This window comes from Aromatoleum toluclasticum ATCC 700605, assembly GCF_000378245.1.
In the GTDB taxonomy this organism is placed as follows: domain Bacteria; phylum Pseudomonadota; class Gammaproteobacteria; order Burkholderiales; family Rhodocyclaceae; genus Aromatoleum; species Aromatoleum toluclasticum.
Genome location: NZ_KB899498.1, coordinates 1 through 115,343 on the forward strand (window position 1 = coordinate 1; position 115,343 = coordinate 115,343).

Consider the following 115,343-nt stretch of genomic DNA (forward strand, 5'->3'; position numbering starts at 1 on the left):
GACGCTGCAGGGCATGGCGGGGGTGGCGGGTCGGATTGCGGCGGGCGATCTGAGCATCAACGTCGAGCCGCGCTCGCGCGGCGACGTGCTGGGGGTGGCCTTTGCCGAGATGGTGAAGAATCTGCGCGGGCTGACCACGGAACTGGGCGAAGGGATCGGCGTGCTGGGTACGTCGGCGAGCGAGATCTCGGCCTCGACGGCGCAGTTTGCTGCGAGCGCCTCGCAGACGGCCGCTGCGGTGGGCGAGACCACCACCACGGTCGAGGAATTGCGCCAGACCGCCGAGCTGTCAAGCCAGAAGGCGCGGGCGGTGTCGGAAACGGCCCAGAAGGTCGCGCAGGTGGCGCAAAACGGGCGCCAGGCGACCGAGCAGACGATCGAGGGGATGGGGCGCATCCGCGAGCAGATGGCGGCGATCACCGACAGCATGCTGCGTCTGAGCGAGCTCAACCAGACGGTGGGCCAGATCGTGGCCACGGTCGAGGATCTGGCGGCGCAGTCGAACCTGCTGGCGGTCAATGCCTCGATCGAGGCGGCCAAGGCGGGCGAGTCAGGCAAGGGCTTCGCGGTCGTCGCGCAGGAGGTCAGGAGTCTGGCCGAGCAGTCGAAGCAGGCGACCGCCCAGGTGCGCACGATCCTCAATGACATCCAGAAGGCGACCAGCGCGGCGGTACTGGTGACCGAGCAGGGCAGCAAGGCGGTCGAGGCGGGGGTTGCCCAATCGGCGCAGGCGGGGCAGTCGATTCAATCGCTGGCCGCCGGCATGGGCGAATCGGCGCAGGCGGCGGCGCAGATTTCGGTCTCCAGCCAGCAGCAGCTGGTGGGCGTGGATCAGGTGGCGGCGGCGATGGAGGGGATCCGCCAGGCGAGCGCGCAGAACGCCGATGGCGCGCGCCAGTTGGAGGGCGCGGCCCACGAGCTGAAGCTGCTGGGCGAGCGGCTCACGCAGATGGTGGCGCGCTACCGGGTGCACGAGGCGCAGGCGGAGGTCCGGTGAGTATGGACGAGCAGGCGTTTCTCGCCAGACTGCGCGCGACCTTCCACGCCGAAGCGGACGAGCACGTGCGGGCGATCTCGGGCGGGCTGCTGGCGCTCGAGCGCGAGGCCGATCCGCAGGCGCGCGCCCGTGAGCTTGAGACCGTCTTCCGGCACGCGCACAGCCTCAAAGGCGCCGCCCGCGCGGTCAACCTCGCACCGATCGAGCGAATCTGCCAAGCGCTGGAACATGTGCTCGCGGAATGGAAACGCGGCACGGCCGGGTTCGGGGCCGAAGGCTTTGATACGCTGCACGCGGCGATCGATCTGATCGGCTCGCTCGCCGCCGCGACCGAGGACGAACCCTCCGCGGCGCAGGGGGCGGCGATATCGGCGCTGGTCAGGCAGCTCGGTGCGCTGAGTTCCGGCTCCGTTATCGAACAGAGCGCCCCAGATCCGGCCGCGCCGATACAGCAGGTCGAAGCGGCGCCCCTGCCGGGGGCCGCAGCGCCGGAGCCGCTCTACGCAATCGATGCCGAGAGTCGCCCGGAACAGGCGCACGCACTTCCGCCGCCCATGTTCGTGCGCGCACCGCCTGCCGAGACCGTGCGCATCGCGACCGCCAAGCTGGATCTCCTGCTTCTCGAAGCGGAGGAGATGCTCACTGCCAAGCAGATGGCGGCGCAACGTGTCGCCGACCTGCGTCAATTCGAGGGGCTGTTCGACGACTGGAATGCACGGTGGGAACGGATCCAACCACAGGTCCGCGCGTTGCGCAGGGCCGCAGTCTCTGCGGGCGCTGGCGCAGCGGACGGGGCTCCAATTGGGGCAACCCAGCCGCGATTCACGATGCTGCTCGAGTTTCTGGATTCGAATTGCGACTTCATCCGTTCGCTCGAACGCCAGTTGCGCGTACTGAGCAAGTCGGTGGCGCGCGATCAGCGCACGATCACCAAAGGCGTCGACGACCTGCTGAGTGATTCGAAGAAGCTGCTGATGCTGCCGTTTTCCACCTTGTCGGACCTGTTCGGAAAAATGGTTCGCGAACTAAGCCGCGACCAGGGCAAGGAGGTGGATCTGGTCGTGCGCGGCGGCGAAGTGGAGATCGACAAACGCATCCTCGATCACATGAAGGACGTGTTGATCCACTTGGTGCGCAACAGCATCGATCACGGGATCGAAAAGCCCGAACAGCGACTGTCGCAAGGCAAGTCATCGCGAGCGACGCTGACGATTGCCGCAGTTCCGGTCAATGGCAACAAGATCGAGATCCTTGTCGCCGACGACGGAAGCGGCATCGACCGCGCGCGGGTCACGGAAGCGGCAATCAGGCGTGGAGCCCTTTCCACCGAGGCGGCGCAACAGCTCGACGAGCGCAGCGCGCTCGAACTCATTTTCCACTCGGGCGTGTCCACCAGTCCCATCGTGACCGAGATATCCGGCCGCGGTCTTGGGTTGGCGATCGTGCGCGAACAAACGGAAAGTCTCGGCGGGCGTGTCGTTATCGACAGTCGGCGTGGCGCCGGGACGAGCTTTCGCATCGTTCTCCCGCTGACCCTCGCCACCTTTCGCGGCGTGGTGGTGCGGGTCGCCGATCGGCCCTTCGTCATTCCCACGGTCCAGGTCGAGCGCGTCGCGCGAATTCCCGGGGTGGAGGTAAAGACCGTCGAAAACCGTGAGACGGTCGCGCTCGATGGCCGCGCGGTCGCGCTTGTCCGGTTGGAACAGGCGCTTGAACTGGGTAGCGAAAACGCTATTGGCATGGAGTCCGCTTTCGTCCCGGTGGTCGTGCTCGGTTCGGGCGAGGAACGGATCGCCTTTGCAGTCGACGAGGTGCTCAACGACGAGGAAGTGCTGGTCAAGACGCTCGCCCGGCCGCTGGTGCGAGTGCGCAACATCGCCGGTGCCACCGTGCTGGCGTCGGGCAAGGTGGCTCCGATCCTCAATGTCGCCGACCTGGTCAAGTCGGCGCGCAAGCTCGGTGGCCGGACGGGGATGCCGCACCGCGCCGATGCGTCTGCCCACAAGGGGATGCGTCACCCGGTGAAGGTCCTTCTCGCGGAAGATTCCATCACTTCCCGCATGCTGCTCAAAGGCATCCTCGAATCGGCCGGTTATCGCGTTAGCACCGCGGTCGACGGGGTAGAGGCCTTCACGACGCTGCGCAGCGAGGTCTTCGACCTGGTTGTCTCGGACGTCGAAATGCCGCGCATGAACGGTTTTGATCTGACCGCGCGGATCCGCGCCGATCCGAAGCTTGCAGCCAAGCCCGTCGTGCTCGTGACCGCATTGTCGTCGGCGGCCGACCGCGAGCGCGGCATCGATGTCGGGGCGAACGCCTATATCGTCAAGAGTGGCTTCGACCAGAGCAATTTGCTGGACGTGATCCGGAGGCTGGTGTGAGGACGATCGACGGGAAAATTGCGGTGCTCGTGGTCGAGGATTCGCCCGCGGCACGACTGCTGCTGATCCACCTCCTCACCTCGGATCCACGCTTCGGGGTCGTCGATGCGGTGGATAACGGCGCGGAAGCGCTGCGCTTTCTCGAAGGCGGCAGGCCCGACGTGATCCTGATGGACATTCACATGTCCGGCATGGACGGTTACGAGGTGACGCGCAGGATCATGGAGACCCGGCCGGTCCCGGTGGTGATATGCAGCGCAACCGTCGACCCCGCCGAAGTCGCCTCGACTTTCAGGGCGCTGGAGGCGGGTGCGGTGGCGGTGGTGGCCAAGCCGGCCGGGCCGGGGCACCCGGACCATGAGGCGTCGGCGGCCAAACTCCTGGAGATCGTCGCGCTGATGTCCGAGGTGAGGGTGATCAAGCGCTGGCCGCGGCTGCGGCGCTCCACTGGGACGACCTCGGCGATCGTGCCGGCCAACGGGCGTTCGCAAGAAGGACCGATCCAAGTGGTTGCGATCGGCGCGTCGACGGGCGGCCCGCCGGTGCTGCAAACGATTCTAGCCAGCCTGCCGGCAAGCTTCCCCGTGCCGGTACTGATCGTGCAGCACATCGCTGCCGGCTTCCTTCCGGGATTTGCCGAATGGCTGAGCCACGGTACCGGTTTCCCGGTCCGTATCGCCGCGCACGGCGAAGTACTCCTGCCGGGGCATGCGTATCTTGCGCCGGACGGCTGTCACATGGGCCTCGCGCCCCATGGCCGCATCGCGCTGAGTCGTCAATCGCCGGAAAATGGTGTGCGTCCGGCCGTTTCCTTCCTGTTCCGTTCGGTCGCCGCGGAGTGTGGTTCGCGCGCGGTGGCGATACTGCTGACCGGAATGGGCAGGGACGGCGTGACGGAACTCAAACTGCTGCGAGACGCCGGTGCGGTCACGGTGGCACAGGATGCGGAAAGCTCCGTGGTCCACGGCATGCCGGGCGAGGCGATCCGATGCGGTGGCGCGAGCCATGTTCTGGGCCCCGATAAGATTGCAGCCCTGCTGACCGGGCTGCTCGCAGCCCCATCGAGGCCGGCTTTGGTGCCAACGACCAAAAGGTAATTGAAGAAGAGAGGTTTATCCGAATGCAAGATCCAGATGCCAACAGCGACGCACACATCCTCGTCGTCGAGGACAGCCCGACGCAGGCCGAGCGACTCGCCTTCTTCCTCGAACGGCATGGCCACAGCTACGCGGTCGCACGCAACGGCAGGGAGGCCCTCGAGCTCATCGCCGAGCGTCCGCCCGCGCTGGTGATCAGCGATGTGGTGATGCCGGAAATGGACGGATATGAGTTGTGCCGACACCTCAAGACAGATAGCGCCTGTAAGCAGATCCCCGTGATCCTGCTCACCACGCTCAGTGACCCGGTGGACGTCATCAAGGGGCTGGAGTGCGGCGCGGACAACTTCATTTTCAAGCCCTTCGAGGAGCGCTACCTCTTGTCGCGGGTGGCCTTGGTGCTGGCCAACCGCTCGCTGCGCGAGAGCGGAACCTGGGTCGGGAGCGAGAATGCCCAAATGGGGGTGGAAGTGTTCTTTTCCGGACGGCGATTCTTCATCACTTCTGATCGCCTGCAGATTCTCAACCTGCTGCTGTCAACCTACGAGACGGCGGTCAACAACAATCGGGAACTTGCCACGGCGCGGGACGAATTGCGCCGCCTGAACGAGGATCTGGAAGCCCAAGTACAAGCGCGGACCGCAGCGCTGGAGGTGGCCAATCGAGCGCTCGAATCGGAACGCGCGCTGCTTGCCCAGCGCGTGGCCGAGCGCACCGCGGAACTGGAGCGCGCGCGGGCCGACGCCGAGCAGGCGAGCCGTACGAAGTCGGCCTTCCTGGCGACCATGAGCCACGAGATCCGCACGCCGATGAACGGAGTGCTCGGCATGGTGGATGTCCTGGCACATGGCCGCCTCTCCGAGCACCAAGCCGATCTGGTGCGGACGATACGCGAGTCCGCCTCCACGCTGCTCGGCATCATCGACGACATTCTCGATTTCTCAAAGATCGAGGCCGAGCGGCTCGAGATCGAGAGGGCACCGGTTTCGGTTGCCGACCTGGTCGAGGGGCTGGGTAATTCGCTGGTGCCGGTCGCCTCGCGTCGAGGCGTCGATCTGGTCCTGTTTGTGTCGCCCTCCGTTCCGGAACGCGTGCTCTCCGACGAAGTGCGGTTGCGACAGGTGCTCTACAACCTGGTCGGCAACGCCATCAAGTTCTCGTCCGGTCGCCCCGAGAAGCGCGGGCGGGTGTCGATTCGCGTGGAGGTCGCGGAGGAGGCACCGCTGCGGATTTCGTTCCGGGTCACGGACAACGGCATCGGAATCGCACCCGAGGTGCTGAGCGGATTGTTCACCCCGTTCACGCAGGGCGAGCTCTCGACGACGCGACGTTTCGGGGGCACAGGCCTAGGTCTGGCGATCTGCAAGCGGCTGGTGGATCTGATGCGGGGCGAGATCGTTGTCGAAAGCGCGCCCGGTGTCGGCTCGACCTTCACCGTGACAATGCCGCTCGAACCCGCTGCCGAACAGCCCGTGCGTGCGCTACCCGATCTTCGCGGGATCGAATGCGTGATCATTGCGGGCTCCGAGCTCGAGATCGAAGACTTGCGCGTCTATCTCGAAAATGCCGGCGCGCGCGTGACGACCGCAAACGACGAGCGCGCCGCGGAGGCCGCAGCCGCTGCATTGGGGGGAGGTCCGGTCGTGATGATCCAGTCCGGCGAAGATGCGCAGTCGTCGACGCGGGGCGAGCCCGCCAGCGTGCCGCATTGCCACCGCCTGCTGATCACGCGAGGGCGGCGTCGACGGCCCCGCGTGACGGACAAGGCCATCGTGACGCTGGATGGCGACGCATTGCGTCGCGCTGCGTTGCTGCGTGCCGTGGCGGTGGCCGCGGGGCGCGCATCGCCCGATGCGTTCCAGCACAGTGATAGCCAAGATCTGTCGCGCGACGCGGGCGCGCCACAGACCATTGCCGAGGCGCGCGCGCAGGACCGCCTGATCCTCGTGGCCGAGGACGATGAGATCAACCAGAAAGTCATCCTGCAGCAGCTTGCGCTGCTCGGCTACGCGGCCGAGATCGCCGGTAACGGCGTTGAGGCCTTGCGGTTGTGGCGCGCGGAACGCTATGCGCTGCTGCTCACCGACATCCACATGCCCGAGCTGGACGGCTATATGCTGGCCCAGGCGATCCGGCAGGAGGAAGCGCCGGGTCGGTCGCGTATGCCGATCTTGGCACTGACCGCCAATGCGCTGCGCGGCGAAGCGAGTCGCGCGCTTGCCGCGGGCATGGATGAATATCTTGTCAAGCCGGTGCAACTCGCCGTGCTGCGAGCCGCGCTCGAAAAATGGCTACCAGTGCAAGATGCACCGCGATTGCCTCCGGCCGAGGTGCGCGACGGGCAGACCGTTCCCGCTGTGGATGTGGCGGTGTTGAATGCGTTGATAGGCGACGATGCCGGCACCGTCCGCGAATTTCTCACGGACTACCTGGCTTCGGCAATTCGCTTGGCCCAGCAGTTGCGTACCACGGCCGCCGAGGGTGATCCGCACGAGGTGGCCGCGATCGCACACAAGCTGAAGTCTTCGTCGCGTGCAGTCGGTGCAGTAGTGCTCGGCGATCTTTGTGCCGAACTCGAGAATGCTGGAAGGTCAGGCAACCGGTCGGCAATTGGCGAGCACATGGAAGCCTTCGCGCCGGCGCTTGTCGAGGTCGAAGCTTGCATCCGCGCGATGCTCGTGATGAACCCTTGAGGCACGACGCTGCGCTCTCGATCCTGTATTTACGTCGAGCAGAAGGAACTTTGGAGGGATCTCGTGCGCGCTACAAGACCTCGTTGTGGCAGTCCCAAGTGAAAGTGCCGTTGGTCATCTGGCGAGTAGGGCGGTTATGAATATGGATCGGGAGCAAATCGGTCGTGCGTCGGGCACGCGGCGCAACAACGTGTTGCTGAAAATCGTGCTCGTCGCGACGCTGTATGTCCTGGGAGGACTGGCCGGCAGGCTGCTGGCACTGCCGCCCGGTTATGCCTCGCTGGTGTGGCCCGCCGCCGGGCTCGCGGTTGCCGCCCTTCTGATTGGTGGCGTGCGTTGCTGGCCAGGCGTATGGCTTGGCGCATTCATGCTCAACATATGGCTGGATCTGTCGGCGACGGGCGCATTCGTGGCCGCGCTCAATGCTTCCGCGGCAACGATGCAGGCGCTTTTCGGTTTCTGGTTTGCGCGACGCTTTCTCGACGGGGCCAGCCCGCTCGCGCGCAATGCGGACCTATGGCGTTTCCTCTTCCGGGCCGGACCGTTCGCGTGCCTGGTGTCGGCGACGATCGGCGTCGCCACGCTGAACGGCTTTGGACGCCTGGCGGACGCGGGGGCACTCAACCAATGGTTGATCTGGTGGGCAGGCGACGTTGTCGGCGTTTTGCTGTTCATGCCGATGGCCCTCGTTGCCTGGCCGGGCGGGCCTCCTACCTGGGCGCGGAACCGGATTTCGATCGTGTTACCGCTGCTCACGACCGCAGCGCTGGTCGCGGCGGGCGGCTTCGGGCTCACCCGCTTGGAGCAGGCACGAGCGCAACGGGCAGCCGAGCACCTGCAGGATCAGGCCTATGAACTCGGTTTTCTGGCGCTCCCCTCTGCCATCGATTCCCTGCTCAGTGTGGAGCGCTTTTTCGCCGCCAACGAGGCGGTGACGCAACGGCAGTTCTCGCTGTTCACGTCGTACCTGCTGGAGCGGCCCGGCCTGCAGGCTATTGCATGGCTGCCGCGTATCGAGGCGGCCGACCGCGCTGTTTTCGAGGCCACGCTGCGGGACGATTTCGAGAACGCGAGCGGCATTACCGAGCGCGCGCCAGATGGACGTCTGATCGGTGCCGATACGCGCAGTGCCTATTTTCCGGGGCGGTTCGTCGAACCGCTGGCACACAGCCGGACCTTGGTCGGATACGATTTCGCCGCGCATCCCGCGCGGCTTGCAGCCATGGATCGGGCCCGCGACACGGGTCAGGCTGTTGCCACCGCACCGCTGCCGCTGGTACAGAACGGGCAGATCGGCGTGCCCGTTTTCGTTCCCGTCTATCAGCTGACCCCTGACGACGGCGCCAAGTCCGTCGAGCAGCGGCGCGCTGCCCTGAAGGGCGTGTTAATGGGGTCGTTCGACCTCGAACAGCTGTTCGCGCCCCTCGCGAACGTGGCGCGAGCAAGGGAGCTCGCATTTCGCGTATCCGACATCACCCCCGGTGCACTGGCGAGCGTCCTGGTCACCACGCTGCCGGCCGGTGCAGCACCGCAGTGGCACCGCGACGTGCAGTTTGCCGGCCGCGTCTGGCGCCTCGAAATGCAGCATGCCAGCGGCCTCTGGTTGCCGGGAGAGAGCGTTGAAGCGCGCGCCTACCTCGCCTTCTCGGTGTTGGCGGCATTCCTGATCACCTTGGTGACGCTGGGCATGGTCGGCCGCAACGCAGCCGTCGAGGCACAAGTGGCCCAACGCACGGCCGCACTTGAGGAGGAGTTGCGTGGGCGACGGAGCGCGGAAGCGGCGCTTCAGCAGAGCGAGAAGGATCTCGACATCACCCTGCATTCGATCGGTGATGCGGTACTGGCCACAGACGCCGACGGACGCGTCACGCGCTTGAATCCGATTGCCGAACAACTCACCGGGTGGTCGCTGTCCGCGGCAAGAGGGCGCTCAGTTCAAGAGGTGTTTCGCATCATCAATGAGCAGACGCGCCTTCCCGCCAGGATTCCGGTGGACGACGTGCTGCGCACGGGCGCAATCCAAGGCCTCGCCAACCATACCGTGCTCATCTCCCGCGACGGGCGCGAGTGTGCCGTTGAGGACAGTGCCGCCCCCATCGTCGATGCCGACGGAATTGTGCGTGGTGTCGTGCTGGTGTTTCGCGACGTGACGGAGGCGCGCCGGGCCGAACTGGCCTTGGCCGCGAGCGAAGCGCGCTACCGGCAGTTCATCGAACTGTCGCCGTTCGGCGTATTCGTGCAGAGCGAAGGATGTTTCCAGTTCCTCAACCCTAAAGCTATCGCACTGTTTGGCGCCGAATCGGCGGATCAACTGATCGGGCGGCGGGTGCTCGATTTTGTCCATCCCGACAGTCGGGTGATCGCAGGCGAGCGTATTGGTCGTCTCAACAACGAACGGGCGGTCGCCACCGCGTTGGAGGAAAAACTGCTTCGGACCGACGGCTCCGCCTTTCTCGGCGAGGTCACGGCCGTGCCTTACGACCATGACGGGCGTACCGGTGGACTCGTCCTCTTCCAGGACGTCACGGCACGGCGCGAGGCCACGGAGCAGCTCGATCGCATCTTCAACCTTTCGCTCGATCTGATGTGCATCATCGACATGGAAGGCTATTTCCAGCGCATAAACCCAGCCGCCAGCCAGTTGCTGGGTTGGAGCGAGGCGGAAATTCTGGCGCGGCCGTTCATGGACCTTTTGCATCCCGACGACCTCCCCGCAACGATGGCTCAAATGGAGCGCATCGCCGCCAACGAGCCGGTGCTCAACTTCGAGAACCGTTACCGCTGCAAGAACGGTTCGTGGTGCTGGCTTGCGTGGAAAGCCCTGCCTCAGCCCGGCGGCTTGATCTTCGCCACCGCGCGCGACGCGACCGAGCAACATGAAGCGGCACAGCGCTTGTCGCAATTGAATCGGGAGCTCGAGCGTCGCGTCGACGAACGCACCGTTGCGCTGGAGGCGCTGAATGCGAAGAAGGAGGAGATCCGCGCGGTGGTCGACAATCTCCTCGAATGTGTCATCAGGATTGACAATCGGGGGATCGTGCGCAGTGCGAATCCGGCAGTGGAAAGGATTCTCGGTTACCGGTCCGAGGAAGTCATCGGGCAAAACGTGTCAACCCTGATGCCAGAACCGCATCGCAGCCGGCATGACGAATACCTCGATCGCTATCGTCGCACCGGCGAGGCCCACATCATCGGTATCGGTCGCGAAGTGGAAGGCCGGCACAAGGACGGTCATCTCATTCCCCTCTCGTTGTCAGTCGTTGAATACGCAATGCGTGGCGAGCGTTTTTTCATCGGTACGCTACGCGATATCGGCGAAAACAAGCGACTGATCGCCGAACTGACTACCGCTCGGGCCGATGCCGAACAGGCAAGTCGTGCCAAATCGGCATTCCTTGCCACGATTAGCCACGAAATCCGTACACCGATGAATGGGGTGGTCGGCATGGTGGACGTGCTGGCCAACGGTCGGCTGTCCGAGCATCAGATGGATCTGATCAGAACCATACGCGAGTCGGCCACGACCCTGCTCGGCCTCATCGATGACATCCTGGATTTTTCCAAGATCGAGGCCGGCAAGCTGGAAATCGAACGAGCACCGCTGTCAATTTCGGATCTCGTCGAAGGACTGTGCAATTCGCTTGTTCCGGTGGCCGCCCGGCGGGGGGTGGATGTCTCGCTGTTCATCTCGCCGGACATCCCGGAGCGAGTGCTCGCGGACGACGTGCGGCTGCGTCAGGTGCTCTACAACCTGGTTGGCAACGCGATCAAGTTCTCGGCTGGCCGGCCCGATCAACATGGCCGTGTTTCGGTTCGCGTGGAGATTGTAGAGGAGGCACCGCTGCGGCTCGCCATCCGCATCGCCGACAACGGCATCGGCATGGCTCCGGACACGCTCGGCAGCCTGTTTACCCCGTTCAGTCAGGCTGAAGTCTCGACCACCCGCCGTTTCGGGGGCACAGGTCTCGGGCTCGCGATCTGCAAGCGGCTGGTGGACCTGATGAACGGAGAAATCCTCGTGGAGAGTGTGCCCGGCGAGGGCGCGATCTTTACAGTCACCCTTCCGTTCGAAATCGCCAGCGAACAGCCGGTGCGTGTGCTGCCGGATCTCAGGGATGTCAACTGTATTCTTATTCAAAGTGCAGACCTTAACATCAGCGATTTATCCACATACCTCGAACACGCTGGTGCCCGCACGCGCGTGGCGGTCGATGAGGGCGGCGCGGCGGCGGAGGCCGCAACCCTGGCGGCGCCGGTGGTTGTGATTTCGTATTCAGACCACAGATGTTCCCAGACGTGCAATCTCGCCGCTGCCATACCGAAGGTGCATTGCCTGCAAATTACGCGGGGGCGGCGGCGGCGTGCTCGGGCGGTAGCGCCCGACATGGTCACGCTGGACGGTGACGCGCTGAGGCGCCAGGCTCTGTTGCACGCAGTGGCGGTGGCTGCAGGCCGGGCGTCACCCGAGATCGTTCACCATAACGGCAATGGACCGTTTGACGACGAAGAGGTGCCGCCTCCGTCCGTAGCGGAAGCTCGTGCGCTAGGTCGTCTGGTTCTGGTCGCAGAGGATGACGACATCAACCAGAAGGTCATCCTGCAGCAGCTTGCGCTGCTCGGCTACGCAGCCGAAGTGGCCTCTACCGGTGCGGAAGCCCTGCAGATGTGGCGCATCGGGCACTATGCGCTGCTACTCACCGACCTTCATATGCCGGAATTGGATGGCTATGAATTGGCGGAAACGATTCGTCGGGAAGAGGCGGGGCGGCGACGCATCCCCATTCTCGCGCTCACCGCGAACGCCCTGCGAGGAGAGGCGAGTCGGGCGCGCGCCTTGGGTATGGACGAATATCTGACCAAGCCGATTCAACTCCATGTGCTCCGCGCTGCACTGGAGAAATGGCTGCCGACGACAAAGGCCTCGCCGCCGCCGGCGGCACCCCATCCAGCAGAGCAGCTCACCCCCCTTGTGAATGTAGCCGTCCTGAAGGAGTTGGTCGGCGACGATCCCGAGACCGTCGATGCAATACTTGGAGACTACCTGGTCTCCGCCAAGCAACACGCAAGCGACCTGCATGCCGCCATCACTGACGGGGATATGCGAACCGTCGGCGCGATTGCCCACAAACTCAAGTCGTCATCGCGTGCGGTGGGAGCCGCGGGGCTGGGCGACCTCTGCGCGGAACTCGAGAATGCCGTGCGGTCCGAAGATCGGACCGCGATCGCGCAGCGGATAGCGCAGTTCGACGATCTCGTGGGTGCGGTGCTGGTTGCAGTACTTATCGAAAAAAATAGATCATAGAAAAAACAGGAAACGATCATGAACATACTACTGATCGACGATGACCCCCTCATGCTCAAACTTCTGGCGCGCCAGTTGGCCAAATTCGGCCTTGGCGACGTGACCGCGTGCGAGCGTGCCCATGATGCGCTGGTTGTGGTGGAGGCCCGCCGCGGCGCCGCCGAGCTGATCTTTTGCGATCTGCAAATGCCGGAAATGGACGGGGTGGAGTTCGTCCGGCAACTGGCGCACATCGGGTTCAAGGGGGGACTGGTGCTGGTCAGCGGCGAGGATGAGCGGATCCTGCAGGCCGCGGAAAAACTTGCCAGGGCCCACAAGCTCGACGTCCTCGGCAGTTTGCACAAACCCGTTTCCCCTGCCCAGTTGCAGGAGATTCTTGGACTGTTTTCCAATAGGCCCGCCCTCGTGCCTCGCGCTTTCCGCAAGGGCTACGGCCCTGACGAATTGCAGCGCGGCATTGTCGGCGGGCAGATGGTCAACCATTACCAACCGAAGGTGGCATTCGCTTCGGGTACCGTGATGGGCGTTGAGACGCTGGTGCGTTGGCGCCACCCCGAAGACGGTCTCGTGTTTCCCGACCAGTTCATCGACGTGGCTGAGGAATACGGCCTCATCGATCATCTGACGCATGCGGTGTTGACCGGCGCGCTGGAGGCGGACCGCCGCTGGAAGGCGGAAGGCCTGTCGCTCGGGCTGGCGGTCAATGTCTCGATGGAGAACCTCACGAATCTCGAATTTCCCGAGCGGGTCGAGCGCGCGGTGGCCCAGGCGGGACTTCCGGTGAGTAGTCTCATGTTGGAGGTGACGGAAAGCCGACTCATGAAGAATCGGCTGGAGTCGCTGGACATCCTGACCCGCCTGCGTCTCAAACGGATCGGTCTGTCGATCGACGACTTCGGCACCGGCCATTCCTCGCTCGTGCAGTTGCGTGACATTCCGTTCTCCGAGCTGAAAATCGACCGTGGCTTCGTGCATGGGGCCCACCGCGATGCGTCGGCGCGAGCGATCGTCGAGGCAAGCTTGAGTATGGCGCGACACCTCGGCATGACGACAGTGGCCGAAGGGGTGGAGGACCGCGATGACTGGGACTTCCTGCGTGCGAGCGGGTGCGATCTCGCGCAGGGCTGGTTCGTCGCCAAGCCCATGCCGGCGGCCGAATTGCCCGACTGGATTGCCGAGTGGGACTTGCGGCGTCCCTCCTTGGTGGGGGAACAATCATGAACCACGACGCCCGGATCCTGGTCGCGAGCGATATCATTGCGGACGCCGGATTGGTGCGAAAACTCTTGAGCGAGGAGTTCGAGAACGTCGCGGTCTCAACGGAGCCGGACCGGAGCGTTCAGGATTTCGAGCGCTGCAAACCTCAGGTGCTGATCCTCGCCTTCGATACCCTCGAGAAGGCCGAGCGCTACTATCTCGGACTTTATCGGCTGAGCACGCTGATCCATGCGCTGCCACACCGGACCCTGATCCTGTGCAACAAAGATGACGTGCGCCGGGTTTATGCGTTGTGCAAGAAAGAGCACTTCGATGACTACATCCTGTTTTGGCCGATGACCCACGACACGCCGCGCCTGCCGATGGCGGTGATCCACGCGCTGCGTCAGATGACGGACGCCGGAGCGGATGGGCCTACTGTCCGGGAACTTGCGGTGCAGGCGCGGCGCATTGCGGAGCTCGAATCGCAGCTGGCCCGATATGCGACGACGGGTGGCCTACACGTGGAGCTCGCGAACCGGTCGTTACAGCAGGCCGGACAGGAAATCGGGGCGGCGCTGGAAGGCTTTTCCCGCAAGCTGTCGGGCGGCGAACTGCGCGATGTTGTCGAGATCAAGGACCATAGCGGCTTCCAGCGCGAGATCGAGCGTCTGAAAATGGACGAGATCGGCAAGCGGTTCGAGGCGGCCGCCGAAGCAGTCGAACCACTGACCCTGTGGATCGACTCCATCGAGGAGGAATTCGCACCGCAGGTCGCAGCGGTGCGCGAACTCCAGACGCTTGCAGCGCAGGTCCGACCGGTCGTTCTGGTGGTCGATGACGACGAATTTCAGCACAAGCTGCTCGGGCGCATACTTGCAGAACTCGAGCTGGAGCTGATCATTGCGACGTCGGGCACCGAAGCTCTCGGGGCGCTGCGCCGGCGTCGACCCGATCTCGTCCTGATGGACGTCAATCTGCCTGATATCGACGGTATCGAAACTACCCGTCGCCTGAAGTCCGTCGGGCAACTCGCCGCTGTTCCCGTCATCATGATTACCGGCCGCAGTGAAAAGAACGTGGTGGTCGAAAGCCTGAAAGCGGGCGCCGCCGATTTTGTGGTCAAACCCGTTGACAGGGATGTACTGCTGTCGAAGGTCCGCAGCTTCCTCGGCATTGCTTAGCTGGCCTCGGGCTCGCCCGGGGTTTGATCGTTAGTGACCGGGCTCCGCCCAGGGCTACTGGTCCCCGAGCTCGGTGAGAACGAACAGGCGCGCAGGAGCGGCACTCGATTTGATTTCCAGCTTGCGAAACAGATTCGTTCGGTGGGCGTCGAGGTCCGAAGACTAATCCCTAATTCGGCTGCCAATTCGGGGTATGAAATCCCTTTGGCAAGATGCCGCGCCACTTGCAGCTCGCGCTCGGTGAGCAGTCCGTGCTTTGCCCGCGCCAGACCGATCTGCACGCGGCGAGTGCGGCGGGTTCGCGCCCCAGCTATTGCCGTTCACACGTACGCATTGAGCAAATCACTGCTCAACGGTTTTTCGATGACGGCGAAGGTGCGAGCCTGCACCGCGTGAACGGTGGCGGGAATGTTCGCGTTGCGGGTGTAGATATTGACAGGCAGGTGGGATCCTCGCTGTTTGAGCCAGTCTTGCATTTCGCGCCCACCGACTGCAGCTTTCGCGGGCGGGGATCGCAGGGATCTGTTATGAGTGCGGGAGGGGCAGTCGAGACCGGCTCCCCCGTCCGCCATCCGGCAGAAGACGGGGCTGAGCAACGCGCTCGAGTGTTGCTACGCATTGAAAATGGCTATGTCACCGGTAAGTGTTGAACTGCCGGCGCCGAGAGCTATATTTTTATATAGTTATTAGGCGCGGAGAGGCAGCGATGAGAACGGTAGAGTTCGAACGCGTGTTGAAGCTGTTGGGGCAGTTGTCACCCCGTCAGCGGAGCAGGGTCGTTGAAGTCCTGAGGCGACCGCATGATGGCGACCAAGCGGCAGCGCACCTTCAAGCGTGCTTTGAATCGAGCCCGAAATGCCCGCACTGCGGGCATTCGCGGCTGCATCGACATGGCCAGGCACACGGTCTTCAGCGTTATCGCTGCCAGAGCTGTGGCAAGACCTTCAATGCTTTGACTGGCACCCCATTGGCGCGGTTACGACACAAATCGAAGTGGCTGACCTATCTGCAAGCGATGCTGACTTCGCAGACGGTACGCCAGGCAGCCAAGAATACCGCGGTACACCGCAACACAAGTTTCCGTTGGCGTCACCGCTTCCTGGCCTGGATTAAGAACGACCGCCCCTCACATTTGCATGGCATCACCGAAGCGGACGAGACTTACTTTCTCGAGTCACAGAAAGGGGCCCGGAAACTGCCTCGACCGCCCCGCAAGCGCGGCGGAGCCGCAACCAAACGAGGGCTATCGAACGAACAGGTGTGCGTGCTCGTCGCGCGAGACCGAACCGGACAAACGCTGGACTTCGTGACAGGAAGAGGGCCCGTCAGCAAAGCCCAACTGCGCCAATGCCTGCCGCCGGTCCTCGATGCAGACGTATTGCTGGTCAGCGATGCCAATGCAAGCTACCGGTACTTCGCCAAAGACGTCGGCATCAGCCATGAGTCCGTCAATTTGTCAGCCAGCATGCGCGTCAAAGGCGCGTTCCACGTGCAGAACGTCAACGCCTACCACAGCCGACTACGGCAATGGATTGAGCGCTTCCACGGCGTCGCTACCCATTACTTGCCGAACTATCTCGGATGGCGGCACGCCCTCGACGCTCACCGCCTTCCTACGTCCGAAGCAATGCTGCTTGCCGCCATCGGGAGATTTCCACATTTAGCGGTGACATAGCCTTGAAAATTGACCCTCCGGGGGGTCAAAATTCAATGCGCGCGGACAGTTCAACACGTCAGAGGTTTCGCTGGCGCCCCGTGAGGCGTGGAGTCGCAGATGACACAGAGATCGCCGCGAATCCTGGACGAAAAACGGTGAAATGATCAGCGCTCGTTGAATTTCATTGCTCACACGGACGGATGTGGCGCAAAATTCAACGATCGTTTATTTTCCGGAGGGGCGATGCGACCCCGAGACGTTAGTATCTGCTCGGTCGCCGATCTGGGGAAGATCGTTCGGGCCGTTCGCAAGGAGTCGGGGTTGACTCAGCGCGATGCCGCAGCGCTGTGCAATGTCAGTCTGCCCTTTCTAAACGGCCTGGAGCAAGGAAAACCTACGGTCCAGATCGGAAAAGTGTTGGTCGTCTGTAGTCGCTTCGGCATCGAGTTCAGGCTGCGGCTGCCGGGTGAAACAGAATGAGCGCGTTGGTCGTTCTAGCCAACGGCGCTCGGGTCGGAACCCTCGAGATCGAGGGCGGGCGGTGGACGTTTCGCTACGCGAGCGAGTGGGCGGCCTTCGCGCTGTCGCCGAATTTCCCGATCGCCACCCGGGAATTCAAGGATTCGGCGCCTGCCAAGTCAGTCGAATGGTTCTTCGAGAACCTCCTGCCCGAAGGCCGTTTGCGAGAGTTGATTGCCGTCCGGGATCGGATTGATCCGCGGGATACGTGGGCACTCCTGTTGCGGCATGGACAGGACACCGCGGGGGCGCTTTCACTGATGCCAGAAGGCGTCGGGGAGCCGGGCGAGGAAATCCTGCTGCCCCTGTCGCCGGAAGCGCTGCAGGAAAAGATCCTCGCCTCCCGGGCGCGCAATCTGCCGCTGATGGCTTCCTGGGACGAAATCCGGATGTCCCTGGCCGGTGCCCAGGAAAAACTGGGGCTACGCATCGACGCGAACGGCGCGATGTTCCTGCCCGAAGGTTCGGCACCCTCGACCCACATCGTCAAACCCGAGAACGCCAGCGCGGACTTTCCCTTTTGTCCCGCCAACGAATTCTTCTGCATGCGCCTCGCCCGGGCATTGCAGGTTCCGGTACCGCCGGTCGGCTTGCTGCACCTTCCCGAGCCGCTCTATGTCATCGAGCGCTTCGACCGGGAACTACAGGCAGGGCAAGGGGCGAAGGAAGCCAGCCAGGCCGTCCGGCGGGCTCATCAGATCGACCTGTGCCAGGCCTTGGGGGTGGCGCCGTCGAAAAAGTACGAGAGCGAGGGGGGACTGGGGCTGCAGCAGTTGTTCGGCGTATTCCGGGGCGCCTTCATCGAACGTCCGATCGTGGCGGTCAACGCCGTGATCCAATGGGTTGTTTTCAACTACCTGATCGGCAATCTGGACGCCCACGCCAAGAACATCGCCTTTCTGATGCGCGGGCACAAGGCGGCGGTCGCGCCGTTTTACGACATGCTGTGCGTGGAGGCGTATCTGCCGCGGCAGACCATGGCCATGGCGATTGCCGGTGAGAACAAGCCGGGTTGGGTGGAGGGGGCACACTGGGATGCGATGGCCTACGAGGCCGACGTTGCGCCGAGACTAGTCCGCGGCGTCCTGTCGCGTATCAGCACCGGCTTGCCGGAGGCCATCGCCAACGTGATCGGCGACGAACGGATATTGCCGGTCGAACGGGAGTTCCTGAGAGAGAAAGTGCTGCCCGTCATCGAGGAACGAAGAGGTTTCGTTGCCGAGGTGCTCAAGTCTCGACCGACGACACTCAGCGAACTGCTGACTCGGCGGGAGGTCGATCCGGCTGTGCGGGAGCGTCTGGCCGCGCGTCCATAATCGTTCTTGAAGGGTGGCCACGTCGAGGCCCCGCGCTCCGTCGTTCTGCCAGACACCACCCCAACTCCGCGTGAGCCCTCAGGCGGCGAACCGGACTGCGACGAGTTCATCGTCGCGAGGGCCGAGCGGAACATCCCGACCATTACGAAGCCGTTGAAGGGGGGCGCTGATTGGGAATGCTGCCTTCCATGGTGGCTCAGATGAATTCCTCGATCGCACGCAAAGAACTCCGCGTCGCACGCCTTCGTGCGGTCGCCGTGCCCGTGCCGGCTGCCTCCGACGACCGATTGCCCGGGGCAACGGCAAGTTTGAGCTTGTGACTGGGGTGAAACACCACCACGCGGCGCGCGCTGATGAGCGCGGTTTCGCCCGTTTTCGGATTTCGTCCGGGACGGGCGCGCTTTTCACGCAGTTGAAAGCTGCCAAAGCCCGACAACTTCACCTCCTGCCCGCTGACAAGTGCGCCGGCAATCTCCTCGAAGAACGCTTCGACCATTTCGGCGGCTTCTCGCTTGTTGAGACCGATGGCGGCGGCGATGTCTTGGATGAGGTCAGCTTTGGTGAGGGTCATGGGGGGCGACTTGCGCGACATGGAGGGATGTTGCTGAGAGCATAGTAATGGATGCATTCGGCAGCTGCAGCAAGCACCGCCTCGCCGACGGCGAGAAGGTTTGAGCGACGGGAGACGGCGCAGCGAACCCGGACGTGCCGCCTCTCGGGTAGCCGATGATTACAGGCGACGTATAGCCGTTCAAGACGCCTTCGACGCGTTTGCGGCGCAACGGGTGAGTAAGGCGAGTCAGACGGTAATTGTGCCCGGTGCCGGCCGATTGGCTGGTGGCTTTGCCGCGGAAGGGAGGGCAGGGGAGCAAGGTGCGCCCGAATGAACCGTTTAATGTCAAAGTTCCTCGGAGGATATTGCGGTGGAATCTTGAAGGCCCGCATTCGGCCGAGGCTATGACCGCGAGCATGACGAGTACGTCTGCCCGGCGGGCGAGGGCCTGATCTGGCGTTATACGAGCGTTGAGACCGGACTGACGATGCACCGTTACTGGAGCTCACACTGTCCGCGTTGCCCCATAAAAGCCAAATGCACGCCTGGTGATTATCGACGCGTCAGCCGCCGGGCGCATGAGGAAGAGCTCGAGGTCATGCTGGCCCGTCTAGACGAGGCGCCCGACAGCATGCGTATTCGGCGCCGGACGGTTGAGCATCCCTTCGGTACTCTGAAGACATGGATGGGCGAGACGCATTTCCTGACCAAGGGCCTCGAACGCGTCAGAACCGAGATGAGCCTGCACGTGCTCGCGTACAACCTGAAGCGGGTGATGAATCTGATGGGAAACGAGGCACTGATGGCGGCGATGAAGGCCTGAGCGGGTCTTCTTGCCGCCGATCAGCGCTGACTTACTGCGTTCAAGTCAATGACTGCCGCGGCCGCGCGTCGGAGCGACTGATTCTCGTTGCATCGGCAACCGTTTTTACACGACCTCGGCCTAAATCGGCCAGTCATTCACGCTCCGCAGCTGACATTCGAGTGACTGCTTCAGTTGGCAAGCAGGCTGACAAACGACCGAGAACCTTGGACTGCGGACATAGACGTCAGCGAAATTCCCCGGTATTGCCCCCGACATCGACGCGGTGGGCATTGATTCCCATTGCTGACACGGCAGGAACATTCAGCCCGCATTCAGTTCGCTCCGTTCAGGATTGCGCCACGGTCACCAGAAAGAGGCCGCAACCCCAAGGAACAGGAGAAACCACCATGCGCACGAACACACTCATCGTCACCTTCACCCTCGGCGCCGGTCTGCTGGCGGGCGGAATCATCGTGCCGGCGCTCGCTGCAAGCAATGCGACCGGTACCGGCTCGGCCCAATGGCTGACACCGCACGAAGTCCAGCTCAAGGTTGAAGCCTTGGGCTACCGCGACCTCACGAAACTTGAACGCGAGAAGGACAAGTACGAGATCAAGGCCACCAACGCGGACGGCCGCTTGGTGGCGATCGATGTCGATCCCGTCACGGGGGTCGTCCTCAAGACCGAAGCGAAGCGTGACAAGGACACCAGCGCCAAGCCCACCACGGGATTAACGCTGCACCAGGCGCAGGTCAAGGTCGAAGCGATGGGATATCGAGACCTCAAGGAGATCGAGCGCGATGGTGACAAGTTCGAGGTTACGGCCACCGATAGGGAGGGACGTTTGGTGGAACTCGACGTCGCCCCCGTCACCGGTGAGGTCATCAAAACCGAGGTCAAGCGCAACAACTGAGCCTCTACCCGAGGGGAGCGCCGCCCACGCCGGCGCTCCTGCCGTTATCCCGCCTAAAGAGGGTATCCGATGGTCTTCATCCTCTCCTCGTTCATTGCCCTTCTCACCCTCGCCTGGGGGCTCGCCGCGAGTGTCGACGGCGACGGCAGCGCGTCGCTACCATGGCTGATCCGCGACCAGGCGCTCTATCTCAGCGGAGTGCTGGGCATAGGCCTAATGTCGCTGGCAATGGCACTGGCCACCCGGCCGGCGGTACTCGAACGCCCGCTAGGCGGGATGGACCGCATCTTTCGCCTGCACAAGTGGGCCGGCATTCTCGCCGCAGTCTTCGCGGCGCTGCACTGGCTCATCGAGATGTCCGACGACGTGCTCGAATCCGTCTTTAGCGAGGCCGGCCAGGTCCCCGAGGCGCACTTTGGCGCGTTACTGGAAAGCCTGCGCGATGCCGGCGACGAATTGGGCGAATTCGCGATCTACTTCGTACTGGGAATGATCGTCCTGAGCCTTTGGAAGCGCTTCCCGTACAAATTCTGGCGCCATCTCCATCGCGCAATGCCGGTGCTGTACCTGATGCTCGCGTTCCACGCCGCGGTGCTCGCGCCGCCGGAATACTGGAGCAATGCGGTCGGATGGTTGATGGCGGCCCTGATCGCGGCCGGCTCCGCGGCATCGATCCTGGCGCTGACCGGACGTATCGGCCGGGATCGGCGCGCAATGGGCGTGGTTGCGTCCGTCTCGTCCCCGGCCCCCGACATCACCGAGGTGACCTGTCGTCTCGACGCCGGATGGAACGGTCACCGTGCGGGCCAGTTCGCCTTCGTCGGTTTCGACCGCATCGAAGGAGCGCATCCCTTCACCATTGCCAGCGCCGACCGCGGCGACCAGACGGTGACTTTCCAGATCAAGGCGCTGGGCGACTACACGCGTCGCTTGGCGACACGTATTGCGGTCGGGCAGCCTGTCACCGTCGAAGGGCCATACGGACGTTTCCTGCTCGAGCGCCATGATCGGAACGCGCGCCAAATCTGGATCGCCGGCGGGATCGGCATCACGCCTTTCCTGTCATGGCTGGATGCCCTACGCGCCGCCCCCGACTCGGCACCGCAAGTGGAGCTTCACTACAGCACGCGCAACGCCTCGCGCGACCCCTTCGTGGAACGGCTGCAGCGGCTTTGCGCGAGACTTCCCATGGTTCAGCTTCATATTCACGATACCTCGGTCGGCGCGACCCTGACATCGGAGGAGTTGGCCGCGTCACAGCCGAAAGCGGGACGCACCGAAGTGTGGTTCTGCGGGCCGAGGCTATTTGGCGATCAGCTGGAGGCCGGGCTGGCTGCAATCTGGGGCAGGCGCCTGAGATTTCGTCGGGAGGCCTTCGAGATGCGATGAAAACGGCTAGGGATGGGCAGTCCGGCCTTCTGATTGATGATCGTCTTCTTAGTGTTCAAGGGAGCAATATGAGCAGCGAAAAATCGGGGACTGAAGTGCAAAAGCTCAAGACCCTGCTTCAATATCAGGACAAAGCAGTCGTGAGCCGAATGCTGGTCAAGAATTCTGCAGGCAATGTCACCTTGTTTGCCTTCGACGGCAATGAGGGCCTAAGCGAACATACGGCGCCGTTCGATGCCTTGGTCATTGGCATCGAGGGTAGCGCCGAAATTCCGATCGCAGGTGTCGTCCATACGGTGGGCGAAGGCGATGCGCTACTCATGCCGGCCGGCGTGCCTCACGCAGTGCATCCCGTCGACGGGTTCAAGATGCTGTTGATAATGATCCGGGGCGAATAGAAACATGTCCTCGCCTTCAATTACGGGAGGACATCACTCAGTTCGTCTTCATCGTCCTCTTGCTTTCGCAATTGTTTCCGTGGGGGATACAAGATTGTGAGCCATGCACGGCTTATCGACGCTCGTCAGCGCTCCTATCATGGAGGCATCCGCTGCTAGTCAGATGCGTCAGCATGTCCGCAAGAAATGAGGAAAATATGCCAGAATCAAATATCGTCCTAAGTGAAATCGACTTCGTACGCCTGATGGCGATGCAACCGCCCCCCACCCTGCGCGCTGAACTGGAGCGCGCAATTGTCATCCCTACGGAATCGGTGCAAACGGACGTCGTCACGATGAACGCCCGGGTTCATTACCGCGACGAGAAAGCAGGGCTCGACCGTGAGGTGCGGATTGTGTTCCCCGACGAGGCAGACATTGCCCAAGGGAAGGTTTCCGTCCTGGCGCCGGTCGGCGCGGCACTCATCGGCCTCAGCGTGGGTCAGGCTATTGACTGGGACTTTCCCGATGGCACTGAGCGCCGCCTGACCGTCATCGCGGTCGATCAGGCCGCGACCACGAGCGAGGCGACATCAACCCGTCAGCACTGAACGGGGCGGTGTGCCGGGCGAGGCATTGAGCTTGCTCGAATAGGGACGGCGAGTTTTTGGAACGTCTGCGATCGACATGCTTTGCGCCGAGGTTCTCCTGGCGTCACGGTGCAAAAGGGAGCTTCGCCGCGAGTCGTCCGGGTCAGGGGCTGCTGATCCGCAGGGGGGACGCAGGCAATCCGGGGTGATCGCCTGCCCTGAAATACCTTCTGACCCCCTGCGCTCGTCAAACGGAGACGAGCACATCGCATTGCGATTCGGCCAGGACATGCTTGGTGACGCTGCCGAGGAAAAACTCGTCGAGCATGCTTTGGCCGTGTTTGCCCATCACGATCAGATCGCAGTCGGCTTCCTGCTCCTGTTCGATGATGTGTGTCGAGGGGGAGCCTTGCTGCACGACGATGTGTGCCTCGTATGGCGGCAGTCCGGCCTGCTCGCTCAATGCCTTCAGATTCTGAATCGCTTCCTGCCTGGCTTGCCTGCGATAGCCACTGATGACTTCGTCCTCTACACCGGCATACCGTAGATGGCCTTCGAACGGCAAGTCGAAAGCATGGAGCAGGACGAGCCGCGCCTGTGGCGCAACGAGCCGGGCATTGGCGATCGCTTGCACGGACGAGGGGGAGAAATCGACCGGCACGAGCACCGTCCGATAGGGTTCATGCGCAGCCTGCTTCACCACCAGCATCGGACATTTCGCGCGGCTAAGCATCCGCTCGGCCGTCGAGCCCAAAAGGATATGCCGCACGAAACTCTCGCCACGCGCGCCGCAAACGATAAGTTCCGCTTTGGATGCTTCGACCGCCCGCGCCAATTCTGCAAGCAGGGAGCCGAACGCGACATGTGCAGCCGCCGAGAGGCCATAGTGATTTTGCAGGCTGCCGACAAGGTCATGCAGCCGTGCCTCCGCAGTCTCGAGCACCCGTTGTTTCAACTCGTCCGCCGAATTGCCCATGAGGTGGCGGAGCCGGTCCAGCGGGGCGAGATCGGCCACATGCAGCACGTCCAGCGCTGCTCCCGTTTCCCTGCTCACCAGTGCTGCCCGCTCGACAGCGTGGCGAGCCGGCGCGGAAAGATCGGTCGCAGCAAGCAGGCGTTTCAGTTTCAACATGGTCGTCGTCCTCTCCATTCATATGCTGTGCGCGTCTCGACGCTTGCGCCGCCCGGTGCGAAATGCATATTCCGCGGGCCTGGGAGGTCTATGCATGCATCAGTATAGTATTGCTACAAATATTCTTCGCTTTCGCGTCTGTCCAGGCCGTGCGAGGAAATACCTGGAGACTGCGCATTGATGAGCGACCGTCACGTGGATCATACCCGGCCTCCAGATTGGCATGCACTCACGCGGGGCGAGGTCGAACAGGCCCTGCAAACCGGGCCGGATGGCCTGCTGCCAGATGAAGTGCAGCGTCGGCTCGCGCACTACGGCCCGAATCGGCTCGCCCCGCCGGCCCGACGCGGCCCGCTCCTGCGCCTGGCTATGCAGTTTCACAATATTCTGCTGTATGTAATGCTCGGCGCGGCCGTCATCACGGCGGCGCTTGGGCATTGGGTCGATACCGGGGTGTTGCTCGGCGCGGTGGTGATCAACGTGATCATCGGCTTCATCCAGGAAGGCAAGGCCGAAGCGGCACTCGACGCAATCCGCGCGATGCTGTCCGCGCATGCAGTGGTGATCCGCGGCGGCAATCGTCAGGAGATCGACGCGGCCGATCTCGTCCCCGGCGACTGGGTGGCCTTGACCTCCGGTGACCGCATTCCAGCGGACGTACGCCTCGTGTCGGTCAGGGAACTGCGAATCGAGGAAGCCGCGCTGACGGGCGAATCCCTGCCGATCGACAAGGGGGCGGAAGCCGTCGCCGCAGACGCTCCACTCGGTGATCGCTACGACATGGCCTACTCGGGAACCTTCGTCGTCTACGGCCAGGCGACCGGGATCGTGGTGGCGACCGGGGGCGCGACCGAACTGGGACGGATCAATCAGATGCTGGCGGGCATCGAGCAAATGTCGACGCCTCTGTTGCGCCAGATCGAACGCTTCGGCCGCATGCTGGCACTCGTCATCCTCGGCCTGTCTGCGGCAACCTTCGTGCTCGGCACGCTGTGGCGTGACCATGCCCCGGCCGAGATGTTCATGATGGTCGTCGCGCTCGCCGCCTCGGCCATTCCGGAGGGTTTGCCGGCGATCATGACCGTGACTCTCGCGCTCGGTGTGCAGCGCATGGCCCGGCACAAGGCCATCGTGCGCCGGCTTCCAGCCGTGGAGACGCTGGGTTCGGTGACGGTGATCTGCTCGGACAAGACCGGGACGCTGACGCGCAACGAAATGACGGTGCAGCGCTTCGTCTGCGGCGGTCACGTGTTCGACGTCGGCGGGGTCGGTTACGCACCAGTCGGAGACTTCAGCGTCGACGGCCGGATCATCGATATCGCCCACTACCCCGCGCTGCAAATGGCGATGCGAGCAGGCGTGCTGTGCAACGACGCGCGTCTGCGCGAGCAGGACGATCTTTGGTCGATCGAAGGCGACCCGACCGAAGGCGCCTTGCTCGTTGCGGGACACAAGGGGGGCTTTACCCAGCACGCCGGGGATACGGCGTGGCCGCGGGTCGATTCGATTCCGTTCGAGTCGCAACATCGCTTCATGGCGACCTGGCACTGCGATCCGGACGGCGACTCGTGGATCTTCGTCAAGGGAGCCCCCGAACGGATTCTCGACATGTGCGAATCCCAGTTGGACCACGATGGCCTGCGGTCGCTGGATGTCGATTACTGGCGAAGGATGGCGACCGACACGGCGGCACAGGGTTTGCGGCTTCTCGCCCTGGCGTGCAAGCGCGCTGCGCCGGCCGGCGACAGTCTGGAATTTGCCGACGTCGAGGACGGCTACGTGCTGGTCGCGCTGGCAGGCATCATCGATCCCCCGCGCGAGGAAGCGATCGCGGCGGTGAGCGAATGCCACCGTGCCGGCATCCGTGTGAAGATGATTACCGGCGACCACGGTGAGACGGCGCGCGCCATCGGTGCCCAACTGGGCATTGGCGTCGGAAAGCCGTTCATCACCGGAGCGGAAATTGCCATCATGGATGACGCCGCATTGCGGCGGGTGGCGATGGAAGTCGATGTGTTCGCACGGGCCAGCCCCGAGCACAAGCTGCGCCTCGTGCAGGCCCTGCAGGACGACGGACAGGTGGTCTCGATGACCGGGGACGGCGTGAACGATGCCCCCGCGCTCAAACGCGCCGACGTCGGCGTGGCGATGGGCCTCAAGGGTACCGAAGCGGCCAAGGAAGCGTCCGACATGGTGCTCGCCGACGACAATTTCGCCACCATCGCGCGAGCGGTCCGCGAGGGCCGCGCCGTCTATGACAACCTGAAAAAATTCATCCTGTTCATGCTGCCCACCAACGGCGGTGAGGCCCTCGTGGTGATTGCCGCCATCCTGTTCGAGCTGGCATTGCCGCTGACGCCGGCACAGGTGCTGTGGATCAACATGGTCACTTCCTCGACGCTCGGGCTGGCGCTGGCATTCGAGCCGGCCGAGGGCGACGTCATGAAGCGCCATCCGCGACCACCGAGCCAGGCCCTGCTGTCGGGCTTCTTCGTCTGGCGGGTGCTGATGGTTTCGGTGCTGATGATGGCCGGTGCGCTGGGACTCTTCCTGTGGGAACTGGCGGATGGCACGAGTCTGGAAACGGCGCGCACGATGGCCGTCAATGCGGTGGTCGCGGCCGAGATGTTCTACCTGATCAACAGTCGCCATATCCTCGCGCCGGTCACGAATCGGGAGGGGCTGACCGGAAATGCTTATGTGCTGCTAGCGATCGCCGCCTGCATTCCCTTGCAGATCGCCTACACCCATGCTCCTTTCATGCATGGCATCTTCGACTCGACAGATCTCACGCCGCAGGAGTGGTCCAAGGTGGTTGCGGCCGGTCTGCTGGTTTTTGCCGTGGCGGAGCTGGAGAAGCTCGTCATCCGCAGTACCGGCCTCGCGACACGCCTTGTGCGCGCGTGACCGGACATCCTCTAGGGAGAGACGACCGTGACGCATGAGACCGCGATTCACCCCCCCGACCGACCGCCCGCTCGTCTTCTCCTGGCGACCGACCTCGGCGCGCGCTGTGACCGGGCGCTCGACCGGAGCGCCCAGCTCGCCCGTGAGTGGCAGGCGGAGCTCATTGCCTTGAATGTCCTCGATCCATCGGTGTGTGCGGATCAGACGCATGCATGGATCAGCGGCGCAACCGACGATCAACTGATGAGTGTCGCCGAGCGGCAACTCAGCCGCGACCTGTCCGGGATGAAGATGCCGGTGAAGATCCGGATCGTGCAGGGACGGGAGCCCGACACCGCGATCCGAGAAACAGCCACCGCAGTCGGTGCCGACCTCGTCGTGACCGCGGTCGCTCGTCAGGAAACATTCGGGCGCGTGCTGCTCGGGACCACCAACGAGCGCCTCGCCCGCTCCCTGAAGCCTGCCCTGCTGGTCGTTCGCGGCCGTGCGCAGGGTCCCTACCAACGCATCCTCGTGGCAACCGACTTTTCCGAAATGTCGCGGCACGCCTTGCTCACTGCGGCGGCGTTCTTTCCCGGTCGCGACCTGACGCTTTACCACGCTTACACACCGCCGATGTCCGGTCCGGGCACGACTGCGTCGATCGGCGTAACTTCCCGGCAGATCGCGCTCGCGGAGTGCGGGGAGTTCGTTCAGGAAACGCGGCTTTCCGAGGGTACGCTTATGCATCCGGTAGTCGAATGCGGCAGGATCCCGATCAAGCTCGCGCGTTACGTACGCGACAATGACATTGATCTCGTCGTGATAGGCGGTCATTCCCACGGGGGCATCATGAGCATGCTGTTGGGCAGTACCGCTGCGAAGTTGCTCGAATTCCTGCCCTGCGACACGCTGTTGGTGCAATCGCGCCATGTCGCAGTGTAGATTGAACCGGCGCCGCACCCCGTGGAGGCGGCGGCCCTGTATTGCCGGCCGGTCAGCCCGCACTGACTGGCCGGCCCCACACCCTGGTCATGACGGATGTTGCTTGCTTCACTGATTCTCGTTCCATTTGCCGGCAGTGTGCTGGCGGCACTGATGCCGGAAAATGCCCGTAACCGCGAGGCATGGCTGGCGTTCGCCGTCGCGGCCGGCGGGCTGCTCGTCACCGGTCTGCTGTACCCCGCCGTTGCTGCCGGAACGGTGCTGCGCGAAGAGCTCGCCTGGCTGCCGTCGCACGGACTCAATCTCGTGCTGCGCGTGGATGGGCTGGCCTGGGTATTCACTCTGCTGATTCTCCTCATCGGCCTGCTGGTGGTGCTGTACGCGCGCTACTACATGTCGCCGAAGGACCCGGTGCCGCGCTTCTTCTCCTTTCTGCTGGCCTTCATGGGCTCGATGCTGGGCGTGGTGCTGTCCGGCAACCTGGTGCAGCTGGTGGTGTTCTGGGAACTCACCAGCCTGACCTCGTTCCTGCTGATCGGGTACTGGCATCACCGCTCGGATGCCCGGCGGGGGGCACGCATGGCGTTCACCGTGACCGCCACCGGCGGATTGTGCCTGCTGGCCGGCGTGCTCGTGCTCGGCCACATCGTCGGCAGCTACGATCTGGACACCGCACTGGCGGCCGGGCCGCTCATCCGTTCGCACGAGTTGTACCGCGTCGCACTGGTGCTCGTCGCCTTGGGCGCGCTGACCAAGAGCGCGCAGTTCCCCTTCCATTTCTGGCTGCCGCACGCGATGGCCGCGCCGACGCCCGTATCCTCGTATCTGCATTCGGCCACGATGGTGAAGGCCGGCGTGTTCCTGCTCGTGCGGCTGTGGCCCGCGCTCGCGGGCACGGCGGAGTGGAACTGGATCATCGGCGGTGCAGGCGTGTGCACGCTGCTGATCGGTGCCTTCATCGCGATCTTCCAGCACGACCTGAAGGGCCTGCTCGCCTATTCGACGATCAGCCACCTCGGCCTCATCACGGTGCTGATCGGCATCGGCACGCCGCTGGCGATCGTCGCGGCCATCTTCCACATCCTCAATCACGCGACCTTCAAGGCTTCGCTGTTCATGACCGCCGGCATCATCGACCATGAAACCGGGACCCGCGACCTGCGCGTCCTGCGCGGACTGCGACGCCAGTTGCCGGTCACTGCGGCGCTGGCGATCGTATCCAGCGCGGCCATGGCCGGCGTGCCCCTGCTGAACGGCTTCCTGTCCAAGGAGATGTTCTTCGCGGAAACGGCGCTGGTGGGCGGCGACGAGAACTGGTGGATGTCTGTTGCAGCCGTGGCGATGGGCATGTTCAGCGTGGCGTATTCGCTGCGCTTCATCTCGATTTTCTTCGGCACGCCCACGAGCGATTTCCCGCGCGACCCCCATGAGCCGCCGCGCTGGATGCGCTTTCCCGTGGAGTTGCTGGTAGTCCTGTGCCTGATCGTCGGCATCGTGCCGGGCGTGAGCATCGGGCCCTTCCTGCAACTGGCGGTCACCGCAACACTCGGGCCGAACACGCCGGCATACGACCTCACGCCCTGGCACGGCGTGAACCTGCCCCTGCTGCTGAGTACGATCGCCTTCAGCGGTGGCGTCATGCTGTACGTCGTGCTGCGCCGCTACTTCAATCTGCGACAGCGTGAACAGGTTCCGGTGATCCACCGTTTCAGCGGCGCACAGGCCTACGAAACCTCGATGATGGTCCTGACCCGCTCGGCCCAATGGCTGTTGCAACGCATCGGCACCACGCGCCTGCAGCCACAGCTGCTGATGATGATGCTCGCGATGCTGATCGTTCCCCCCTTGCTCGTCGGCATGCCCGTCGCCTGGACGGAAATCCCGCTGCACGAACCCGACCCGCTGTTCGCGGCCCTCTGGGCCATCGGCTGCGCGTGCGCAGTCGCCGGGGCGTGGATGGCGAAGTATCACCGGCTCGCGGCCCTCATCCTCATCGGTGGCACGGGCATCGTGACGGCGGCCACCTTCCTGTGGCTTTCTGCGCCCGACCTGGCGCTGACGCAGCTGATGGTCGAAACGGTCACCACCGTGCTGATCCTGCTCGGCCTGCGCTGGTTGCCGCCGCGCATCGAACCCAAGATACTCCAGCTCACGATTCCGCGCCGCGTATGGATGCGCCGTTCGCGTGACATGCTGATCGCAGTCGCCGGCGGCCTGGGGATGGCACTGCTGACCTATGCGGTGCTCGTGCACCCGCCCCCCGAAACGATAGCGGACTTCTTCCTGCTGCGCGCATTGAGCGAAGGCGGCGGAAGCAACGTCGTCAACGTGCTGCTGGTCGATTTCCGCAGCTTCGACACGCTGGGCGAAGTGACGGTGCTCTCGATCGTCGCCCTCACGGTCTATGCCTTGCTGCGACGCTTCCGCCCCGCCGCGGACAGCGCCGAGATCCCCGCGCAGCAGAAGAACGCGGCCGACCCCGCGAGCAGGCAGACCACGGCCGAACAGGCCGACAGCGGTTATCTTCAGGTACCCGGAATCTATCTGCGCATGCTGCTGCCCTTCATCGGCGTGATCGCGGTCTACTTCTTCATGCGCGGGCACAATCTCCCGGGTGGAGGCTTCGTGGCGGGCCTGATCTTCGCGGTGGCGATCCTGGTGCAATACATGCTGGCGGGCACCGTGTGGGTGGAGAGCCACCTGCAACTGCGCCCGCACCGCTGGCTGGGCGCCGGGTTGCTGATCGCCCTGGCGACGGGCCTCGGCGCATGGGCCTTCGGCCACCCCTTCCTGACGACGCATACGGCGCATGTCGATTGGCCGCTGCTGGGCGAACTGCACCTGCCCAGCGCCTTCGTATTCGACCTGGGCGTGTTCGCGGTCGTCGTGGGCACGACGATGCTGATGCTGGTGGCGCTGGCGCACCAATCCTTGCGCGCGCGCCGCTTGCCGGGTGATGGCGGGCCGGACGACGCGGGAGTCGGGCAGGGGAGGGAGGTCTGATGGAGATCGTGTTCGCCATCGCCGTCGGCGTCACCTTCGGGTCCGGCATCTGGCTGATCCTGCGTCCGCGCACCTTCCAGCTCATCACCGGCCTGCTGCTGATGTCCTACGCCGTCAACCTGTTCATTTTCGGCATGGGGCGCTTGTGGGTGGATCGGCCGCCGATCACACCTCACGCGGCGGTCGATCCGGCGCAGTTTGCCGACCCGCTGCCGCAAGGCCTGGTGCTGACGGCGATCGTGATTGGCTTTGCGACCACTGCGCTGTATCTGGTGATGATGATCGGCGCCCGCGGGCTGACCGGAAGCGACCACGTGGATGGCGAGGAGCCACGCGAATGAGCGCTCTTCCGTGGCTGGATCATCTGATCGTGCTCCCGATCCTCCTGCCGCTCCTCGCAGGGGCGTTGCTGATCCCGGTCAACCACAAGCATCACCGCATCAAGTTCGGCTGCGCCGCGGTGGTCAGCGTGCTGCTATGGCTGGTCGCGGTGGCCCTGCTGCTTCTTGTGGATGCCGAGCACTGGCCGAAGGGAATTGGCGTGTATTTCGCCGCCAATTGGGCCGCGCCCTTCGGCATCGCGCTGATGGTCGACCGCCTGGCCGCGCTGATGCTGGTGCTGACGGCGACCATCGCCCTGGCGGTGCTGGTTTTTTCCGCGCAGCGCTGGAGCCGGGTCGGCGTGCATTTCCATTCCCTGTTCCTCTTCCTGCTGATGGGGCTCAACGGCGCCTTCCTGACCAACGACCTGTTCAACCTGTTCGTGTTCTTCGAGGTGATGCTGGCCGCGTCCTACGGCCTGTTGCTGCATGGCTACAACCTGAACCGCATTCGGGCCGGCATGCAGTACATCGCCGTCAACCTGGTCGCCTCCTTGATGTTCCTGATCGGCGTGGCGCTGATCTACGCCGCGTCGGGCACGCTCAATATCCCCGACCTGGCCGCGCGGGTGCCCGCGCTGAGGCCGGAGGACGCCTACCTGCTGGGCGTCGGGGCGAGCGTGCTCGCGCTGGCCTTCCTGACCAAGGGCGCGATGTGGCCGCTCGGATTCTGGTTGCCCGGCGCCTACTCCTCGGCATGCCCGCCCGTGGCGGCGATGCTGGTCGTGATGACCAAGGTCGGCGTGTATGCGGTGCTGCGCGTATGGATGGCCGTGTTCGGCGATTCGGCCGGAGCCCTCGCCGGTTTCGGCTTCCAGGCGCTGATCATCGGCGGCATGGCCACGCTCGTGTTCGGCACCTGTGGCATGCTCGCCAGCCAGGGCGGGGCGCGCATGGCCGGCTACGGCGCGATCGTCTCCTCGGGCACGCTGCTGGCCGTGATCGGGCAGTCCGGCGGCGCAGTACTCGCGGCAGGGCTGTATTACCTGGTGGGTGCGACGCTGGCGATGTCGGCCTTCATGCTCCTGCTCGAACTCACCGAACGCATACGTCCGCCGGGCGCATCCCTGCTGGCCGTGACGATGGAGGCGTTTGCGATCAACGACAAGCCGGAGGATCCGGTGGGCGTCGTGATCCCCGGCACCCTTGCCTTCCTCGGGCTGGGCTTCGTCGCGTGTGCGCTGGTCATCAGCGGGATGCCGCCGCTGTCGGGCTTCGTCGCCAAGTTCAGCCTGTTCCATGCCTTGCTCGATGCCTCACCGCCCGGACAAGGCGGCGTGACGGCGACGACATGGCTGCTGATCGCGCTGGTCGTGGTCGCAGGCCTGGCGGCGATCATCGCGCTGATGCGGCTGGGTGTGCGGACGTTCTGGGCCTCGGGAGCCGTGACCCCGCCCAGCTTGCTCGCCTCGGAGGCCGCGCCGGTCACCGCCCTGATCGTGCTGTGCGTGCTCCTCACGACCCATGCCGGCCCGACCTTCGACTACCTGAACCGGACGGTGGCCGGCCTGACGCGGGTTGCCGATTACAACGAACGCGTGCTCGGCCAATCGCCCGTGATTCGACCGCTGCCGGTGGAGACGACGCGATGAGCCGCTGGTTCCCCTCGCCGATGTTGTCGATCGGCCTGCTGCTGACGTGGCTGACGCTGGTCCAGAGCCTCGAACCGGCGCACTGGCTGCTGGGCAGCGTGCTGGCCATCCTCGCGCCGATCCTCGCGCGCCCCCTGCAACCGCACAGCTACGCGCGCATCGCCAGGCTGCCTGCATTGTTCCGACTGCTCGGAATGTCGGCCGTCGAGATCGTGCGCTCGAGCTTCAACGTCGCGCAGATCATCCTTTTCCGCCGCTCCGAGGGCGTGAATTCGCAGTTCATCCGGATACCGCTCGACCTGCGCAGCCCGCACGGCCTGGCGCTGCTGTCCTGCCTCATCAACATGACGCCGGGCACCGTATGGGTCGATCTGCTGCCCGAGCGTCACGAACTGCTGTTGCACGTGTTCGACCTGCACGACGAGCGCTGGTGGGTCGAAACGATCAAGGCAAGTTACGAGCGGCCCATCATCGAGCTGTTCGAAGCGCCGCCGAGCTCCGGACAAGGAGGAAAGGCATGACCGTCGGCACCCTGCTGTCCCTGGCGATCGGCTTCGCACTCACCTGCGTCGTGCTGGCGATGCTGCTGTGTGCCGTGCGTCTGCTCATCGGCCCGTCGGCACACGATCGCGTGCTTGCACTCGACACCCTGTGGATGTGCACCATATTGCTGGCGGTGATGCTCGGCATCCGCTACGGCAGCCAGATCTATTTCGATGCGGCCCTGATCATCGCCCTGCTCGGCTTCGTGTCGACGATCGCGCTGGCGAAGTTCCTGATGCGCGGCGAGGTGATCGAATGACTGAACTCGATGCGATGCCCTGGTGGGCAGCGGTGACGGTTTCTTTCCTGCTGGTGCTCGGCGGGCTGATCGCGCTCATCGGAACCCTCGGCCTGCTGCGCCTCAAGTCCTTCTATCAGCGCATCCATGGGCCCGCGATCACGATCACGCTGGGCACCGGCTGCATCCTGATCGCATCGATGGTGTATTTCACCGTGGCGCAGTCGCGACTGGTGATCCACGAGATCCTGATCGCCGTATTCGTGCTGATGACCGCGCCTGTGGTCACGATGCTCATCATGCGTGCCGCGGTGTATCGGACCCCGCGAACCGGCACGGAGTTCGCGGCGCAAGATGACGCCCCGAAGCAAGACCCCAAGCAAGACGAGGATGCCCGACCAACGTAGATCGCCCGTGAGCGAGCGCGCGATCGCCGGGCACTGTCCTGCTCACCTACCCCGCAAACCTCGACTTGAATGTCATGCAGCGGGTTCGGCGGCAGTGCGTTCGGCGTCCCAGTACGGCTCGGCGCCAAAACGCTCGAGCAGGAAATCTATGAAGGCGCGGACTTTGACGGGCAAGTGTCTGGTCGGCAAGTAAAGGGCGTAGACGTGGCGTTCGACGGGGATGTATTCGGATAGCGCTGCGCATAACCGGCCGGCCTGCAAGTCCCTGCCGATGATGAATGTCGGAAGCAATGCAAGTCCGAGCCCGCCGAGTACCGCTTGCGACAGGGCTTCATCGTCGTTGATGCGCAAGCGACCGGCAACGGGCACGGCGATTTCACCTCCAGGTCCAGTGAAGCGCCACAGACCCTGCTCACCGGAGTGGGTGTAGTCGAGACAGTTGTGGCTGGACAAATCCTGCGGAATTTGTGGCAGTCCGTGGCGCGCGAAATACTCGGGCGTTGCGCATAACTTGCGCCGCACTGGAGCGAGTTGACGCGCGACGAGAGTCGGGGGCAACTCGTTCGCCACGCGCACCACAACGTCGTAACCCTCTTCCGCGAGATCGATGCCACGGTCGGAGATGGTCATGTCGACATCCAGGTCCGGGTAACGGCCAAGGAAGTCGGCAAGGGCGGGCGCAACGTGCAGCGTCCCGAAGGCTACCGATGCCGCAACTCGCAGAGTGCCGCGTGGCTCCGCGTGCAAACTGTCCGCAAGTTGCTCGGCCTGGACGATCTCGTCGATGATGCGGTTGCAGTGCTCGGCGAAAGCAGCTCCGACCTCGGTGACGCTCAAATGTCGGGTGCTACGCTGGAGCAAACGCACGCCGAGCGAGTGTTCCAGCTTTGCCACTGCCTTGCTCACCGCCGAACGTGACGTACCGAGGCGGCGGGCAGCTCCTGAGAAGCTGCCGCTATCGACCACATGTGCGTATGTCACCATCAGATTCAGATCTTGCATTCCTCCCATTGTAGCCTCCGGAGAACTAGACGGGTCTCCGAGAGGACGTTTAGGGCGTGGCAGTAGAACCCCCATGTTTATGCGGGCCGAAAACTCCGGACCGACGCTTCGCGCTACGACAAAGTGAGGGGCAACTCCAGCCCTTCCCACCAGCCGCTCATCAGTCGTGGAGGCAGCTTTCTCGCCTTCACCTTGGCGCAGCTTTCCCAGGAGTCGACCGGAACGCTAAGACCAGCGAAGATTCCATGCCCCTTGCCCGCGCGGATTTCCTCGCCGGCAAGGATGCTTTCTCCTGCCCGAATCGAGCCGTCAGCGACAATTGCCTCGCCCGCACGGATTCCCCAGCCGGCTTCGAGATGTCGCCCGCATTGAATGGCGCCGCCTGCTTCGATGCCCTGCGTTGCTCGAATGTCTTCATCGCCGCAAATGTCGAATCCTGCGCGAAGCGTCTTCATGCACGAGATCGAGCGGTGAACGACAAGGCTTCCGCCGGCGAAGGCATTGCCGGCGCAATCGACCACGTCGGCACAACAGATATCGCGCCCCGCATGCAGATTCCCGCCGCATGCCACGCTTCCGTTCGCGTCCACACCCCAGCCAACGCGCAGGTCGCCTGCGACGCTCACACGCCCCGCTGCATTAAGATGTCCCGCGAGGCGAACGTCGCCTCCGACATCCATTGCACGCCCAACGCGAATGCCCCCTCCAGCCCGGATCGAGCCGCCAACGCGCACGACGTCACCGACCTCGATATTGCCGCGCACCTCGACCGAGCCGGCATAGACAAAGGCTTCGGCATCGATGCTATCGACAACAAGGACCTTGTTTGTCGGGCCGAACTGGTCCATCAGCCAGCAAGCATCGTCAACACGGCCATCGGCGACAAGTTCATCGAGCAGTTCCTGATAGTTTCCGCCTTCTCCGAAATGTCGAAGAAACCAGCGAAAACCGTCGGCACAGGGGCTTTTTGCGCGAAGGAAATCTCGGCTAAGGTTCATCTTTAGATCCAAACGAATTCAGGTGTGCGGGCTGACCATTCCGGCTGTAGTGAAAGCGCGAAGGTCGTACGACGCACGTCATGGAGTACTGATCTATCCATCACTACTTGACCAGGGTGATCGGGATAGACGTGCGATACAGCACGGCCCATGAAATCGAGCGAGCCATGAGGGCTGCAAACCAGCCAAGGCCACGCGAGGACATGACTATGCGACAGCAATCGACGCTTGCCGCAAGCTGCAGTATTTTCTCGACGGGATCCCCATGTGCGACATGGAATTCGAAGTCAGCTCGTACCGTCTCAAGTGCGCGCAATGCTGCATCACAAGCCTCGAGGGCCGTTGTTCGCTGGCTGAGACGGGTCCCCGAATTTTTTCCAGCAGACAATCCATCATTGGCCGCTTGAAGGTTGAGCAAATGGATTCGCGGGGCATTATTAAGCCCATTTGCATATCGAAGTCCGTAATGCAGCGCCCTCAAGGATCCTGCCGAACCATCATATGCAATCAATAGGTCGCCGGTCCCCTGAGCGAATCGAGGTGAATGGATTCTCGATTTGACCAACGTTACCGGTATCTCCACTTGACCCAGCACATCCAGGGCGACGGAGCCGAGCAGCGCGCACCCCACGCTGCCGGTCCCGTCGGCGCCCATGACGACTTCCGCGATTTTCTGCTCACGTATATAGGTAAGGATTACCTCGTCAGGATTGCCCGCTGCGAGTCTCAAGCGATACGAGGCATCTGCACCTGCGAGAAACTGGCGTGCGATTTCAGTGTCGGCAAGTCCCGCATTCAATAAATCATCGTCGTCGCCTGTACAACCAAGGATGGTCTGCACGTTAAGAACGTCGAGACTTGATTCCGCCAAGCGGCCGGCAATGTCAGCTGCAACCCGCAAAGCCGCAAGGGAGGCGCGTGAGCCGTCTACCGGTGCAAGGACCGTATAGGCAGGAACGGAGTGGGTTTCCTGCCGTCGAATCCGTGTCGTCAGACCAACTATGCGCCCGAACGGATCGCGTTCGACGCATTCCCAGCCCCTTTGATCGGCTATTACGTCCATATCGATGCATTTCCACCAAAACCTGAAACGGGTTCGTTTGGTGGTGCGTCGTCCCTCGATCAATGCCTGCGATTCGATGATCTTGTCGCAGGCGCTCGATCCGACGAAGAAGAAGGCACCAAAACCGACGTAATCGTAGGCTACGGACCCTCGAGTGATAAGCTCTCAACGAAGAATCATGTTGTTGCCTCTAGGGAGACAATATCGGGACGTGTAGTCGATTGAATGCAGTTCATCAAGACGAATTCGAGGGACACGGTTTTGGGGTGAAGGGGAAGAGCCCATGGTCCGCGGCCGGAATTTCCACGAACTCTGCGTTCATGTCGCGCTCGCTCGTCGTGAGGAGATGCCGGAAATGCATGACCGAAATTCGCGGCCGCAACGATCAGTTAATTGTAGAATTTCAGGAAACAGAAACGGGCAAAAGCGCCTACTTATCAAACTAATTCAGTTTGCTTAACATATGCGTGAAGGGTTGGGGTGAGGGCGTAGGAGGGGCGAATGTCAGGCAAGCGGTTTTGTCTCGCAGATAAGGGTCTTGGCGGGGTGATATCTCCTGTCGCGTCGAGCGAGGTTGAAGAGAGGGAGAAAAGAATATTGTTCGGGGAGCACGAATTCGTGACGTCGAACAACACACTTTTTGACGCGCACCCGGCGCCAGATTCTGACAAGAGTGACACCCGCGACGTCGTTTCTCAGCGCACTGCATTCCTCGACCGCCGCACCGACGTATGGGTGAAGCGCCCGGCACAGGTCTGATTTGATGAATCGCTGCGAAGTGAAGGAGACAGGGATGAGACAGGTAGATGCAGATTCTGTAACCCACGACAGCTCTCGCCTAATTCTGATGGCCGTGAGACCCAGCGCGCGATTTCATCGGCTCGGAGGCATCGACAGCCTGCTATTGCTGTATCCAGCGCGGGATCCACTTGCGCATCAATCCCGCTTTGATAGGTTTGGTAATTGTCGGACTGAGGGCGGAAGTCCTGGTGAAGCTGCTTGACGCCGAAGGCTAATTGGAAAATAAAGCGGAGGCCACTGACCGAATATGCCGTTTTTTGCGGCGATTTCACTTTGGCGACGGGGAAAAAGTTCGATAGGATGTATCCGGAAATCGCCGTCGACTCCGCTCCGTAAGCAGTCACCGCGTCGCAAATCGCATGAATCGCACCGGGTTTCGCGGAGGCTCCAACTCTTGAGAAGATGGAGCCATGAAGAAGACAACGAAGTTCTCCCCCGAAGTGCGCGAGCGCGCCGTGCGCATGGTGTTCGAGCAGCGCGGCGAGCACGGATCACAGTGGGCGGCGATCGAGTCGATCGCCGGCAAGATCGGCTGCAGCGCGCAGACGCTGTCGAACTGGGTTCGGCGGTACGAGCGCGACACTGGGCAGCGTGACGGGGTCATCACCGCGGAGGCGGCCCGCGTCAAGGAACTCGAGCGCGAGGTGCGTGAGCTGAAGAAGGCCAACGAGATCCTGCGCCTGGCCAGCGCGTATTTCGCGCAGGCGGAGCTCGACCGCCGCAACAAGTGATGAACGGTTTCATCGACACGCACCGCGAGCGCTTCGGGGTCGAGCCGATCTGCAGAGTTCTGCAAGTCGCCCCGTCCGGTTATCGACGCGCCGTGGCTCGCCGCCGCGATCCGGCCTTGCGCTGTGAGCGGGCTCGTCGCGACGAGGTGCTGGCTACCCACGTTGAGGGGATCTGGCAGGCGAATTTGCAGGTGTATGGAGCGCGCAAGGTGTGGCGACAGTTGCAGCGCGAGGGCATCGAGGTCGCCCGCTGTACCGTCGAGCGGCTGATGCGGGCCCAAGGGCTGCGTGGTGCGATGCGAGGCAAGGCGGTACGGACTACTCGGCCCGATCGAGCAGCCCCCTGTCCGCTCGATCGCGTCAATCGACAGTTCGCCGCGCAGCGCCCGAACCAGCTTTGGGTCTCCGACTTCACGGATGTCTCGACCTGGCAAGGTTTCGTGTACGTCGCCTTCGTTATCGACGTCTTCGCCCGCTACATCGTGGGCTGGCGCGTCAGCCGATCCATGAACACCGAATTCGTCCTCGACGCCCTGGAGCAGGCCCTGTGGGCGCGCCAACCCGAACGCAACGCCTTGATCCACCACAGCGACAGTAAGAATATAAGGGCCAGTTGTTCCTGGTGGTCTGACCCTCACAGCGATCGACCAATAGGGCTGACCGGTGCTGCAGGTGTTCCAGGTAGCCTGACTCACACTCAGATCGACCTTGTGTCTTTCCCCGGACCTGTCGGCCGCCTGGGAACATCATGCAGCGAGGCTGCGCCTCGCCGATGCGTGTGACCCGAGAAGGGCCTGACATCCTGTCACGTTACTGTCCTGTCCAGGTGTTCGGTCGTGGCCAAGCCGTGCTCATGCCAATCAAGCTTGGAGACCGATCATGCAGGATGGTCAGCAAGACGGCGCACGCGTGGTGGGTGGCGTCGATACACACAAGGATCTTCATGTTGCTTCGGTGGTCGATGAGCATGATCGCGTTCTCGGAAACCAGTGTTTTGCAACGACGCGTCAAGGCTACCGACAGATGCTGCAATGGATGCGATCCTTCGGCACACTCGAGCGGGTCGAAGTTGAGTCGACAGGCACCTATGGTGCTGGCCTGCTGCGCCACCTGCAAGCTGCGGGGGTGAAGGTGCTCGAAGTCACCGCACCCGATAAGCAAGATCGCCGTCGTCGTGGCAAAGACGATGATATCGATGCCCAGAATGCGGCTCACGCGGCGTTCGCCGGCAGGCGGACGGTCGCGCCAAAGACCCGCGACGGAATGATCGAATCGTTGCGCGTATTGAAAGCCTGTCGCAAGACCGCGGTGGCCGCACGCCGAGTGGCCTTGCAGCTGATTCACAATACCATCGTCTGCGCCCCCGATGAGTTGCGTGACGTATTACGCAAGCTGACTCGCATGCAGCTTATCCGCACACTTGCGGGCTGGAGGCCTGACCTGTCCGATTATCGCAATGTGTCGTCTGCATACCGCATTGCATTGAAGTCTCTTGCGCGCCGCTACCTTGAACTGCACGACGAAATTGCCGACCTGGATTCCATGATCGGCGCCATCGTTGAAGAACTCGCACCAGAGCTCGTAGCTCGAAATTCGATCGGTCACGAGTCCGCCGCGCAGCTTCTGCTGACAGCCGGAGACAATGTCGATCGTATTGGCTCGGAGGCAAGCTTCGCCGCGTTATGCGGTGTGAGCCCCGTCCCCGCGTCATCTGGACAGGTCACTCGCCACCGATTAAATCGAGGCGGCGATCGCGCTGCCAACAGCGCACTGCACATCATCGCTATCGGCCGGCTTCGAACTGATCCTCGCACCAAGGACTATGTTGCCCGCCGCATTGCCGAGGGCCATTCAAAGCTTGAAGCCATCAGATGCCTGAAGCGGTACATCGCCCGGGAAGTCTATACACTCCTTCAACGACGGAACCTTGAGATCAACCGAACCCGGATTTCGGCTTGACAAACAGAAGGGCGTCCGGGGAAGCCAGTATGCCAGCCACGCTTATCAGGCCCACCTGGCCGCATACGGCATGAGGGGATCGATGTCGCGCAAGGGTAACTGCTGGGACAACGCCCCGACCGAGAGCTTCTTCAACAGCCTGAAGAACGAGCGCGTTCATGGCGCAGCCTACGCGAATCGCAGTGAGGCCACGAGCGATCTATTCCAGTACATCGCCGTATTTTACAACCGGAGCCGCCTCCACTCCACCTTGGGATATCTGTCGCCGACCATGTTCCTGCAGAACTGGATCGAACGACAGGATCAGCAAGAAATGGCAGCATGAGGACGGCGGCTTGGAAGGCGGAAAACGTAGGGCACCTCAAGCTTGGGTATCCATGATCAGGACTCCAAAACGGACGCCTGATTACAGCTTAGCCTTCAACACGTAATTGGGACATAGCCATTGCAAAATGGGTGAGGGCGCACTTCCGGTGCCGGAAAAAACAAGCGGAAGGGTAAATTCCGGAAGGAATCACGAGTTTCTCACCGTCCTGCTAGGGATGGTACGGCATTCACCACGCACTGACTACAGTGAACCCGGTATGCGGAAAGTCATACACGCACACGACCGTGCTACTTGAAGTCCATCGTCGAGGGCGTGGAGGACCGGGACGCCGGGACCACCTTCGTACGTGTCGATCGGGCGAGGGGCATGCCCTGATTGGTGATGGTCGGCTCGGACGTTATTGCGCCAGATCGGCCGCAGTTCACCCATCTGGGCGTCTCTTTCGCGCTCATCGACCGTTACCTCGGAACCCGTCGAGGGCTCAGGTTACTTTTGCCGGGCGCAAGACTTCCGGTCGGCGCCTGACCTTGTCGAACAATGAGCAAGACATGTCCTTCATGTCATAATTGAGTATTATGAGTCGCCGAGTTCGGCGAGAACGAAGAGACGCGTCAGCGCTGCGATGGATTTGATTTCCAGCTTGCGCAACAAGTTGACCCGGTGCGCATCGACCGTCCGTGAACTGATCCCGAGGATGGCGGCCATTTCCGGAGATGACCGGCCTTCGGTCAGATGTCGTGCCACCTCGACCTCCCGTTCGGTCAATAATCCAAGTTTGGCACGCGCCGCCGCGACCTGAATCCGCCGAGTCCGCCCGGCTCGGGTTTCGGCAATCGCCGCTCGTACGCGTGCGATCAACAGCTCGCTGCTGAGCGGTTTCTCGACGACGGCGAAGGCCCCCGCCTGCATCGCCTGGACGGTGACCGGAACGTCCGCATTGCCGGTGTAGATGATGACCGGAACGTCAATGCCGCGCTCCTTTAGGCGATCGAGGAGTTCGAGTCCCCCAATTCTCGGCATCCGCAGATCAAGGATGATGCAAGCCTCTTCCTTTGGGATGTAGCCGGTGAGAAACGCGTCCGCGCTGGCGAAGCTCTCGACGCGAAAGCCGGCGGAGTGGAAGACGCGTTCGAGTGCCTTCCGAAAAAAATCGTCGTCATCAACGATCACTACCGATTGGTCGCCACTCATCAATACCCCCTGTTTTCGTCGCCTGCGCACCTGCCGGCGAAATGGCGCCTCGATCTGGCAAGTGAAGACAAAAGGATCGTTACTTTACCGTCTCTGGTGTGCGCTTTCTAGGTAGATCTGCGTAGACGCTCACGCGTCCCTGCGAATTTTCCCGCGTTCCTCTCTCTTTTATTCTGGTCCCAGCGCACATACCTGCGGCGTCATGACAGCGCAGGCCAGTCGATACCGATCCGATCTGATAACCGAATTCGGCGTGTTCAATATGCAGTTGGATTGACCCGGCGACGGCTGTTGTCGCGTGCCTCGGAAGGAGGCCAGGATTGCGGCAGCGGGCAGGGGGGAATAATGTTAGGGAGACTTTCGGCGACGAGCGCGATCAGCATCGCTATGTTGGACGGTGTATCCAATCGGCGCAGGGCATCTTCGGATCCCCTTGGTGGCGGACTGGACGATGCAACGACGCATCGGAAGACAGCCAACGCAACGCGAGCGCAACGCGATCGTTCCCTCGCGGTCCCGGGCTTAACGCTCGAGCCTGGCTTGCATGAGCGCGTTAACGTCATGAATGAACTGTTGCAGGCCCGCGCCAAGGCACTGGAGTTCGTCGTTTCGGTGGAGTCCCGGAAGATCTTCGTACGGCTTGTCGATCTCGAGCGGGGCGAAATCATCAGGGAGTATATGGTCGGAAGCGCACCCCGCGCTGCGGCCTCGGTGAATGGGTACGTTCCCGGGCTGCTACTGTCGGCCACTGCGTGATGTGAGTTGCGAGACAGGGGCATGCGTCGGACGGTCGGCTTCAAGGTACAGGGAGCCGATCTGCTCGACCGGACTGCGTCGCCCTAGACTGAAAATCCCCGAGAGAGACCCTCGGAACCCGTATTGGATTAATGGTGGATGGAAACGGGTGAAAGGCGCCGCACGGTCGGGGTGACTGGGCGGATCGTGTGGACGCGCCCCGCTACAGGGAGCCGGTAGTGGCCTTGCGGCGGGGGCTCACGTACCCAGGAGGAGAGCTTGCGCGACTTCATCGATTTGATGCTCGACACGATCTTCCTCGTCGACCCACGCGGGCGCATCGCGTATGTGAATGCCGCGTGTCAGCGCATGTTCGGGTACGCGCCGGAGGAACTCATCGGGCAAATGTTGTTCGACTTCCTTGCCCCGGAGGGCCGGGCTAGGACCGAGGAGGAAGCCCAGCATGTGATGGCTGGGTGCCCTCGAGTCGGCTTCGAGAACCGCTACATCCGTAAAAACGGACGCCAGGTGCACGTCATGTGGTCCGCCTGTTGGTCTGCAGAGGACCAGTTGCGGATCGGCGTTGCACGCGATGTCACCCACCTGAAGCGTGCAGAGGCTGTTCAGCATGCGCTTTACGCGATTTCCGAAGCGGCGCACAACGCCGCCGACCTCGATGTCCTGCTGCGCGAATTCACCACATCGTCGCGACGCTCGTGCCGGTGGCGGGCCTAGCCATTGCCACCTGCGACCGGTACACAAAGGAGCTGAGTTTTTCCTACCAGATGGATCGGGATGGGAACCTGCCGGTGCTCGACGAGCCGTTGGCATGCCAGTTTTGTGCTCAAGTGATATGTGGCGGTCGTCCGATGCGACTGCCGGATACGATGCTGGGCGCGCTAAGCGGTGACACCGTCTCTCGTCATGACCGCGCCGGCTGGCTTGCGATTCCGCTCATCACGCAGCACGAAACGATTGGGGTCCTGGTGCTGAAAAGCGATCCGGAAACCCGTTACTTGGACGAGGACCGGGACCTCCTTCAATTCGTCTCGGAGCAGGTTGCGATCGCGATCGACCGCGCGCAGATGAAAGTCGAACTGCTGCGCGCTGCCCGATACGACGAACTCACCGGCTTGCCCAACCGGCGCCTGTTCAAAGACCGTGTCAACTCCGCCGTCGCCAGATGTGTCCGGAACCGACGCTCGATGTCGGTTCTGTACATCGACGTCGATGACTTCAAGCAGGTCAATGACGCCTTCGGGCACGCGACGGGAGACCAGTTGCTAAAGGAGGTCGCACGACGACTACAACTTTGCGTACGTGGGGCGGATACCGTTGCAAGATTTGGAGGAGACGAATTCGTAGTACTGCTCGAAGGCGTCGAGACGCAGGGTGACGCTCAGCTTGTCGCAGTCAAGATTCGTGACGCGATGTCGCCTCCGCTCGATATCGACGGTCATTCGCTGCGGATACCGCTGAGTATTGGATTGGCGCTGTATCCCGAGCACGGCCAGGAACTTGAACAACTTCTGAAGCACGCCGATGAGGCCATGTACGCGGATAAATGCAGCCGGGACGTAGCGCCGACGTAGCGGACGCCGCCCAATCCCATCGCGGTTCCCCCCCGATTCGGCCGAACGGTGAGGGCGCCGCAGACTCTTTTGCACTCGCCCGGCTATCGGCACCGCCGCCTGTTTCGGTTCCGGAAGCGTCGGACCGACAATCGCCAAGCGTCCTAAATACCTAAAAAAGTTAAGGACATTCGTGTATGCGTTCGTGCAATACTGTTCGAGAGTAGTATGGGACGGTGGCGCAGAGCATTGTTGCATGACGAGGGCGGCGCACGAGAATGTGAGGTGGTCTCGGGGGACCTCGATCCCCCGTGCGACGGGCGTTACCAAGAGCGGCGTTCCCGCGCACCCTCCGGCGCGGAATTTGTCACGCGAATCTCTTTACTGCGGTCCGTCGCAGCCCAAAATGGGCATAACATGAAAATAAAAACGCTAATTGAAAGCAATAAGCCTCGGGATTTTCATGATACCGGGACAGGTGGCGCGTATCGCTTGGCCCATTTTTTTCCTCGGTGCCCAACAATGCTGGACTTTCAGCCGGAGGGAAATTAGTCCGTGACTGCTCGTCTGCCCATCGGTCTGGCCAACCGCCTGCAGGTGGTGGTTGCGCTCACGCTATCGCCGCTACTGCTGCTGCTCGCCTACTGGAGCTGGAACGACTTTCGTGAGGCCGAGGCGCGCGCGCGTATTACCGCCCAACGTATTGCGTCCAATACGGCGCTGCGCATTGAGGAGCATCTGGGTGGGTTGCGCCAGGCCCTTCTCGCTCTGGGCCAGGCAGGTGAGCTCGGCAACTTGCCTCCCGAGCAGTGCGCCGCGTTGCTTGCGCGGGCCCACTCGGTGCTGCCGGAGTTTCTCGCGCTCAGCGTCGCGGCACCCGAGGGACCGGTACGGTGCAGGTCGCGGCCCGTCGGTAGCGCGATTACCGCCGCCGGCCGCCCCTATTTCCAGCGCGCCCTCGAGACGCGCGAGTTTGCCGTCGGCGACTTCCAGATCGGACGCGCGACCGGGCGCCCGTCGATCAATCTCGCTTATCCGCTGACGGGCGATGGCGTCGCCGTCGCTGCGGTGCTCATCGCGCCGATGAGCACCGCAGCCTTTGCCGAGTTTGTTACCGACACCCGTCTGCCGGCTAATGCGCGCCTGACGCTGATTGATCGCACGGGCACGGTGGTGTCCCGCAGCGGCGAAGATGGCGAGCGCTGGGTAGGCCGCCAACTTCCCGAGGCGCCGCTGATCCGCGAGGTGCTTGCGCGCGGCGAGGGTCTCGCCGACCTTAAGGGCCTCGACGGCAATTTCCGGCTACATGCCTTCGCGCCGGTGCGGTCACGGCAGGAGCCGGTTTTCTACGCCATTGTCGGCATCGACCGGGAGGATCTGGTGGCGGATGCTTGGGTGCGGCTCGCCCAGCGGATGGGGTGGCTTGCGCTGATTGTTGTCCTCGCCCTCGCTGCGGCGGCGGCGAGCAGCCGGCGTATGATCGTGCACCCGGTGCAGAGCCTCACCGCCATGGCCGGCCGGCTGCGTACCGGCGACCTTGCGGCACGCAGTGGCTTGGCGCATTCGCCCGACGAGCTCGGACAGCTCGCTCACGCCTTCGATGATTCGACCGCAGCGCTGCAGGACGCGCTTGCGGCAACCCGGCGCGGCCAGGAAGAGCTCGCCGCGCTCAACCGCGATCTCGAACGCCGCGTCACCGAGCGCACTGCCGCGCTGGAGGAGGCCAACCGGGAACTCGTGCAGGGGGCGAACTACGACATCGGGCACGGCGAGGCCTTGCGCCTGATGAACACGCTGCATGACCGTCCAGCGTTGCTCGCAGCGGTGCTGGCGCTGCTCGCCGAGCGTTTTGCCTACCCCGCCGGTGCCGTGTACGCGTTTGACGAATGGCACGGCGACTACGCCTTCGAGGCGGGGTATGGCGTTTCCGCCCGGCTCGCCCGCCGCTTTACCGCCGGAGAGGGCCTGCTCGGCGAGGCGGCGCGGCGCGGAGAGGTGGTCGTCGTCGAGTCCCCTGCCACGACGGAAGGGTTCGCACTTGAGGCGGGGATTGTCGACCTCGTGCCGGCGGCCGTCGTGATCGCTCCAGTGGTCTATCAGGAAAGCCGCCTGGGCCTCATGGTTCTGCTCGCGTCGCGCGTGCCGAACGATCGGGACCGGACTTTCATCGGGCGCCTCTGCGCCCAGCTCGCCGTCGCGCTGCACAACCTGCGCCAGTACGAAGACGTGCGACTGCTGGCGACCCAGTTGCGCGCGCGGGGTGAGGAGATCGGCGCAAAAAACGCCCAGCTTGAGGAGGCTAATCGCCTGAAGTCCGAATTTCTTGCCACGATGTCGCATGAACTCCGCACGCCACTCAATGCGATCATCGGCTTCTCGGAAATTCTCAAGGACGGTATGGCCGGCGAGCTCGCGCCGCGGCAACTCGAGTTTTGCGAGGAGATCTTCGGCAGCGGGCGGCACTTGCTGGCGCTCATCAACGACGTCCTGGATCTATCCAAAATCGAGGCGGGGCGGATGGATCTCGAGCTCGAAACGGTGCTCTTGGGCGAAGTGCTGCGCAACAGCCTCTCCGTGGTCAAGGAACAGGCCAACGCGCATCGGCAGGCCCTCGAGCTGGAGTTGGGTGATAGTCCCACCGAGTTGGTCGCCGATCCACGCAAGCTCAAACAGATTCTCTACAACCTGCTCTCCAACGCCGTGAAATTCACGCCCGACGGCGGTCGAGTCTGCGTTAGCGCCCGACTATGCGGAACCGCAGACGTACAGGCCGCCCTCGCGGACCGGCCGGGGCGTGCGCGCGGGGTCGCGGAAGGCGCCTTCAGCCGCTTCGTCGAGATCGCCGTGCGCGACACGGGCATCGGCATTGCCGGCACCGACCTCGGCAAGCTCTTCCAGCCCTTCACCCAGGTCGACAGCGACTTGTCGCGGCGCTACGCCGGCACCGGCCTCGGATTGGCGATGGTGGCCAAGCTGATCGAGTTGCACGGCGGCGCCGTGGCGGTCGATAGCGTCCCCGGCGAGGGCAGCACTTTCTTCGTCTGGCTACCGGTGCGCGAGACCGCTCTGCCTTTGGAAACGAAGGCCATGGAGCGGGTGGTGGCCGTGCCGCCGTCGGGTTCGCGCGTGCTGGTGGTCGAGGACGATCCTGCGGCCTTCGGGCTGATCCGCAGTCAACTCGAGGACGAAGGTCTCGAGGCCGTGCAGGCCGAGACGGGCGAGATCGCCGAGAAGCTGCTTGCCCAGACGAAGTTTGATCTGATCATCCTCGATATCCTTCTGCCCGGCGTTGATGGGTGGGAACTGCTCGCACGCCTTAAGGGTAATCCTGCGCGCGCCGCCACGCCGGTCGTGATCATCTCGGTGGTCGCCGACACGCGGCGCGGCCTGTCGCTGGGCGCCGCCGACGTGCTGCAGAAGCCAGTCGGTCGTGAAGAACTGCTCGACGCACTGGGACGACTGGGCTTCGTCGAAGATGGGGGGCGGCCGCGGCGGGTGTTAGTGGTGGACGACGATCCGCATGCGGTCGAAATCGTCGCGAGCCACCTTGAACAGGCGCGATTTGCGGTGAGCCGCGCCTACAGCGGCGCTGAAGCGGTCGAGGGGGCGCAGCGCGAGCATCCCGCGCTGATCATTCTCGACTTGCTGATGCCGGAGATGAGTGGTTTTGAGGTGGTCGAAAGCCTGAAGTCGCACTCCGCTACCGCGACGATCCCGATCATGGTATTGACCGCCAAGGAATTGACGGCGGAAGATCGCGCAGCGCTCAACGGCCATGTTGAGAGGATCGTGGGCAAGGCCCATTTCAACCACGGACGCTTCGTCGGGGAGGTCCGGCGCGCGCTGCAGCGGCATCCGGAGATCTAGATGGCAACCATCCTGCTCGTCGAAGACAACCCGGCAAACATGAAGCTCGCTGCCTTCGTGCTGGGGCAGGGCGGGCATGACGTATTGTGCGCGACGAGCGCCGACGAGGCGCTGGTGCTGGTGCAAGAGCGCCAGCCGGCGCTCGTGCTGATGGACGTACAGCTGCCCGGGATGGATGGTCTCACCGCCACACGCCGGCTCAAAGACGACCCGTCGACGCGCGCCATTCCAGTTATCGCGCTCACCGCCTTCGCGATGCGGGGCGATGCCGAGCGTATCCGCGAGGCCGGTTGCGACGGTTATATCGCCAAGCCCATCCGTTATCAGCAGTTGCTGGGCGAAGTCGCGCGCGCGCTGGAGAACAACAATGAGAACAACCCCGGGGGCAGATCATGAACACACCCAACACCCCGTATCTGCTGATCGTCGATGACGATCCGCGCAACCGGCGCGTGCTCGAAGCCATGCTGGCCGGCGAGGGCTACCGGGTCGTCAGCGTGGGCTCGGGGCGCGAGTCGCTGGCAGCGGTCGGCGCCGAACCGCCCGCGGTCATCCTGCTTGACCTGATGATGCCGGAAATGGACGGTTTCGAAGTGGTGCGCCGACTGCGCGCCGATGCGGCGACACAGACCATCCCGATCGTCGCCGTGACGGCGATCGACGATGCGGGCTCGCGCGCGCGCCTGGCCGCCGCCGGCGTGGTCGACGTGCTTGGGAAACCGGTCGAACGCTGGACTCTGCGTACCTGCCTCGGGCGCCTGCTGGAGAAACGATGATGTCCGACGATTCGTCTGCGCTGCGGGAGCTTGAGCATCTCAACCGCTTGTATGCGATGCTTAGTGCGGTGAACCGGGCGATCGTGCGCAGCGACGACGTCCAGTCGCTGTTCGCGGAGGCATGCCGCATTTCGGTCGAGAAAGGGGGATTCGCTGCTGCCTGGATCGGGCTGTTTGAGCCGGGCGAAAACCGGCCACGCATCAATGCACGCGCCGGCGTTAGCGTGCCTTCGCCGCAGTGCGCGGCTTGCGGCGATGAATGTCCGCTGCGTGCGGGACAGCCCTGCCGCCTCGACGATCTTGGGGCCAACGCATCCGCGGCGGGCTGGCGTGCATTGGCCCGCGACGCCGGCCTGCGCGCAAGCATAGCGCTGCCCCTGCACAACGGAACGGAACTGGTCGGAGCGTTTGGCATCGCCACGCAGCAGCCGCAGGGGTTCACCGAGGCTGACCGTCGCCTGCTCGACGAAGTCGCGGCGGATGTGTCTTACGCGCTCGCCGCACTGCATCGCGAGCAGGCGCGCGTCGCCGATCAGTCACGCATCGAGTTCCTCGCCTATTACGATGCCCATACCGGCCTTCCCAATCGTGCTTTGTGCGAGCGGCGGCTGTGCGAGGCGACGACGCGTGGCGAGCGCCTCGCCATCCTCGTCGTCGAGTTGGGCGTGTTCCACGATGCTGCGCGCCTCTTCGGTCCCGGCGGAGCCGTTCTCATCGCGCGGGAGGCGGCGCGTCGGCTCGAGGCGGGCCTTCAGCAGGCCGGCGTCGCACGCATTGCCGAGAACGCATTCGCGCTATGGGTTCCGGGGCTACCCGCAGACGAGGAGACCCGTGCCATGGCCGCGACGGTTGCGCTGCGGATCGGCGAACTGCTCGCACCGGCCCTGCGCATCGAGGGGCAGGATCTGTATGCCGCCCCTTTTGTCGGCATCGCGCTCCATGCGGGTGACGGGGCGACCGAGGAGACGCTGCGCCAGGCCGTGGTGGCGGCGGGGCGTCGGCGCGGTACGGCCGATGCCAGCTACTGTTTCTATGCCGGTGAAATGGCGAACAGCTCGCTGCGGCGATTCGATCTCGATGCAGCCCTGCGCCGGGCGCTCGACCGCGGCGAGTTCCTGCTGCACTACCAGCCGCAGGTGGACCTCGCTACCGGTGAGGTCATCGGCGCCGAGGCCCTGCTGCGTTGGAATCGGCCCGGCGTCGGACTGGTGTCGCCGCTGGAGTTCATCCCGGTGCTGGAGAGCAATGGGCTCATCGGCGCAGTCGGCGAATGGGTGCTCGACGAGGCCTGCCGCAGCTGCCGCGACTGGCAGGAGTCCGGCGGTGCGCCTTTGCGGGTCGGCGTGAACCTCTCCGCGCGCCAATTCCGCGACGGCGACGTCGGTGCCGTGGCGCGCCACGCGATCGACCGCAGCGGCCTCGATCCGCGGCTGCTCGAGCTTGAACTGACCGAAAGCATTGTCCTGCAGGATGCCGACAGCGTGATTCGCTGCCTGCGTGAGTTACGCAGTGACGGCATCGGTACTGCGCTCGATGATTTCGGCACCGGCTACTCGTCATTGAGTTATCTGCAGCGGCTGCCCGTGGATCGCATCAAGATCGACCGCTCCTTCGTCACCGATCTGACAAGTAATCCCAACAGCAGCGCGATCGCCCGCGCGGTCGTCGGTATGACGCATAGCCTCGGCATGACGGCGATCGCTGAAGGAGTCGAGACGGAGGGGCAACTCGGGTACCTGCGCGGCCTCGGTTGCGAAGCCATGCAGGGCTACCTGTTCAGTCCGCCGCTTCCCGGCGACGCTTTCGTCAATTTGTTGCGCGACGGGCGCCGCATGGCGTCGGGCGACGCCGCGACGGAAGGCAAGCGCATCCTGCTGGTGGTCGACGACGAGCCCAACGTACTAAACGCGCTGCGCCGAGTGTTCCACCGCAAGCGTGTGCAGGTGTTCACCGCTACCAGCCCGCACGAAGCCTTCGAGTTGCTCGCCCGGCACCCTGTCGGCGTGGTGGTGTCCGACCAGCGCATGCCCAGCATGTCGGGCACCGAATTTCTGCGCCGCGTGAAGGCCCTGCATCCGGACACCGTGCGCATCGTGCTGTCAGGCTATACGGAACTCGGCGCGGTGATCGAAGCGGTGAACCACGGGGCAATCTACAAGTTTCTGACCAAGCCTTGGGAGGACGAGGGAATACGCTCAATCATCGACGAGGCTTTCGGGATATTCGAGCTGGCGCAGCAGAATCGTGTGCTGACGGAGAGACTGGCGACCGTGCTCGCCGCCTCGATTCCGTCGCCGGCGCGATCGGCCACCGCACACGGTCGCCACTAAAGACGCGAAAGGGGCGTGTGTCGGGCGCCCTTGCCTGTCAAGTGTCGCCGGATTTGCGCTCCGCACGTGACATGGGACTCCGCTTTGCGCCCTCTACCACGACGAATGTAGATTTCATTGCGCGCACGAAGCCGACAACACCCTTGTTGTCGGCTGTGCTATTTAGGCGATGGACGTACGTATAGGGCAGTGCGTACTCGCTGGCGACGTAATCAAGGATGTACCAGACAGGGTGAATCGGGGCCTTGCCCGGCCAAGGCGGGCTGGTCGGCTCGAAGTCAGGCAAATTCGTCGGCTTCGCGCTCGACGGCGTCCAACATGCCGACAGGGCGGGGAAGGCCGCGCGATGATTTGTCAGACGCGGGCATCCGTGCCTCAATGTTCTTCTTGAACGTGTTGCTGGCGTGAAACACCACAACGCGGCGTGCGGTGATCACGGCCGTTTCGCCGGTCTTGGGATTGCGCCCCGGGCGCGAGGACTTGTCACGTAACTGGAAACCGCCGAAGCCGGACAGTTTGACGTCCTCGCCCTTTTCAAGCGCCGCGCTGATCTCCTCGAAAAAAGCATCGGTCAGTTCGCTCGCCTCGCGTTTGTTGAGGCCGATGGTGTCGATGATGCGTTGTATCAGGTCGACCCTGGTCAAGGTCATGGCGGTTCTGCCCTTGTACGCGTGTTGTGAGTGGGATGCCCGAATTCTGCCATAGGCGCACGACCGGGAACCTACCTGCGCCATCGGGTAGGTCGGACGGCGCTCGGACTGAACCGGCCGGCGGGAGCAGGCCAGCCGCGAGCGATCGCGCGATCCGACCGGCTCCGGATCATCGACGTCGCCCACTATGACTTTCGGAAAGCGGGTCCATCAGCACAACGCTTAAGACAAGGAACGGCGTTGATGTGAGCAGTGCCGTCCGATAGATACAACGGCCTAGAAATTCCCATCGATGCACCGTACGCGAATCGCGCTCACGAACTTGTGCATTTGGCCTTCGCCACCCAAAAACGTCGCTTGCTGTCCTGCAATCCGGTGCTATACCGACACAAAGCTAGAAGACATTGCCGCCCATCTCGCATAGTCAAATCGGGCGGGCAGGGGCGTAAGCCGTGCGAGAGGAAAGGGCGTTTCAGCCTTCGCGCAGTAATGTCCAGAGCACACATGCGCCCCGATCAAGCTTCCGGCCAAGGGAACAGATGGCCGAGCCGCTCCGCCTTCGTGCGCAGGTAGCCGGCGTTGTGGGGGTTCGGCTCGATGATGTGGGGGACGCGCTCGGCGACCGCAATGTCGTAGCGCTCCAGCGCGTGCACCTTCCGGGGATTGTTCGTCATCAGCTTCAGCGTCGCGATGCCGAGGCTGCGCAGCATCGCCGCCGCGACCGAGTAGTCGCGCCTATCCGCGGGAAAGCCGAGACGTTCGTTGGCCTCGACGGTGTCGGCGCCTTGGTCCTGCAGCGCGTACGCGCGGATCTTGTTCAGCAGCCCGATCCCGCGGCCTTCCTGGCGCAGGTACAGCAGCACGCCGCGGCCTTCGGTGGCGATTGCGGCGAGCGCCGCTTCGAGCTGCGGGCCGCAGTCGCAGCGCTGGCTGAACAACGCGTCGCCGGTCAGGCATTCGGAATGGACGCGGGTGAGCACCGGCGCCCCGTCGGTCACCGCGCCGAGCGTCAGGGCGACGTGCTCGCGTCCGCTGGCGACTTCTTCAAAACCGTGGAGTTCGAATGTCGCCCACGGTGTCGGCAAGTGACACGCGGCGACGTGGAGGATCTCGCTACCGGACGTTTTGTCCGTTTCGTTGAACTTGTTCTGCATGCTAATTCCCTGTTGGCTCCGCGCTGCCCGGCCGGACGTCGCGCTACCGCCGGACGTGCGACGGTATCGGGAAAAGCAGCCAGGATCGGCGATTGACGGTCGGTGCAACCGAGGTGGTTGAGATCTATGTGAGTCTTTGCCGGGCATCGCGCAATGGGTGAAAACGCCCCGCGCGGGCTCAGTGCGCGAGTGAAGCCGGGCTCGACCAGGGCGAAGCGGCCCGCCACGCCCCGAACTGGTCGGCCGCCATCGGATGGCTCACAAAATGGCCCTGCGCGATATCACATCCCAGTTCCGTCACGCGCCGCAACGCATCCTGGCTTTCCACGCCCTCTGCCACAACTTCGAAGCCCAGCTTGTGCGCCATCTGTGCGGCCGAGCTGACGATGGTCGCGCAATCCTCGCTCTGTACCAGCGGGATGACAAACGACTGGTCAATCTTGATGGCATCGACGGGCAGGCGATGCAGATAACCCAGGCTCGAATAGCCGGCACCGAAGTCGTCGATGGCAAGTTGAAAACCCAGCCACTTCAGGGAGTGAAGGATCTCGACCGCGGCCGAGGCGTCCACCATCAGCGCGCTCTCCGTCAGCTCCAGCTGAATCCAGCCTGGCTGGGCTCCCCAGGTCTCGACCAGGCCCTTGAGCTTGTCGAGCAGCGTCGGGTCGCGCAGATCGTGCGCCGAGAGATTCACCGACAGCGGCAGTTCGATTCCTGCCATGTGCCACGCGTAGCGCTGGCGGAACGTCGCTTCGAGGACCCAGTGAGTGACGGGGGTGATCATTCCCGCCTGTTCCGCGAGCGTGATGAACTCGAACGTCGGGACCTGGCCGAGCAGTGGATGCTTCCACCGAACCAGTGCCTCGGCGCCACAGATCGCTGCCGAAGCCAGGTGCAGCTTGGGCTGAAGCTGGAGCGCGAGTTGGTGCCTCTCGATCGCGTGGCGCAGCTCCCCCATCAACGCCAGCCTGCGCGAGGCTTCCTGATCGAGCGCCGGTGCAAAGACCGCGTAGTCCCGACCGGCCTGCATCGCATCGCGCATCGCCACGCGAGCGCGTCGTAGTAACACCTCCGCGTCCGCCCCATGGCCGGGAAACAGGGCCAGACCGGTGTGAGTGTGTACATCGAACGCCAACCCCTCGACGTCGATCGAGGTGTGCAACAACTTCGAAAGCTGCTGTGCCGTCGCGGAGGAGCGAGCCGAATCGGCATTCGGCAACAGCAGCGCGAATTCGCCTTCGCCCACCCGGGCGACTGTTTCAGCAAGCTTGGCCTCGATCAGTCGGCGCGCGAATGTCTGGATGAGCCGATCGCCTTGAGCGTAGCCCAGGGTGTCATTGACTTCCTGTAGATGGTCGAGGCTCACGATCATGAGCGCGAGCGGCTGGTTCTGCGCAACCGCGGTAGCAAGAACGGACTCGAACCGCTCGCATAAGCTCGCCCGATTGGGTAGACCGGTCAGCGCATCGCAGTAGGCCATGCGGTGAATGGTGGCTTCAGCCTCCTGGCGGCGAAGCCGCGAGCGAAGGTTGCTGATGCCGTAAGCGAGATCGTCGGCCAACTCCGCGAGCAGTTTCACCTCCGCCTCATCGAAGGCGTCCGGCTCCGAGGCCGCAATCCCCAGGGTGCCGATCACCTCGCCGTCGACGTGCAGCGGAAAGGCGCTGGCGGATGCGTAGCGAAAGCGAAGCGCCTCCGCGTGCCACGGAGCGTGATCGGGGTCGGTCAGCAGGTGGCGCACGATACACGGTTTGCCCGTGCGGATTGAAGTACCGGTCACGCTGTGACCGAACTCGTTGTCGGCCCAGCTCGCATACAGGTTTCGAAGCGTCTCCTCCTCCTGCTCATAGTGGTCGTCGAAACCGAACGCCGCCAGGGAGACGGATTTTCGCTCATCGTGCTGGACGTAGCCGACGTAGCTCATGCGGTAGCCGCCTTGCTCGACGATGACGCGGCACATCGCATTCACCAGTTCGGCCTCATCGCTGGCCCGCAACAGCGTCCTGTTGCCTGCGCTGAGCGTCTTCAGGGCGCGGTTGACGCGAAGCAGTTCCTTCTCGTTGTCGGCTATCGTCGCCGAAGCGTTGGGTCGTGTGATTTGAGCATTGGCTGGCGTACTCATCATTCAGTATAGACAGCCTATCCCTCTTCTTCAGATTTGCGGCAGGAGGCCACGAGCTTGTTTCCGTCGAGGTCGCGTATGTATGCGGCGTAGGCATGCGGCGCGAAAGGTCGGGGGCCAGGGGCGCCTTCGCAGGTACCCCCGAGTTCAAGCGCGCGTCGATGGAACTCGCGCACGGCAGCGCGGTTCGGGGCTGCGAGGCCGATGGTCATGCCGTTACCCGTAGTGGCAGGCTCCCCGTTACGGGGGTAGAGGATCATGAACTGCGGTGCCTCGATACCCCAGCCGCAGGCCTTGCCTTCGAGCTCAAGCAGGCACTTGAACTGCAGCGGTTCGAGAACCTGGTCGTAGAAGGTCTTCGCGCGCGGGATGTCGCGCGTCCCGAGCGTGACGTGGGTAAAGATGCTCACGGTGTCTTCCTCTCCGTTTTTCTGCCTTATGGGGATCAGCGTTTGCTGACCTTGATGTCGGTCTCTTCCAGATCCCAGGTCGTTGGCGTCTTGCCCTCTTCACGCAGCTGGTACTTCAGCACCCGGCCCTGCGGGTTCTTCGGCATCGAGCTGCGGAATTCGATATAGCGGGGGAGGGCGTAATAGGGAACGGAGTCGATTGCCCACTTGAACAATTCTTCGGGCATGAGGGCGCTGCCGGGCTTGAGAATCGCGGTGACCTTGACGTCATCCTCGCCCTTGTCGGAAGGCACGGCGTGGACCGCAACTTCTTCGATGGCCGGATGCGCTGCGAAGGCGGCTTCCATCTCGAAGCTAGAGATGTTTTCGCCGCGCCGGCGCAGGTAGTCCTTCTTGCGGTCCACGAAATAGAAGAAACCTTCTTCGTCGAATTTTCCGATATCGCCGGTGTGGAACCACATGTTGCGCAGCAGCTTCATGGTGTCGGCGGGGCGTCCCCAGTAGCCCATGAACATGATGTCGGGGCGCAGGGGGCGAACGACGATCTCGCCTGGCGTGTTGGCCGGAAGCTCGCGATCGAGGTCGTCGACGATGCGCACGTCGAAATCGGGGATGCGCTTCCCGGAGGAGCCGGGCGCTGCGTACTCGCCGCCGGGTAGCGAGGTAATGACGCTCGCTTCGGTGAGGCCGTAGCCATTGCCGCCCACCTGCTTGGCGCCGAAGCGTTCGCGCCAGATCCTCTTCGATTCCTCGGTGAAGGGATTGCCGCGCACGGTGTGGATCTGTCCGATGCAACGTTTCATCGACTCGTTGTCCGGCGCCTGGGCGAGCAGTCCGCCCATGCTGCCGAGGATCGACGCGATGGTGGCGCCGCTGCGCTCGACTTCGGGCCAGAAATTGGATACCGAGAAGCGCTGCACGATCGCGACCCGGGCGCCGACCATGATGTTCGAGAGGATGCCGACACACAGCGCGTTCATGTGGAAAAGCGGCAGCGGGGTGATGGTGACGTCATTCTCGGTTGCCGGTCCCGCGCGCAGCTGGAGGCGGGCGAGATTGCACATGTAGTTGTAGCTCAGCATGCAGCCCTTGGACGGCCCGGTGGTGCCCGACGTATAGACGATGCAGGCGAGGTCCCAGGGATTCGGCTTCGTCTCGATCGCGTCGTCGCGCCGGCCGCGGTGCTCGTCCAGCGGCGCGATGCGGGCGCGGCACTCCGGGATCTTGGTGAGGTGGGCGCGGTGAAGGATCAGCTGCATTTCCGGCAATCCGTCCGCCACCTGCGCGATGCGTTCGACGTAATCCGCCTCGCAGATCACGATTGCAGCCTGCGAGTCCGCGATCTGATGGCGGAGGAACTCGCCCCGCAGCGCAGTGTTGACGGGAACACTCACGGCACACAGTTTGTTGATGGCGAGCCAGGCCACGACTGCATCGATGTTGTTGTCGAGCATGCTCAGGACGGTCTGCCCGGCCTGGACGCCCAATGCTGCGAGCGAGTGGGCGAGGCGCGTCGAAAGCTGGTCGACCTGGCCGTAAGTGTAAAGCTCGCCGCCGAAGTCGAGCAGCACCCGCTCGGGGTGCTTTGCAACTGCACGGTCGAGTGCCGCGATGACCGTATCCTGTGGGCCGACCGACCAGGTTTCCTGATTGCCCATGCCTGCCATGTGATGTCTCCTGTCCCGATTCGCCGTGTTGGGGTGATGTGCAGCTTTCGTTGTGATGGCAAAACATAAACACAAATTGAAAAACTGTCAAATATAAGGAAGCGTAATGATCATTTTGATGGGGGGGCGGATGTTCGTGCGGTTGGGGCACGCTACAATCACCGATCGGTGAATTCTCGGGGAGCGGAGATGGCGGAAGCAGTCGAGGCGGCAAAGGCAAAGGTGAAGAAGCCTCGCGCGACCGCCCCTGCGAAGGAGGGCGCGGAGCCGGCGCCGGTCAAGGCCGTGAAGGCGGTTCGCCGGAACAGGCGGTCCGAAAGCACGATCCTGGGCATTTTCGACGCTACCGAAGCGGTGGTTCTCGAGTCCGGAGCAGACCGGGTAAACATCCTCGACGTTTGTCAGACCGCAGGCATCTCGCGTGGGACGTTCTACCGGTATTTTTCGTCGCAGGACGATCTCTTGGACGCGTTTTCACGTCACCGGCGCGATCGTTTCCATGCTGCCCTGATCGAGGCGACTGCCCCGTATGCCGATCCGGACGAGCGTTTCGACGCCGTATTGCGATTCGTCGATGATTACCTTGAGCGCGGCAATGCACGACGGCTGCTCGTCGTTGCTCCGGAGTACGCGATGCGCTGGCTGCAGCGCATCTTCCCCGACTCGGTGATCCGGTTCCAGGACGTGCTTGGGCCGGTCTTCGATGCGTGGGAGTCGCGTGCGGGAATCAAGATCGACCGCGAGCTCACCTGCGAGCTGCTGGTCCGATACATCCTCAGCGAGATTCTCGTCCCCGCCGGCCCTGAGCGCCGAAGCCTGCCGCGCCGCCTCGAGCGGATGTTCGCCATGCTGATGCAGGGCCGCGTTTCCCGCCGCTGAGCACGCCGCGTCCGCTCGCCGCTGCGGGCGAGCGGGCGAGCGGGTGTGCGGCATCCGTCCGTCTTCCACTGCGCTTTGACTCCGCGTCAAACCGCCCCGCCGTGTCCGGCCGGGGCGCTGTGCTTCAATCGGTTGGTTCGTCGAATCGGACGCATTTCACCAACAAGCGCATCCGGCACACCCCGGAGGGAGACAGAATGAGTGGCGCAAACAGTTATGACGTGGCGATCGTCGGTGGCGGGCACAATGGCTTGGCAGCCGCCTGTTATCTGGCCGAGGCAGGTAAACGTGTCATCGTCATCGAGGCCCGCGAGAAGATCGGCGGCATGGCCTCCAGCGGTTACCTGATACCGGAGGCGCCCCGGCATCTGATCAACCCCTGCGCGCTTGATCTCATGTCGCTCAGGGTTCATCCCATGATGCCGCAGGAGCTGCAACTCGAGCGCCATGGGTTTCGTCAGGTCGAAATGTCCCCGGGATACGTGTACGTCCATCCGGATGGCAATTCGCTGGTGTTCTGGCGCGAGCCGGAAAAGACTGCGGCGGAGATCCGGCGCTTCTCGTCCCGAGACGCGGAGGAGTTCCTGGCGCTGATGAAGCTCGTGGATGCCTTCATCGACATGGCCATCCCGATGATGCGTGTCGACCCCGCGCAGCGCAACCTGGGCGCGAAATGGCAGGCCCTGAAGGCGGTCTTCAGGAACCGCCATCTGAAACCGGAAATTATGGCCCTCATCGGCAGTCCGGCGTACACGTCGATCATGGAGCGCTTCGAGCATCCGGTCGTACAGTCGGCGCTGTCCTGCCTGCTTGGCGCGGCCGGACCCATCGCGAACGACGCGACGGGGATCTACTTCGCGCTGTTGGGCTTCATCCATCGCTTCGGGCTGGGTCGCGCCGTGGGCGGGACTCAGGCTTTGTCGGATGCACTGGCAGCCCGGTTGCGCGAGCTGGGTGGGGAGATTCTGGTGTCTGCGCCGGTGGCGGAGATCATTGCCGGCGATGGTCGGGCGAAGGGGGTGCGGCTCAAGGACGGACGTGTGCTGTCGGCGAAAGCCGTGGTGGCGTCGATCCACCCGAAGATGGCGCTGGAAATGGTTACGCCCGGGGCGCTCGATCGGCGCACGCTTACTCGCGTAGCGCTTGCGCCGGCCAACGGCCACGGGGCTTCGCCACTGAAGGTCGATGTCGCGCTCAGTGGCCAGGTGAACTACCGCCGCGTCGAAGCCCTGCGGGCCGACGGGCTGAGTCTGCGCAAGAGCGTGCTCCTGATCGGCACCTCCGACGCCGTGCTCGACAACTTCCGCTGCGCCGCGCGCGGCGAGGTGTCGAAGCTGCCCTACATGTGGATCACGGTGCCGACTGCTGTCGACCCTGGGCAGGCGCCCGAGGGGCAGGACGTGGCTTACCTCTATCCCGTCGCGACGCCGGTCGAGCCGCGCGAAGGATGGGATGCCATCAGGGACCGGGTAGGGCAGACGGTCATCGACCAGGCCGCCGAATACATGCAGGGTCTCAAGGAATTCGAGATCGGTCGTCGGGTCGAGGCCGCGCCGGACCTGGAGAAACGGCTTAATGTGCATCGCGGCTGCGTGGTGCATGTGGATACGAGCACCACGCGTTCCGCGATGATGAGGCCGGCGGCGGGATTGGGTGGGGACAGTCTGCCGGTTGCAGGACTCTTCCTCGGAGGCGCGGGCATCCACCCGGGTGGTGGGGTCAACGGCTTGCCGGGACGCATCGCCGCCTGTCGGGTGAACCGTTTCCTCGCACGCTGAGGTGGCGCGCGTCGCGCAAGGGGGCCGGCTCTCTCAGGCCGCGTCGGGCGGTGTCTTCGCCGGGGCGTCCGGCCGCGTGAGCGGATGCTGGGCGCTGCGCTCGCGCTCCACGGCAGCCAGCACGAAGTCGACCGCGAAGCGTCGCCATGTGTCCGCGTCGTCGGCGTTCGCCACGTCCAGGCCGCACAGGGTGACGACGGTGTAGCGGCTGACGAAGGCGCTGGTGGTCACCTGCGCGGCTGCGGCGAGGAACAGGTCCGGGTCGACGTTCGCACGAAAATCGCCACTTTCGGCCCCGCGCGCGAGGACGCTGCGCATCTTGCGCTTGAGCTCGGGAGCGAGGTCGACAAAGCTGTTGCGCGGCGTGGCGTGGCTCTCGTGGTAGCGGATCCCTTCCTGTGCGAGCGCGCTCAGCATGGGGTCGCAATAGGGCCGGATCATGTGGTTGAGGAGTGCCCGCAGCGCGTCACGCGGCGCCAGGTGATCCAGTTCTACCGCGACGAGTTCGCCCATGGTCGTCGCGGACGAGTCTTCCAGCACGCAGGCGAAGAGTTCCTCCTTGCTTCGGAAGTAGTGATAAACGAGCTGTTTTGTGACGCCGGCGGCCTGGGCGATATCGTCGATGCGGGCGTCCGCCAGTCCCTTGGCGGCGAATTCTCGTCGCGCCGCAGCGCTGATGCGGCGCAAGGTCTCCCTCTTATCGGGTGCTGCGCGTTCGGTCGACTTGCTCGGGTTTCGGGAAGAGCTGGGCATGTTGGGAGATTTCGTTTCCGCTCGTTGTCCGCGAAGCTTAGCGCAGTTGACTCGAGGTCAAACGACAGTCGCTGTCGAATCGGCCACTGCTTCGATTTGATGGTTAGGATGTGGACACTTTTGCAAAAAATGCGCATGTGTCTGGCGGTTGTTTCTCGATAACCGCAGCAACGGGCGCCACACAGGAGACAACCGTGAGCACCGATATCCTCAACCTCGACCTCGAAACCGCATACACGGCCGTATCGGAAACCTACAAGGGCAAAGGCGACATTCACGCCGCGTGCCGGGAGATGCGCGGCAAGTCCCCGATCTACGTCGGGGACTTCATCAAGCAGTTCGGCGTGCCGACGAACGCCGGCCTCAAGCAGGGCACTCGGCCCACGTTCGCTCTGTTCGGCTACAAGGACGTGATGAACGTGCTGCGTGATGCCGACACCTACACCAACGGATTCATTGCCGAGGGACTGGGGGCATTCTTCGATGGCCTGATCATTCTCGCGATGGACGGCGAGCAGCACCGGCGCGTGCGGGCCTTGCTGCAACCGGCCTTCATGCCGGATACGGTCAACAAGTGGCGGGGCCAGATCGATCACGTGATCCGCAAGGACTTCCTCGAGCCGATGGTGCCGCAGAAGAAGGCGGATCTGATGGACTTCGGCCTGTACTTCCCGATCCGTGAAATGTACGCGCTGATGGGTTTCCCGACCGACGACACCGAGAGGTACAAGAAATACGCGGCATGGACCCTGGCGATGGTCGGAGGCAACCAGGTCGACCCCGAGAAGATCGATGAGGCGCGCCGTAATGCCGGGATTGCGGTCAAACTGCTCTATGACGCCATCCAGGAGGTGGTGGTCAAGCGCCGCGCCGAGGGCTCCCACGGCGACGACATCATCGGGCGCCTGCTGCGCGCCGAATACGAGGGCGAGAGGCTCGACGACCACCAGGTCATCACCTTTGTGCGCTCGCTGTTGCCGGCGGCTGGCGAGACGACCACGCGCACGTTCAGTTCCGTCATGACCTTGTTGCTGACGACGCCGGGGCTGGTCGATCGCGTCAGGGCCGACCGCTCGCTGGTGCCCAAGCTGATCGACGAAACCGTCCGCTATGAACCGGTGGCGACCTTCAAGGTGCGCGAGACGGCCAAGGAGGTGGAACTGCACGGCGTAAAGATCCCCAAGGGGTCGTTCGTGCAGTGCATGGTGGTGTCGGCGAACCGGGACGAGGAGGTGTTCGAGAATCCGGACCAGTTCGACATCGACCGCAAGCTCAAGCCTTCCTTCGGTTTCGGGTTCGGCCCGCATATGTGCATCGGGCAGTTCGTTGCGAAGGTGGAACTCAATTGCGCGATCAACGCGATCCTCGATCTTTTCCCGAACCTGCGGCTGGACCCGGACAAGCCCGCACCGGTCATCGAAGGTGCCCAGCTGCGCGGCGCGTCCCACGTGCATGTGATCTGGGACTGAACCCGGGCACCGTTCCCGCCCGTCGCGTGCACGGGCGGCTTCCCGACCTCTTCCGGAATTCAACGATGAGAATCTTCAAGACCGTTCCCCAACGGGGCGATTTCGCCTATCAATGCCTGGTCGGACCGCAGAAAGTCAGCGGCGCCAAGCTCGCGGACCTGCGTGATCATTTCGGGCTCAAGCTCACCAAGCACATGCCCTTCGGCAGCGTGCGCGACGAAGAAGGGCACATCTATTCCTTCGTCCGTGCCGTAAATGCGCCTGGCAGCTCCCCCAACCCGACGAAGTTCATCTATCAGTCCACCCGGATTGACGAGCGCCACATCCGCGTCGACAAGGAAAGGATCCTGCCTCGCGCGATGACGATGTTCCCTAAACGCTGGCTGGAAGGCGATACCGCCTGCTGGTCCAGCCTGGACGGCGAATCCGGCGAGCCGTGGCTGATTACCGCGTCGGGTGAGCGCTTCAGCTGGAAGGAGGAGGGTCTTCTCGACATCGGCGGGCCGCTTATCGGCAACGGCATGCAGTGGTACCTGCCCGGCGAGGATTGGGGCACCTTCTACGTGTCGCAACTCTACGACGTGTCCGGCATCTGCGAGGGGCGTCCGGTGAAGGGCGTCATCGCGCTCGACCAGGCGTGGATGGCCGACGGCGGTGCCATTCACTTCCAAAAGGACCTCGTCGTAAACCACAAGATGCACGTCATCTGGTGGTCGTTCGCGACGATCTACAAGGACGGGACCTGGGATGCGGGCTCGTTCATGGTCGGCCATGAGAATCTGGGCTACGCGATCTTCCAGAACCACAAGGGCGAGATCTATTGCACGACGGATATCGAGGGCGAGGTGCGACACAAGGAGGGAAGTTATTTCGCCGAAACTGCCCGCATCGTGGTAGATGGCCGGGAGGAGTGGGAGTTCCTGCCTGATCCGAAAGGCGAAATGATGGACTTCGTCGGCGGGTTCCCGATCACCGCGCAACAGGAGGGCCGCTGGAGGCGTGTGGGTGATACGCGCGAGCCGGATCGCTGGATGGCCTGGGGCGAATCGGACCGCCGCAACGGCAGCGCGCGCAATGTGCGCGGCAGCGAACTCTGACCGTTCGATGAACACGAGACACGAAAAAGGAACCACCATGAGCATCGACGCAAAGGTCATCGAGCATTTCCTGCACACACAGCTTGCGCGATGGAACGCCTCCGACAAGGAAGGTTTTCTGGCTGCTTACCGCGAAGTCGCACCAGGCGGTCTCACCATCGAATACGTCGGTCGACCGTCCGCTGACGGGTGGCCGGTGCTTGAAGCGATGTGGACCGCGCAGAACGCCAAGATCGGCATCGAGGAGGTCGCGATGATCATCAATGGCTGCGAGGCGGCCTGTCACAACCGCAACAGGGTGAAGGGGACCGATGTGACGATCGAAACCATCGAGCTCTATTGCTTCGACGAGGGCGGCAAGCTCCACGTGCGCTACTTCATTCGTCAGCCCTGAACGGGCAGTAACGGCACGGTCGGGAAAAACCGCGATCGCGAGCGTCCTCTCTACATCCTGAGGCAGGTGCGGCGTGTTCTGACACCCGGTCAGATCACGCCGTTCTTGTTTCGGACGGGATTCAGTCGTATATTTGAACAGAAATGCAAAAACTGAACAGATACCGACGAGAGGCTGTGCATCGGTGAGGCCGCTCGACCCCGCGATCGAGCGCTTCATGCAGGGTCGGGTGGCTCGTCGAAGTTCTGCAGCCTTGCCTGAGCGTTCTGACCACGTCTCGCCGGGCAACCCGTTCATCCCGACCGAGGATCCCACCATGGCGAGAATCCAGCCCATTCCCCTCGATGCGTTGCCTGCACCGCTTGCCGACGCAGTGGCACGGGGGGGCGCCAACCGCATGTTGAGTTCCACCGTCCCGGTGCAGGTCTGGGCACATCGCCCCGAGCTTGCCCAAGCCTGGCTCGCGACCCTGGAAACGATGCACGTGAACGGGGTGCTCGACGGCCGCCTCCGCGAGTTGGTGCGGCTCAGGATCGCCTCGATCACGACCTGCAAGGCGTGTCAGCTCGCCCGCAAGGACGACGCGGTGAGCGAGGAGGATATCGCCTGCCTGAGCACGGACGATGCTCGTTTTTCGCCGCACGAGAAGGCGGCGCTGCGATACGCCGAGCTCTTTGCGGCCGACTACATGGCCATCGACGACGCGGTATTCGCCGAGCTCGGCCGCCATTTTTCCACCGCCCAGATCGTCGAGCTGAACATGTTCTGCGCGCTGATGCTCGCGGGTGGGCGCATGACGTATGTGCAGCAGGCGTACGCGGAGTAGGGCGATGCACGAAGGCATCCTCGCCGGTATCCGCGTCATCGAGATCGCGTGCGGCATCCCCGGTCCGGCGGCCGGGTTGCAGCTCTCGGAGGCGGGTGCGGAAGTCATCCGCATCGAAGCGCCGGGCGGCGATGCGGAGCAGGGCACGGCCTTGTTCTCCGTTCTCAACAGGGGAAAGCGTCGGGTCGAACTCGACCTGGATCGCGATGATGAGCGCAGGCGTCTGCATACCTTGCTGGCCGACGCCGACGTGTTGATCCACGACTTCATACCCAGCCGTGCGGTAGCGTTGGGGCTGGCGGACGACGTGCTTGCTGCAGCATGCCCGCAGCTTGTTGTCTCGGCAATCACCGGCTGGCCATCGCGGCATCCACTCGCCGAGGCCTTGCCGCGGGAATCGCTCGTGCTCGCGCGCTTGGGTCTGCTCGACGAGCAGCCTGGTCATCGGCCGGGCCCGATCTTCGTCCGCATGCCATTCGCGAGTTGGCTCGCCGCCTGGTTCTGCGTCATCGGGGTGATGGCGCGTCTGATCGCACGTCGACGCGACGGGCGCGGCGGGGCGGCTCACACCAGCCTCGCCCAGGCCGCGCTCGCACCGATGAGCATGCACTGGTCACGCGCCGAGACGCCGACACCGGTGTTCGCGAAAGGGCTCGACAAGACGACGCCTATTCCGCTGCACCGATGCTTCGACGGGCGCTGGATCCATGTGCACTACTCACCGGACAAGGCGCCTTGGATGGCAGAGACGCTCGTAGCGATGGGGCCCGAGGCGGTCGCGGCCGAGAACGCGAAATATCCGCCCAGCCACGTTGCGCCAAACTTCGGCGCGAATAGGGTAATCATTGCCACGCGCCCCGCGCACGAATGGGTCGAACACTTCTGGCAGCACGACGTGGCCGCACAGGTGGCGGCCCCTTTCGGTGAGATATACCGCGACGAACAGGCGCGTGCCAACGGATTTGTCGTGATGGTGGATGATCCCATCCTCGGTCGCGTGTTCGAACCCGGGCCGGCGTACACCACCGACCCTCCCCCGCGCCTGCGCGGCGGGTTGCGGCCGCTTGAATCGGACCCCGCTTGGAGCGTCCCGCGCGCGCAAGCATTCGACGGCGCGCCGAAGGGGCAGCCGGGGAGCGCACCCCTCGCGGGGCTCAGGGTGCTCGACCTTGGCGCCTACCTCGCGGGGCCCTTCGCGACGCAGCTCCTCGCCGACCTCGGCGCCGAAGTCATCAAGGTGGAACCCCCCGGTGGCGATGCAATGCGCCGTCTGGAACGGATCTTCGCCGGCACGCAGCGTGGCAAGCTCGGTGCGACGCTCAAGCTCGGGGATCCGGCCGCACAACCGGCACTCGCGGCGCTGGTGCGCTGGGCCGACGTGGTTCATCACAACGTCCGCCTGCCGGCCGCGCACAAGCTGGGTATCGACTACGAAACCCTGAAGGCGATCAATCCGGCGCTCGTGTATTGCCACATCAGCGCCTACGGTCCGCTGGGACCGCGCAAGGACTGGCCCGGGTTCGACCAGCTGATGCAGGCGGCCTGCGGCTGGGAAGTGGAATGCGGCGGCGAGGGGAAGCCTCCGATGTGGCTGCGCTTCGGCGTCGGGGACTACTTTGCCGCGCTGTCGTCAGTGTTCGCACTCCTGCTCGCGCATTTTCAGCGCCAGATAACGGGCGACGGACAGGCGGTGGCGGCATCGCTCCTCGGCGCGACGCTACTGACCGTGGGCGAGGCCGTGATGCGCGCCGACGGCAGTCTGTCCCCGATCGATCACCTCGACGCGGCGCAGACCGGCGTGTCGCCGGATCACCGTCTGTATCGCTGCGCGGACGGCTGGCTGGCCGTCGCCGCGCTGCTGCCCGAGGAAGCGCGGGCGCTCGCCGCCTTGGCCGGGAGCGATCGCGAGGCCTGGTTTGCGGCGCTTAGCCGCGAGACGGCCTGCGAGTGTCTGACCTCCGCCGGCGTGCCCTGCGAGCCCGCGCTCGAAAACCCTGGCCTGAGCTTTCTCGACGACGACGGCTGCCGACGGGCGGGGCTGCACGTCGCCTATCCGCACGCGGTGTATGGGCACCTCGAACAGGTCGGCGCGTACTGGAACTTTTGCGACCTGCCCCTCGCCCTTGACCGGGCACCACCGGCGCTGGGCGAGCACAGCCACAGGGTGTGGCGATCGGTCGGGCTCGACGAAGGGCAGATTCAAAGCATGGTCGCCGCGGCCGTGACCAATCCCTGAGGCATGGACGAAGGAGAGACGAACACGTGAACGAACTGGACTTCAGCGGCAAGACGGTACTCGTGGTGGGAGGATCGAGCGGGATCGGCAACGGCATGGCGCAGGCCTTTCGTCGGCGCGGGGCGAACGTCCATGTCTGGGGCACGCGACCGACCGTCGCCGATTACGCCGATTCGTCCGACTCGAACCTCGAGGGACTCGCGTATGTGCAAGTGGATGTGGCCGACGCCGATGCGGTGGCGAGCGCGCCGGTGCCGTTCGAGCGGCTCGACGTGCTGATCTGCGCGCAAGGCACGGTGCGCTACAACCGCGAGGAGTTCAAGGTGCCGGCCTTTCGGGAGGTCGTGAACGTGAACCTCGTGAGCCTCATGGCCTGCGGCGACAAGTTCCACGACATGCTCGCCGAGAGCCGCGGATCGATGATCATCGTGAGTTCGGCCGCGGCCTTCCATTCCACGGTCGGCACCCCGGCCTACAACGCTTCCAAGACGGGGGCCTACGGCCTTACCCGCACGCTGGGCGAAGCGTGGGCACGCGACGGCATCCGCGTAAACGGCATCGCCCCCGGACTCGTCGCGACCAAGCTTACCCGCATCACGACGGATCACCCCAAGCGCCTGGAGGCATCGCTCAAGAATATTCCCCTCGGCCGCCTCGGCACGCCGGAAGAGATGGCCGGTGCGGCGCTCTTCCTCGCTTCGCCGCTGGCGTCCTACATGCTCGGCCAGACCCTGCTGGTCGATGGCGGCCTGCTGCTCGCCTGATGGAGATCGAAGATGGCATGGGATTTTGAGACCGACCCGGAATTCCAGCAGGAACTCGACTGGATCGACCGCTTTGTGCGCGAGGAGGTCGAGCCGCTCGAGCATGTCCTCGGCAGCCCCTGGAATATCCACGATCCGCGCTTCGAGGCGCTGGTCCGCCCGCTGCAGCGCGAGGTGAAGGCCAGGAATCTGTGGGCTTGCCACCTCGGACCGGAACTTGGCGGGGCGGGCTATGGCCAGGTCAAGCTGGCGTTGATGAACGAGATCCTCGGTCGCGCGCTGTTCGCGCCCATCGTGTTCGGCGCGCACGCGCCCGATTCGGGAAACTGCGAGATCCTCGCGCACTACGGCACGCCCGAACAGAAGGCGCGCTACCTTGAGCCGCTTCTCGACAACCGCATCGTGTCCTGTTTTGCGATGACCGAGCCGCAGGGGGGCGCCGATCCGAAAGTGTTCACGACGCGAGCCGAACAGGATGGCAACGATTGGCTGATTTCGGGGCAGAAGTGGTTCGCGTCGAACGCTCGCTATGCCGCGTTCTACATCGTCATGGCGATCACCGACCCGACCGTGTCGCCCTACAAAGGCATGAGCATGTTCATCGTGCCTGCCGACACGCCGGGAATCGAGATCGTCCGTAACGTCGGCGTCCCTGACGATCCCGAGGCGACTCATGGCTACCTGAATTTCGACCGGGTGCGGGTGTCGGCGGAGAACATGCTCGGCGCGCCCGGCGAGGCCTTCGTCGTCGCGCAGGTGCGCCTTGGCGGGGGGCGCGTGCACCACGCGATGCGCGTCATCGGCCAGTCGCAGAAGGCACTCGACGCGCTGTGCGAGCGGGCCTTGTCGCGCAGCACCCAGGGCGCGCTGCTCGCGGACAAGCAGATGGTGCAGGAGAGGATCGCCGATGCGTGGATCCAGCTCGAGCAGTTCCGCCTGCTGGTCATGCGCACTGCCTGGCGCATCGACAAGTACCAGGACTACATGAAGGTGCGCAAGGACATCGCCGCGGTGAAGGCGACGATGCCCAAGGTGCTGCACGACATCGCGTCGAGTGCATTGCAGGTGCATGGATCGATAGGGGTGTCGTCCGAGATGCCCTTCGTCGGCCTGATCGTGCGCGCCTACCAGATGGGGCTCGCAGACGGTCCGACCGAGGTGCACAAGATCACCGTCGCCAAACAGTTGCTGCGCGAGTACACCGGTTGCGAGGACTTGTTCCCCGACTATCACCGGCCGACGGCCGAGGCCGCTGCACGGGCGAAGTTCAGCGCGGTGCTGGGATGAGCGCTCACGGGTGGGCGGCGGAGGTCGATCTCGGACGACTCGCCGAATGGATGGATGCGCAGGGGCTGGGTAGTGGGGCGATCGACTCGGTCACGCCGCTCACCGGGGGCACGCAGAACATCCTGCTGCGCTTTTTTCGGGACGGCGCCGAGTACGTCCTGCGTTGCCCGCCGCCGGGCGCAAAGCCCGAGATCCAAGCGACCTTTCTCCGTGAGGCGCGGTTGCTCGGAGCACTTGCCGGCACGGCGGTACCACACCCGCGCCTGACTGCTGCCTGCACGGATGCGTCGGTGCTCGGTGCGCCGTTCTACCTGATGGCTCCGGTGGATGGGTTCACAGCGACGCCGACGCCGCTCCGGGGGGCCTATGTCACCGACCCGGCGTGGCGCCATGCGATGGGGCTGTCGATGGTCGATGCCTTGCTGCGCCTGGGCGAGGTCGCGCCCGGCGCGGTCGGACTGGCGGACTTCGGGCGGCCGGAAGGGTTTCTTGAGCGGCAAGTACCGCGCTGGCTCACGCATCTCGAGCGCTGCGCGGAGCAGCCCGGTTGGCCGGGGCCGCAGGCGCTGCCTGGCGTGCGCGAGGTGGCCGACTGGCTCGAAGCGCACGTGCCAGCGGCCAACGTTCCGGGGTTGATGCACGGCGATTATCACTTTGGTAACGTGATGTTCCGGCATGACCGGCCCGCGCTTGCAGCGATCATCGACTGGGAGCTAGCGACGCTGGGGGATCCGCTGCTCGATCTCGGCTGGCTCGTCGCGACCTGGCCCGACCGCGACGGGCGGGGCGCCGGCACCATCCGCATCGCGCCCGCCGACGGTCTTCCCTCGACCGCCGAACTCGTCGAACACTATCGCCAGGGCAGCGGGCGCGATCTGTCGGCGATCAATTGGTACGTCGCGATGGCACGCTTCAAGCTCGGCATCATGCTCGAGGCCAGCCATGCGCGATCCTGCGCAGGCAAGGCTCCGGCGGAAACCGGCGCGCAGCATCATGCGTCCGCGGTGCGCCTGCTCGAAGCGGCGATCGCGGGGATCGAGGTGCGGGCGTGAATGGGCACGGGGTTTCCCCGGCATCCATGCGCAGCGCCCTGGTGGCGCTGGTCGCATGCCAGGTCGGACTGCATGCCTGCGTGCAGGGGGCTCGCCTGGCGGCGCCGCTGAGCGTCCTGCGGCTGGGGCATTCCGAGTGGGCCGTGGGGCTCGTGATGACGATGTTCGCGCTCTTTCCCGCGATCTTCGCGATCCCGGCCGGACGGCTTGCTGATCGGCACGGCTACCATCTGCCGGTGCGCATTGCGGCCGGCCTGTCGCTCGCGGGTGCGCTGCTCGCAGCTTCGGTGCCCCATCTCATTGCCCTGTGTGCGGCCGCTGCGTTGTGCGGCGCGGGCTCGGGCTTCGGCATGATCGCGATTCAGCGCACGGCCAGCCGATTCGCGCGGGACGAGGCGGACCGGCTTCGCGTGTTCAGCTGGATCGCGCTTGCTCCGGCCGTGGCGGGACTCTTCGGGCCGATGATGGCCGGCGTGCTGATCGATCATCTCGGTTTTTCGGCGGCGTTCGCCGCGCTCGCGCTGCTTCCGTTCGCGACCCTGGTGATCGCCCAGGCGGTCCCGCATGAAAGCCGGGCGCCGGTCTCCGAATTGGACCGCAAGCAGCCGTCCGCGTGGGGCCTGCTCCGCCTGCCGTCGTTCCGGCGCCTGCTCCTCGTCAATTGGCTGGTGTCGGCCAGTTGGGATGTGCATGGCTTCGCGTTGCCGATTCTCGGGGTCGAACGCGGCTTCAGCGCATCGGCGCTGGGGGCGGTGCTGGCGGCCTATGCGGTGGCGTCGATGTCGGTGCGCGTCGTGATCCCGTTTGTGGCCGAACGCCTGCCGCGACGCCACTTGCTTGCGGGGGCGCTTTTCATCACGTGTCTGGTGTTCGTGCTGTATCCACTGCTCCAGAGTGCATGGGCCATGGCGTTGTGCGCCGCGACCCTCGGCCTTGCGCTGGGCGCGATCCAACCGACGATTCTCGCGACGCTGCATCAGGTCACGCCCCGCGAGCGGCACGGCGAGGCGCTGGCTTTCCGCTCGATGACGGTGCACACCTCGATGACCGCGATGCCCCTCCTTTTTGGCGCCATCGGGGCGAGTGCCGGCGCGGCCGTGCTGTTCTGGGTGATGGCCGCGGCGCTCGGTCTCGGGGGCCTGCAGGCCCGGCGGATCGACACAGACGACGGGGCTCCCGCGCGCCGCGAGGAACATCCACAACAGGAGGAGAGGACATGCAGCTGAGCGGAAAACGCCTTATCGTGACCGGCACCGCAGGGGGCATCGGTGCGAGTGCACTGCGCGGACTGGTGGCGGCCGGTGCGCGGCTGGCGGCGCTGGACGTGAATGACGAGGCCGGCCGCGCGGAAGTGGCGCGCGCCAATGCGGGAGCCTCGGGCGAGGCGAGGTATTTCCACTGCGACATTCGCGAGCGTGCCGAAGTCGATAGGATCGTCGCGCAGGCCGTCGCCTGGCTGGGCGGCCTCGACGGACTGGTGAACATCGCCGGCGTCGAGCGCGCGGCGCCGGCCGAAGCGATCGTCGAGGCTGACTGGGACCTCATATTCGACGTCAATGCGCGCGGCACCCTGAACACCAACCAGGCCGTCTTTCCGCATCTGCGGGAGAAGGGCGGTCGCATCCTCAACTTCGGCTCCGCGGCGGGGGTCATGGGGCTGCCCGGGTGTGCCCACTATTCGGCCGCCAAGGCGGCGGTCCTCGGCTGGACCCGAACGGTGGCGAAGGAGTGGGGGCGACACGGCATCAGCGTGAATGCCGCTGCGCCGGGCATGTGGACGCCCATGTACGACGCCCACCGCGCACGAATGGACGCGGATGCCCTGCGGGCGCACGACGCGATGATGGCCGGGTTGATCCCGCTCGGCGGCAAGCTCGGCGACCCCGATCGCGACATGACGCCTTTCGTGGTGTTCATGATGAGCGACGGGGCTCGCTTCATCACCGGCCAGACGCTGGCCGTCGACGGTGGACTCATGATTCCGTGATGCAGGAGCGAGACCCGTTGCACTAACGCGCGCCACGTCCGGATTTCCGCCCCAGGCAGGGCGGGAGTCCTCCGGCCTGTCCGGCCCCTCCTTGAACACTTGGCAGTACGCATTAAATGGAGCACTATGCACAAAAGTGTTCAGAAACGGCACCGTCTTATCCGGCGTGAAGGAACCGTGTCGAGGCCATTGCACGTGGCCGGCACAGCGTGTTCGTTCACGACCGGTCGGTGCGCCAACGGAGGAAGACGAAATGAGCAGTGTCAAGGACGTTACGCTGGAGAGCGCGTTCGCCGGAGTGGCCGACAACTACCGCGGTGAGGATGTCGATCTGCATGCGATCTACCGCGAGATGCGGAAGAACTCGCCGATCATTGCCGAGAACTTCATGGGCAAGCTCGGGGTGCCGAACATCGCAGGGCTGGATCCGAACCGCCCGACCTACACGGTGTTCAAATACAAGGACGTGATGACCGTCCTGCGCGATGCCGCAAACTACACCAGCGGCTTCATCGCCGAAGGGCTGGGAGCCTTCTTCGACGGCCTGATCCTTACCGGCATGGACGGCGAGGCGCACAAGAAGGCACGCGGCCTGCTGCAGCCCATCTTCATGCCCGACGTGGTCAACACGTGGCGCGACAGCAAGATGGATCCGATCGTGCGCAACGAGTACCTGTTGCCGCTGGTGCCGAAGAAGAAGGCAGATCTGATGGACTTCGGCCTCCACTTCCCGATTCGACTGATCTACGCGCTGATCGGCTTTCCCGACGACGAACCCGAGAAGGTCGAACAGTACGCGGCGTGGGCGCTGGCGATCCTTGCCGGCCCGCAGGTGGACGCCGAAAAGGCCGCGATTGCGCGCAAGGCTGCAATGGAAGCCGCTCAGGCGCTCTACGACGCGGTGAAGGAAGCCGTCGTCGCCGTGCGCCAACGCGGCGCCGAAGGAAACGACCTCATCAGCCGCCTGATCCGTGCCGAATACGAAGGGCGCAAGCTCGATGACCACGAGATCACGACCTTCGTGCGTTCGCTGCTCCCGGCCGCCGGTGAGACCACGACGCGAACCTTCGGCTCGCTGATGGTGTTGCTGCTCGAGCGTCCGGACGTGCTCGACAGGGTCCGCAAGGATCGCAGTCTGGTCGGCAAGGCCATTGACGAGGCGATCCGGTTCGAGCCCGTGGCGACCTTCAAGGTGCGTCAGGCGGCACAGGACCTCGAACTCGGCGGCGTCCGGATCCCGAAGGGTGCCATGGTCCAGTGCATCGTTTCCTCCGCCAACCGCGACGAGGAAGCGTTCGAGAACAGCGAAGAGTTCGACATCGATCGCAAGCTCAAGCCTTCATTCGGCTTCGGCTTCGGCCCTCACATGTGCATCGGACAGTTCATCGCCAAGACCGAGCTCCAGGTGGCGCTGAACGCCATTCTCGACCTGTTCCCCAACATCCGCCTCGACCCGGATCAGCCGAAGCCGCGGATTACGGGCGCACAGCTTCGTGGCCCTCACTCCGTCCCGGTCATCTGGGATTGAGGTGGCGCGCGGACCGGCTGAGCCAGTGGCCGAACTGGAAATTTCGTTAAACATGAACACAAAACAAAAAAGTGTTTAACAAAACGAAATTCTTGCTCTAAGATAGAGGCTCATAACCGGTTCGCGCCCACCGCGGACGCCACTCCAACAGGGGACACACACATGAAGCTCGAAGATCTCATCCTTGTCAGCGTCGATGACCATGCGATCGAACCGCGTGGCGCCTTCGACCGCCACATGCCCGCCAAGTACAAGGGCCGCCAACCGCGCGTTGAGAACCGCAACGGCCGCGACATCTGGGTGTTCGAGGAGCAGGCAACGGGCTACATGGGGCTGAACTCGGTGGTCGGGCGTCCGAAGGAGGAGTACGGCATGGAGCCGCTCTCCTACGAACAGATGCGCCGTGGTACCTGGGACATCCAGGCGCGGGTCGACGACATGAATGCGAACGGCGTGCTCGGCTCGCTGTGTTTCCCGACCTTCCCCGGTTTCGCCGGCCAGCGCTTCCAGGTCATGCCGGACAAGAACGTCAGCCTTGCAGCCATCCAGGCCTACAACGACTGGCACCTGCATGACTGGTGCAACGCCGCCCCGGGTCGCTTCATCCCCTTGATGATGGTGCCATGGTGGGACATGCAGGCGGCCGCGGCCGAGGTGAAGCGCATGGCCGATCAGGGTGTGCATGCCATCACGCTGTCCGACAACCCGACCGTGCATGGCTACCCGTCGATCCACAACCCGCACTGGGATCCCCTGTGGAAGGCGTGCGAAGAGAACAACGTCGTGATCTGCTGCCACATCGGCACCGGCGTGAAGGCGGCTCACGCCTCGGATGAATCGCCGATCGACGCCTGGATCACTTCGATGCCGATCTCGATCTCCAACTCGGCGGCGGACTGGATCTGGGCGCCGATGTGGAAGAAGTACCCCAAGCTGCGCATGGCCCTGTCGGAAGGCGGCATCGGCTGGATCCCGTATCTGCTCGAGCGCGCCGACTTCACGCACAACCACCACCACGCCTGGACGAACTCGAACTTCGGCGGCAAGAAGCCCAGCGACATCTTCAACGAGCACTTCATCACCTGCTTCATCGAGGATGCGTTCGGGCTCCGGAACCTCGATTCGATCAACGTCGACATGGTCACCTGGGAGTGCGACTACCCGCACTCGGACTGCACCTGGCCGAACTCCGCGGACGTTTTCTGGCAGCAGGCGAAGAACCTGCCCGACGAGATCATCAACAAGATCAGCCACCTCAACGCGATGCGCGAATTCTCTTACGACCCGTTCGCCATCCTGGGGCGCGAGAACTGCACCGTCGGCGCGCTGCGCGCGCAGGCCACCCATGTCAGCATCGAGCCGGCGCTGGGTCTCGGCGGTGCCGCTCCGCAACGTGATCCCAGCAAGCCGGTGACTTCGGGCGACATTAACAAGATGTTCGCCTCGGCGGACGCGCAGACCGCGCTCTGAGTCCGGTTGCAGTGCGGTTGGCGGGCACGCGGGGCGTGTCCGCCGGCCGACGGTCGTCCGTGCCGTTCGCGGGCGACGTGACCCGGGTCATCCACGCCGTTGCTCAAGCCGACGGCCCACTATCGAACGCGCCATGTCCATAGACCAGTTCAAGTACAGTCGCATTCCGCCGGAGGCCGAAGCACTTCGTGCGGAAGTGCGCGCCTTCCTCGCCGAAGCCCTGAAGGACTACCCGGCGGTCCGCCGGGCGGATTCCTGGATGGGGTTCGACGCCGAATTCAGCCGTCGCCTCGGAGCGAAGGGCTGGGTCGGCATGGCCCTGCCCAAGCGCCATGGTGGCGGCGAGGCGAGTCCCTTCGCGCGCTACGTCGTGATCGAGGAGCTGCTCGCCGCGGGCGCGCCGGTGTCCGCGCATTGGTTCGCCGATCGCCAGAGCGGCCCGCAGATCCTGCACTACGGCACCGATGCGCAGAAGGAACGCCACCTGCCGGCGATCTGCCGGGGCGAACAGTTTTTTTGCATCGGCATGAGCGAGCCCAATTCGGGCTCCGACCTCGCTTCGATCAAGACGCGCGCACGCCGTGAAGGGGACAAGTGGGTGGTGAATGGGCAGAAGGTGTGGACCACCAACGCCCACCGCTCGCACTACATGATCGCGCTGGTACGCACCGGCGAGAACAGCAAGCGCCAGGAAGGACTCTCGCAGTTCATCGTCGACCTCAGTCTGCCGGGCATCACCATCCGGCCGATCAAGGACCTGACGGGCGCCGAGCATTTCAACGAGGTCTTCTTCGACGAACTCGTACTCGATGCCGACGCCCTCATCGGTACCGAAGGGCAGGGCTGGGGGCAGGTCACCGCCGAACTCGCCTTCGAGCGTAGCGGTCCCGAACGCTTCCTCAGCTCGATCGCGCTGCTCCAGACGCTCATCGACGCGGTGGGCCGTAGTCCTGATGCCCTGCAGGCCAAGGAGATCGGCCGCTTCGCCGCGCGACTGGTGACGCTGCGCAACATGTCGTTGGCGGTGACGGCCCAACTTGCGGCGGGCAACAACCCGGCGTGGGAGGCCTCGGTCGTGAAGGATCTCGGTGCGGTTTTCGAGCAAGAGATTCCGGAAGTCGCGCAGCTGTTGTGCGAGCTTCCGCCAACCGTTCAGGGCGGCAGCGACCACGCCCAGGTGCTGGCCTATCTGACCCAGATGGCGCCATCGTTTTCACTGCGCGGCGGCACGCGGGAGATTCTCCGCGGCATCATCGCGCGCGGATTGGGGCTGCGTTGATCATGAGAGACCTATTCGATTCCTCTGTCGAGCGCTTGTTCTCGGACCTCGTCACCGCCGATGCAGTGTTGGCTTGCGAGGGCGGCGAATGGCCGACGGAGCTGTGGACGGCGGTCGAAGCGTCCGGTTTCACGCTGGCGCTGGTGCCGGAGTCGCTCGGCGGTGCCGGGGCCGCGTGGGCGGATGTGTGCGGTGTGCTGCGTCTGGCCGGCCGCTTCAATCTCCCGCTGCCGCTGCCCGAAGCGATGCTCGCCAACTGGTTGCTGGGTGCGAGCGGACTGGCCGCCGTGTCGGGAACACTGAGTGTTGCCGCGCGTGGCACACTGCGCCTTGAAAACGGCCGTGTCACCGGGGCCGCTGTCGATGTGCCGTGGGGACGCCACGTCCGCCACGTGGTGGCCGTCGCAGCGGGCGCGGCGCCCGCGGTGGTGCTCCTGCCGACCGAGGCGGCGACGGTGGTGCGTACCGTGAATACGGCCGCCGAACCGCGCGACACGCTCAAATTCGAAGCGGTGGTGCCGCTCGCAAGCGCGGCTTTGCCGACGGCGCTGTCGGCCGACGTGCTCAAGCTTGGCGGTGCAATGATGCGTGCCGCGCAGATCGCGGGAGCGCTCGAAACAGTGTTGGCGATGGCCACCACGTATGCCGGTGAGCGCGTGCAGTTCGGCAAGCCGATCGGCAGTTTCCAGGCGATCCAGCACCAGATTGCAGTCCTCGCCGAACATGCGGCGGCCTCCGTGATGTCCGCCGAAGCGGCCTTCGCCGAGTCGGACGATCGGCTCGCACGCCTGCCGGTGATGGCAGCCAAGATCTGCGCCTCCGAGGCCGCGGGGATCGGGGCGGGTGTCGCCCACGCCGTGCATGGCGCGATCGGCTTCACCCACGAACACGCCCTGCACCTGACGACCCGCAGGCTGTGGTCGTGGCGCAGCGAGTTCGGCTCGCTCACCGACTGGTCGCAGCAGCTCGGTCGCGCGCTGTGCGGCGCCGGCTCCCAGGCATTGTGGCCAACGGTTACCGCCGGCGTGCTCGCCGGATACGAGGAGAAGATGACGACTCCCACGCTCACTTTGTTCGCTGCCCCCCAGGGGGGCGCAGGCCTCCCTTGGGGCGGCCCGTCGGGAGGCCTTTCAGCATGAAACCCTTTCTGATCCTCGAACGCGAGGACGCCATCCTCACCGTCCGCATGGATAGCCCGGAGACGCGCAACGCGCTCTCCGACCCGTCACAGATGCAGGAGTTCGTCGACCTGTGCGCCAACGTCCGTACGGACCGCTCGATCAAGGTCGTCGTACTCACCGGCAACGGACCGGCTTTCTGTGCCGGCGGCAACGTCAAGGACATGCGCGAACGCGGCGGCATCTTTGCCGGGTCGCCCTACGAGGTGCGCGAGAGCTACCGCAACGGCATCCAGCGCATCCCGCTATGCCTTTACGACCTGGACGTGCCCGTCATCGCGGCGATGAACGGACCGGCAATCGGCGCGGGCCTGGACCTGGCGTGCATGTGCGACGTGCGCATCGCCGCCGACACCGCGAAGTTCGCGGAAAGCTTCGTGAAGCTCGGCATCGTGCCGGGTGATGGCGGTGCGTGGCTGCTGCCGCGCATCGTCGGTATGCCCAGGGCCAGCCTGATGGCGCTCACCGGCGACACGATCGACGCCCAGACCGCGCTCGCGTGGGGCCTCGTGACCGAGGTGGTACCCGCTGCCGAGCTCGAGACCGCGGCGCTGGGCATTGCGCGGCGCATGGCGGCAAATCCGGCCCACGGCCTGCGCCTCACCAAGCGCCTGCTGCGTGAAGGCCAGCACATGCGTCTCGATTCGCTGCTGGAGATGTCGGCGGCCTACCAGGCGCTTGCCCATCACACCGAAGATCACATGGAAGCGGTCGCAGCCTTCGTCGAGAAGCGCGAACCGAAATTCACCGGCCGCTGAGCCGGGAAACTGCACGAGAACAGGCGGAGGTACAAGGATGCGGACCGTATTCCGTGAAGATCATGAAATGTTCCGCGAGATGGCGCGGCGCTTCATCGAGAACGAGATCGTCCCCCACCTGCACGAATGGGAGACGGTCGGGATCGTCCCGAAGTCGGTCTGGCGCAAGGCGGGCGAGGTCGGCCTGCTGTGCTCGACGGTGCCGGAGGAATACGGCGGCGCGGGCGGCGATTTCGGTCACTCGGCGGTGATGATCGAGGAGCTGGCGCGGGTCAATGCGACCGCCATCGGCTTCACGACCCACTCCGAGATCGTCGCGCCTTACATCGTCGCCTACGGCAGCGAGGCGCAGAAGAAGAAGTGGCTGCCGCGGATGGTTGCGGGCGAGATGATCGGCGTCATCGCGATGAGCGAGCCCGGCATCGGTTCCGACCTGCGCTCGATGCGCACCAGCGCACGGCGCGACGGCGACGAATACGTCATCAACGGCCAGAAGACCTTCATCACCAATGGTGGCAACGCGGACCTGATGGTCACCGCGACCAAGCTCGACCCGAATGCGAAGGAGCTCACGCTGATCTGCGTCGAGGCCGATCGCCCCGGATTCTCCAAAGGCCGGCTGCTTGAAAAGATCGGACTGAAGGGCCAGGACACCTCGGAACTCTTCTTCGACGACGTCCGTGTCCCGGTCGAGAATCGCCTCGGCGACGAGAACAAGGGATTCGGCTATCTCACGCACCAACTCGCGTGGGAACGCACCATCATCGGTATTCGCGCTGCCGCCTCCATCGAGGCGCTGATCGACGACACGCTCGAGTACGTGCGCGAGCGCAAGGTGTTCGGCAAGACGGTCTTCGATTTCCAGAACACCAAGTTCAAGCTCGCCGAATGCAAGGCGCAGGCGACCATGCTGCGCGTGTTTGTGGACGACTGCCTGGGCAAGGCCATGCGCGGCGAACTCTCGCCCGAGGTCGGCGCGATGTGCAAGCTGGTCGGCTCCGAGATGCAGGGCAAGGTGCTCGACGAACTGCTACAACTGCATGGCGGCTACGGCTTCATGAGCGAGTACAAGATCAGCCGCGCTTGGGTCGATGCACGCGTCGCGCGTATCTACGGTGGCACGTCCGAGATCATGAAGGAAATCATCGCCCGCTCGCTCTGAGCGGACCAGACCGCGCGGGCGTGACGCAGATTAAGTCTTCTCCTCCGACGGTGCGCGGTGCGCTGCCGGTTTACGGGACCTCGGCAACACGGTCCCGCTCTTTCTTCTGTGGGGACGCCCGGCGTCACGGGCGTTCCCCGCACGCCGCAGGACAAACGGGAGAACGCAGCATGAAAGAAGGGCAAATCGACGACGCCGGCGACGCGGACCTGCGGGGGGGCGTATCGCGCGAGGCGGCGGAAGACGCGGTACGCACCCTCATCCGCTGGGCCGGCGACGAACCGGGCCGCGAGGGGCTTCTCGATACGCCCTCGCGGGTCGTGCGCGCGTACGAAGAATTCTTCGCCGGCTATTCGCAGGACCCCGCCGAAATCCTGGCTCGCACCTTCTCCGAGGTCGAGGGCTACGACGAGATGATCGTCATGAACGACATTCGCTTCGAAAGCCACTGCGAGCACCACATGGCGCCCATCATCGGCAAGGCGCACATCGGTTACCTGCCGAACCACCGCGTGGTCGGCATCTCCAAGCTCGCGCGGCTGGTCGAGATCTACGCAAAACGCCTGCAGATCCAGGAAAAAATGACGGTGCAGATCGCCGACACGCTGCACTCCGTGCTCCAGCCCAAGGGCGTCGCGGTTGTCATCGAGGCGTCTCACCAGTGCATGACCACGCGCGGGGTGCACAAGCCCGGCGCAGGCCTCGTCACCAGCCGGATGGTCGGCGCGTTTCGCGAAGACGCCTCGACGAGGCGCGAATTCCTCGCGATGATCGGCATGGGCGGCCCGCGCGGCCTGGCGAATACCTGAACGGAGACTGGAAATGAGCGAGCAGGCGACCGCCTGGAGCGACGAATTCCTCCTCGGCTATGGGCCGATGGACGACATCCACCACGAGTTTGTCGAGCTTGTGCACGCCATGCAGGTAGTCGGAGACGAAGTCTTCCCGGCGCTGCTCGACCGTTTCGCCGCCCACGCCGAGCACCACTTCGCGGAGGAAGCCGCCTGGATGTCCGCGGGAAACTTCCCGGCACGGGACTGCCACATCGAGGAACACGAGAAGGTCATGGCGTCGGTGCGCGAAGTGCAGCAGATGGTCGCGGGGGGCAACATCGAGGTCGGGCGCCGCCTCGCGGTCGCGCTCGAGGAGTGGTTCCCGGGCCATGCGACCTACATGGATTCGGCGCTCGCGCAGTGGATGGTCAAGCGCAGCACGGGCGGCGTGCCGCTGGTGCTGAAGCGCGCGGCGACGACCTGAAGGTCGGGTAGGTCGGCGCGCTGCGATTGGTCGCGGCGGACTATGGTAGCGGGATTCGCTCGGGGACGTCGGCTGCGATGTCCAAAGGGCACCTCGTGCGACCATTCATCACTCAGCTGGGATGTTCCCTGGGCAATGACCTTAGTTCGGGCATTGCTGTCGGCCAGGAAGCTCCGTTTAAGCGGCAGCGATGCTGTTCTACGCCCGCCGCTCAGCGCTCAGATAGGTTGAACGGCAGGTCGCCATATCAGGGGAGACGAGCGGCTCACCTGCGCGCCGACATATGTTCCGGTGAGCGATCCGGATTTTCTCGCCATTCAGGTCTGGTCTTACAGGAATCGACGCCCGAGAAACCACACCTATGCGCTGCACACTGCGGGAGCAAGCGCCTGCGCACCGACGTTAAAGGTGCGCCCCACGCGTACGAGTAGTATTCGAACCTCTATGCAGGACGGCCGGCCTCACGACATGCAAAGGGGTTTCGGAGGGCCGCATGCGCGCGCTCAAACGGGGAGGGATCGTCAGGCATTCTACCCTCCCAACATTTGCCGCAGGCCGCCTGCTGCACATAGCTCGAACTGCTCTCCTTGCGAGCCAGATGCGTCTTGCCTGACCCGGTGGGTAACTGGAGCACGCAAGACGCATCGAGCAGGCCTGCTGCGGCGATTTCGCCCTTGGCCGCGCGGAAGCGGTCCATGAGTTGAAGCTACCGACGCCGATACGGGTTTCAAGTGAGACATTCTGTCGTCTATACTGAGACTGTTGAAAAGGAGAGCAAAGATGCCCCTGCGTTTCATAACCCCCCCCAAGAAGACGGCCACGCCGCGCGTGCGGGCGCGCACAAAAGGTGAAACTGGCAAAGCAGCCTTGGCCGAGGCTATGAGCGATTTGGATACGATGGTAAAAGTAACCATCGATCCACCGCCGAAATCGGCACCGCGACGCATACGTATGCATAGGAATTCCGCAGGCGACAAGACCTTCATTATTGAGAAAGTGAAGATTGTCCGCGCCGACCCCGATCTACGCATCAGGTTGCTCCGAACCGGGTTTCCAGCTGCGGTCGTGACCGAACTGGCCGACGAGATGGGCTGGTCGCGCGAACATGCGATCGACACTTTTCATTTCAAACGCTCAACGGTGCTGCGCAAGATCAAGAAGGATGAACGGCTGGACACAAGCGAGTCCGAACGCCTGTTGTCCGTCATGGACATCATTGATCAGGTGCAAAGCATGGTCGAGCGATCCGGTGACCCGACCGGCTTTGATGCGAGCAAGTGGGTTGCAGACTGGCTCGAAACCCCGGTCCCGGCGCTTGGGGACAAACGGCCCGCCGAGTATCTGGACACAAACGAGGGCGTTCTGATCGTGCGTCGTCTGCTCGCACAGATGGAAACGGGGGCCTACGCGTGATGGCGGCGGCGTGGAGAATCGGGACCGACACTCCCGACTACACGGCCGACGATCGGGACGGATTCGGCGCGAAAAAGAGCGGCGGACGGTGGAATCGCCCGGGCGTTGCGCTCGTCTATACGGCGAGTTCCGCGGCGCTCGCCTGCCTTGAGACGGTGGTGCATCTGTCGGCCGGCGCCCTGCCCATGAACCGTTACCTGGTGCGCATCGATATTCCGGATGACGTCTTTGCTCGTCGACTGCGCTTCGAGGATCTCGTCCCCGCACCCAAGCGGGTCGGATGGGATGCCGAGCCAGCGGGGCGAGTGAGTCTCGACCTGGGGGGCGATTGGGTCGCGGTAGGCTCTTCGGCCATCCTAGAGGTGCCCTCCGTGATCATCCCCGAGGAGCCGAACTACCTAATCAACCCTGCCCATCCCGACGCGGCCACCATTACCGCCACGAAGCTGCGACGCTTCGAGTACGACCGCCGTCTGCGGTGAGGCGACGAATCTTGCGCGCTGCAAACACTGCGCGGCGCACTTGTCGGTAGCCTTCATCTCATCACCGATCTTGCGCGGAATTCTCCCAAGCGCATCGATATCGCCGGGTGATTGCGTCCGAATAAATCAGCGGCTCCCTAATAGAGGGGGGTACGGGCATGCTATATTTGAATGTCCTACGCGAATTCGATATTGTGTCCGAACTGATCGATCAACTGCATCGTTTAGGTGGGCACCTCCCGCCGAACGGCGGGTATCCCGCCCATTGCTGACCGACACGATCAAGCAGGTAAACGTTGGCTCCGGCCGAGTACTTGTCGTCCGGCCGTCGCCGGCTAGAGCATCCCGTCGCAGGCGCCCGTTATTCACTGTCGCGCCGCTCAGCTCCCGCAAGCCTGTATCAGGAACTGCCTGAACGCGTCGGCGGGTCGTTCTAGCGCGCCGTCGTGCCGCCAGATCAGCCCGACTTCCATGTCGGGTACCACATCGAGGATGGGGCGGGCCTCGATCTTCTTGCCTTCCAGCGACCACGGCCGATACACCATGTCCGACAGGATGGTGACGCCGAAGCCGTGCGCGACGAGCCCGCGCAGCGCTTCGACCGAGCCGGTGCGAAACGCGATGTCGGGCTGAATGCCCTTGGCTGCCCAATAACGCTGCGTCGACAGCTCGCCTTCATCGACGGTGACCTGGATGTAGGGATAGGCAGCGACGTCGGCGAGGGCCGCGTTGTCTTTCTGCAGGAGCGGGTGGGCAGCCGAAGTCCATAGCTGGCGGCGGGAGCGCAGCAGCACGTGGTGGCCGAAGCGTTCGCGCTCGACGACGTTGGACAGGATCACCACGCCCAGCTCGATGTCGCCGGCCGCGACCCCGGCTTCGATGGCTTCGCGGTTCATGTCGTTGAGGTCCAGTTCGACGTCCGGATAATTCGCGCGAAAGCGGGCGAGTAGCGGGGGTAGGAAATATCCGAGCACGGTGTAGGAAGCACCGATGCGGATCGCGCCTTTCAGGTGGTGGGCCTGGAAGCGCGGTTCGCGCAGGGCGTCTTCGAGCGAGTCGAGGATGTCGCGGGTGCGTCGATAGAAGCCGTGCCCCTCCGCTGTGAGGCCCACACCGTGCGGTTTGCGGTCGAACAGGCGTACCCCCAGCGATTCTTCCAGGAGCAGCACCGCATTGGTGATGGCCGATTGCGAGACGTGGGCGCGCGTGGCCGCCATCGAGAACTGGCCGGTCTCCGCGGCGGCGATGAAGTAGCGCAGCTGGCGCAGGGTGACGTTGTTGTCGACCGGCATCCGTTTTCCTAATACCAGAACTCAGTATTGGTGATTTTACGATACATAGACAGATTCGTACTATGTGTCGATATAAATAGAGGGTCTGGAGGGGATGATGAACTCACCGCTGTCTGCCGAGGCGAGAGATGCACTGCTTTCGGTCACGCTGGAGGACAAGTACACCCAGGAGTCCGGGCGCATCTACCTGAGCGGTACGCAGGCGTTGGCGCGCCTGCCCATGCTGCAGAAGGAGCGCGACCGGCGCGCCGGGCTGAACACCGGCGGCTACATTTCGGGCTATCGCGGTTCGCCGCTGGGCGGGCTGGACATGGCGTTGTGGAAGGCGAAAAAGCATCTTGCCTCTCACGACGTAGTCTTTCAGCCCGGCCTCAACGAAGACCTCGCCGCGACCGCCGTCTGGGGCACGCAGCAGGTGAATCTCTACCCCAACGCCCAGCGCGACGGCGTATTCGGCATGTGGTACGGCAAGGGGCCGGGCGTGGACCGCTCTGCCGACGTGCTGAAGCACGCGAACGCCGCAGGGACCTCGCCCCATGGCGGAGTGCTGATGCTCGCCGGCGATGACCATGCGGCGAAGTCGTCGTCGGTCGCGCATCAGTCGGAGCACCTGCTGATCGCCTGCGGCATTCCGGTGCTGTACCCGGCGAACGTGCAGGAGTATCTCGACTTCGGCCTGCATGGCTGGGCGATGAGCCGCTACTCCGGATTGTGGGTGTCGATGAAGTGCGTCACCGATGTCGTCGAGTCGACCGCATCGGTCGAGATCGACCCGGACCGCCTGCAGATCGTCATTCCGGATGGCTTCGCAATGCCTGACGGCGGGCTCAATATCCGCTGGCCGGATACGCCGCTCGCGCAGGAAGCGCGCATGCTCGATTACAAGTGGTATGCGGCGCTCGAATACGTTCGCGCGAACAAGCTCAACCGTATCGTGATCGATTCGCCCGACGCGCGCTTCGGGATCATGGCGGCAGGGAAGGCGTATCTCGACGTGCGTCAGGCGCTGGCGGACCTGGGTCTGGACGACGACGCCTGCCGACGCATCGGTATCCGCCTGTTCAAGGTGGGCTGCGTGTGGCCGCTCGACGCCCACGATGCGCGCGCGTTTGCGACCGGACTGGAAGAAATCCTGGTGGTCGAGGAGAAGCGCCAGATTCTCGAGTACGCCCTCAAGGAAGAACTGTACAACTGGCGCGACGACGTCCGCCCGCGCGTCTACGGCAAGTTCGACGAGCGCGACAACTCGGGGGGCGAGTGGTCGGTGCCGCGTGGGCAATGGCTGCTTCCGGCGCGCTACGAGCTGTCGCCGGCGATCATCGCCAAGGCCATCGCGGCGCGACTGGAGCGGGTGGGGCTGCCCGAGGACCTTCGCGCCCGCGTGTTCGCGCGTATCGATGTCATCGAGGCGAAGGAGCGCGAAGCGGCGCGGCCTCGCGTGACCGTCGAGCGCAAGCCCTGGTTCTGTTCGGGCTGTCCGCACAACACGTCCACCCGCGTGCCGGAAGGCTCGCGCGCGCTCGCCGGCATCGGCTGTCACTATATGGCGATGTGGATGGACCGGCGCACCGAGACTTTCACGCAGATGGGCGGGGAGGGCGTGAGCTGGCTCGGCCAGATGCACTTCTCGGGCGACAAGCACGTCTTCGTGAACCTCGGTGACGGCACCTATTTCCATTCGGGTCTGCTCGCCATTCGCGCGGCGATCGCCGCCAAGGCGACCCTCACTTACAAGATCCTCTACAACGACGCGGTGGCGATGACAGGGGGGCAGCCGGTCGACGGGGTGCTGACCGTTCCGCAGATCGCGCAGCAGGTGAGCGCCGAGGGCGCTAGCCGGGTCCTGATCGTGAGCGACGAGCCGGAGAAGTACGCGACGCGCGCCGGTCTGCCGGATGCGGTGACGGTGCACCATCGCGACGCGCTTGACGCGTTGCAGCTCGAACTGCGCGAGAGTTCGGGCGTGTCGATCCTGATCTACGATCAGACCTGCGCCACCGAAAAGCGCCGCCGCCGCAAGCGCGGCGATTACCCTGATCCGGCCCGCCGCGCATTCATCAACCCGGCAGTCTGCGAGGGCTGTGGCGACTGCTCCGTGGCCTCCAACTGCTTGTCGGTCGAGCCACTGGAAACGCCGCTGGGCACCAAGCGCAAGATCAATCAGAGCGGCTGCAATAAGGACTTCTCCTGCCTGAAGGGTTTCTGCCCGAGCTTCGTGACCGCCGAGGGCGCGCAATTGCGCAAGCCCGCAGCGGGCGAGTCGGCGCCGGTGATTGCCGCGGATGCGCTGCCTGAACCTGCACTGCCCGGGCTGGACAAACCCTGCGGTATCGTCGTGACGGGGGTCGGCGGAACGGGGGTGGTGACGATCGGTGCGCTGTTGGGCATGGCGGCTCATCTGGAACACAAGGGCGTCACCGTGCTCGACATGACCGGGCTCGCGCAGAAGGGCGGGGCGGTGTTGAGCCACGTGCAGATCGCGGCGACCCCGTCGGCCATTCACGCCACCCGGATCGCTACCGGCGAGGCCGACGTGCTGATCGGTTGCGACGAGATCGTCTCGGCTTCGGGCGAAGCGCTCTCCAAGGTACGGCAGGGACGCACGCGAGCGGTGGTCAATAGCGCGCAGACCCCGGCGGCGGAGTTCCTGTCGAATCCCGACTGGAAGTTTCCGGGGGCGGCGGCCGAGGGCGACATCCGCGCCAGTGTGGGCGATGCCTGTGAATTCATCGACGCGAACGCGCTTGCACTGCGGCTGCTCGGAGACACGATCTACGCCAATCCGCTCGTGCTGGGGTTCGCATGGCAGAAAGGCTGGATTCCGGTCGGCAAGGCGGCATTGCTGCGCGCGATCGAGCTGAATGGCGTCTCGGTCGAAAAGAACAAGCAGGCGTTCGAGTGGGGACGGCTTGCAGCACATGATGCGGGAAAACTGCCGGTGGCCGACGCTTCGGGGCGGGGTGAGGCGGTGGTGCTGGCCATGCCAGAGTCGCTCGACCGGCTGATCGAACGCCGTGTGCGGCTGCTCACCGATTATCAGAATGTCGCCTATGGCGAGCGTTACCGAAATGCCGTGGCGCGGGTGCGAGAGGCCGAACGAGCGGTGGTTGGACAAGGCCGACTCGCCCTGACCGAGGCTGTCGCGCGCAACCTCGCGAAGCTCATGGCGTACAAGGACGAGTACGAGGTGGCGCGGTTGCACAGCGCGCCCGAATTCCTCGCCCAGTTGCGCGAACAGTTCGAGGGCGAGCCCGGGCGGGATTACCGGCTCAACTTCCACCTCGCGCCACCCCTGGTCGCGAAGCGTGGCGTTGACGGCCTGCCGCAGAAGCGCGCCTACGGTCCGTGGATGATGCGTACCTTCCGCCTGCTCTCCCGCTTCAAGGGCCTGCGTGGCACCGCCCTGGATCCCTTTGGCCGGAGCGTGGAGCGGTGCCAGGAGCGCGAGCTGGTGAAGAACTATTTCGTCTTCATCGACCGCATCTGCGACGGCCTGTCGCGAGACCGGCTGGAGGTCGCGATCGAGCTTGCGCGCATCCCGGAGGAGATTCGTGGCTATGGCCACGTCAAGGAACGCAGCATGGCCGGCGCGGCCAAGCGTCGCGAAGAGCTGCAGGCCCGGTTCGAGGCTGGCCAGTCGGAACGGGCAGCCTGAAGCGCGCCGTACGACAACGTCGAGGCGCTCGTGCCCTTGATGGTCGTACGGAGCGCTGGAATCAACCAACAATCGGCAACAAGGAGACTCATGAAGATCCTGGTACCCGTCAAGCGCGTGCTTGACTACAACGTGAAGGCCCGCGTGAAAGCGGACGGTTCGGGCATGGACCTCGCTAACGTGAAGATGGCCATGAACCCCTTCGACGAGATCGCGGTGGAAGAGGCGGTGCGGCTGAAGGAAGCCGGCATCGCGACCGAAGTGGTGGCGGTGAGCTGCGGCGCGGCGGTGTGCGCGGAGACGCTACGCGCGGCGATGGCGATCGGGGCCGACCGCGGCATCCTCGTCGATTGTGGTGAACTGAGCGACGCGGAGCTGCAGCCGCTCGCCGTCGCCAAACTCCTGAAGGCCCTGTGCGACACGGAAGCCCCCCAGCTGGTGATCTGCGGCAAGCAGGCGATCGACGACGACGCGAACCAGACCGGCCAGATGCTCGCCGCCCTGATGGGCTGGCCGCAGGCCCCCTTTGCGTCGAAGCTGTCATTGGACGGGAAACTTGCCACGGTCACGCGCGAGATCGATGGCGGCCTCGAAACCCTCGAGATGACGCTGCCCGCGGTCGTCACCACGGATTTACGCCTCAACGAGCCGCGCTACGCGACGCTGCCCAACATCATGAAGGCGAAAAAGAAGCCGCTCGAGACTGTGAAGCCCACGGATCTGCGAGTCGATGTGGCTCCGCGTCTGGCGATCCTGAAAGTGGCCGAGCCGTCCAAGCGCAGTGCCGGCGTGCTGGTTCCGGACGTCGCGACGCTGGTCGATAAACTGAAGAACGAAGCAAAGGTGATCTGATGGCCGTCCTCGTCATTGCGGAACACGACAACCAGTCGATCAAAACCGCGACTCTCAACGCCGTGACCGCAGCGCAAGCGGTCGGAGCGGACATCCACGTCCTGGTCACGGGCAGCGGCTGCTCCATCGCTGCCCAAGCCGCCGCCGCCATCGGCGCCGTCGCGAAGGTGTTGGTATGCGACGCGGCCCAGTACGAAGCTCAGACCGCCGAGAACGTCGCCGAGCTCGTGCGCGCGCTCGCCGCCGACTACAGTCACGTCTTCGCCGCGGCAACCAGCGCCGGGAAGAACATGCTGCCGCGCGTCGCCGCACTGCTAGATGTCGCGCAGATCTCCGACATTGTCGCGGTCGAATCGGCCGACACCTTCGTGCGACCGATCTACGCCGGCAATGCGCTAGCGACCGTCAAGAGTACCGAACGCGTGAAGGTCGTGACCGTGCGCACCGCTGCGTTCGACCCCGCGCCGCTCGGCGGCTCCGCGCCGATCGAGGCCGTGCCCGCCGCGAAGGACCTCGGCCTGACCCGTGTCGTCGGCCGCGAACTCACGAAGAGTGAGCGCCCCGAACTGGGTGCCGCCAAGATCATCGTCTCCGGTGGCCGGGGGCTGGGTAACGGCGAGAACTACCGCACCTTGCTCGAGCCGCTCGCGGACAAGCTCGGCGCCGCGCTCGGAGCGAGCCGCGCCGCGGTCGACGCGGGCTTCGTCCCCAACGACTACCAAGTCGGCCAGACCGGCAAGATCGTCGCGCCCCAGGTCTACATCGCGATCGGCATCTCCGGCGCCATCCAGCATCTGGCGGGCATGAAGGATTCCAGGCTGATCGTCGCGATCAACAAGGACCCCGAGGCGCCGATCTTTCAGGTTGCGGACTACGGCCTTGTAGCGGATCTATTCGCCGCAGTTCCCGAACTGACAGCGAGCCTTTGATCTGCAGGTCATGCCGATTCGCTGGCCGTGATGCCAACCCGTTCCCGTTGGATTCTTCGGTGGCAGCTATTCCTCTCCCGCTGCAATCCCCGCCGAAGATCCCTTCGCCCATCGGTCGCAAACCGGTGGGTTTTTTTTGATTCAAGGGTGTTACTGCGCAGCTGACCCATTCACTGTCTTTTCCATGGTTAGACATCATGGTCGCGACAGGCAAAGCCGGTGGCCGACCTCCTGATGCGTAGGTTGCGCAGCAAGCCGCGCCGAGCTACATGCTGGAACATAAAGTCACCAGCAGCGGATGGAGGTCAGCCATGGACGAGCGTATCAAGATTTATGTGGGACTGGATGTTCACAAGGAATCAATAGCGATGGCGGTAGCCGATACTGGTCGGCAACCGGCGCGCATGGTGGGCACGCTGCCTCACGACCTGAATAAGTTGCTCAAGAAATTGCAGGCTCTGGGTGAACCCTCCTCAGTTCATGTCGTCTACGAGGCTGGACCGACTGGGTATGGCTTGCAAAGGGCGCTGGCAGTGCGCGGATATCTCTGCGAGATCATCGCTCCGTCGCTGATTCCGAAGCGGCCGGGCGATCGGATCAAGACCGACCGGCGGGACTGCGTTCGACTGGCCGAACTCTCGCGAGCTGGCGAACTGAAGGCGATCTGGATTCCGGATCCGACTGACGAGGCGATTCGCGATCTGACTCGCGCCCGTGAAGATGCAATCAATGCCAGAACTCAGGTCCGCCAGCAGTTGAAGAGTTTTCTGTTGCGCCATGAGATTCGCTACCCGGGCAAGACCGCTTGGACCCAGTCCTTCCACCGCTGGCTGGGCACTCTGAGGCTTGAGGCAGTGAGCAGCCAAGAAGCGTTCGTCGAATACCGCCTCGCCGTGGAAGCGGCCGACAAGCGAGTCGAACGCATGACGATGGCGATGCTCAGCGCGATCGAGGGCTGGCGTTTCGAATCGGTCGTCAAGGCTCTATGTGCCCTTCGCGGCGTAGATATGGTCAGCGCGATCAGTCTGGTGGCCGAGATCGGCGATATCGATCGATTCGATCATCCGCGCAAACTCATGGGGTACCTGGGGCTGGTACCCTCGGAGCGCTCGAGCGGCGATCGGGTCAGCCGTGGATCGATCACCAAGACGGGCAATGCCCATGCGCGTCGCTTGCTCACTGAGGCAGCTTGGAGTTATCGCTTCAAACCAAAGATCGGATATCCGGCCCAGCGGCGACAGCAGGACTTGCCGGATCCGATTCGTGGCATTGCCTGGAAGGCGCAGCTTCGCTTGACGGAACGGTTTGCCAAGCTTCATGCGCGAGGGCTGACGATCAACAAGGTCTGCGTCGCGGTAGCCCGCGAACTGGCTGGCTTCGTATGGGCGATTGCCCGCGAGCCCCAGGCAGTTGCACAGCCGAACTGGCAGGCATCCGAGACGTAGAGTTACCAGGTGAGAACCAAACAGATCGATCAGGTGATGCGCACCGAGCCCACGATAGGAGAGATCCTCGCGCCCTGTTATATCGGAATCCAATTGGATAACCCGCGCGTTTAGAGCGAGGCAGACTCCGCGACGAATCGATGAACGGTGGTAACCAACCCACGGATACGAGCTTGATTCATCGCCGCTGCTAACCGTTGCGCATCACCTGATCGATCTGGAAAAACATGACGTTGACAGTCGCGACCATACGAGCAGGGTGATGCAAAACCCAATGAACGAACTGACGAGTTCATTGTCATAGAGGCATTCCCGAAACTTCCGTCCTGACAGCGATGCGCGGCCAACTCGACCCCCAGTCCTCGATGTTCCATTACTTCTCGCCGGAGTCGCGCGTGCCGGCGGATCATCCGCTGCGGCGGGTCAAGAAGCTCGCCAACCGGGCCTTGAGCGCCATTTCGCCGGATCTGGATGCGCTGTATTCGAGCGTTGGTCGCCCGTCGATTCCGCCTGAGCGACTGCTCAAGGGGCAGCTGCTGATCGCGCTGTACTCGATTCGCTCGGATCGGCAGTTTTGCGAACAACTCGACTACAACATTCTCTTCCGCTGGTTTCTCGACATGGATCTGGAGAGCGCCAGCCTCGATCAGTCGAACTTCAGCCGGCTGCGCGAGCGCTTGGTCGCCACTGATGTCGCGCGGCGTTTCTTCGATGAAGTGGTGAGCCTTGCTCGCCGCGAGCAACTGCTGTCCTCGGACCATTTCACCGTCGACGGCACGTTGATCGATGCCTGGGCCTCGTTCAAGAGTTTCAAGCGCAAGGACGGTGAGCCCCCGAAGGACGGCGGCGACGGCACCGGGATGGTCGACTTCAAGGGCGAGAAGCGCTCGAACGCGACGCACCAGAGCACGACCGATCCCGACTCGCGGCCCACATGAGAAAGGGCAACGGCCAGCCTGCGAAACTGAGCTACGGCGGGCACGTGCTCATGGAAAACCGCAACGGACTGTGCGTCGACATCCTTGTTACGGAGTCGACGCAGGCCGAGCACCGCGCCGCCCGCTCGATGCTTACCCGGGCGCGACGCCGCCACATTCATCCGAAGACGCTCGCTGCCGACAAGGGCTACCACGTGAAAGAATTCGTGGCCCATTTGCGCGAGCACCGAATCCGCCCGCATGTCGCACGAATTGAGGGACGTAAAACGCCAGGGCTCGATGGTCGCACCGCTTGCACCGAGGGTTATCGAATCAGTCAGCGCAAGCGAAAACGCGTCGAGGAAATCTTCGGCTGGCTCAAAACAGTCGGCGGCCTGCGCAAGACGCGATTCATCGGGCAGGCGAGGACGCAAATGGCGGCTTTCATTTCTGGTGCGGCGTACAACCTGTTGAGGATCGCGAAATTGAGCGATTCGGGGGTGAAGGCATGAACCGGGGGGCGGAAAGGGCCGTCGCGGCGCACGCCGGCAACCGCTTGGGCAATTCGGAGCGAATTGAAAATCCAATTCTCGCGAGGATGTCGCCATGAAAATCAATCCGAACGCCCCTGCTGGCGCAGAATCGCGCGTTTTTGCATCACCCTGTTAGGGAACCTCTGCATGCGCACCGCACACACACAAGCGTGTGTCCGGCCAAGGTCTTGTCGAACGGTCGAGCGTGGAGGCTCTGACAGCGGCGCTTTGGTAAAGTAATCGCTCGCAGTAGGGCCTCACGGCGTACCGGTCAGCGTGTGTGCCACAGGCAGGTACTTGGCGAGAATGGCTAGCATGGTGGCTGCCTCAGCCTTCGATACCGGGGGGAACGGAGAAAGGTAGGAAGTACCGTTGCGCCGCTCATGAGCCTTCGTGATGAAGGCGAACTCTTGAGGGCTCACACCCAGCGAGGACGATACCCGCTGAATGGCCAAGTTACGACCAGCATCCTTGGTCCGAACCTCGTAAAACTCCAGGACGGCCTGTACCACCTGAAAATAGCCTTCGTAGGCTAAGGTGAAGACCTGCAGATGTCGGGTGGGGTCTATCTGCTCGGCGGTGACCTTGTAATCCGCCGCGTTACGCAAAAAGCCCGATATAGCCCCGGGTGTCGGGGCGACCGCTTCAAAGGCTTTTGTCTTGATGAGGTTTTCGTATTCGGCCGGGCGTGGCATTACAGTATCCTCAGAGTTGGGCCTTGGGCAATTTGAGCCATGATGGGGTCGGACTCCACCAGAGCGGCCCACTCAGCAGGCTCGTACAGAGAGAAATTGACGGGGCGCAGCAGAACTTGCTCGGCGAGGGTCAGGGCCTCGGACAGCTCGAGGAGCGGGGCACTCCCGACTACAATCAAGTCAATATCGCTCCGGCCGCTGTCGGTGCCCTTGGCCACGGAGCCAAATACGAACGCTGAGGTGATGTGGTCAGCAAAAGGCACCAGGGCCTCTTTCAGCGGCTCCACAACAGCAAATGACTTGCGAGCGATGCTGAGCAACTCCGGATAGAGAATGAAGTCGGTATTCGCCCGGATACTCCTCTGCCGGCCTCGCCGGGCGTCTTCTTTTAGTACGCCGGCCTCGACTAGGCGGTCCACCTGCTTCTGAGCGCTTCCGCGCCCGCTGTCCGCCAAGCGTAGCAGTTCCTGCAGTGTGAAGCTGCGGTTAGGTTGCAGCAGCGTAGCCCCCAGCACTCGTTGCAGGCCTGGAGTGAAGAGAAAGTCGGCAAGACTCATGGCGAATCCTCACTTTAGGGATAGCTGTCCCCATTATAGGGATTTATCGCAAAATCCTCAATTAAGGGATATATGTCCCTATTTAGAGGATTATACAAACGCTCTGATTCAACCACGCCAGGGATACGGCAAAAAATCCTTGCGCTCGTTCAGGGTATTGTCTACTCTTGAACAAAAGCACATATAGTGTGTAAATAAAGAAACATCGCCCGATAGAGGCGCACCTTCGACAGGAGGAGACATCATGGCTCTCAGAACACTGGGCATCAGCGCCGTCGCGGCGGCGTTGCTGACCGCTACCGACGGTTCCTTCGTTTCGCTGCACCGCCCAGGTGTCACCCAGGCGTGTGCTTCAGCTCCATCGTGCGATGGGACGCCGGAGAGTCACGCGTATGCGGTGTCGCATCTCTATGCGCACAAGACGATGAACGAGTTCGTCGGCATGGTATTGATGCACCGCTAAGTGTGGAGGGGACGTCAATGCGTCCCCGGCCGCGCCGGAACGCTGCGGAAGTCCCTCCCGACCGGCTTCAGGCGTCACGCTTCCGCAATGAAGCGGCGTGTGCGCGAGTTCCCGTCCGTGGTGAGGGCCTCCAGGCGGCGCTCGATGTCGCGGTCCTGCCGGGTGACACGGTCGCGCTGGCGCAGGTAGTCGAGCCACGAGTCCACCAGGAAGCGTTCGGCAAGGCAGTCCGTGTGTTCGAGATCCCTATAGAGGCGCCAGGCGATCGCTCCGTTTCGTCGGCGTGAGATGCCGAGTTCGTGGGCCGCGCGCACGAACTCCTCATGCCGCTCGGCCGGTACGTGGTAAGTGATTTCGACCGCAACCGGTCCCTGCTCATGGTCGGCCGGACTGGCAGCGGGCCCCGTTTCCTGCGTGTCGGCGACGCTGAAGTCGGACTCTGATCCCATTTGCATGCGAGCTCGTCCGGTCAGCATCAGTCCGGCCGCAATCGACCCGGCAGCAATCCACAGGCTCGCCCCGACGCCCATGCGTTCGGCGATCGCGCCCCACAATACGCCGCCCGCTGCCATCGCCCCCATGATGACGAGCAGGTATACCGACGCAACGCGAGCACGTACCCAGGCTGCGGCGGAGGTCTGGATCACGGTCCCGGTGGTGGTATTGACAGCCATCCAGGCCATTCCGCCGACGAAGAGCAGTGCACTCATGACGAAGAGATCGTGTACCACCGGAATCAGCGCTGTGACGGCCATGAACACCAGGCCGCCGCCGGTCACGATGCGGCGCACGGAGAATCGACGATACAGTCGGGTGACCTGTAATGCCGCGATGACTGCGCCCGCGCCGAGACTGCCGAGGAGCAGGCTGAACCCGCCTGCAGCGAGCCCGAGCTGGTCACGGGCGACGAGTGGCAGCAATGCCCAGATCGCGCTGCCTGCGGTCACGAAAGCGAAGACCAGTCGCAGCGCGAGCCGCAGCTGCGCCGAATGCTGCATGTAACGTACGCCGCTGCGGATGCCGCTCCACAGCCGCTCGGGCGGCAGGCCGGGCCGCAGATCCGTGTCGGGTAGGGCGCGCAGCAGCCCCAGTGAGATCACGAAACCGACCGCGACCACGACGAACAGCGTCGGGACGCCCGCGAACGCAATCAGTGCCCCCGCGGCGGCCGGTCCCACGACGCGCGCGATGTTGGGCGTGACCGTGGACAGGGCGATCGCTGCCGGTATCTGCCCCTTCGGCGCGCTGTCGATGTTGGCGGCAATCCACGCCGCCATGCCGAACGCGTTGCTGCACCCGAGCGCGAAGGTGAGGCCGAGGAGCAGCCAGGCGCCGATGCCGCCCGCCAGGGCCGTGGCTGCGAGCAGGCAGGCGCATGCGAGGGAACAGGTCTGGGTGATCAGAAGGAGGCGCCTGCGGTTGACCAGATCGGCGATCACGCCGCTCGGGAGTCCGAGCAGAAAGGCCGGCAGCGCCATCGCCGTCTGGACCAAGGACACCATCAGCGGTGAATCGGGCCGCAGTTCGGTCATCATCCAGGCGGCGCCGATGTTCTGCATCCACATCGACAGGTTGACCGCGATCGCCGCGATCCACAGCGCGCGAAACGGCCGATGGAGGAGAGGCGCCCACGCACCCGTGGCATTCCGCTCGACACTCACGGGCGGGGCACCGGAGTCGTCATGACTGGCCGGGCGTGCTCATGCGGGGCAGCGTCTGGTGCAGGTTGGCAATCCGCGAATACAGGCGTCGGTAGGTCTCGCGTTCGCGATGGTTGAAGCGCGCGTCGCCGTTCGGTCCGAAGGCCGCCACGATCTCCTTCCAGTCCTGTTCCGCGAGGTGTTCGCAGGCGCCCGGGATGATCGCCCGCTCCTCGAGTGCGATATGCCTGAGCTGCCCGAGGGCGAAGGCGTCGATGGCGCTTGCGAGCGTTTCTGCGTCGGGGTCGGGGGACGCCTGATAGTGGGCGACGGCCGCGCGCAGGGCAGCAAGTTGTCGGTCGCCGTCCAGATGCTCCTGTTGCAGATCGTCGATGACCTGGTCGAGCGAAGACGTGCGCCTCCTGAGTGCCGCGAAGAGGTAGGCATCTTCCTTTGGATGGTGCAGTTTGGCCGGGAATTCGTCGAGGTAGGTGAGCATGCCGTCGAGCAGGCCGATATCCGCAGGTTTGCCGTCGCGCAGTCCGCCGGCCAGCATCCGCATGCCGTAGGACACGACCGCGATCGAGCGGTGCTCGTCCTTGATGATCGCGCAGACCTTCGTCATCGCCGGGTTCGGGTCATTCTTTTCGACCGACGACACGAGCACCGGGATGCGGCTGCCAGCGAGCACCTTGAGCGTTTCCGAGGCGAGCATGACGCCCCCGATGCTGCGCGGCCCGTGCGATGCCATGAAGATCAGGTCGCAGCCCAGTTCCTTCGCGGCGGCGAGAATGGCCTCGTGCGGCCGGTTGCTCCGCCGGGTCACGCACTCGCAGTCGATGTCGCCCGCGCGCGCCGACACTTCGGCCTTGGCGAGAATCTCGCGGGCGCGCCCGCCGAAGTCGTCCTGATACAGGCCGGGGTCGAGAAGGTGGATCAGTGCACCGTCGTCGGTCAGAGAGGCGCCGGCATCCGGATCGGCATAGAAGAACGTGATTCGCGCCCCCACGCTGCGGGCGAACTGGACGGCCTGAGAGATCGTCTGGCTGGCGAGATGGGTACCGTCGGTCGGAACGAGGATATGGCTGTACATCGCGTGCTCCGGTGGCTGCATTCAGATGATGTCGATAGGGTGCGCGGTAGCGGCCGGCGCCGCAACCGGGGCGCGCGGTGCGGAACACGGTCCGGCTGGTGCGCTCGCAGGCACTCAACCCTTCGCGTGGAGAACCTCGGGGTCGAAGACCTCCGCCGGCGTTCGCACGCTGGGGCCGAGGATGGGGCCGACGATCTCATGACCCCAAGTGGAGAGCTGCTCCGGATTGAGTTCGAAGCCGTCATCGTGCCAGGGTTCGAGTTCGGTGATGCATTCGATCGCGAAGCCGGACGGCGTGAAGTGATAGAAGGACATGTGTGGGTCCTGCGAATGCTGTCCCAACGTCATCATCATCTGCAGCCCGTTCTTCTTGACCAGATCGTAGGTTTCGCCGACGTCGCGAACCGAGCGCACGAAGAGGCCGATGTGCTGCACGCCGGCCTTGCCCGGGCCGAAACCGTAAGCGATGTCGTGGCTCGTCTTGTCGTTGAGCCTGGAGCGGAAGAACCCCGTCTTGCCCTTGCCGGCGCCCGAGCCGTACCAGTGCATGCCCATGATGCCGGTGAGGAAGTGTTCGAGTTCGGGCGTGTATTCGGGCGTGATCACGACGATGTGGCCGACGCCCCGTTCGCCGCAGACGAATCCGCCGTGCGGACGGCCCGGCACGAAGGAGCGCGGGCTCCATTTCTGGGCATAGAACAGCTCGTGCTGGTATCCGACCGGGTCACGGAAACGGATCAGCTCCTTCACGCCGCGTTTGTCGCACAGTTCCGGATCGCCGAAGCTTACCTCGACACCATGGCTGCGGAAGCGCTCGACGGCGGCGTGAAACTCCAGCTTGCCCTTGGCTTCCCAGCCGATGTACGCGAGGCGGTCGATCTTGCCCGGATGGAATGCGAGCCGATGACGACGGTCATCGAGCTTGAAGTAGAGGGTGTCCGGATCCGCAGTCGGGGATGTCCCGATCTGAAAGCCCATGACCTTCGGGCCATATTCGCGCCAGGCATCGAGGTTCGCCGATTCGAACCCCAGGTAGCCGATACCGATGATGTCCATGCTGTCTTCCTCCTGTTTTGAGCGACCTGCGCCCGCGATTTGCACCGCGCTTTGCGCAGACTTCGGACGGTGCCGCAGCGGCAATGCGTCCGTTCGTTCACTGTTGGGTCGCGAACCTTTGGGCTCGTGCTCAGATTGCGAGCAGACCCCCGTCGATGACGAGGTCGGAACCGGTCATGAAGGCGGCTTCGTCCGACGCCACGTACAGGGCCAGCGACACGACTTCCTCGGGTTCCCCCGGCCGATCCTGCAGCACGCCATCGAGTAGCGCCCGGCGGGTGACGGGGTTCTCGACGAAGGCCGCGGTGCCGGGCGTCTTCACGAAGCCCGGACTAATGCTGACCGCGCGTATGCCGACCGGCGCCCCTTCGACCGCCAGCTGGCGGGTGAAGGAGACGACCGCACCCTTGGCGGCGCAGTGGGCGCTGATGCCTGCAACCTTGGAGCCGCCCCAAGCGGCGGTCGAGGCGATGCTGATGATCACGCCACCGCGCACGGCGAGGTGCTTCCACGCGTATTTGGTCGTGTAGAAGATGAGGTCGATCTCGTTCCGGATCGTGTAGTGCCAGTCAGCGATCGAGAATTCCGCCACCGGTCCGAAACGCGCGGCCGATGCGTTGTTGTAGAGAACGTCGATGCGCCCAAACTGTTCCGCCGCGGACTCGACCCAGGCGCGGGCCTGTTCGTGGTCGCCGAGGTCCACCGGGGCGGAGCCGTGCAACTCGAATCCTTCGGCCTCGACCAGCCGGCGCGTTTCGGCGTGGGCCGCGGCATCCGTATCGCAACCCACCACCACGGCGCCCTCGCGCGCGAACCGCAAGGCTGCGACACGACCCTGACCGCCGCCAGTGCCGGTGATCAGCGCTACTTTTCCTTCAAGACGATTCATTCGGATCTCCGCGAAGTGGGCGGTTCCAGCGCTTTTCGCGCTACCAGTCCGGCGAAGGGCTCAGGCGCCCGGTGCTTCGACGCGGATCGCCTCGGCGGGACAGGCGGCAGCCCCCTCGATCGCGGCCTCTTCCTGGCCGGCGGGGACGAACTCGCTGTCGAGATAGACGATGCCGTCGCCGTCCAGCTTGTACACGTCGGGGCACAGGGCCGCGCACAATCCGTAACCGCAGCAGCGGCTGCGATCGACAATAACCTTGTGAAGTTTTTCGTTCTGTTCGCTCATGGCGTGTCTCCTCATCTGCTCGGGACCATCGAGGCCTGCGAGATGATTATGCACAGAAAACGAAAAAGTGTCACTATTTTTGCGGGACGTGTCGCGGGGCCGCAAAAAGGGTTGCTCAAGGACCGCCGGTAGCCCTCGCGACGACCCTCAAAACAGCAGGTTCGACAGCTTGTCCGCGAGTTTGCGCACCTCGCTTCCGAGCTTGTCCGCGTCGGCCCCGATGTACTGGCCCCGGAACATCACCGCCGATACGGCAAAGGCAATAGCACAGGCGCGATCGCGCACGGGGGCCGCGATAGCCATGATGCCGGCCGAGAAGTAGCCGTCATCGATCGCCCACTGGTGTTCCCTGGCGAACTGCACCTGCTGGCAGTACTCGTCGAACTCCAGCGGTCGGGCCCAGCGGATCTTGTCGAATGCGGCGCGCATCGCGGTCGGGTCGAGATCGACCTCCGCCGCGAACAGTCTGCCGCTGGCGCCCATGAAGATGGGCAGGCGCTGACCGATCGCCATGTCGATGCGCAGATCGGTCGGGCTTGCCTCGGAACTCACCAGCACGATGCGGTCGTATCCCATCTGGCGCCACAGGGTGACCGTGACATGGAAGCGGGCGGCGAATTGTTGCAGCAGTGGGCGCGCGATATCGAGCCGCTGGCCTTGTGTTACGAGGTGTCCTACGAGTTTGGCGAGCCCCAGGCCTGGCGAATAGGTCTTCGACGCGGGATCGAAAGCAACCATGTCCTCGGCGGCCAGTGTGCGCAGGATGTTGAAGCAGGTACTGGGGTTGATCGACAACTGCCGGGCGATGTCCGCTGCGCGCTCCGGGGTGTCGGTCTCCGTCAGAAAGCGCAGGATCCGCACCGCATTGACGACAGGCTTGACGGTGACCCCGCTTGAAGACCGGCCTGCGGTTTCATCCTCTTGTGTGGTGTCCATCCCTTGTCTCCTCCGTCCGTCGTGCAGGCGTCCCGGTCGGCAAGCGGGAGACGTCTTCCTCGAGTGCGCCCGAGGCGAGGCGCCTTAGGAAGGTGTCCATCCGTGAGCCGGAGAATCTGCACGCAAAACGGTTTTGTGCTTGCGTATTAGAATTAAATTCTGTCCGCAGAATACTACGGCGACGACGAAAAAGCGACAGCCGGGCGCGCTTAGGACAAGGGGAAATGGCCCTCAGGGTTTGAAGTAGCCCACCGCGATGATGTGGTCGCCGACGACTTCGAACAGCGTGTGCTTTTCCTCTGTTTTTTTCGTGACCGGGTTTTTCCACAGGTAGTCGAGTTCGCCTCGCGGTCGGTTCGCGGTCTGCTCGAGCATCTTGCGAACGATGGGCGTGCCGGCCTGGTCGTACAGGTCCCGACCGTCGGAGCCGACCAGGCGCGGCATCGTGCCGTGGGCGACGAAGCGTCCCGTTTTCCGGTCGATCACGAACACGTAGAGATCGTCTTGCACGAAGCGGCCTTCGATGCGGTTGAATTCGGCAATTGCGCTGGCGGGCGCGGCCTTCATCGCCGCAACGGCCTGTTCCAGGAAGGCCAGCGCCTGGTCCGGGGACGAGCGGCTGATGTAGTAACCGACCGCGACCACTCGTTCGCCGACCTTCTCGAAGAACGCATGCTTGCGCTGCACGGTGTTGTCGGTCCAGTTGACCCAGCGGTACTCGACTTCGCCGCGGCCATCGGTACGCGCCTTGTTCAGCATCTCCGCGAAGAAGGCCTTTCCGCTGGCGTCGCGCATCTCGGAAACCTTGCGGCCGATCAGGGTCGTGGACGAGCCACCGCTCGTCAGCATGGTGCCGTCCATGTCGAGCACGTACACATAGAGCTCACGGTCAATGAAGTCGCCCTGCCGGCCGAATTCCGCCAATGCCTGGTCGCCGACGGTACGAAGTCGGGCTGTGGCCTTCTGCAGCAAAGCCTGCGCGCGTGCGGCGGAGGCCGGCGCTGACACCTGGCTGCCCGTAACCGCTTCGGCCGCGCTTGCCGGCGGCAGCCAGGTGCTCGCAAGAACGAACAGTCCCATCACGAGTGTTCTTATCGCCATGCTCCCCTCCGAATAGTCGAAAACTGGACAGTAAATCTGATTGTGAAGGAATCCGCCTGCGACCGTGGCCGGGTTCAGTCACGGACCAGCAACACACTGCCGCCCAGCGGTCCACCGCCTGCCGCAACCACTGAAACGTGATGGGGCGCGATCTGTCGTTCGCCCGCGCGTCCCCACAGCTGCGAGCAGGCTTCATGAACGTAGCCCAGACCGTGCGTGCGTCCACCGGAGAGCTGGCCGCCGTTGGTATTGATCGGCAACTGGCCGTCGCGGGCGATGCGGTGGCCACCTTCGACGAAGCGGCCGCTTTCGCCGCGCGGGCATAGCCCGAGCGCTTCGAGCCAGATCATCGTGAGGATCGAGAATCCATCGTAGAGCTGGGCTGAGCCGACGTCCTTGGGCTTGAGATCGGTGCGCGCCCACATCATTTCGCCGACATCGCGCGCGGCAGTCGCGGTGAGGTCGATCTGGTCCCACGACCAGGGCTGGTGCAGGGCGGCACCGATCGCTTCGAGGCGGATTGGTGGATTCGGCCCGTCCTTGGCGACGTCGGCACGCGAAAGGATGATCGCGGTCGAGGCGTCGCAATGGACGTCGCAGTCGAGCATGCGCAGGGGAGTCGAGATCATGCGCGAGGCGAAGTAGTCATCGAGCGAGAGCGGCGTCCGGTAGATCGCCTTGGGGTTCAGCGCGGCGTTGGTGCGACAGGTGAGGGCGATCTGGGCGAGTTGTTCGGGCGTCGTGCCGTATTCGTGAAAGTGGCGCTGGGTGTAGAGCGCCATGAGGTTGATCGCGGAGAGCACATTGAATGGCGTGTACCACTGCCAGAAGAAGCTGCTGTCGCGTCCGATCGTCTTGTTCGTCAGGGCGCTGGCATTCTTGTCGACCTTGCGGCGGCTCGCCTCCGTGATGGTGCGGAAGACCAGCACGTGGCGGCACAGGCCGGATGCGATCGCCATCGCGCCGTTGATGATGCCTGCGAGCGGTCCGGGGCCTTCGTAGCCCCCTCCGTACCAGTTGACCTGGAGGCCGAGGGTGCCGATCAGCGCGTTGGGGCCGACGGGCGAGAAGGCATCGCCATTGTTGTTGTCGCCCGGCCAACACGCCACGCCGTCGATGTCCGCGCGCTTGAGTCCCGCGTCGGCGATCGCTTCGAGGCAAGCGTCCAGCGTGAGTCGCATGCCCGATCGTGCAACCGGGCGTCCCACCGCGGACTGGCCGACACCGGTGATGGCGACGTCCTTCTCAAAGATTCGGTCGAACATCATGCGTCCTTCTCGAAGAGGGGGAGCCACACGTCCTCGTGCTGCTCGAAGCGCACCCTGACGGGCATGTCGATATGCACCGCCTCGGCGGGAAGTCCCACGATATTCGTGACGAAGCGCAGGCCGGCCTGTTCCGCGAGTTCGACGATCGCCACGACATACGGCTCGATGAGGTCGGGGCGCCATGCCTGGTGATTGATCGTGTAGCTCAGGACCTTGCCCTTGCCCGAGACCGCCCGGGGTGCCACCTCGAAACTGCCGCAGTGCGGGCAGATCGGGGCGGGCGGATGAAAGAGGCGCGTGCAGTCCGCGCAATGATGTATGAGCAGGCGCCCCTGCGCGCCGCCCTGCCAGAACGGGGTGTTGTCCTCGGTAAGGAGGGGAAGTTTTCGGGTCATGTTCTGCGCGCTCTCGACGATTTGACGATCGGTCAAGCGGGATTCTACATGCACATATAGACAGAAGTGCAAAATCTGTCTAAAGTTTGTCGCAAGAACCTGCCTGCCAGCGTGCAACGACGCGGAGGCCATACAAGGAACTCTGATCCCATGAGTACTCGACTCGAAGCCAGAAGTATCGTCGTAACCGGTGGATTCGGCGCGCTCGGTCGCGCGGTCGCGCAGCGCCTCGTGGAAGACGGTGCGCACGTCACGCTTGTGGACCGTGCGGCGGCGCCCGCTGGCGGCCTGCCTGCAGGCGTCGCGGTTGTGCTCGGCGAGGTCGACCTGAGCGACGAAGCGGCCTGCGCGGCAGCCTATGCGCGCGTGCGTGTGGCTGCTGGTGGCATCGACGGCGTGGTGAATGTGGCCGGTGGCTTCGCGTGGGAGCCGATCGAAGGCGGAGCGCTCGAGACCTGGGATCGCTTGTACACGATGAACGTGCGTACCGCCGTAGCGAGTTGCCGGGCGGCTCTGCCGCATCTGCTGGCGCGTGGGGCGGGGCGCATCGTGAACGTCGGCGCCTTGGCCGCGCAGAAGGCCGGAATGGGGATGGCGGCGTACGCCGCATCGAAGTCCGGCGTCGCGCGGTTGACCGAATCACTTGCCGAAGAGCTCAAGGACCGTGGCGTCACCGTGAATGCGGTGCTGCCGAGCATCATCGATACCCCCACCAACCGCGCCGACATGCCGGACGCCGATGCCAGCCGCTGGGTGGCGCCGGACAAGCTCGCCGCGGTAATCGCCTTCCTGCTCTCGGATGACGCCTCAGCCGTCACCGGAGCCTGCGTGCCGGTGAGCGGCCGGGTGTAGCAACCGCCAGCGCCTCTCCCGTGGGGAGGGGCAGAACTCGAAGAAAAGAGGATTCGCCCGCATCGAGCGGGACGAGTCCCCGACAGGAGACAATAGATGCGACTCGTCACATATCGTGACTCTCACGGCTTTCAGCGTGCCGGCGCGCTGATCGAATCGGATTCGGCGATCGTCGACCTCGCCACGGCTTGCGAAGTCGTAAACGGCCATGGGTCCCCCATCTTCGCGAGCGTGCTCGGTTTGGTCGAGGCCGGTGAGGAGGCACTTGCAGCGGCGCGCGTCCTGGTGCGGAAAGCTCCGTCGGCGGCGGTCATCGCGCGTGAGGGCGTGAAACTGTGCGCCCCCATCCAGCCGCCGCCGCAGATGCGCGACTGCTCCTGTTTCGAGCTACACCTGCGACAGAGCTTCGCCGCAGCGCGGCGCGCCCGCGTGGCGCACTTGCCCGACCCCGAGGAGGCGCTGCGGCAGATGAACACGCGCGCCGACGAACGCGTCATCGAGACCTTCAATCGCCAGCCGATCTATTACAAGTGCAATCGCTTCGCGGTGATCGGTCCCGACGACGACGTCGTGTGGCCGGCGTACAGCAAGGCGATGGACTTCGAACTCGAGCTGGCGTGCTACATCGGCCGCAAGGGGAAGGACGTGCCGCGCGACAAGGCGCGCGATTACATCGTTGGCTACACGATCTTCAACGACATGAGCGCCCGCGATGCGCAGGCCCTCGAGATGCCCGGCATGCTCGGCCCGGCGAAGAGCAAGGACTTCGATACCGGTAACGTGATGGGGCCTTGCCTCGTCACTGCGGACGAGGTGCCCGATCCTTACGACCTGCAGATGATCGCGCGCGTGAATGGTGAGGAATGGGGGCGTGGCACTACCCGAGACATGCGCTGGACCTTCGAGGACGTGATCGCGCACATCTCCCGCTCGGAAACGCTCTATCCGGGCGAAGTGCTGGGCTCGGGCACGGTCGGCAACGGCTGCGGACTCGAGCAGCTGCGCTATCTCAAACCGGGTGACGTGGTCGAACTCGAGATCGAGGCGATCGGCACGTTGCGCACGCGCGTGACGAAGCCGTGACGGGAAGACGCAGGCCTTCGCAATAAGGACGTCAGCCGGTGGGCAACGGCTGCCGACGTACAGGGTGCCGAACACCGGTGCGCGAGCAATTGAACAACCCACAAGAAGTGGCCGTCAGGCCCATCGAACGAGGGTCGTCCTTACGGACGGCTTCACTCCACAGGAGATGACAATGTTGACCAAGGCAAGCTACACGTTGGCGGACGGCACGCCGCTGTCCGATCTGGTTCGCGTCCCGACGCGGGAAGTCCAGATGCGGGCCCTGTCGGATCCGGAGATCTATCAGTTGGAGATGGATCGCGTCTTCGGCAAGACCTGGCTGCTGCTCGGGCACGAATCCGAAGTGCCCAACTCCGGCGACTTCGTCGTGCGCGACATGGGGTCGGACTCGGTCATCGTCGCCCGAGCGAAGGACGGGAACATACACGTCTCGCTCAACGTGTGTCCCCACCGCGGCATGCGCATCTCGACGGTCGACGCGGGCAATACCCAGATTCACAAGTGCATCTACCACGGGTGGGCGTTCAAGCCGAGCGGCGAGTTCATCGGAGCGCCTGTCGAGAAGGAGTGCATGCACGGCAAAATGATGCCGAAGGAGGACCTGGGCCTGCCGCAGGCACGGGTGACGCTCTACGGCGGCATCATTTTCGCGACCTGGGACCTGGAGGGACCGTCGTTCGAAGAATTCCTTGGTGATGCGAAATGGTACTTCGACACCCTGTTCGAGCGCAGCGACAAGGGGCTCGAAGTGCTCGGCCCGCCGCAGCGTTTCATAGTGCGCGCGAACTGGAAAGCCGCGGGCGAACAGTCGGCCGCCGACGGCTACCACACGCTGACCCTGCACCGCTGGCTCGGTGAGGTCGGCAACTACTCCAAGAGTGGCGACGGCGGCAGCGCGGACCTGTCGCCCGAGATGTACGGCGTGGAGGTGAGCTCGCCGCATGGCCATGCGCTGCGCTGCATCGACCTCGGACGCAAGATCAAGAAGCTCTCCGGCCTCGATCCGGCGGAGCTGACGGTGGACCAGAAACTCGAAGCACTGCCGCCGCCGGGGATGACGCGTGAAATGTTGCCTCAGCTCAGGAAGCACCTGAGCGAAGAGCAGCTCGAAGTGATGGTGTCGATGCCGCCGCAGGTGGGCGGGATTTTCCCCAACGTGCTGTTCGCGTTCGTGTACATCCCGCAGGCCGACGGCTCCGTGCTCGGCCTCACGCTGCTGCACGCCTACGTGCCGAAGGGGCCGGATCAACTCGAGTTCGTGAACTGGGTGCTCGCTGAGAAGGATGCCCCGCAGGAGCTCAAGGACAGGATGCTGATGCAGAGCATCCAGTTGTTCGGCACCTCGGGCATGGTCGAGCAGGACGATTCCGATACCTGGCCCCACATGACCCTCGCCGCCAAGGGCGCGCGCGGGCGTCGCTCGACCCTCAAGTACCAGGCGGTGTACGAGACCGGCGCCCCCGCCGGCTGGCCCGGGCCGGGCATCGTCAACGAAGGGTTCACCAAGGACGACACCCAGTGGCACTGGTGGCTGTACTGGAACGAACTGATGAACGCCAAGGCCTGAGCCGTCCGGTCCGACCCAACACCTTCGAAGGAGCGACACATGAGCGCCGCACAACAAGTTGCCGAGAACGCCCCCGTCATCGGAAACCCGATCCCGGTCGGGGCCGAAGTCTATAATCGAATCGTCGGCTTCCTCTACCAGGAAGCGACCCTGCTCGACACGATCCGTCTCAAGGAGTGGGGCGCGACGCTTGCGCCCGACCTGGTCTACACCGTGCCTCTGCGACAGACCCGCCCGATGTCCCAGCAGGCCCAGTCGGTTATCCGCACGGTGCAGCACTACCACGACAACTACCGCTCGATCATGGGGCGCATCATGCGGCTCACCGAGACACGTAGCGCGTGGGCCGAGGATCCCCCGTCACGCACCCGCCGCATGGTGAGCAACGTGCAGGTATTCGCTACCGACAGGCCCGACGAATTCGCGGTCGTGAGCTATCTGCTGCTGACACGCAGCCGATTCGACTTTCCCGATATGGATGTCATCAGCGGCGAGCGCAACGATCTGCTGCGCGTCGATGGCGAGGGATTCAAGCTCGTGCGTCGCGAAGTCATTCTCGACCAGGCGGTGCTGGGCACGCCGAACCTTGCGATCTTCCTCTAGGCAACCCGGGCGCCGCCGGTCCGGTTACGGATCGGACGGTGCCCGTTCTGTCCTTCGGCACGAGGCTGGTACGAGAGCCAGGACGGGGAGCGGAGTAGAAAAATGGCATCAAACGGAAATCACGCGGCGATCGATCTGACCGAGTTCAGGCAGGGCTGGCAGGTCGTTGTTCTGTCGGTGATCGGGGTGGCGATCAGCATCAACGCCGCATTGCTGTATGGCTTCGGCGTCCTGGTGATCCCCCTCGAGCAGGCTTTCGGTTGGGACCGTGGTTCGCTGCAAGCAGCAATCACCTTTCTGTTCGGCGGCGCCGTGCTCGGCCTGCAACTCGTCGGCTGGCTCAACCTGCGTTTCGGCATGAAGCGCGTGACAGTGATTTCGCTGCTGCTGATGGCGCTCGGCTATCTGGCGACGACGCAGATTGGCGGCTCGATCTGGTCGCTCTACGCAGCATTTTTCCTGCTCCCGATCATCGGCATGGGTGCGCTGGCGGTCACCTGGACGCAACTCCTCAATCTCTGGTTCCACCGCAACCGCGGACTGGCGCTCGCGATCGGGCTTTCGGGCACCGGTATCACCGCCGCGCTGGTACCGAGGCTACTGGGCTGGGGGGTCGAGAACTGGGACTGGCGGGCCGCCTTCGTAATCCTGGCGCTGCTCAATGTGCTGGTGGGACTGCCGCTGACCCTATGGTGGTTCCGCCTGCCTGGCGAACGTCCGGTAAGCGGCACGAAGGCAGACGACGGTCCGCCGCTGGTGCGGAGCGGCGTCAGCTTTCAGGAAGGAATGCTCCTGCCGCGATTCTGGATCTGTAACGTGGCGTTGTCGCTGGTCGTGTCGGCGGTGGTGGGCCTCGTCACCAGTACCGTGCCGATGTTGCGAGACAAAGGGCTGTCGGCGGCGGATGCGACCCTGGTCTTCGGTTACTTCGGCATTGCGCTGATTTGCGGTCGCCTGGTGGTCGGCTACCTGCTCGACCGGCTGTGGCCGCCCGGCGTGGCAGCCTTGAGCCTTTCCCTGCCCGGGGTGGGTTGTCTGATCTTCCTGTCGGGAACCACCGATCCGGCCGTCATGAGTCTTGCAGCGGCGCTGGTCGGACTTGGCGCGGGCGCAGAATTCGACATCGCGGCCTTCCTCATCGCACGCTACTTCGGCCTCAAGGACTACGGCCGGTTGTTCGGCGTGCATCAGGGGCTCATCACGGTCGCGTCGGCAGCCGCGCCGCTGATGTTTGCTGCGATGCTGAGTGTCACCGGTACCTACTTTGCCATGCTCGTCTATTGCACCGTGGCCACCCTGCTCGGCGCGTCATTGCTGCTGACGCTCGGGCGCAGTCCCCAGTTTGCCCTGCACGCCGAAGTGCAGCGGGCCTGATTTCATCCCTCTCATCGGAGCCAACAAATGCCCACGATCACTTTCATCGAACACAACGGCACCCGGCACGAAGTGCACGCCGACGTCGGCCAGTCGGCCATGCAGGCCGCGACCTTTGCCGGCGTTCCCGGCATTCCCGGTGACTGTGGCGGCGCCTGCGCCTGCGCCAGCTGCCATGCCTACGTCGACGACGCCTGGGCGGGGCGTTTTGCGCCCGCCGAAGGTACCGAATACGACATGCTGGAGAACGTCGTCGAGCGCCAGCCCACCAGTCGGCTTACGTGCCAGCTGGTCGTCGGAGCGGACATGGACGGCCTCACGCTGCGGCTGCCGGCTGCGCAGTTCTGAAGACGGCGATCTGAAAAACGATAAGGAGACGGGAAGATGTCGCTCGATTCAGTGGTGATCGTGGGGGCGGGGCACGGGGGCGTGCAAGTGGCGATTTCGCTGCGCCAGGAAGGGTTCGGGGGCCGCATCGTGCTCGTGAACGACGAGCCCGGTCTGCCTTACCAGCGACCGCCCCTGTCGAAGGCCTACCTTCTCGGCAAGATCAACGCCACTGCGATGCTCTTCCGGCCGGAGACCTTTTACGCGGATCAGCGCATCGAGCTCGTCCATGATCGGGTAGCGGCGATCGATCGGCAGAACCGTCGTGTCATGCTCGACTCGGGGAGTGCGCTCGACTTCGGCCATCTGGTGCTCGCGACCGGCGCCCACAATCGGCCGCTCAACGTGCCGGGTTCGACGCTGGGCGGTATCTTCGGCATCAAGACCAAGGCGGATGCCGATTTCCTGTCGCCGCTGGTGAAGCAGGCCAGGAACGTCGTCGTGATCGGTGCCGGCTTCATCGGTCTGGAGTTCGCTGCGGTGGCGGCGGCCGAAGGAGCTGCGGTCGAAGTGCTTGAACTCGGCGACCGCCCGATGGCACGGGCAGTGTCCCCGCAGATGTCGGAGCTCTTCCGTGCCGCACACGAAGGCTGGGGCGTGAAGTTCAACTTCCGTACCGGTCTGGCGGAGCTGGAAGGCGAGGGCGGCAAGGTGAGTGCCGTGACGACATCGAATGGACGACGTCTGCCTGCCGAGTTGGTCGTCTTCGGCATCGGCGTGATTCCCAACGTGCAGCTCGCGCTCGAGGCCGGACTCGACATCGATAACGGGATTCGCGTCAACTCCAGTCTCCTCACTTCGGACCCCCACATCTCCGCGCTGGGTGACGTCGCCGCCTTCCCGTGCGTGCAAAACGGCGAAAATCTCACGCGCCTGGAGTCCGTGCAGAACGCCGTCGACCAAGGCAAGCTCATCGCGGCCCGCCTCGTGGGCAAACCCGCACCCTACACAGCGCTGCCCTGGTTCTGGACCGACCAGGGCAATCTCAAGCTGCAGATCGCCGGTCTGTCGATCGGGGCTGACAACTACGTGACGCTGGGCGATGCCGCCGCGCAACAGCTCTCGGTGCTGTGCTTCCGCGGGGAGGAGCTGATCGCGGTCGAGTCCTGCAACCGCCCCGGCGACCACGTGTTCGCACGCAAGATCCTCGCACGCCCCCCGGCGTTGACGCCCGCTACCGCCGCTGCCCCCGATTTCGATCTGAAAGCCTGGGAAGCGGCCAACCGGCCCTGATCGTCCGGTGTGCTACTCGGCGCGATCGCACGTCGGCATCCGCCGCATGTCGGTCGCGCCGAAATCTGCAGCGTGCTTACTCCGCGAAAGAGTGGAGCCAGGACTGGTCGTCGCGGCAAAGGCTTTCCGGATGTGCGGTGAAGTCCCAGGTCGAGCCCACGATGCGAATCGCCTGGGGCGCGCGTTCGGGTTGCTGCACGAAGCAACGGCCGCTCGGGCGGGCGTGCAAGTCCTTGTCGATGTCCCGCAGACGTCCGAGGGCGATCAGCGCACAGCGGCGCAGCACGAGGGCCGCTTCCGCCTCGTCGGGCGCGAGACTGCTCAGCGCCCAGCGCGCCATGCCCTGGCTCATGTCGACGCCGGCATAGGGCGAGGGGGACACGATCGTACGGTCCTGCACTTCCCAGTCGAGCCGCAAGCCGTCGTCACGGACCAGACGGGCGTGCGAACGGCCGTCGACATGACGGGGAACTTCGATGTCGAAGCGGCGATGGGAGATGCCGCGCGCCGCTGCGGCGATCGCGAGGCCGGCGAGGTCGAACATGTGCGTGCATTGCAGGCGGGCGTCGGTATGGCGGGTTACTGCGCTGGCGATGGGGTCCAGTTGCATGCCGCGTAGTGCGTTCAGCGGTGCGGCGGCATTCGGGCACTCGGTGAACGGATGTCGCGGAGCCTCGGCGGAGATTTCGATCACGCGGCCGAGGCGATGACGCAGCGCGACGCGGAAGTGGTGAAAGTCGTCTTCGAGGACGGCACGGACTTCGCCCTCATCGCTGGTCTGGCGGCCTTCAAGCTGGATCCGTCGGCAAAAGGAGGGCATTGCAATGGCTTCCGTTGGGGAGTGTTTCTTTCTTCTTAAAGTGTACAATAACAAAAATAGTGTGCAATAACGCCAGGGGACGAAAATGGGCTTGCTGAAGGACAAGGTTGCGTTGATTACCGGGGCCGGCGGCGGCATCGGCCGCGGCGTGGCACACAGCTTCGCGCGCGAGGGGGCTGCCGTGGTGATCGCGGAGATCAACGAAGAGACTGGAGCCCTGGTGGCGCGCGAGATCGAGGAGCTGGGCGGGCGGGCGCTGTTCGTGCGTACCGACGTGATGCAGAAGGCGTCCGTGACGGGCGCGATCGAGGCGGCAGTGGCCCATTTCGGCGGGCTGGACATCCTCGTGAACAACGCCTTCGTGCCGACGCCGAACGTGCGCCTCGAAGACAAGACGGACGAAATGCTCGAGCAGACGCTGACCTCGACGATCAAGGCGTCGTGGTGGGCGATGCAGGCATCGCTGCCGCACATGCGGGCGCGCGGGGGCGGGAAGATCGTCAATTTCTACTCGATCGACGTCGAGATCGGCGCGTGGCTGCATGCCGACTACAACACGGCGAAGGGCGGCATCGTCGGCCTCACGCGCAGTGCGGCGGCGGAATGGGGGCGCTTCAACATCACGGTGAATGCCGTCGCCCCGACCGCGATGGGCGCGACCTTCCACAAGCTGGCCGCGGAGAACCCCGGTTTCGCCGAACGCTCCGCCGCGATGCGCCCCCTCGGCCGGTGTGGCGATCCGGAACTCGACATCGGCCCCGTTGTGGTCTTTCTCGCATCGGACATGTCCCGCTATGTCACCGGCGAAATGTTGCATGTCGACGGCGGGCTGCACTTGCCCGGCTACAACTCGCGTCCGGCGGATGTGCCGGTGCGCGAATACTGAATCGAATTTCTGACGGGCCCTGCGGTTCGCCCCGCGGTCCGTCCATTCCCAAGGCACACGCATGAACGACGAAGCCGAGACAGTCGCTGAAGACGGACCGGTAATGGAGTCCGCTCGGCGCAATCGCCGCTCGGACGCGACCATTGCACGAATTCTGGCATCGACGGAAAGGATCATCCTCCAGGGAGGTGCCGAGCGCATTTCCATCATCGACGTGTGCGACGACGCAGGTGTCTCGCGGGGCACGTTCTACCGCTATTTCTCGTCGCAGGACGATCTGCTCGATGCGTTTTCGCGCCACAAACGCGAGGGTTTTCACCGGGCGATGCAGGAAGTGACCGCCCCTTACGACGACCCCGACGAGAAATTTCGTGCCCTGATCGGTTACCTGGAGCACTACGCGGCGCACGGACAGGCGCGGCGTCTGCTGGTGGTGGCGCCCGATTATGCGATGGGCTTTTTTCGCCGCGTCTTCAACGACGCGCGCGTGCGCTTGCAGGATGTCCTCAGGGCCGTGTTCGACGCGTGGGATGGGCGTCTCGGCATCAGCATCGATCGCGAGCTCGTGTGCGAAATGCTGATCCGCTACGTATTGAGCGAACAGCTCGTCCCCAATGAGCGCGTAAACGAAGGCACGGCGCGCATCGAGCGTCTCGTGCGCTCGCTGATCGGTTTTCCTGCCACCAAGGGCGATGAGGCTGTCGAGGTGGCTGCGCCGGCACGTTCCACGGGCTCTCGACGCCGCGAAAAAGAAAAAACATAAACAGATTTGCAAAATCTGTTTATGTTTGGCATGATGAATCTCATCGTTGCAAAGACACCGGTCGAGTGTCGCAGGCAGGAGACAAATCCCCGATAGCCAGGCGAGGTCCGTCCGGCGCATCGAAGCTCCCGTCCGCGATTGCGGCACTCGGCAGGTTCAACCAACCTGCACTGGGAGACACCACATGCTCATCGACCTCCACGCCCACGCCCCCCATCCGGATTACTACGACCAGCACCCCTATTGGGGGCCGGCTTTCGAATCGCAGCCCGACGGCGACATCAAGCTTCGCGTCGGCGACTGGATCCTCACGCTCGGTGCGCCCGAGCGAAAAGCCGCCTTGCGCAAGGCGAAGGCCGAAGGCAATGCCCTGAACGTGCAGGACTACATGAGCCGCTGGCGCGACCCCAAGACCCGTCTGGCGGGGATGGATGCAGCCGGCCAGAACGCCCAGGTCGTCTCGGTGCCTTCGCATTGCTACATGTACTGGACTGAGCTCGACTATGCGATACCGTTCTCGCGCAAGGTCAACGACGTGCTCGCCGAGTACTGCTCGGCGGCGTCCGACCGGCTGATGTTCTGGGCGCAGGCGCCCCTGCAGGATCCGAAGGAGGCAGCCAAGGAAATTCGCCGTGCGTGCACCCAACTGGGCGCAAAGGGTCTGGGTGCGGGCGGTTCGAATTTCGGCGGCCTGGAGTTCGATTCGCCTGAGATGGATCCGGTGTGGGAGGTCCTGTGCGACCTCGACCTGCCGATGTTCGTGCATGGCTACAACCAGTCGGTGACGTGGGGCAAGAAGGCCAACACCGACCGCTACGAAACCACGGCCATCGTCGGCATGAACTACGACGAGACCAAGGCCTTCTGGTACCTGGTGAACGGTGGTGTGTTCGACCGCTTCCCCAAGCTCAAGGTCTACATCACGCACGGCGGTGGCTATGTGCCTTATCAGCTCGGCCGCCTGGCGCAAACCAACCCCAACCTCGACACGTACCACAACAAGAAGCCTGTGCTGGAGTACATGCGCAACTTCTGGTTCGACGTGGAACTGCACGAACTGCCGATGCGTCAGGCGCTGATCGACGTCATCGGCGCCGACCGCATCCTCTACGGTTCGAATTTCGGAGGCAGTGATGCGGTGCGTCACGACCTCACCGAAGGCCTGCGCCTTTCGGAGGAGGATCTGCAGAAGATCCGCTGGAAGAATGCCTGCGAACTGCTCCACCTCGATCCGGCGAAAGTGGGCGCCGTCGCAAAGGCCGAGGTGGCGGCATGAAACTCGCGCGCTGCAGTGGTGGCGGCGCGCCATTCTGGGCCGTCGTCAATGCCGAGGCCCGCACGGTCACACCGATCGTCGGCAGCTTCGCGGATTGGGGACCTGCGCTGACCCGCGCGATTGCCGCGGGGCAGGGCGGAGCAGCACACTCGGTGCTGACGCCCGGCGGCGATGCCCGGTCGCTCGATTCGGTGCGGCTGCTGCCGCCGATCGAGCCGGTCAATCGGGTCGTCGTCGCGGGCGCGAATTACGCGAAGCATTTGGCCGACGACTTCGGTCTGAAGTCTCCCCCGCAGCCGATCGCCTTCCTCAAGGCCTACGGCGCCCTGATCGGTGCCAATGATCCGATCCGCTATCCGCCGCTGACGAACGAACTCGATCACGAGGTCGAACTTGTCGTCATCGTGGGGGAGGTGCCGGTCAACCCGGAAGACCCGCTCGCCAGCGTTCTCGGCTATGCCGTGGGCAACGATGTATCGGCGCGCGACCTGCAGCGCAGCGGTCCGGCCGGCATCGGCATGGATCTCTTTGCGGCGAAAAGCCAGGACCGCAGCACCGGAGTCGGTCCGTGGATCGTGACGCGCGACGAGTTCCCGGGCGGCAGCCCGAAGCTGCGCCTGACCCTGAAGGTGAACGGCGAGACGCGCCAGGACGGCAATACCGGCGAGATGACGTGGAACGTCGCGCAACTGGTGAAGTTCGTCGAAGAGCGTTCCAGTTTCGCGCCCGGCGACATCATGTTTACCGGATCGCCGGCCGGCGTGGGTCAGGGTACGGGCCGATTCCTCAATCCCGGCGACGTCGTTGAAGCCGGAATCGAGGGGATCGGGACGATCACGAACGTCGTCGGGCCCAAACCCGGCGTCTGAGCAAGGAGGCAAGACAAATGCTCGACAAGAATCACAAGGTTGTGGTGGTCGGCGCGGGCCTGATGGGTACCGGCATCGCCCATGCGTTCGCGAGCAGCGGCTTCGTGACGCAACTGGTGGATACCAGCGCCGAGGCACTCGCCAAGGCGGAGAAGAACATTCACGGCATCCTGGATGGTGGCGTGAAGCTCGGGAAGCTCGCCGTGGATGTGGCCGACGCCGCCAAGGCACGTCTTTCCACGAATACCGTGTTGAAACAGGCTGCCGAGGGGGCTCACCTGCTGGTCGAGACCGTCTCTGAGAATCTCGCGGTCAAGAAGGCGGTGTTGGGCGAGGCGGTTCCCGTACTGGCCGCGAACGCGGTGATTGCGACCAACACATCGGCGCTCAGCGTCACCGAGATTGCAGCGTCGGTGCCGTGTCCCGAGCGCGTCATCGGCATGCACTTTTTCAACCCGGTGCACAAGATGAAGCTCGTTGAGCTGGTGCTCGGTATCGCGACCGACGAAGCCACCGTCGCGACAAGCCGCGAATGGTGCGACGCGATCGGCAAGACCTCGATCCTGGTGAATGAGTCCCCCGGCCTGACGACCAGCCGCATGTCCGCGATGCTGGGGAACGAAGCGATGTGGATGCTGCAGGAAGGCACTGCCAGTGCCGAGGACATCGACACCGCGCTGCGGATGGGTTTCAACCACCCGATGGGGCCGCTCGAGCTGGGTGACCTGACCGGTTGGGATACGCGCCTGTCGGTGCTGCGCTACCTCCATTCGACGCTCGGCGAGAAGTTCCGTCCCTGCCCGCTGATCATCAAGATGGTGGCGGCCGGCCGCTACGGGCGCAAGACCGGGCACGGAGTATACAAATATGACGAGACTGGCCAGCGCGTTCCGGGCTCGGGCCTGAAGGCGAGCAATCTATGAGCGACGTCTTCATAGTCGAGGCCGTCCGCACGCCGGTCGGCAAGTACCGGGGGAGTCTGGCCGGCGTACGCGCGGATCACCTCGGCGCCCACGTCCTCAACGCCGTGGTCGAGCGCGCGGGCATCTCGGCGGCCGAGGTGGACGACGTCATCTTCGGCTGCGTCACCCAGGTCGGCGAACAATCCGCGAACATCGCGCGCACCTC

General features: G+C 63.9%; 98 protein-coding genes, 6 pseudogenes and 1 other annotated feature (1 of these 105 running past the window's edge). Of the genes and pseudogenes, 78 read left to right on the forward strand and 26 right to left on the reverse strand.

Annotation, left to right across the window (positions count from 1 at the left end):
- The 9 genes and pseudogenes from F464_RS0114360 to F464_RS0114390 form a co-directional block, all read left to right on the forward strand.
- Positions 1-997: methyl-accepting chemotaxis protein (locus F464_RS0114360; protein ID WP_018990523.1), on the forward strand; the 997-nt coding region annotated here is incomplete at its 5' end.
- Positions 998-999: 2 nt separating this feature from the next.
- Positions 1,000-3,378: a hybrid sensor histidine kinase/response regulator gene (locus F464_RS0114365; RefSeq protein WP_018990524.1), complete on the forward strand. Its 2,379-nt coding sequence runs from the start codon at positions 1,000-1,002 to the stop codon at positions 3,376-3,378.
- The gene (gene cheB / locus F464_RS0114370; protein ID WP_018990525.1) at positions 3,375-4,475 is read left to right on the forward strand and encodes a chemotaxis-specific protein-glutamate methyltransferase CheB; all 1,101 of its coding nucleotides are present in this window, start codon (positions 3,375-3,377) and stop codon (positions 4,473-4,475) included. Before F464_RS0114365 ends, cheB begins: the two co-directional genes overlap by 4 nt.
- A gap of 23 nt (positions 4,476-4,498) precedes the next feature.
- A complete protein-coding gene (locus F464_RS28580) occupies positions 4,499-7,168 on the forward strand; it encodes a response regulator (protein WP_018990526.1) in 2,670 nt (889 codons plus the stop codon).
- 142 nt (positions 7,169-7,310) lie between these two features.
- Positions 7,311-10,490: pseudogene (locus F464_RS32035) on the forward strand (PAS domain S-box protein); the annotation flags it as partial.
- 54 nt (positions 10,491-10,544) lie between these two features.
- Positions 10,545-10,685: pseudogene (locus F464_RS32040) on the forward strand (histidine kinase dimerization/phospho-acceptor domain-containing protein); the annotation flags it as partial.
- A 111-nt stretch (positions 10,686-10,796) separates the two neighbouring features.
- A complete protein-coding gene (locus F464_RS32045; RefSeq protein WP_408605234.1) occupies positions 10,797-12,470 on the forward strand; it encodes an ATP-binding protein in 1,674 nt (557 codons plus the stop codon).
- Between the two features lie 18 nt (positions 12,471-12,488).
- Positions 12,489-13,691, forward strand: a complete 1,203-nt coding sequence (locus tag F464_RS28595; protein WP_018990528.1) for an EAL domain-containing response regulator — start codon at positions 12,489-12,491, stop codon at positions 13,689-13,691.
- The gene (locus F464_RS0114390; RefSeq protein ID WP_018990529.1) at positions 13,688-14,851 is read left to right on the forward strand and encodes a response regulator; all 1,164 of its coding nucleotides are present in this window, start codon (positions 13,688-13,690) and stop codon (positions 14,849-14,851) included. Before F464_RS28595 ends, F464_RS0114390 begins: the two co-directional genes overlap by 4 nt.
- A gap of 320 nt (positions 14,852-15,171) precedes the next feature.
- On the opposite strand, the gene F464_RS31620 is transcribed toward F464_RS0114390, so the two are convergent.
- On the reverse strand, positions 15,172-15,327 hold the full coding sequence (locus tag F464_RS31620; RefSeq protein WP_018990530.1) for a response regulator transcription factor: 156 nt from the start codon (positions 15,325-15,327) through the stop codon (positions 15,172-15,174).
- Between the two features lie 230 nt (positions 15,328-15,557).
- Between F464_RS31620 and F464_RS0114400 the strand changes: the two genes are divergently transcribed.
- From F464_RS0114400 to F464_RS28605, 3 genes are all read left to right on the forward strand, one after another.
- Positions 15,558-16,526, forward strand: coding sequence for an IS1595 family transposase (locus tag F464_RS0114400; RefSeq protein ID WP_026296005.1), 969 nt, complete (start codon positions 15,558-15,560; stop codon positions 16,524-16,526).
- A 225-nt stretch (positions 16,527-16,751) separates the two neighbouring features.
- A complete protein-coding gene (locus F464_RS0114405) occupies positions 16,752-16,988 on the forward strand; it encodes a helix-turn-helix domain-containing protein (protein ID WP_018990532.1) in 237 nt (78 codons plus the stop codon).
- Entirely contained in the window at positions 16,985-18,343 is a 1,359-nt protein-coding gene (locus tag F464_RS28605) for a HipA domain-containing protein (RefSeq protein WP_018990533.1), read from the forward strand. Before F464_RS0114405 ends, F464_RS28605 begins: the two co-directional genes overlap by 4 nt.
- Before the next feature lie 196 nt (positions 18,344-18,539).
- Here the strand turns inward: F464_RS28605 and F464_RS28610 are convergent, their stop codons facing one another.
- Positions 18,540-18,914 carry an integration host factor subunit alpha gene (locus F464_RS28610; RefSeq protein ID WP_040395236.1) on the reverse strand — a complete coding sequence of 125 codons (375 nt, stop codon included), beginning with the start codon at positions 18,912-18,914 and terminating at the stop codon, positions 18,540-18,542.
- Positions 18,915-19,287: 373 nt separating this feature from the next.
- Here F464_RS28610 and F464_RS30370 point away from each other — a divergent pair.
- The 5 genes and pseudogenes from F464_RS30370 to rnk all read left to right on the forward strand — a co-directional run.
- Positions 19,288-19,719, forward strand: a pseudogene (locus F464_RS30370) (transposase); the annotation flags it as partial.
- Positions 19,720-20,108: 389 nt separating this feature from the next.
- Entirely contained in the window at positions 20,109-20,615 is a 507-nt protein-coding gene (locus F464_RS30375) for a PepSY domain-containing protein (RefSeq protein ID WP_018990536.1), read from the forward strand.
- Between the two features lie 69 nt (positions 20,616-20,684).
- Positions 20,685-22,004 (forward strand): ferredoxin reductase family protein, encoded by a 1,320-nt coding sequence (locus tag F464_RS0114430; protein ID WP_018990537.1) that lies wholly within the window; start codon positions 20,685-20,687, stop codon positions 22,002-22,004.
- The gene (locus F464_RS0114435; RefSeq protein WP_232428931.1) at positions 22,001-22,402 is read left to right on the forward strand and encodes a cupin domain-containing protein; all 402 of its coding nucleotides are present in this window, start codon (positions 22,001-22,003) and stop codon (positions 22,400-22,402) included. The genes F464_RS0114430 and F464_RS0114435 overlap by 4 nt, the downstream gene beginning before the upstream one ends.
- Positions 22,403-22,575: 173 nt before the next feature.
- Entirely contained in the window at positions 22,576-22,992 is a 417-nt protein-coding gene (gene rnk / locus F464_RS0114440) for a nucleoside diphosphate kinase regulator (protein WP_232428932.1), read from the forward strand.
- Positions 22,993-23,218: 226 nt separating this feature from the next.
- On the opposite strand, the gene F464_RS0114445 is transcribed toward rnk, so the two are convergent.
- Complete coding sequence (locus tag F464_RS0114445) at positions 23,219-24,103, reverse strand: universal stress protein (RefSeq protein WP_018990540.1); 885 nt, start codon at positions 24,101-24,103, stop codon at positions 23,219-23,221.
- Between the two features lie 180 nt (positions 24,104-24,283).
- Between F464_RS0114445 and F464_RS0114450 the strand changes: the two genes are divergently transcribed.
- From F464_RS0114450 to mnhG, 8 genes are all read left to right on the forward strand, one after another.
- Positions 24,284-27,010: a cation-transporting P-type ATPase gene (locus tag F464_RS0114450; protein ID WP_026296007.1), complete on the forward strand. Its 2,727-nt coding sequence runs from the start codon at positions 24,284-24,286 to the stop codon at positions 27,008-27,010.
- Positions 27,011-27,037: 27 nt separating this feature from the next.
- Positions 27,038-27,934 carry a universal stress protein gene (locus F464_RS0114455; protein WP_018990543.1) on the forward strand — a complete coding sequence of 299 codons (897 nt, stop codon included), beginning with the start codon at positions 27,038-27,040 and terminating at the stop codon, positions 27,932-27,934.
- 96 nt (positions 27,935-28,030) lie between these two features.
- A complete protein-coding gene (locus F464_RS0114460; protein WP_026296009.1) occupies positions 28,031-30,937 on the forward strand; it encodes a monovalent cation/H+ antiporter subunit A in 2,907 nt (968 codons plus the stop codon).
- Complete coding sequence (locus F464_RS0114465) at positions 30,937-31,278, forward strand: Na+/H+ antiporter subunit C (RefSeq protein WP_018990545.1); 342 nt, start codon at positions 30,937-30,939, stop codon at positions 31,276-31,278. The genes F464_RS0114460 and F464_RS0114465 overlap by 1 nt, the downstream gene beginning before the upstream one ends.
- Entirely contained in the window at positions 31,275-32,909 is a 1,635-nt protein-coding gene (locus F464_RS0114470; protein ID WP_018990546.1) for a monovalent cation/H+ antiporter subunit D, read from the forward strand. Before F464_RS0114465 ends, F464_RS0114470 begins: the two co-directional genes overlap by 4 nt.
- Positions 32,906-33,430: a Na+/H+ antiporter subunit E gene (locus F464_RS0114475; RefSeq protein ID WP_018990547.1), complete on the forward strand. Its 525-nt coding sequence runs from the start codon at positions 32,906-32,908 to the stop codon at positions 33,428-33,430. The genes F464_RS0114470 and F464_RS0114475 overlap by 4 nt, the downstream gene beginning before the upstream one ends.
- Positions 33,427-33,711: a K+/H+ antiporter subunit F gene (locus F464_RS0114480; RefSeq protein WP_018990548.1), complete on the forward strand. Its 285-nt coding sequence runs from the start codon at positions 33,427-33,429 to the stop codon at positions 33,709-33,711. The genes F464_RS0114475 and F464_RS0114480 overlap by 4 nt, the downstream gene beginning before the upstream one ends.
- Positions 33,708-34,097: a monovalent cation/H(+) antiporter subunit G gene (gene mnhG, locus F464_RS28620; RefSeq protein ID WP_018990549.1), complete on the forward strand. Its 390-nt coding sequence runs from the start codon at positions 33,708-33,710 to the stop codon at positions 34,095-34,097. Before F464_RS0114480 ends, mnhG begins: the two co-directional genes overlap by 4 nt.
- A gap of 72 nt (positions 34,098-34,169) precedes the next feature.
- On the opposite strand, the gene F464_RS0114490 is transcribed toward mnhG, so the two are convergent.
- Positions 34,170-35,099 carry a LysR family transcriptional regulator gene (locus tag F464_RS0114490; RefSeq protein WP_018990550.1) on the reverse strand — a complete coding sequence of 310 codons (930 nt, stop codon included), beginning with the start codon at positions 35,097-35,099 and terminating at the stop codon, positions 34,170-34,172.
- Between the two features lie 113 nt (positions 35,100-35,212).
- Positions 35,213-35,554: a hypothetical protein gene (locus tag F464_RS31975; RefSeq protein ID WP_332309972.1), complete on the reverse strand. Its 342-nt coding sequence runs from the start codon at positions 35,552-35,554 to the stop codon at positions 35,213-35,215.
- Between the two features lie 15 nt (positions 35,555-35,569).
- Here F464_RS31975 and F464_RS31980 point away from each other — a divergent pair, with 15 nt between their 5' ends.
- The gene (locus tag F464_RS31980; protein ID WP_332309973.1) at positions 35,570-36,103 is read left to right on the forward strand and encodes a hypothetical protein; all 534 of its coding nucleotides are present in this window, start codon (positions 35,570-35,572) and stop codon (positions 36,101-36,103) included.
- 97 nt (positions 36,104-36,200) lie between these two features.
- On the opposite strand, the gene F464_RS30385 is transcribed toward F464_RS31980, so the two are convergent.
- A complete protein-coding gene (locus F464_RS30385) occupies positions 36,201-37,160 on the reverse strand; it encodes a universal stress protein (RefSeq protein ID WP_084600504.1) in 960 nt (319 codons plus the stop codon).
- Positions 37,161-37,661: 501 nt separating this feature from the next.
- Between F464_RS30385 and F464_RS0114510 the strand changes: the two genes are divergently transcribed.
- The 4 genes and pseudogenes from F464_RS0114510 to F464_RS30395 form a co-directional block, all read left to right on the forward strand.
- On the forward strand, positions 37,662-37,919 hold the full coding sequence (locus F464_RS0114510; protein WP_018990554.1) for a hypothetical protein: 258 nt from the start codon (positions 37,662-37,664) through the stop codon (positions 37,917-37,919).
- Between the two features lie 452 nt (positions 37,920-38,371).
- Positions 38,372-39,285: pseudogene (locus tag F464_RS28625) on the forward strand (IS3 family transposase); the annotation flags it as partial.
- Positions 38,650-38,766: a sequence feature (AL1L pseudoknot), on the forward strand. (Overlaps the previous pseudogene by 117 nt.)
- Before the next feature lie 286 nt (positions 39,286-39,571).
- Positions 39,572-40,651 (forward strand): IS110 family RNA-guided transposase, encoded by a 1,080-nt coding sequence (locus F464_RS0114525; RefSeq protein ID WP_026296010.1) that lies wholly within the window; start codon positions 39,572-39,574, stop codon positions 40,649-40,651.
- A 16-nt stretch (positions 40,652-40,667) separates the two neighbouring features.
- A pseudogene (locus F464_RS30395) lies at positions 40,668-40,976 on the forward strand (IS3 family transposase); the annotation flags it as partial.
- Between the two features lie 576 nt (positions 40,977-41,552).
- Here F464_RS30395 and F464_RS0114535 read toward each other — a convergent pair.
- Positions 41,553-42,170, reverse strand: a complete 618-nt coding sequence (locus F464_RS0114535) for a response regulator transcription factor (RefSeq protein WP_018990560.1) — start codon at positions 42,168-42,170, stop codon at positions 41,553-41,555.
- A 561-nt stretch (positions 42,171-42,731) separates the two neighbouring features.
- Here F464_RS0114535 and F464_RS0114540 point away from each other — a divergent pair.
- The 7 genes from F464_RS0114540 to F464_RS28645 all read left to right on the forward strand — a co-directional run bounded on the left by F464_RS0114540 (position 42,732) and on the right by F464_RS28645 (position 51,449).
- Positions 42,732-42,926, forward strand: a complete 195-nt coding sequence (locus F464_RS0114540; protein ID WP_026296011.1) for a hypothetical protein — start codon at positions 42,732-42,734, stop codon at positions 42,924-42,926.
- A 258-nt stretch (positions 42,927-43,184) separates the two neighbouring features.
- Positions 43,185-43,640 carry a PAS domain-containing protein gene (locus F464_RS31625; protein ID WP_232428934.1) on the forward strand — a complete coding sequence of 152 codons (456 nt, stop codon included), beginning with the start codon at positions 43,185-43,187 and terminating at the stop codon, positions 43,638-43,640.
- Entirely contained in the window at positions 43,628-44,497 is an 870-nt protein-coding gene (locus tag F464_RS28635; RefSeq protein ID WP_232428936.1) for a sensor domain-containing diguanylate cyclase, read from the forward strand. Before F464_RS31625 ends, F464_RS28635 begins: the two co-directional genes overlap by 13 nt.
- Positions 44,498-45,031: 534 nt before the next feature.
- Entirely contained in the window at positions 45,032-48,343 is a 3,312-nt protein-coding gene (locus F464_RS29955) for a response regulator (RefSeq protein WP_018990563.1), read from the forward strand.
- A complete protein-coding gene (locus F464_RS0114555) occupies positions 48,344-48,739 on the forward strand; it encodes a response regulator (protein WP_018990564.1) in 396 nt (131 codons plus the stop codon).
- On the forward strand, positions 48,736-49,119 hold the full coding sequence (locus tag F464_RS0114560) for a response regulator (protein ID WP_018990565.1): 384 nt from the start codon (positions 48,736-48,738) through the stop codon (positions 49,117-49,119). The genes F464_RS0114555 and F464_RS0114560 overlap by 4 nt, the downstream gene beginning before the upstream one ends.
- Positions 49,116-51,449 carry an EAL domain-containing protein gene (locus tag F464_RS28645; protein WP_018990566.1) on the forward strand — a complete coding sequence of 778 codons (2,334 nt, stop codon included), beginning with the start codon at positions 49,116-49,118 and terminating at the stop codon, positions 51,447-51,449. The genes F464_RS0114560 and F464_RS28645 overlap by 4 nt, the downstream gene beginning before the upstream one ends.
- Positions 51,450-51,727: 278 nt before the next feature.
- Here F464_RS28645 and F464_RS0114570 read toward each other — a convergent pair whose 3' ends face one another.
- The 5 genes from F464_RS0114570 to F464_RS0114590 all read right to left on the reverse strand — a co-directional run bounded on the left by F464_RS0114570 (position 51,728) and on the right by F464_RS0114590 (position 57,452).
- Positions 51,728-52,285 (reverse strand): integration host factor subunit alpha, encoded by a 558-nt coding sequence (locus tag F464_RS0114570; protein WP_408605233.1) that lies wholly within the window; start codon positions 52,283-52,285, stop codon positions 51,728-51,730.
- 329 nt (positions 52,286-52,614) lie between these two features.
- Positions 52,615-53,253, reverse strand: coding sequence for a GTP cyclohydrolase II (gene ribA, locus F464_RS0114575; protein WP_018990568.1), 639 nt, complete (start codon positions 53,251-53,253; stop codon positions 52,615-52,617).
- Positions 53,254-53,431: 178 nt separating this feature from the next.
- The gene (locus F464_RS0114580; protein ID WP_018990569.1) at positions 53,432-55,378 is read right to left on the reverse strand and encodes a putative bifunctional diguanylate cyclase/phosphodiesterase; all 1,947 of its coding nucleotides are present in this window, start codon (positions 55,376-55,378) and stop codon (positions 53,432-53,434) included.
- Positions 55,379-55,392: 14 nt separating this feature from the next.
- Complete coding sequence (locus tag F464_RS0114585) at positions 55,393-55,785, reverse strand: VOC family protein (protein WP_018990570.1); 393 nt, start codon at positions 55,783-55,785, stop codon at positions 55,393-55,395.
- 35 nt (positions 55,786-55,820) lie between these two features.
- The gene (locus F464_RS0114590; protein ID WP_018990571.1) at positions 55,821-57,452 is read right to left on the reverse strand and encodes an ATP-dependent acyl-CoA ligase; all 1,632 of its coding nucleotides are present in this window, start codon (positions 57,450-57,452) and stop codon (positions 55,821-55,823) included.
- 189 nt (positions 57,453-57,641) lie between these two features.
- Here F464_RS0114590 and F464_RS0114595 point away from each other — a divergent pair, with 189 nt between their 5' ends.
- Positions 57,642-58,331, forward strand: a complete 690-nt coding sequence (locus tag F464_RS0114595; protein ID WP_018990572.1) for a TetR/AcrR family transcriptional regulator — start codon at positions 57,642-57,644, stop codon at positions 58,329-58,331.
- A gap of 221 nt (positions 58,332-58,552) precedes the next feature.
- Positions 58,553-60,109, forward strand: coding sequence for a phytoene desaturase family protein (locus F464_RS0114600; RefSeq protein WP_198292274.1), 1,557 nt, complete (start codon positions 58,553-58,555; stop codon positions 60,107-60,109).
- A gap of 33 nt (positions 60,110-60,142) precedes the next feature.
- On the opposite strand, the gene F464_RS0114605 is transcribed toward F464_RS0114600, so the two are convergent.
- Entirely contained in the window at positions 60,143-60,796 is a 654-nt protein-coding gene (locus tag F464_RS0114605; RefSeq protein ID WP_018990574.1) for a TetR/AcrR family transcriptional regulator, read from the reverse strand.
- 260 nt (positions 60,797-61,056) lie between these two features.
- Here F464_RS0114605 and F464_RS0114610 point away from each other — a divergent pair, with 260 nt between their 5' ends.
- The 20 genes from F464_RS0114610 (at position 61,057) to F464_RS0114705 (ending at position 82,501) form a co-directional block, all read left to right on the forward strand.
- Positions 61,057-62,331: a cytochrome P450 gene (locus F464_RS0114610; RefSeq protein WP_018990575.1), complete on the forward strand. Its 1,275-nt coding sequence runs from the start codon at positions 61,057-61,059 to the stop codon at positions 62,329-62,331.
- Positions 62,332-62,396: 65 nt separating this feature from the next.
- Positions 62,397-63,428: a hypothetical protein gene (locus F464_RS0114615; RefSeq protein ID WP_018990576.1), complete on the forward strand. Its 1,032-nt coding sequence runs from the start codon at positions 62,397-62,399 to the stop codon at positions 63,426-63,428.
- A 37-nt stretch (positions 63,429-63,465) separates the two neighbouring features.
- Complete coding sequence (locus F464_RS0114620; RefSeq protein ID WP_018990577.1) at positions 63,466-63,822, forward strand: hypothetical protein; 357 nt, start codon at positions 63,466-63,468, stop codon at positions 63,820-63,822.
- A 184-nt stretch (positions 63,823-64,006) separates the two neighbouring features.
- On the forward strand, positions 64,007-64,648 hold the full coding sequence (locus F464_RS0114625; RefSeq protein WP_198292275.1) for a carboxymuconolactone decarboxylase family protein: 642 nt from the start codon (positions 64,007-64,009) through the stop codon (positions 64,646-64,648).
- Positions 64,649-64,652: 4 nt separating this feature from the next.
- Positions 64,653-66,884: a CoA transferase gene (locus tag F464_RS0114630; protein WP_018990579.1), complete on the forward strand. Its 2,232-nt coding sequence runs from the start codon at positions 64,653-64,655 to the stop codon at positions 66,882-66,884.
- Positions 66,885-66,910: 26 nt separating this feature from the next.
- Entirely contained in the window at positions 66,911-67,648 is a 738-nt protein-coding gene (locus F464_RS0114635; protein ID WP_018990580.1) for an SDR family NAD(P)-dependent oxidoreductase, read from the forward strand.
- A gap of 12 nt (positions 67,649-67,660) precedes the next feature.
- Positions 67,661-68,935 (forward strand): acyl-CoA dehydrogenase family protein, encoded by a 1,275-nt coding sequence (locus F464_RS0114640; RefSeq protein ID WP_018990581.1) that lies wholly within the window; start codon positions 67,661-67,663, stop codon positions 68,933-68,935.
- Entirely contained in the window at positions 68,932-69,987 is a 1,056-nt protein-coding gene (locus tag F464_RS0114645; RefSeq protein ID WP_018990582.1) for a phosphotransferase family protein, read from the forward strand. Before F464_RS0114640 ends, F464_RS0114645 begins: the two co-directional genes overlap by 4 nt.
- A gap of 26 nt (positions 69,988-70,013) precedes the next feature.
- Entirely contained in the window at positions 70,014-71,213 is a 1,200-nt protein-coding gene (locus F464_RS28650) for an MFS transporter (RefSeq protein ID WP_018990583.1), read from the forward strand.
- Positions 71,204-71,974 carry an SDR family NAD(P)-dependent oxidoreductase gene (locus tag F464_RS0114655; protein WP_018990584.1) on the forward strand — a complete coding sequence of 257 codons (771 nt, stop codon included), beginning with the start codon at positions 71,204-71,206 and terminating at the stop codon, positions 71,972-71,974. The genes F464_RS28650 and F464_RS0114655 overlap by 10 nt, the downstream gene beginning before the upstream one ends.
- A 253-nt stretch (positions 71,975-72,227) precedes the next feature.
- Positions 72,228-73,502: a cytochrome P450 gene (locus F464_RS0114660; protein WP_018990585.1), complete on the forward strand. Its 1,275-nt coding sequence runs from the start codon at positions 72,228-72,230 to the stop codon at positions 73,500-73,502.
- Between the two features lie 162 nt (positions 73,503-73,664).
- Positions 73,665-74,972 carry an amidohydrolase family protein gene (locus tag F464_RS0114665; RefSeq protein WP_018990586.1) on the forward strand — a complete coding sequence of 436 codons (1,308 nt, stop codon included), beginning with the start codon at positions 73,665-73,667 and terminating at the stop codon, positions 74,970-74,972.
- A gap of 133 nt (positions 74,973-75,105) precedes the next feature.
- Positions 75,106-76,251, forward strand: coding sequence for an acyl-CoA dehydrogenase family protein (locus F464_RS0114670; protein ID WP_018990587.1), 1,146 nt, complete (start codon positions 75,106-75,108; stop codon positions 76,249-76,251).
- A 2-nt stretch (positions 76,252-76,253) separates the two neighbouring features.
- On the forward strand, positions 76,254-77,390 hold the full coding sequence (locus tag F464_RS28655) for an acyl-CoA dehydrogenase (RefSeq protein ID WP_040395203.1): 1,137 nt from the start codon (positions 76,254-76,256) through the stop codon (positions 77,388-77,390).
- Positions 77,387-78,187, forward strand: a complete 801-nt coding sequence (locus F464_RS0114680) for a crotonase/enoyl-CoA hydratase family protein (RefSeq protein ID WP_018990589.1) — start codon at positions 77,387-77,389, stop codon at positions 78,185-78,187. Before F464_RS28655 ends, F464_RS0114680 begins: the two co-directional genes overlap by 4 nt.
- Before the next feature lie 37 nt (positions 78,188-78,224).
- Entirely contained in the window at positions 78,225-79,349 is a 1,125-nt protein-coding gene (locus F464_RS0114685; RefSeq protein ID WP_026296014.1) for an acyl-CoA dehydrogenase family protein, read from the forward strand.
- Between the two features lie 170 nt (positions 79,350-79,519).
- Entirely contained in the window at positions 79,520-80,158 is a 639-nt protein-coding gene (folE, locus tag F464_RS28660) for a GTP cyclohydrolase I FolE (RefSeq protein WP_018990591.1), read from the forward strand.
- A 13-nt stretch (positions 80,159-80,171) separates the two neighbouring features.
- Positions 80,172-80,606 (forward strand): hemerythrin domain-containing protein, encoded by a 435-nt coding sequence (locus tag F464_RS0114695; protein WP_018990592.1) that lies wholly within the window; start codon positions 80,172-80,174, stop codon positions 80,604-80,606.
- Between the two features lie 780 nt (positions 80,607-81,386).
- Positions 81,387-82,019, forward strand: coding sequence for a type II RES/Xre toxin-antitoxin system antitoxin (gene parS, locus F464_RS0114700; RefSeq protein WP_232428938.1), 633 nt, complete (start codon positions 81,387-81,389; stop codon positions 82,017-82,019).
- Positions 82,019-82,501 (forward strand): RES family NAD+ phosphorylase, encoded by a 483-nt coding sequence (locus tag F464_RS0114705; RefSeq protein ID WP_018990594.1) that lies wholly within the window; start codon positions 82,019-82,021, stop codon positions 82,499-82,501. The genes parS and F464_RS0114705 overlap by 1 nt, the downstream gene beginning before the upstream one ends.
- A gap of 380 nt (positions 82,502-82,881) precedes the next feature.
- On the opposite strand, the gene F464_RS0114710 is transcribed toward F464_RS0114705, so the two are convergent.
- Positions 82,882-83,793 carry a LysR family transcriptional regulator gene (locus F464_RS0114710; RefSeq protein WP_018990595.1) on the reverse strand — a complete coding sequence of 304 codons (912 nt, stop codon included), beginning with the start codon at positions 83,791-83,793 and terminating at the stop codon, positions 82,882-82,884.
- A 97-nt stretch (positions 83,794-83,890) separates the two neighbouring features.
- Between F464_RS0114710 and F464_RS0114715 the strand changes: the two genes are divergently transcribed.
- The 5 genes and pseudogenes from F464_RS0114715 (at position 83,891) to F464_RS28665 (ending at position 92,103) form a co-directional block, all read left to right on the forward strand.
- Complete coding sequence (locus F464_RS0114715) at positions 83,891-87,448, forward strand: indolepyruvate ferredoxin oxidoreductase family protein (protein ID WP_018990596.1); 3,558 nt, start codon at positions 83,891-83,893, stop codon at positions 87,446-87,448.
- 90 nt (positions 87,449-87,538) lie between these two features.
- The gene (locus F464_RS0114720) at positions 87,539-88,300 is read left to right on the forward strand and encodes an electron transfer flavoprotein subunit beta/FixA family protein (RefSeq protein ID WP_018990597.1); all 762 of its coding nucleotides are present in this window, start codon (positions 87,539-87,541) and stop codon (positions 88,298-88,300) included.
- The gene (locus F464_RS0114725; RefSeq protein ID WP_018990598.1) at positions 88,300-89,229 is read left to right on the forward strand and encodes an electron transfer flavoprotein subunit alpha/FixB family protein; all 930 of its coding nucleotides are present in this window, start codon (positions 88,300-88,302) and stop codon (positions 89,227-89,229) included. The genes F464_RS0114720 and F464_RS0114725 overlap by 1 nt, the downstream gene beginning before the upstream one ends.
- 311 nt (positions 89,230-89,540) lie before the next feature.
- Positions 89,541-90,674, forward strand: coding sequence for an IS110 family RNA-guided transposase (locus F464_RS0114730; protein WP_018990599.1), 1,134 nt, complete (start codon positions 89,541-89,543; stop codon positions 90,672-90,674).
- A gap of 335 nt (positions 90,675-91,009) precedes the next feature.
- Positions 91,010-92,103 (forward strand): annotated as a pseudogene (locus tag F464_RS28665) (IS5 family transposase).
- A 278-nt stretch (positions 92,104-92,381) separates the two neighbouring features.
- Here F464_RS28665 and F464_RS0114740 read toward each other — a convergent pair.
- Together F464_RS0114740 and F464_RS0114745 are read right to left on the reverse strand one after the other, a co-directional pair.
- The gene (locus F464_RS0114740) at positions 92,382-92,819 is read right to left on the reverse strand and encodes a hypothetical protein (RefSeq protein WP_018990600.1); all 438 of its coding nucleotides are present in this window, start codon (positions 92,817-92,819) and stop codon (positions 92,382-92,384) included.
- Entirely contained in the window at positions 92,819-93,376 is a 558-nt protein-coding gene (locus tag F464_RS0114745) for a nucleotidyltransferase domain-containing protein (RefSeq protein ID WP_018990601.1), read from the reverse strand. Before F464_RS0114745 ends, F464_RS0114740 begins: the two co-directional genes overlap by 1 nt.
- Before the next feature lie 244 nt (positions 93,377-93,620).
- On the opposite strand from F464_RS0114745, the gene F464_RS0114750 reads away from it, so the two are divergent.
- Positions 93,621-93,839, forward strand: coding sequence for a hypothetical protein (locus F464_RS0114750; RefSeq protein ID WP_018990602.1), 219 nt, complete (start codon positions 93,621-93,623; stop codon positions 93,837-93,839).
- Positions 93,840-93,913: 74 nt separating this feature from the next.
- On the opposite strand, the gene F464_RS0114755 is transcribed toward F464_RS0114750, so the two are convergent.
- From F464_RS0114755 to F464_RS0114795, 9 genes are all read right to left on the reverse strand, one after another.
- A complete protein-coding gene (locus F464_RS0114755; RefSeq protein WP_018990603.1) occupies positions 93,914-95,500 on the reverse strand; it encodes an MFS transporter in 1,587 nt (528 codons plus the stop codon).
- Positions 95,501-95,519: 19 nt separating this feature from the next.
- Positions 95,520-96,572 carry a universal stress protein gene (locus F464_RS0114760; RefSeq protein WP_018990604.1) on the reverse strand — a complete coding sequence of 351 codons (1,053 nt, stop codon included), beginning with the start codon at positions 96,570-96,572 and terminating at the stop codon, positions 95,520-95,522.
- 114 nt (positions 96,573-96,686) lie between these two features.
- Positions 96,687-97,628 carry a 2,3-dihydroxybiphenyl 1,2-dioxygenase gene (locus F464_RS0114765; protein WP_018990605.1) on the reverse strand — a complete coding sequence of 314 codons (942 nt, stop codon included), beginning with the start codon at positions 97,626-97,628 and terminating at the stop codon, positions 96,687-96,689.
- A gap of 130 nt (positions 97,629-97,758) precedes the next feature.
- A complete protein-coding gene (locus F464_RS0114770; RefSeq protein ID WP_018990606.1) occupies positions 97,759-98,517 on the reverse strand; it encodes an SDR family NAD(P)-dependent oxidoreductase in 759 nt (252 codons plus the stop codon).
- A 60-nt stretch (positions 98,518-98,577) separates the two neighbouring features.
- Positions 98,578-98,802 (reverse strand): ferredoxin, encoded by a 225-nt coding sequence (locus F464_RS0114775; RefSeq protein ID WP_018990607.1) that lies wholly within the window; start codon positions 98,800-98,802, stop codon positions 98,578-98,580.
- A gap of 147 nt (positions 98,803-98,949) precedes the next feature.
- Positions 98,950-99,738: an IclR family transcriptional regulator gene (locus tag F464_RS0114780; RefSeq protein WP_018990608.1), complete on the reverse strand. Its 789-nt coding sequence runs from the start codon at positions 99,736-99,738 to the stop codon at positions 98,950-98,952.
- A 231-nt stretch (positions 99,739-99,969) separates the two neighbouring features.
- Positions 99,970-100,839, reverse strand: coding sequence for a cache domain-containing protein (locus F464_RS0114785; RefSeq protein ID WP_121429180.1), 870 nt, complete (start codon positions 100,837-100,839; stop codon positions 99,970-99,972).
- Positions 100,840-100,913: 74 nt separating this feature from the next.
- Entirely contained in the window at positions 100,914-102,107 is a 1,194-nt protein-coding gene (locus F464_RS0114790; RefSeq protein WP_018990610.1) for a thiolase family protein, read from the reverse strand.
- The gene (locus F464_RS0114795) at positions 102,104-102,538 is read right to left on the reverse strand and encodes a Zn-ribbon domain-containing OB-fold protein (protein ID WP_018990611.1); all 435 of its coding nucleotides are present in this window, start codon (positions 102,536-102,538) and stop codon (positions 102,104-102,106) included. The genes F464_RS0114790 and F464_RS0114795 overlap by 4 nt, the downstream gene beginning before the upstream one ends.
- A gap of 114 nt (positions 102,539-102,652) precedes the next feature.
- On the opposite strand from F464_RS0114795, the gene F464_RS0114800 reads away from it, so the two are divergent.
- From F464_RS0114800 to F464_RS0114830, 7 genes are all read left to right on the forward strand, one after another.
- Positions 102,653-103,354, forward strand: coding sequence for an SDR family NAD(P)-dependent oxidoreductase (locus tag F464_RS0114800; RefSeq protein ID WP_018990612.1), 702 nt, complete (start codon positions 102,653-102,655; stop codon positions 103,352-103,354).
- A 96-nt stretch (positions 103,355-103,450) separates the two neighbouring features.
- Positions 103,451-104,437 (forward strand): fumarylacetoacetate hydrolase family protein, encoded by a 987-nt coding sequence (locus F464_RS0114805; RefSeq protein ID WP_018990613.1) that lies wholly within the window; start codon positions 103,451-103,453, stop codon positions 104,435-104,437.
- A gap of 172 nt (positions 104,438-104,609) precedes the next feature.
- Complete coding sequence (locus F464_RS0114810) at positions 104,610-106,004, forward strand: aromatic ring-hydroxylating dioxygenase subunit alpha (protein WP_018990614.1); 1,395 nt, start codon at positions 104,610-104,612, stop codon at positions 106,002-106,004.
- Positions 106,005-106,043: 39 nt separating this feature from the next.
- Positions 106,044-106,607: an aromatic-ring-hydroxylating dioxygenase subunit beta gene (locus F464_RS0114815; protein ID WP_018990615.1), complete on the forward strand. Its 564-nt coding sequence runs from the start codon at positions 106,044-106,046 to the stop codon at positions 106,605-106,607.
- A 102-nt stretch (positions 106,608-106,709) separates the two neighbouring features.
- The gene (locus tag F464_RS0114820) at positions 106,710-107,981 is read left to right on the forward strand and encodes an MFS transporter (RefSeq protein ID WP_018990616.1); all 1,272 of its coding nucleotides are present in this window, start codon (positions 106,710-106,712) and stop codon (positions 107,979-107,981) included.
- Positions 107,982-108,008: 27 nt separating this feature from the next.
- Positions 108,009-108,329, forward strand: a complete 321-nt coding sequence (locus tag F464_RS0114825; RefSeq protein ID WP_018990617.1) for a 2Fe-2S iron-sulfur cluster-binding protein — start codon at positions 108,009-108,011, stop codon at positions 108,327-108,329.
- Between the two features lie 36 nt (positions 108,330-108,365).
- The gene (locus tag F464_RS0114830) at positions 108,366-109,601 is read left to right on the forward strand and encodes an NAD(P)/FAD-dependent oxidoreductase (protein WP_018990618.1); all 1,236 of its coding nucleotides are present in this window, start codon (positions 108,366-108,368) and stop codon (positions 109,599-109,601) included.
- A 76-nt stretch (positions 109,602-109,677) separates the two neighbouring features.
- Here F464_RS0114830 and F464_RS0114835 read toward each other — a convergent pair whose 3' ends face one another.
- Entirely contained in the window at positions 109,678-110,421 is a 744-nt protein-coding gene (locus tag F464_RS0114835) for a DUF2889 domain-containing protein (RefSeq protein WP_018990619.1), read from the reverse strand.
- Positions 110,422-110,506: 85 nt separating this feature from the next.
- Here F464_RS0114835 and F464_RS0114840 point away from each other — a divergent pair, with 85 nt between their 5' ends.
- The 6 genes from F464_RS0114840 to F464_RS0114865 all read left to right on the forward strand — a co-directional run.
- Positions 110,507-111,307: an SDR family NAD(P)-dependent oxidoreductase gene (locus F464_RS0114840; protein ID WP_026296017.1), complete on the forward strand. Its 801-nt coding sequence runs from the start codon at positions 110,507-110,509 to the stop codon at positions 111,305-111,307.
- 61 nt (positions 111,308-111,368) lie between these two features.
- Positions 111,369-112,070 carry a TetR/AcrR family transcriptional regulator gene (locus tag F464_RS28670; RefSeq protein WP_018990621.1) on the forward strand — a complete coding sequence of 234 codons (702 nt, stop codon included), beginning with the start codon at positions 111,369-111,371 and terminating at the stop codon, positions 112,068-112,070.
- A gap of 184 nt (positions 112,071-112,254) precedes the next feature.
- Entirely contained in the window at positions 112,255-113,346 is a 1,092-nt protein-coding gene (locus F464_RS0114850; RefSeq protein ID WP_018990622.1) for an amidohydrolase family protein, read from the forward strand.
- A complete protein-coding gene (locus F464_RS0114855) occupies positions 113,343-114,215 on the forward strand; it encodes a fumarylacetoacetate hydrolase family protein (RefSeq protein WP_018990623.1) in 873 nt (290 codons plus the stop codon). Before F464_RS0114850 ends, F464_RS0114855 begins: the two co-directional genes overlap by 4 nt.
- Before the next feature lie 17 nt (positions 114,216-114,232).
- Positions 114,233-115,138 carry a 3-hydroxyacyl-CoA dehydrogenase gene (locus F464_RS0114860; RefSeq protein ID WP_018990624.1) on the forward strand — a complete coding sequence of 302 codons (906 nt, stop codon included), beginning with the start codon at positions 114,233-114,235 and terminating at the stop codon, positions 115,136-115,138.
- Positions 115,135-115,343 carry the start of a thiolase family protein gene (locus tag F464_RS0114865; protein WP_018990625.1) on the forward strand. The gene runs 964 nt beyond the window's last position, so only the first 209 of its 1,173 coding nucleotides appear in the window; it begins with the start codon at positions 115,135-115,137; the stop codon falls past the right edge of the window. The genes F464_RS0114860 and F464_RS0114865 overlap by 4 nt, the downstream gene beginning before the upstream one ends.

Coding starts and splice junctions, on each gene's coding strand:
- F464_RS0114365 (WP_018990524.1), top strand. CDS start 1,000: ATGGACGAGCAGGCGTTTCTCGCCAGACTGCGCGCGACCTTCCACGCC.
- F464_RS28580 (WP_018990526.1), top strand. CDS start 4,499: ATGCAAGATCCAGATGCCAACAGCGACGCACACATCCTCGTCGTCGAG.
- F464_RS28595 (WP_018990528.1), top strand. CDS start 12,489: ATGAACATACTACTGATCGACGATGACCCCCTCATGCTCAAACTTCTG.
- F464_RS0114390 (WP_018990529.1), top strand. CDS start 13,688: ATGAACCACGACGCCCGGATCCTGGTCGCGAGCGATATCATTGCGGAC.
- F464_RS31620 (WP_018990530.1), bottom strand. CDS start 15,327: ATGCAAGACTGGCTCAAACAGCGAGGATCCCACCTGCCTGTCAATATC.
- F464_RS0114400 (WP_026296005.1), top strand. CDS start 15,558: ATGAGAACGGTAGAGTTCGAACGCGTGTTGAAGCTGTTGGGGCAGTTG.
- F464_RS0114405 (WP_018990532.1), top strand. CDS start 16,752: ATGCGACCCCGAGACGTTAGTATCTGCTCGGTCGCCGATCTGGGGAAG.
- F464_RS28605 (WP_018990533.1), top strand. CDS start 16,985: ATGAGCGCGTTGGTCGTTCTAGCCAACGGCGCTCGGGTCGGAACCCTC.
- F464_RS28610 (WP_040395236.1), bottom strand. CDS start 18,914: ATGACCCTCACCAAAGCTGACCTCATCCAAGACATCGCCGCCGCCATC.
- F464_RS30375 (WP_018990536.1), top strand. CDS start 20,109: ATGCGCACGAACACACTCATCGTCACCTTCACCCTCGGCGCCGGTCTG.
- F464_RS0114430 (WP_018990537.1), top strand. CDS start 20,685: ATGGTCTTCATCCTCTCCTCGTTCATTGCCCTTCTCACCCTCGCCTGG.
- F464_RS0114435 (WP_232428931.1), top strand. CDS start 22,001: ATGAAAACGGCTAGGGATGGGCAGTCCGGCCTTCTGATTGATGATCGT.
- rnk (WP_232428932.1), top strand. CDS start 22,576: ATGTCCGCAAGAAATGAGGAAAATATGCCAGAATCAAATATCGTCCTA.
- F464_RS0114445 (WP_018990540.1), bottom strand. CDS start 24,103: ATGTTGAAACTGAAACGCCTGCTTGCTGCGACCGATCTTTCCGCGCCG.
- F464_RS0114450 (WP_026296007.1), top strand. CDS start 24,284: ATGAGCGACCGTCACGTGGATCATACCCGGCCTCCAGATTGGCATGCA.
- F464_RS0114460 (WP_026296009.1), top strand. CDS start 28,031: ATGTTGCTTGCTTCACTGATTCTCGTTCCATTTGCCGGCAGTGTGCTG.
- F464_RS0114465 (WP_018990545.1), top strand. CDS start 30,937: ATGGAGATCGTGTTCGCCATCGCCGTCGGCGTCACCTTCGGGTCCGGC.
- F464_RS0114470 (WP_018990546.1), top strand. CDS start 31,275: ATGAGCGCTCTTCCGTGGCTGGATCATCTGATCGTGCTCCCGATCCTC.
- F464_RS0114475 (WP_018990547.1), top strand. CDS start 32,906: ATGAGCCGCTGGTTCCCCTCGCCGATGTTGTCGATCGGCCTGCTGCTG.
- F464_RS0114480 (WP_018990548.1), top strand. CDS start 33,427: ATGACCGTCGGCACCCTGCTGTCCCTGGCGATCGGCTTCGCACTCACC.
- mnhG (WP_018990549.1), top strand. CDS start 33,708: ATGACTGAACTCGATGCGATGCCCTGGTGGGCAGCGGTGACGGTTTCT.
- F464_RS0114490 (WP_018990550.1), bottom strand. CDS start 35,099: ATGCAAGATCTGAATCTGATGGTGACATACGCACATGTGGTCGATAGC.
- F464_RS31975 (WP_332309972.1), bottom strand. CDS start 35,554: ATGAAGACGCTTCGCGCAGGATTCGACATTTGCGGCGATGAAGACATT.
- F464_RS30385 (WP_084600504.1), bottom strand. CDS start 37,160: ATGGACGTAATAGCCGATCAAAGGGGCTGGGAATGCGTCGAACGCGAT.
- F464_RS0114510 (WP_018990554.1), top strand. CDS start 37,662: ATGTCAGGCAAGCGGTTTTGTCTCGCAGATAAGGGTCTTGGCGGGGTG.
- F464_RS0114525 (WP_026296010.1), top strand. CDS start 39,572: ATGCAGGATGGTCAGCAAGACGGCGCACGCGTGGTGGGTGGCGTCGAT.
- F464_RS0114535 (WP_018990560.1), bottom strand. CDS start 42,170: ATGAGTGGCGACCAATCGGTAGTGATCGTTGATGACGACGATTTTTTT.
- F464_RS0114540 (WP_026296011.1), top strand. CDS start 42,732: ATGAATGAACTGTTGCAGGCCCGCGCCAAGGCACTGGAGTTCGTCGTT.
- F464_RS0114555 (WP_018990564.1), top strand. CDS start 48,344: ATGGCAACCATCCTGCTCGTCGAAGACAACCCGGCAAACATGAAGCTC.
- F464_RS0114560 (WP_018990565.1), top strand. CDS start 48,736: ATGAACACACCCAACACCCCGTATCTGCTGATCGTCGATGACGATCCG.
- F464_RS28645 (WP_018990566.1), top strand. CDS start 49,116: ATGATGTCCGACGATTCGTCTGCGCTGCGGGAGCTTGAGCATCTCAAC.
- ribA (WP_018990568.1), bottom strand. CDS start 53,253: ATGCAGAACAAGTTCAACGAAACGGACAAAACGTCCGGTAGCGAGATC.
- F464_RS0114580 (WP_018990569.1), bottom strand. CDS start 55,378: ATGATGAGTACGCCAGCCAATGCTCAAATCACACGACCCAACGCTTCG.
- F464_RS0114590 (WP_018990571.1), bottom strand. CDS start 57,452: ATGGCAGGCATGGGCAATCAGGAAACCTGGTCGGTCGGCCCACAGGAT.
- F464_RS0114595 (WP_018990572.1), top strand. CDS start 57,642: ATGGCGGAAGCAGTCGAGGCGGCAAAGGCAAAGGTGAAGAAGCCTCGC.
- F464_RS0114615 (WP_018990576.1), top strand. CDS start 62,397: ATGAGAATCTTCAAGACCGTTCCCCAACGGGGCGATTTCGCCTATCAA.
- F464_RS0114620 (WP_018990577.1), top strand. CDS start 63,466: ATGAGCATCGACGCAAAGGTCATCGAGCATTTCCTGCACACACAGCTT.
- F464_RS0114630 (WP_018990579.1), top strand. CDS start 64,653: ATGCACGAAGGCATCCTCGCCGGTATCCGCGTCATCGAGATCGCGTGC.
- F464_RS0114640 (WP_018990581.1), top strand. CDS start 67,661: ATGGCATGGGATTTTGAGACCGACCCGGAATTCCAGCAGGAACTCGAC.
- F464_RS0114645 (WP_018990582.1), top strand. CDS start 68,932: ATGAGCGCTCACGGGTGGGCGGCGGAGGTCGATCTCGGACGACTCGCC.
- F464_RS28650 (WP_018990583.1), top strand. CDS start 70,014: ATGCGCAGCGCCCTGGTGGCGCTGGTCGCATGCCAGGTCGGACTGCAT.
- F464_RS0114655 (WP_018990584.1), top strand. CDS start 71,204: ATGCAGCTGAGCGGAAAACGCCTTATCGTGACCGGCACCGCAGGGGGC.
- F464_RS0114660 (WP_018990585.1), top strand. CDS start 72,228: ATGAGCAGTGTCAAGGACGTTACGCTGGAGAGCGCGTTCGCCGGAGTG.
- F464_RS0114665 (WP_018990586.1), top strand. CDS start 73,665: ATGAAGCTCGAAGATCTCATCCTTGTCAGCGTCGATGACCATGCGATC.
- F464_RS0114670 (WP_018990587.1), top strand. CDS start 75,106: ATGTCCATAGACCAGTTCAAGTACAGTCGCATTCCGCCGGAGGCCGAA.
- F464_RS28655 (WP_040395203.1), top strand. CDS start 76,254: ATGAGAGACCTATTCGATTCCTCTGTCGAGCGCTTGTTCTCGGACCTC.
- F464_RS0114680 (WP_018990589.1), top strand. CDS start 77,387: ATGAAACCCTTTCTGATCCTCGAACGCGAGGACGCCATCCTCACCGTC.
- F464_RS0114685 (WP_026296014.1), top strand. CDS start 78,225: ATGCGGACCGTATTCCGTGAAGATCATGAAATGTTCCGCGAGATGGCG.
- folE (WP_018990591.1), top strand. CDS start 79,520: ATGAAAGAAGGGCAAATCGACGACGCCGGCGACGCGGACCTGCGGGGG.
- F464_RS0114695 (WP_018990592.1), top strand. CDS start 80,172: ATGAGCGAGCAGGCGACCGCCTGGAGCGACGAATTCCTCCTCGGCTAT.
- parS (WP_232428938.1), top strand. CDS start 81,387: ATGCCCCTGCGTTTCATAACCCCCCCCAAGAAGACGGCCACGCCGCGC.
- F464_RS0114705 (WP_018990594.1), top strand. CDS start 82,019: ATGGCGGCGGCGTGGAGAATCGGGACCGACACTCCCGACTACACGGCC.
- F464_RS0114710 (WP_018990595.1), bottom strand. CDS start 83,793: ATGCCGGTCGACAACAACGTCACCCTGCGCCAGCTGCGCTACTTCATC.
- F464_RS0114715 (WP_018990596.1), top strand. CDS start 83,891: ATGAACTCACCGCTGTCTGCCGAGGCGAGAGATGCACTGCTTTCGGTC.
- F464_RS0114720 (WP_018990597.1), top strand. CDS start 87,539: ATGAAGATCCTGGTACCCGTCAAGCGCGTGCTTGACTACAACGTGAAG.
- F464_RS0114725 (WP_018990598.1), top strand. CDS start 88,300: ATGGCCGTCCTCGTCATTGCGGAACACGACAACCAGTCGATCAAAACC.
- F464_RS0114730 (WP_018990599.1), top strand. CDS start 89,541: ATGGACGAGCGTATCAAGATTTATGTGGGACTGGATGTTCACAAGGAA.
- F464_RS0114740 (WP_018990600.1), bottom strand. CDS start 92,819: ATGCCACGCCCGGCCGAATACGAAAACCTCATCAAGACAAAAGCCTTT.
- F464_RS0114745 (WP_018990601.1), bottom strand. CDS start 93,376: ATGAGTCTTGCCGACTTTCTCTTCACTCCAGGCCTGCAACGAGTGCTG.
- F464_RS0114750 (WP_018990602.1), top strand. CDS start 93,621: ATGGCTCTCAGAACACTGGGCATCAGCGCCGTCGCGGCGGCGTTGCTG.
- F464_RS0114760 (WP_018990604.1), bottom strand. CDS start 96,572: ATGTACAGCCATATCCTCGTTCCGACCGACGGTACCCATCTCGCCAGC.
- F464_RS0114765 (WP_018990605.1), bottom strand. CDS start 97,628: ATGGACATCATCGGTATCGGCTACCTGGGGTTCGAATCGGCGAACCTC.
- F464_RS0114770 (WP_018990606.1), bottom strand. CDS start 98,517: ATGAATCGTCTTGAAGGAAAAGTAGCGCTGATCACCGGCACTGGCGGC.
- F464_RS0114775 (WP_018990607.1), bottom strand. CDS start 98,802: ATGAGCGAACAGAACGAAAAACTTCACAAGGTTATTGTCGATCGCAGC.
- F464_RS0114780 (WP_018990608.1), bottom strand. CDS start 99,738: ATGGACACCACACAAGAGGATGAAACCGCAGGCCGGTCTTCAAGCGGG.
- F464_RS0114785 (WP_121429180.1), bottom strand. CDS start 100,839: ATGGCGATAAGAACACTCGTGATGGGACTGTTCGTTCTTGCGAGCACC.
- F464_RS0114790 (WP_018990610.1), bottom strand. CDS start 102,107: ATGATGTTCGACCGAATCTTTGAGAAGGACGTCGCCATCACCGGTGTC.
- F464_RS0114800 (WP_018990612.1), top strand. CDS start 102,653: ATGAGTACTCGACTCGAAGCCAGAAGTATCGTCGTAACCGGTGGATTC.
- F464_RS0114805 (WP_018990613.1), top strand. CDS start 103,451: ATGCGACTCGTCACATATCGTGACTCTCACGGCTTTCAGCGTGCCGGC.
- F464_RS0114810 (WP_018990614.1), top strand. CDS start 104,610: ATGTTGACCAAGGCAAGCTACACGTTGGCGGACGGCACGCCGCTGTCC.
- F464_RS0114815 (WP_018990615.1), top strand. CDS start 106,044: ATGAGCGCCGCACAACAAGTTGCCGAGAACGCCCCCGTCATCGGAAAC.
- F464_RS0114820 (WP_018990616.1), top strand. CDS start 106,710: ATGGCATCAAACGGAAATCACGCGGCGATCGATCTGACCGAGTTCAGG.
- F464_RS0114825 (WP_018990617.1), top strand. CDS start 108,009: ATGCCCACGATCACTTTCATCGAACACAACGGCACCCGGCACGAAGTG.
- F464_RS0114830 (WP_018990618.1), top strand. CDS start 108,366: ATGTCGCTCGATTCAGTGGTGATCGTGGGGGCGGGGCACGGGGGCGTG.
- F464_RS0114835 (WP_018990619.1), bottom strand. CDS start 110,421: ATGCCCTCCTTTTGCCGACGGATCCAGCTTGAAGGCCGCCAGACCAGC.
- F464_RS0114840 (WP_026296017.1), top strand. CDS start 110,507: ATGGGCTTGCTGAAGGACAAGGTTGCGTTGATTACCGGGGCCGGCGGC.
- F464_RS28670 (WP_018990621.1), top strand. CDS start 111,369: ATGAACGACGAAGCCGAGACAGTCGCTGAAGACGGACCGGTAATGGAG.
- F464_RS0114850 (WP_018990622.1), top strand. CDS start 112,255: ATGCTCATCGACCTCCACGCCCACGCCCCCCATCCGGATTACTACGAC.
- F464_RS0114855 (WP_018990623.1), top strand. CDS start 113,343: ATGAAACTCGCGCGCTGCAGTGGTGGCGGCGCGCCATTCTGGGCCGTC.
- F464_RS0114860 (WP_018990624.1), top strand. CDS start 114,233: ATGCTCGACAAGAATCACAAGGTTGTGGTGGTCGGCGCGGGCCTGATG.